68 protein-coding genes, 2 tRNA genes and 1 riboswitch are annotated in these 97,410 nt (G+C 74.0%); of the genes, 29 read left to right on the top strand and 41 right to left on the bottom strand.

The genetic code is table 11. The features are described from left to right. Positions 1-583: 583 nt before the first annotated feature. Positions 584-3,778, bottom strand: coding sequence for an efflux RND transporter permease subunit (locus ACZ402_RS17465; RefSeq protein WP_375826063.1), 3,195 nt, complete (start codon positions 3,776-3,778; stop codon positions 584-586). Between the two features lie 113 nt (positions 3,779-3,891). Between ACZ402_RS17465 and ACZ402_RS17470 the strand changes: the two genes are divergently transcribed. Beyond that, the gene (locus tag ACZ402_RS17470; protein ID WP_375826062.1) at positions 3,892-4,383 is read left to right on the top strand and encodes a MarR family winged helix-turn-helix transcriptional regulator; all 492 of its coding nucleotides are present in this window, start codon (positions 3,892-3,894) and stop codon (positions 4,381-4,383) included. Between the two features lie 12 nt (positions 4,384-4,395). Here ACZ402_RS17470 and ACZ402_RS17475 read toward each other — a convergent pair whose 3' ends face one another. Then, positions 4,396-5,628, bottom strand: a complete 1,233-nt coding sequence (locus ACZ402_RS17475; protein WP_375826061.1) for an MFS transporter — start codon at positions 5,626-5,628, stop codon at positions 4,396-4,398. 101 nt (positions 5,629-5,729) lie between these two features. On the opposite strand from ACZ402_RS17475, the gene ACZ402_RS17480 reads away from it, so the two are divergent. Then, the gene (locus ACZ402_RS17480) at positions 5,730-6,269 is read left to right on the top strand and encodes a MarR family winged helix-turn-helix transcriptional regulator (RefSeq protein ID WP_375826060.1); all 540 of its coding nucleotides are present in this window, start codon (positions 5,730-5,732) and stop codon (positions 6,267-6,269) included. A gap of 34 nt (positions 6,270-6,303) precedes the next feature. On the opposite strand, the gene ACZ402_RS17485 is transcribed toward ACZ402_RS17480, so the two are convergent. Then, positions 6,304-7,149 carry an oxygenase MpaB family protein gene (locus tag ACZ402_RS17485; RefSeq protein ID WP_375826059.1) on the bottom strand — a complete coding sequence of 282 codons (846 nt, stop codon included), beginning with the start codon at positions 7,147-7,149 and terminating at the stop codon, positions 6,304-6,306. A 121-nt stretch (positions 7,150-7,270) separates the two neighbouring features. On the opposite strand from ACZ402_RS17485, the gene ACZ402_RS17490 reads away from it, so the two are divergent. The 5 genes from ACZ402_RS17490 to ACZ402_RS17510 all read left to right on the top strand — a co-directional run bounded on the left by ACZ402_RS17490 (position 7,271) and on the right by ACZ402_RS17510 (position 15,718). Continuing rightward, positions 7,271-7,885: an ArsR/SmtB family transcription factor gene (locus tag ACZ402_RS17490; protein WP_375826058.1), complete on the top strand. Its 615-nt coding sequence runs from the start codon at positions 7,271-7,273 to the stop codon at positions 7,883-7,885. After that, positions 7,882-8,130, top strand: coding sequence for a hypothetical protein (locus ACZ402_RS17495; protein WP_375826057.1), 249 nt, complete (start codon positions 7,882-7,884; stop codon positions 8,128-8,130). The genes ACZ402_RS17490 and ACZ402_RS17495 overlap by 4 nt, the downstream gene beginning before the upstream one ends. Before the next feature lie 225 nt (positions 8,131-8,355). After that, the gene (locus ACZ402_RS17500; RefSeq protein ID WP_375826056.1) at positions 8,356-14,373 is read left to right on the top strand and encodes an Ig-like domain-containing protein; all 6,018 of its coding nucleotides are present in this window, start codon (positions 8,356-8,358) and stop codon (positions 14,371-14,373) included. Positions 14,374-14,474: 101 nt separating this feature from the next. Then, positions 14,475-15,113: a ClpP family protease gene (locus ACZ402_RS17505; RefSeq protein ID WP_375826055.1), complete on the top strand. Its 639-nt coding sequence runs from the start codon at positions 14,475-14,477 to the stop codon at positions 15,111-15,113. Then, complete coding sequence (locus ACZ402_RS17510; RefSeq protein WP_087469679.1) at positions 15,113-15,718, top strand: ClpP family protease; 606 nt, start codon at positions 15,113-15,115, stop codon at positions 15,716-15,718. Before ACZ402_RS17505 ends, ACZ402_RS17510 begins: the two co-directional genes overlap by 1 nt. Before the next feature lie 91 nt (positions 15,719-15,809). On the opposite strand, the gene ACZ402_RS17515 is transcribed toward ACZ402_RS17510, so the two are convergent. The 3 genes from ACZ402_RS17515 to ACZ402_RS17525 form a co-directional block, all read right to left on the bottom strand. Next, on the bottom strand, positions 15,810-16,796 hold the full coding sequence (locus ACZ402_RS17515) for a DUF6882 domain-containing protein (protein WP_375826054.1): 987 nt from the start codon (positions 16,794-16,796) through the stop codon (positions 15,810-15,812). Positions 16,797-16,920: 124 nt separating this feature from the next. Then, positions 16,921-17,484 (bottom strand): helix-turn-helix domain-containing protein, encoded by a 564-nt coding sequence (locus ACZ402_RS17520; protein ID WP_375826053.1) that lies wholly within the window; start codon positions 17,482-17,484, stop codon positions 16,921-16,923. A 104-nt stretch (positions 17,485-17,588) separates the two neighbouring features. Then, positions 17,589-18,341, bottom strand: a complete 753-nt coding sequence (locus tag ACZ402_RS17525) for a TenA family protein (RefSeq protein WP_375826052.1) — start codon at positions 18,339-18,341, stop codon at positions 17,589-17,591. After that, a riboswitch (TPP riboswitch) is annotated at positions 18,332-18,456 on the bottom strand. (Overlaps the previous gene by 10 nt.) A gap of 88 nt (positions 18,457-18,544) precedes the next feature. On the opposite strand from ACZ402_RS17525, the gene ACZ402_RS17530 reads away from it, so the two are divergent. The 3 genes from ACZ402_RS17530 to ACZ402_RS17540 all read left to right on the top strand — a co-directional run bounded on the left by ACZ402_RS17530 (position 18,545) and on the right by ACZ402_RS17540 (position 20,629). After that, entirely contained in the window at positions 18,545-19,471 is a 927-nt protein-coding gene (locus ACZ402_RS17530; protein WP_375826051.1) for a VOC family protein, read from the top strand. Beyond that, entirely contained in the window at positions 19,468-20,112 is a 645-nt protein-coding gene (locus ACZ402_RS17535) for an alpha/beta hydrolase (RefSeq protein WP_375826050.1), read from the top strand. The genes ACZ402_RS17530 and ACZ402_RS17535 overlap by 4 nt, the downstream gene beginning before the upstream one ends. Positions 20,113-20,227: 115 nt before the next feature. After that, positions 20,228-20,629, top strand: a complete 402-nt coding sequence (locus ACZ402_RS17540; protein WP_375826049.1) for a VOC family protein — start codon at positions 20,228-20,230, stop codon at positions 20,627-20,629. A 6-nt stretch (positions 20,630-20,635) separates the two neighbouring features. Here ACZ402_RS17540 and ACZ402_RS17545 read toward each other — a convergent pair. From ACZ402_RS17545 to eno, 8 genes are all read right to left on the bottom strand, one after another. Next, positions 20,636-20,709 (bottom strand) — tRNA-Leu (locus ACZ402_RS17545). Between the two features lie 143 nt (positions 20,710-20,852). After that, positions 20,853-22,343 carry an NAD(P)/FAD-dependent oxidoreductase gene (locus tag ACZ402_RS17550; protein ID WP_375826048.1) on the bottom strand — a complete coding sequence of 497 codons (1,491 nt, stop codon included), beginning with the start codon at positions 22,341-22,343 and terminating at the stop codon, positions 20,853-20,855. Positions 22,344-22,533: 190 nt separating this feature from the next. Then, on the bottom strand, positions 22,534-23,955 hold the full coding sequence (locus tag ACZ402_RS17555; protein ID WP_375826047.1) for a hypothetical protein: 1,422 nt from the start codon (positions 23,953-23,955) through the stop codon (positions 22,534-22,536). Then, positions 23,955-24,287 (bottom strand): PadR family transcriptional regulator, encoded by a 333-nt coding sequence (locus tag ACZ402_RS17560; RefSeq protein WP_375826046.1) that lies wholly within the window; start codon positions 24,285-24,287, stop codon positions 23,955-23,957. The genes ACZ402_RS17555 and ACZ402_RS17560 overlap by 1 nt, the downstream gene beginning before the upstream one ends. 202 nt (positions 24,288-24,489) lie before the next feature. Next, positions 24,490-25,524: a Ppx/GppA phosphatase family protein gene (locus tag ACZ402_RS17565; protein WP_375825158.1), complete on the bottom strand. Its 1,035-nt coding sequence runs from the start codon at positions 25,522-25,524 to the stop codon at positions 24,490-24,492. A gap of 21 nt (positions 25,525-25,545) precedes the next feature. Next, positions 25,546-26,073 (bottom strand): DUF501 domain-containing protein, encoded by a 528-nt coding sequence (locus ACZ402_RS17570; protein ID WP_375825157.1) that lies wholly within the window; start codon positions 26,071-26,073, stop codon positions 25,546-25,548. 41 nt (positions 26,074-26,114) lie between these two features. After that, a complete protein-coding gene (locus ACZ402_RS17575; RefSeq protein WP_375825156.1) occupies positions 26,115-26,975 on the bottom strand; it encodes an FtsB family cell division protein in 861 nt (286 codons plus the stop codon). 273 nt (positions 26,976-27,248) lie between these two features. Beyond that, positions 27,249-28,535, bottom strand: a complete 1,287-nt coding sequence (gene eno, locus ACZ402_RS17580; protein ID WP_375825155.1) for a phosphopyruvate hydratase — start codon at positions 28,533-28,535, stop codon at positions 27,249-27,251. A 547-nt stretch (positions 28,536-29,082) separates the two neighbouring features. Here eno and ACZ402_RS17585 point away from each other — a divergent pair. After that, the gene (locus ACZ402_RS17585) at positions 29,083-34,626 is read left to right on the top strand and encodes a cell wall-binding repeat-containing protein (RefSeq protein WP_375825154.1); all 5,544 of its coding nucleotides are present in this window, start codon (positions 29,083-29,085) and stop codon (positions 34,624-34,626) included. A 117-nt stretch (positions 34,627-34,743) separates the two neighbouring features. Here ACZ402_RS17585 and ACZ402_RS17590 read toward each other — a convergent pair whose 3' ends face one another. From ACZ402_RS17590 to ACZ402_RS17600, 3 genes are all read right to left on the bottom strand, one after another. Then, positions 34,744-35,466 (bottom strand): nucleoside triphosphate pyrophosphohydrolase, encoded by a 723-nt coding sequence (locus tag ACZ402_RS17590; RefSeq protein ID WP_375825153.1) that lies wholly within the window; start codon positions 35,464-35,466, stop codon positions 34,744-34,746. Between the two features lie 106 nt (positions 35,467-35,572). After that, positions 35,573-39,655 (bottom strand): endo-1,4-beta-xylanase, encoded by a 4,083-nt coding sequence (locus ACZ402_RS17595; RefSeq protein ID WP_465285913.1) that lies wholly within the window; start codon positions 39,653-39,655, stop codon positions 35,573-35,575. Positions 39,656-39,980: 325 nt separating this feature from the next. Further along, a complete protein-coding gene (locus ACZ402_RS17600) occupies positions 39,981-42,188 on the bottom strand; it encodes a carbohydrate-binding module family 20 domain-containing protein (protein ID WP_375825151.1) in 2,208 nt (735 codons plus the stop codon). Between the two features lie 274 nt (positions 42,189-42,462). Here ACZ402_RS17600 and ACZ402_RS17605 point away from each other — a divergent pair, with 274 nt between their 5' ends. Beyond that, on the top strand, positions 42,463-42,681 hold the full coding sequence (locus tag ACZ402_RS17605) for a PLD nuclease N-terminal domain-containing protein (protein ID WP_375825149.1): 219 nt from the start codon (positions 42,463-42,465) through the stop codon (positions 42,679-42,681). 107 nt (positions 42,682-42,788) lie between these two features. Here ACZ402_RS17605 and mfd read toward each other — a convergent pair whose 3' ends face one another. Further along, on the bottom strand, positions 42,789-46,547 hold the full coding sequence (mfd, locus tag ACZ402_RS17610) for a transcription-repair coupling factor (RefSeq protein WP_375825148.1): 3,759 nt from the start codon (positions 46,545-46,547) through the stop codon (positions 42,789-42,791). Between the two features lie 304 nt (positions 46,548-46,851). Between mfd and ACZ402_RS17615 the strand changes: the two genes are divergently transcribed. Continuing rightward, the gene (locus ACZ402_RS17615) at positions 46,852-47,568 is read left to right on the top strand and encodes a phosphatase PAP2 family protein (RefSeq protein ID WP_375825147.1); all 717 of its coding nucleotides are present in this window, start codon (positions 46,852-46,854) and stop codon (positions 47,566-47,568) included. Here the strand turns inward: ACZ402_RS17615 and ACZ402_RS17620 are convergent. Beyond that, positions 47,549-48,763 carry a glycosyltransferase family 4 protein gene (locus tag ACZ402_RS17620; protein WP_375825146.1) on the bottom strand — a complete coding sequence of 405 codons (1,215 nt, stop codon included), beginning with the start codon at positions 48,761-48,763 and terminating at the stop codon, positions 47,549-47,551. The genes ACZ402_RS17615 and ACZ402_RS17620 overlap by 20 nt on opposite strands. Before the next feature lie 179 nt (positions 48,764-48,942). Here ACZ402_RS17620 and ACZ402_RS17625 point away from each other — a divergent pair, with 179 nt between their 5' ends. Next, the gene (locus ACZ402_RS17625) at positions 48,943-50,016 is read left to right on the top strand and encodes a glycosyltransferase family 4 protein (protein ID WP_375825145.1); all 1,074 of its coding nucleotides are present in this window, start codon (positions 48,943-48,945) and stop codon (positions 50,014-50,016) included. Positions 50,017-50,042: 26 nt separating this feature from the next. Here ACZ402_RS17625 and ACZ402_RS17630 read toward each other — a convergent pair whose 3' ends face one another. After that, positions 50,043-53,420, bottom strand: coding sequence for a hypothetical protein (locus ACZ402_RS17630; protein ID WP_375825144.1), 3,378 nt, complete (start codon positions 53,418-53,420; stop codon positions 50,043-50,045). Positions 53,421-53,595: 175 nt separating this feature from the next. On the opposite strand from ACZ402_RS17630, the gene ACZ402_RS17635 reads away from it, so the two are divergent. From ACZ402_RS17635 to ACZ402_RS17655, 5 genes are all read left to right on the top strand, one after another. Next, a complete protein-coding gene (locus tag ACZ402_RS17635; protein ID WP_375825142.1) occupies positions 53,596-54,810 on the top strand; it encodes an ABC transporter ATP-binding protein in 1,215 nt (404 codons plus the stop codon). Between the two features lies 1 nt (position 54,811). Next, a complete protein-coding gene (locus ACZ402_RS17640) occupies positions 54,812-55,642 on the top strand; it encodes an ABC transporter permease (RefSeq protein WP_375825141.1) in 831 nt (276 codons plus the stop codon). Beyond that, positions 55,642-56,484 (top strand): glycosyltransferase family protein, encoded by an 843-nt coding sequence (locus ACZ402_RS17645; protein WP_375825140.1) that lies wholly within the window; start codon positions 55,642-55,644, stop codon positions 56,482-56,484. The genes ACZ402_RS17640 and ACZ402_RS17645 overlap by 1 nt, the downstream gene beginning before the upstream one ends. Beyond that, positions 56,481-57,458: a glycosyltransferase family 2 protein gene (locus ACZ402_RS17650; protein ID WP_375825139.1), complete on the top strand. Its 978-nt coding sequence runs from the start codon at positions 56,481-56,483 to the stop codon at positions 57,456-57,458. The genes ACZ402_RS17645 and ACZ402_RS17650 overlap by 4 nt, the downstream gene beginning before the upstream one ends. 136 nt (positions 57,459-57,594) lie before the next feature. Further along, entirely contained in the window at positions 57,595-58,605 is a 1,011-nt protein-coding gene (locus ACZ402_RS17655; RefSeq protein ID WP_375825138.1) for a glycosyltransferase family 4 protein, read from the top strand. Between the two features lie 16 nt (positions 58,606-58,621). On the opposite strand, the gene ACZ402_RS17660 is transcribed toward ACZ402_RS17655, so the two are convergent. The 8 genes from ACZ402_RS17660 to ACZ402_RS17695 form a co-directional block, all read right to left on the bottom strand. Next, a complete protein-coding gene (locus tag ACZ402_RS17660) occupies positions 58,622-59,590 on the bottom strand; it encodes a glycosyltransferase family 2 protein (RefSeq protein WP_375825137.1) in 969 nt (322 codons plus the stop codon). Continuing rightward, entirely contained in the window at positions 59,587-60,426 is an 840-nt protein-coding gene (locus ACZ402_RS17665) for a polysaccharide deacetylase family protein (RefSeq protein ID WP_375825136.1), read from the bottom strand. Before ACZ402_RS17665 ends, ACZ402_RS17660 begins: the two co-directional genes overlap by 4 nt. A gap of 1 nt (position 60,427) precedes the next feature. Next, complete coding sequence (locus ACZ402_RS17670; RefSeq protein WP_375825135.1) at positions 60,428-61,369, bottom strand: glycosyltransferase family 2 protein; 942 nt, start codon at positions 61,367-61,369, stop codon at positions 60,428-60,430. A 34-nt stretch (positions 61,370-61,403) separates the two neighbouring features. Continuing rightward, on the bottom strand, positions 61,404-63,707 hold the full coding sequence (locus ACZ402_RS17675; protein ID WP_375825134.1) for a BUD32 family EKC/KEOPS complex subunit: 2,304 nt from the start codon (positions 63,705-63,707) through the stop codon (positions 61,404-61,406). A gap of 70 nt (positions 63,708-63,777) precedes the next feature. Then, positions 63,778-65,460 carry a hypothetical protein gene (locus ACZ402_RS17680; RefSeq protein ID WP_375825133.1) on the bottom strand — a complete coding sequence of 561 codons (1,683 nt, stop codon included), beginning with the start codon at positions 65,458-65,460 and terminating at the stop codon, positions 63,778-63,780. A 112-nt stretch (positions 65,461-65,572) separates the two neighbouring features. Further along, positions 65,573-66,598 carry an ATP-grasp domain-containing protein gene (locus tag ACZ402_RS17685; RefSeq protein ID WP_465272299.1) on the bottom strand — a complete coding sequence of 342 codons (1,026 nt, stop codon included), beginning with the start codon at positions 66,596-66,598 and terminating at the stop codon, positions 65,573-65,575. A 149-nt stretch (positions 66,599-66,747) separates the two neighbouring features. Next, entirely contained in the window at positions 66,748-67,821 is a 1,074-nt protein-coding gene (locus ACZ402_RS17690; RefSeq protein WP_375825131.1) for a GNAT family N-acetyltransferase, read from the bottom strand. A gap of 118 nt (positions 67,822-67,939) precedes the next feature. Further along, complete coding sequence (locus ACZ402_RS17695) at positions 67,940-68,875, bottom strand: glycosyltransferase family 2 protein (RefSeq protein WP_375825130.1); 936 nt, start codon at positions 68,873-68,875, stop codon at positions 67,940-67,942. Between the two features lie 160 nt (positions 68,876-69,035). Here ACZ402_RS17695 and ACZ402_RS17700 point away from each other — a divergent pair, with 160 nt between their 5' ends. The 5 genes from ACZ402_RS17700 (at position 69,036) to ACZ402_RS17720 (ending at position 75,853) form a co-directional block, all read left to right on the top strand. Next, entirely contained in the window at positions 69,036-71,075 is a 2,040-nt protein-coding gene (locus ACZ402_RS17700; RefSeq protein ID WP_375825129.1) for a glycosyltransferase, read from the top strand. An 89-nt stretch (positions 71,076-71,164) separates the two neighbouring features. Then, positions 71,165-72,484, top strand: coding sequence for an O-antigen ligase family protein (locus ACZ402_RS17705; RefSeq protein WP_375825128.1), 1,320 nt, complete (start codon positions 71,165-71,167; stop codon positions 72,482-72,484). Then, positions 72,481-73,653 (top strand): glycosyltransferase family 4 protein, encoded by a 1,173-nt coding sequence (locus ACZ402_RS17710; protein ID WP_375825127.1) that lies wholly within the window; start codon positions 72,481-72,483, stop codon positions 73,651-73,653. The genes ACZ402_RS17705 and ACZ402_RS17710 overlap by 4 nt, the downstream gene beginning before the upstream one ends. Beyond that, the gene (locus ACZ402_RS17715; protein ID WP_375825126.1) at positions 73,650-74,681 is read left to right on the top strand and encodes a glycosyltransferase family 4 protein; all 1,032 of its coding nucleotides are present in this window, start codon (positions 73,650-73,652) and stop codon (positions 74,679-74,681) included. Before ACZ402_RS17710 ends, ACZ402_RS17715 begins: the two co-directional genes overlap by 4 nt. Next, on the top strand, positions 74,678-75,853 hold the full coding sequence (locus tag ACZ402_RS17720; protein ID WP_375825125.1) for a glycosyltransferase: 1,176 nt from the start codon (positions 74,678-74,680) through the stop codon (positions 75,851-75,853). Before ACZ402_RS17715 ends, ACZ402_RS17720 begins: the two co-directional genes overlap by 4 nt. Here the strand turns inward: ACZ402_RS17720 and ACZ402_RS17725 are convergent. The 6 genes from ACZ402_RS17725 to ACZ402_RS17750 form a co-directional block, all read right to left on the bottom strand. Further along, positions 75,807-77,009: a glycosyltransferase gene (locus ACZ402_RS17725; protein ID WP_375825124.1), complete on the bottom strand. Its 1,203-nt coding sequence runs from the start codon at positions 77,007-77,009 to the stop codon at positions 75,807-75,809. The genes ACZ402_RS17720 and ACZ402_RS17725 overlap by 47 nt on opposite strands. Continuing rightward, positions 77,006-78,895, bottom strand: a complete 1,890-nt coding sequence (locus tag ACZ402_RS17730; RefSeq protein ID WP_375825123.1) for a polysaccharide biosynthesis tyrosine autokinase — start codon at positions 78,893-78,895, stop codon at positions 77,006-77,008. Before ACZ402_RS17730 ends, ACZ402_RS17725 begins: the two co-directional genes overlap by 4 nt. Beyond that, a complete protein-coding gene (locus tag ACZ402_RS17735; RefSeq protein WP_375825122.1) occupies positions 78,892-80,058 on the bottom strand; it encodes a glycosyltransferase in 1,167 nt (388 codons plus the stop codon). Before ACZ402_RS17735 ends, ACZ402_RS17730 begins: the two co-directional genes overlap by 4 nt. Positions 80,059-80,172: 114 nt before the next feature. After that, positions 80,173-80,775: an aminoacyl-tRNA hydrolase gene (pth, locus tag ACZ402_RS17740; RefSeq protein ID WP_375825121.1), complete on the bottom strand. Its 603-nt coding sequence runs from the start codon at positions 80,773-80,775 to the stop codon at positions 80,173-80,175. 159 nt (positions 80,776-80,934) lie between these two features. Beyond that, positions 80,935-81,531 carry a 50S ribosomal protein L25/general stress protein Ctc gene (locus tag ACZ402_RS17745; RefSeq protein ID WP_375825120.1) on the bottom strand — a complete coding sequence of 199 codons (597 nt, stop codon included), beginning with the start codon at positions 81,529-81,531 and terminating at the stop codon, positions 80,935-80,937. 326 nt (positions 81,532-81,857) lie between these two features. Continuing rightward, positions 81,858-86,171: a LamG-like jellyroll fold domain-containing protein gene (locus ACZ402_RS17750; protein ID WP_375825119.1), complete on the bottom strand. Its 4,314-nt coding sequence runs from the start codon at positions 86,169-86,171 to the stop codon at positions 81,858-81,860. A gap of 263 nt (positions 86,172-86,434) precedes the next feature. Here ACZ402_RS17750 and ACZ402_RS17755 point away from each other — a divergent pair, with 263 nt between their 5' ends. After that, complete coding sequence (locus ACZ402_RS17755; protein WP_375825118.1) at positions 86,435-87,745, top strand: UDP-glucose dehydrogenase family protein; 1,311 nt, start codon at positions 86,435-86,437, stop codon at positions 87,743-87,745. A 32-nt stretch (positions 87,746-87,777) separates the two neighbouring features. On the opposite strand, the gene ACZ402_RS17760 is transcribed toward ACZ402_RS17755, so the two are convergent. The 7 genes from ACZ402_RS17760 to ACZ402_RS17790 all read right to left on the bottom strand — a co-directional run bounded on the left by ACZ402_RS17760 (position 87,778) and on the right by ACZ402_RS17790 (position 93,204). Then, positions 87,778-88,506 carry a GOLPH3/VPS74 family protein gene (locus ACZ402_RS17760; RefSeq protein WP_375825117.1) on the bottom strand — a complete coding sequence of 243 codons (729 nt, stop codon included), beginning with the start codon at positions 88,504-88,506 and terminating at the stop codon, positions 87,778-87,780. Between the two features lie 73 nt (positions 88,507-88,579). After that, a complete protein-coding gene (locus ACZ402_RS17765; RefSeq protein WP_375825116.1) occupies positions 88,580-89,497 on the bottom strand; it encodes a hypothetical protein in 918 nt (305 codons plus the stop codon). Between the two features lies 1 nt (position 89,498). Beyond that, a complete protein-coding gene (locus ACZ402_RS17770) occupies positions 89,499-89,669 on the bottom strand; it encodes a hypothetical protein (RefSeq protein ID WP_336728113.1) in 171 nt (56 codons plus the stop codon). A gap of 81 nt (positions 89,670-89,750) precedes the next feature. After that, positions 89,751-90,362, bottom strand: coding sequence for an SIMPL domain-containing protein (locus ACZ402_RS17775; protein ID WP_375825115.1), 612 nt, complete (start codon positions 90,360-90,362; stop codon positions 89,751-89,753). 11 nt (positions 90,363-90,373) lie between these two features. Further along, positions 90,374-91,357: a ribose-phosphate diphosphokinase gene (locus ACZ402_RS17780; RefSeq protein ID WP_253052885.1), complete on the bottom strand. Its 984-nt coding sequence runs from the start codon at positions 91,355-91,357 to the stop codon at positions 90,374-90,376. Positions 91,358-91,425: 68 nt separating this feature from the next. Then, positions 91,426-93,102 carry a bifunctional UDP-N-acetylglucosamine diphosphorylase/glucosamine-1-phosphate N-acetyltransferase GlmU gene (gene glmU, locus ACZ402_RS17785; RefSeq protein ID WP_375825114.1) on the bottom strand — a complete coding sequence of 559 codons (1,677 nt, stop codon included), beginning with the start codon at positions 93,100-93,102 and terminating at the stop codon, positions 91,426-91,428. Between the two features lie 30 nt (positions 93,103-93,132). Further along, a tRNA-Gln gene (locus tag ACZ402_RS17790) sits at positions 93,133-93,204 on the bottom strand. Positions 93,205-93,480: 276 nt separating this feature from the next. On the opposite strand from ACZ402_RS17790, the gene ACZ402_RS17795 reads away from it, so the two are divergent. The 4 genes from ACZ402_RS17795 to ACZ402_RS17810 all read left to right on the top strand — a co-directional run bounded on the left by ACZ402_RS17795 (position 93,481) and on the right by ACZ402_RS17810 (position 97,184). Then, positions 93,481-94,083: a TetR/AcrR family transcriptional regulator gene (locus ACZ402_RS17795; protein ID WP_087469723.1), complete on the top strand. Its 603-nt coding sequence runs from the start codon at positions 93,481-93,483 to the stop codon at positions 94,081-94,083. Positions 94,084-94,157: 74 nt separating this feature from the next. Beyond that, positions 94,158-94,880 (top strand): hypothetical protein, encoded by a 723-nt coding sequence (locus ACZ402_RS17800; RefSeq protein WP_375825113.1) that lies wholly within the window; start codon positions 94,158-94,160, stop codon positions 94,878-94,880. A gap of 118 nt (positions 94,881-94,998) precedes the next feature. Next, positions 94,999-95,979, top strand: coding sequence for an ABC transporter ATP-binding protein (locus ACZ402_RS17805; RefSeq protein ID WP_375825112.1), 981 nt, complete (start codon positions 94,999-95,001; stop codon positions 95,977-95,979). Then, on the top strand, positions 95,976-97,184 hold the full coding sequence (locus ACZ402_RS17810) for an ABC transporter permease (protein ID WP_375825111.1): 1,209 nt from the start codon (positions 95,976-95,978) through the stop codon (positions 97,182-97,184). The genes ACZ402_RS17805 and ACZ402_RS17810 overlap by 4 nt, the downstream gene beginning before the upstream one ends. The last annotated feature ends 226 nt before the right edge of the window (positions 97,185-97,410 follow it).

The following is a 97,410-nucleotide window of genomic DNA, read 5'->3' on the forward strand; positions in this document are numbered from 1 at the left end:
ACCATCCGCGCCGCTCGTTCCTCGCGTCGCTCCCGCCAGGCCCGCCACGACGCGGCACCACCACCCACCCCGCCCGGCGTCGTCTCACCCTGGTCTTGGCCCACCTCGGGCGACCGCCCGCGGTGTCGGTTCGGCCGAGGCCGCCAACCGGCGCCTCCCGGGCGACCGGACCGACGGCCGACGGCCGACGGCGACGCTGCAACGCAGTGCGAGCGGACGTCGTCGAACCATGCCTCTACCTCGGCGGACCACGGGCCCACCTCGGCGGACCACGGGGCCTACCTCGGCAGACCACGGGCCTACCTCGGCGGACCACGGGTCTACGTCGGCGAGCTGGCTCGGGCGAGCCCGGGCCAGGGTGCCGCGACGGCCGAGCGGTGGGGGTGGGCTCGGATGCGAAAGGGCGTCAAAGCGGCGCTCCTAGAACCCACGCCCGAACGACCACGGTGACGGCGCCGCAGCCCCGAGCACCGAGCCCACCCCCACCGCGGACCCGACCCCGCGGGCCTGAAACCGACCACACCTCTACCTCGACCGACCAGGGCTCTACCTCGGCGGCGGACCAGGGCTCTACCTCGGCGGGCTACCCCTCCGCAACGGGCTGGGCGGCGGCCTTCTCGGACTGCTCGGCCTTGTCGGCCTCGGCCTGGGCGGCGGCCTCCTGCTTGGCCGCCTTCTTGGCCGCGCGCTTCTCGCCGCGGCGCTCGGCGAGCGTGTACAGCACCGGGACGACGACGAGCGTGAGCAGCGTCGAGCTGAGCAGGCCGCCGATGACGACGAGCGCGAGGGGCTGGGAGATGAACGCCCCGCCGCCGGTGATGCCGATCGCCATCGGGGTGAGCGCGAAGATCGTCGCCGCAGCCGTCATGACGATGGGGCGCAGGCGCTTGCGCGACCCCTCCATGACGGCGTCGTCGAGCGACCGGCCGCGCTCGCGGTACTGGTTGATGAGGTCGATGAGCACGATCGCGTTGGACACGACGATCCCGACGAGCATGAGCAGGCCGATGAGGGCCGGCACGCCGAGCGGCGTCGCGGTGGCGAGCAGCAGGAGCAGCGCACCCGTCGCGGCGAACGGGATCGACACGAGCAGGATGAACGGCTGCAAGAGGCTGCGGAACGTCGCGACCATGACGAGGTAGACGATGAGGATCGCGACGAGCAGCGCGAGCCCGAGGTCGGCGAACGCGTCGGCCTGGTCGGACGCGACGCCGCCGATCTCGACGGTCGCCCCGCCCTCCAGCTCGAGGCCGTCGATCGCGGTCGTGAGCTCGGCGGTGAGCGCGCCGAGGTCCTGTCCGGCGGGCGTGACGGAGATCGTGGCGCTGCGCTCGCCGTCGACCCGGGTGATCGAGGTGGGGACCTCGACCTCCGCGACCTCGGCGACCTGCGTGAGCGGCACCGGTCCCGCAGCGGTGGGCAGCACGACCTGCTCGAGGTCCGCGACCGTCGCCGGCGCCTGGCCCGCGAGGACGCGGACCTGGACCGGGCCGTCGCCGAGGTTCACGGTGCCGATCGGCGCGGGCGACATCGTCCCCGCGACGGTCCCGGCCACCTGGGTCTCGGTGAGCCCGACGGCGGCCGCGGCGTCGCGGTCGACGGTCACCTGGACCGTGGACTGCGCCGAGGCGAGGTTGTTGGTCACCTGCGCCGCGCCGTCGGCGCCCTCGGCGAGCTCCTGCACGTCCGCGGCCGCGGCCGCGAGGGTGTCGGTGTCGGGGGCGCGCACGACGAGGTCGACCGTCGAGCTGCCGAACGCGGCGTCCGCGCCGGCGACCTCGATGCCCTCGCTCGACTCCCCGCCCAGCCCGGAGACGGCGTCGCGCACGTCCTCCTGGGCCGCGACGGCGTCGGCGTCCGAGTCGAGCGTGACGGCGAACGTCGCCGTCGGGGACCCGCCGCCGCCGAAGAACGCGGCCTCCGGCCCGCCCGCCGTGCCGACGGTCGTCTGCACGGTCGCGACGCCGTCGACGTCGAGGAGCGCCTGCTCGACGTCGCGCGCCGCGGCGTCCTGCGCCTCGAGCGACGTGCCCGGCGCGAACGACTCGGTGACGGTGAGCGTGTCCTGTCCGGTGTCGCCGAGGAAGTTGGTCTCCAGGCGCGGCACGAGCGCGAGCGTCCCGGCGAGGATCGCGACGGACACGCCGAGCGTGATCGCCGGGTGGCGCAGCGCCGCCCGCAGCGTCGGGACGTACCCGCGCTGCCACAGCCCGCGGCGCTCCTTGGCCTCGGCCGTCGCACGGGCGCGCTCCCCGGCGAGGCGCGCGGCCTCGGGGTCGGCCGGGACAGGCGGGGACTTGATGAACCAGTACGCGAGGACCGGGACGATCGTCAGCGCCACGAAGAGCGACGCGAGCATCGCGATGGCGACGGTGAGCGCGAAGGGCCGGAAGAGCTCGCCGACCATGCCACCCACGAGCGCGATGGGCAGGAAGACGGCGACGGTCGCCACGGTCGAGGCGGTGATCGCGCCCGCGACCTCCTTGACGGCGCCGATGATGGCGCCCACCTTGGCCTCGCCGTACGACAGGTGCCGCTTGATGTTCTCGATGACGACGATCGAGTCGTCGACCACGCGGCCGATCGCGACCGTCATGGCGCCGAGCGTGAGGATGTTCAGCGTGTAGCCCGTGGCGTTCATGACGATGAACGTCACGAACAGCGACAGCGGGATCGACACGGCCGAGACGAGCGTCGAGCGCAGCGACGCGAGGAACAGCAGGATCACGACGACGGCGAACAGGAGGCCGAGCAGGCCCTCCGTCGCGAGGCCCTCGATGGACTCCTCGATGAACGGCGCCTGGTCGAACACGACCTCGACCCGCACGTCCTGCGCGTCGAGCACGCCCGAGAGGTCGTCGATCGCCTCCTGGACGGCGTGCGACACCTCGACCGTGTTGCCCGCGGGCGTCTTGGTGATCGCGACCGCGAGCGCGGTCTCGCCGTCGAGGCGCGAGTAGGACGTCGCGGGCTCGGGGCCCGCGGTCACGGTCGCGACGTCGCCGAGCACCACGGGGGCGGTGCCGGGTGCGGCGGTCGGGGACACGAGCGGCAGCGCGGCGAGCTCGTCGACGGTGGTGACCGCGGTGCCGACCTGCACGCTGAGGGTCCGGTCGCCCTCGGAGACGGTCCCGGCGGGGATCACGACGCCGTTGTCCTGGAGGATCGTGGAGACCTGCGCCGGGCTGAGCCCGGCGGCGGCGAGCGCGGCCGGGTCGAGGTCGACCGTCACCTGCTGGTCGGCGATCCCGCTCACCGCGACGCTGCGCACGCCCTCGACGTCCTCGAGCGCCGGGACGACGCTCGACGTGACGGTGTCGGCCAGCGCCGCGTCGTCCGACCCGCCGGACACGGCGAGCTGGATCACGGGCAGGTCGTCCACCGACCCCGTGACGACCTGCGGCTCGACATCCTCGGGGAGCTGGGACTGCAGGCGCGTGATCGCCGTCTGGAGCTGGGAGGCCGCGGCGTCCATGTCCGTGCCGTAGGCGAACTGCACCGTCGTCACGGACATCCCCGTCGACGACGTCGACGTGACGTCCTCCACGCCCTTGACGGCGCGCGCGGCCGTCTCCACGGGGACGGTCACCTGCTGCTCGACGATCGCCGGGGCGGAGCCCGGGTAGACGCCGACGACGGCGGCGGTGGGGATCTGCAGGCTCGGGATGAGCTCCTGCTTGAGCGATCCCATGCTGATGACGCCGAAGATCGCGATCGCGACCGTGGCGAGCGCGACGAGCGCGCGGTTGGCCAGCGACAGCCGGGCGAGACGGGACACGGAGCCTCCAAGGGTTCCAGGTCGGGTGGGAGACGACGTCGGCGTCGCGATTTCGTGAGCGTAACGCGAAGCATCTCGGGATGGTTCCCGCTCCCACCGATAGAGTCTGCGCCGTGACCCACCCCGCCGACGACGAGCGCGCGGCGCTCGCGCGGCGCCTCGAGGACGCGCAGCGCCGCCTCGCCGAGCTGCTCCTCGCCCAGCGGCTCGAGCCCTTGCTGCGCACGACCCTCACGGTCCCCCAGCTCCGGGCGCTCGCCGTCCTCCAGCTCGACGGCGAGACGAGCTCGCACCGGCTCGCGGAGGTGCTCGGCATCTCCCCGGCCACGCTCTCGGGGATCGTGGACCGGCTGGAGGCGGCGGGGATGGCCGCGCGCCGTCCCGACCCGCAGGACGGCCGGGTGCGGCTGGTCGCCGCGACGCCGCGCGGCGCCGCGGCCGTGCGCCGGATCGCGGCGCAGGAGGACGAGCCCCTCACGGACCTGCTCGACCGGCTCGACGTGGCGGACCTGCACGCGCTCACCGTCGGGATCGAGGCGCTCACCGCGGCGGCCGAGGCCACTCCCCCGGGCCCCGGGCCGGACGAGGGCGCGCCCGGGTCCTGAGGCGCCGTCGGCTCAGACCTCGCCGAGCGCCTCTTCGGGCGTGCCCTCGACGGCGCGCGCCCTGCGGTTCCAGCGCGACCACAGCACGCGCTCGCCGATATCGCCCGCCATCCGGTGGCCGAACGCCACGAAGACGACGACGCCGAGCACGAGGATCCCCGCCCCCAGCCAGAACGGGGCCGTCGCGGAGACCGGGTGCAGGAGGCCCGCGATGACCGGCGCGGGAGCGGCGAAGCCCCAGCGCACGAGGTTGAACGCTCCGGTCGTCACGCGCCGGTCCGGGTCGCCGAGCGCGAGCGACAGGTCGGTGAGGTTCGCGTTCGCGATCCCCATGAAGACGCCCGCCCCCACGAGCACGACGACGGACCATGCGGTCCCGAGGTCGAGCGCCAGCAGGACCAGCGCGACCAGCACGCCCACGATCGCGACGCCGAGCGTCTGCACCGCGCCCACGCGGTGCGCGAGCCGGTGCCCGACGACGAGGATCCCGACCGCGAGCCCCACGCCCCACGCGGTGAAGACGAGGCCGAGCGGCACGACGTCGAGCCCGAGGAACACCGGCGTGTACCCGAGCACGATGAAGAAGCAGAAGTTGTACGCGGCGGTGACCGCGGCGAGCGCGAGGAAGCCGGGCTTGCGGAAGAGGCGGAACACCTGGCCGAGCCGCAGCGGCGCGGGCTTCTCGGCCGGGTCCTTGAGGCGGGTCACCGACACGAGCAGGGCGACGAGCATGAACACGCCGCACACGAAGAACGGCACGCGCCACGAGATGCCGCCCAGCAGGCCGCCGAGCAGCGGGCCGACGGCGAACCCGAGCCCGACGCACGTCTCGAAGAGCTCGACGACCCACTCGCGGTCGTTCGCGAGCGAGACGAGCAGGACCATCGCGGTCGCGAAGAACATCGCGTTGCCCAGGCCCCACAGGCCGCGCAGCGCGGCGAGCTGGCCGATGCTCGTGCTCAGGGCCGCGAGCACCGCGGCCACGGCGACGAGGCTGACGCCGGTCGCGAGGATCTTCTTGTAGCCGAAGCGCCCGGTGGCCATGACGGCGGGGATCATGCCGAGCGCCATGACGGCGATGTAGGCCGTGAAGAGGAGCTCGATCTGCCAGGTCGAGGCCCCGATCTCCTCGCCGATGACGGGCAGGATCGGGTCGACGACCGCGATGCCGGCGATCGCGAAGAACGCCGTGAGCGCGGTCGCGTAGATGGCGGTGCGGTTCGGTTCGTTGCGCGTGGAGGCCACTGCGTTCGTACTTCCTGGTCGGGGGGAGGGCCGCGCGGCCTGAGCGGGCTGGCGGCAGCATTTATCTGTATCTGACAGGTAAGTATCTGTAGAATACACCTATGACGGTTGCCGAGGGAAACGATCGAGCGTCCGGTGCGCCGACCGGCGGGCCGTCGGCGCGCGACGACGCGACCGCGCACGACGTGCTCGGCGCGATCGAGCTGGAGGTCGCACAGCTCCTGCGGCGCGCCGAGCGCACCCGCGCGTCGGGGACGCCGGGCACCTCGCGCCGCGGCGGGACGCTCGACCGCTCCGGCTACCTCCTCCTCCACACGCTCGGGACGCACGGGCCCTTGCACGTGAACGCCCTCGCGGAGCACCTCGGCCTCGACGCGTCCACCGTCACCCGCCAGGTCGTCGCGCTCGAACGGGCCGGCCACGTCCGCCGCGCGCGCGACCCCCGCGACGGCCGCGCGGTCGTCGTCGAGCCGACGAGCGCGGGCCTCGACGAGCTCGCCGCGCACCGGGTCGCGCGGACGGAGCTGTACGCCGACGTGCTGGGCGGCTGGTCCCGCCTGGACCGCGCGCTGCTCGCCGAGCTGCTGGGCCGCCTCAACGGCGACCTCGACGCCTACCGCCGACGGCGCGACGGGCCGTGACCGCCAACCGTGAGCCCGCACGGTGGGCGCGACCTCACGGGGCGGGGAGCGCCCAGCGAATCAGCCGCGTGACCGTGGCGCCGGCGGGCCGCGCCCACCGCGCCGGCAGGCCGCGCACCCGCGGCATCCCGGCGCGCGCCCACGCGGGCAGCGACTCGCGCGCGGCGACGGCCAGCCCGGCGTAGGCCGGGCGCACGGGCCACGGGAGCGGGGGCTCGACGAGCAGGAACCGCGCGGCGTCGAGCGCGGACGGGGTGAGCGAGAGCGCCGGCCGGTACTCCTCGACCGCCGCGTCCAGCTCCCCACGGGTCAGTGGCACGTCCGCGACCCCCAGCGCGCGCCCGACGACGGCGGCCTGGGCGACGTACTCGTCGCACCCCTGCGCGTCGAGCGGGTGCCGGCCGAACGCCTGGTGCGCGACGAGGAAGCTCTGGGTCTCCGCGACGTGGACCCAGCGCAGCAGCTCCGGGTCGCTCGCGCGGTAGGGGCGACCGTCGGGCGCCCGGCCCCGGACGCGCTCGTGGACCGCGCGGACCGCCGCGACCGCGCGCTCCGCGTCGTCGGCCGTGCCGAACGTCGTCACGGCGATGAAGGTCGACGTGCGCTGGAGGCGGCCCCACGGGTCACCCCGGTAGCCCGAGTGCGCGGCGACGCCCGCCATGGCCAGCGGGTGCAGGCTCTGCAGCAGCAGGGCGCGCAGCCCCCCGACGAACATCGACGCGTCGCCGTGCACGCGCTGGACCGGCGAGCCCCGGTCGAACCAGCGCGGACCCGGTGTCTCGTGGATGCGCGCCCTGGTGGCGGTCGCGTCCGGGCCCGCGACCCGGAGGAAGATCGCGCGCTCCGTCGCCCCGCGCACCCGCTCCACCACGTGGGCCATGCGACCGATGCTCGCACCTCGCACCGCACCTCGCCCCTCGCGCCTCGCCTCGCAACGCGTCCCAAGAACTCGTTGCAAAAAAACTCTTGCAAAGGTGTCTTTGCATGGCTACTCTCGTGCCATGAGCACCGACGGCGACACCACACCCCCGAGCACCGAACGCCACCCGGCGCTCGGCCCGACGCAGCTCAAGGCGCTCGCGCACCCGCTGCGGGTGCAGATCCTCGACCTGCTCTCCACCCACGGCGCGCTCACGGCCAGCCGCCTCGCCGACCTCGTCGGCGAGTCCAGCGGCTCGACGAGCTACCACCTGCGCCAGCTCGCCCGGCACGGCTTCGTCCGTGAGGTCGCGGGCCGCGGCACGGCGCGGGAGCGGTGGTGGGAACGCCCGCCGGGCGGGTTCACCGTGAGCACGCCCGACGAGACCGAGGACACGGCGACCACGCTCGCCACCGCGATGGTGAGCCGGGAGTTCGAGAACGCCCGCGCCCGCAAGATCCAGGCGTTCCTGGAGCGCTCCTCGGAGCTCCCGACACGGTGGCTCGACGGGGCACGCCTCACGACCGCCAGCATGTGGCTCACCGCCGACCAGATGAACGAGGTCGCGGACGCCTGGGACGCGCTCGACGCGACGCTCCACCGGTTCCAGGGCCAGGAGCAGGCGCCGGGCGCGCGGCCCGTGCAGATCCACTTCAACGTCTTTCCCACGATCGACGGCGAGGAGAACCCCTCATGAGCGCGTACTCCCCCACCCTGCCCCGCACCGCCGAGCCGCGCGGCGCCGACCGCCTGCTCGTGGTCGTCGGCTCGGCGCTGAGCGACCTCGGCCGCCGCCGCGCCGCGGCGCGCGCGCACGCGCGGCGCGACCGGCTCGCCGTCGCCCCGGAGACGACGTCGGCCCCCTCGTCCGACGCGCTCCACGCCGCGGCGGAGCACACCCGCGACCGCGCCGCTGTGTCGCGAGCATCCCTTCTGCCCTGAACATCCGGAGATTCCACCCGCATGGGGAGTGGTCCCCATGTCGGCACTCCCGACCACTCGGTTACCCTCGACGGGGCGTTCTGTGGGCACAGACGCGCGTCTCCCCCTCTCTCGCCATCCCGGCTCGACAGGATGACGCGGTCCCGTGTGCCCCGACCACGTACTTAGGGAGCATTGGTGGGCCTTCTCTCGAGCATCCGCGAGCATCGTCGGACCGTCGCGTCGGTGAGCACCGTGTCGGTGTTCTCGACGGCGCTGGTGGGGATGGCGCTGTTCTACGAGGGCGAGGCCACGGCGGACGTGGACCTGAACGACTCGGGCGTGTGGGTGACGAAGTCGTCGGCCGGGTTGCTGGGTCGGTTCAACGACGAGTCCCAGGCGATGGACGGGACGTTGAACGCGGGCAGCGCGTCGTTCGACGTGCAGCAGGACGCGGGCCGTGTGCTGCTGGACGACACCGGGACGAGCTCCGCGTCCCCCGTGAACGTCGCGCACCTGAAGCTGGACGGGCAGGTCCGTCTGCCGGCGGGGGCGCAGGTCGTCTCCGGCGGTGCGACGACGGCGATCCTCGACGGCGAGGAGGGCCTGCTGTGGGTGCTGCCGTTCGACGGGGCGACGTCGTTCGACGCGGAGAAGCTCGACCCCGTGGCCGAGGTCGGCGGTGAGGGTGCGCTGACCGTGTCGCAGGACGGGACGGTGTTCGCAGCGATCCCGTCGACGGGGACGTTGTGGACGGTGGCGACGACGTCCAAGGGCACGGTGGACGGCGAGGCCTCCTCGGCGGCGCTGCCCGTGGGCAAGGGCGCCGAGGTCGAGGTGACCGCGGTCGGCGACCGGCCCGTCGTGCTCGACCGGTCCGCGTCCCACCTGATCCTGCCCGGCGGGAAGAGCGTGGCGATCGAGGGGGGCGGGGACGCGCGCCTGCAGCAGCCGTCGCAGTCCTCGGACGTGGTCGTGGTCGCCACGACGGACGCCCTCGTCTCCCAGCCGCTCAAGGGCGGCGACGCGCAGCGCCGTGCCGCGCAGGGCGTGCCGGCGGCGCCCGTCCAGCTCGGCGCGTGCACGTACGGGGCGTGGGCCTCGACGGGTCAGGTCATCCGTGACTGCGACGGCACGGGTCGGGACGTCGACGAGCGGCTCGAGGGCCTGGACCCGCAGACCCGCCTGGAGTACCGGGTGAACCGGCGCGTGATCGTGCTGAACGACCTGTCGGCGGGGACGTTGTGGATGGCGGCGGACGAGTACCAGAAGGTCGACGACTGGGACGTGCAGTTGCCGGAGGAGGCCGAGGGTGAGGAGTCCGACGCGGAGCTGACGAACCCGGAGCAGGTGGATCAGTTCATCGCGGACCGTTCGCAGCCGAACAAGCCGCCGCAGCCGCAGGACGACTCGTTCGGGGTGCGTCCGGGTCGTACGACGATCTTGCCGGTGCTGGGCAACGACGTGGACCCGGACGGGGACGTGATGACGGCGTCGCTGGCGGGGGACTCGCCGGGCAACGCGACGGTGCAGGCGATCATGGGTGGTGCGGCGCTGCAGGCGGTGGTGCCCGAGGACGCGCAGGGCACGGGCACGTTCCGGTACTCGGTGGCCGACGGTCGTGGGGGTGTGGCCGAGGCCGGCGTCACGCTGAAGGTGTCGCCCTGGGGGGAGAACGCGCCGCCGGAGCAGACGGGTGACCCGGTGCTGCGGGTGGCCCAGGGCGGGCGCGCGACGATCAAGGTGCTGCCGTACTTCAAGGACCCCGACGGCGACGACCTCTACCTCGCCTCGGCCGCGGCGACCGTGGCCGGTGACGACGTGCGCTCGCGCCCGGACGGCACGGTCGAGTTCCGCGACGGCGGCGGCTCCACCGGCCGCAAGATCGTGACCCTGCTGGTCTCCGACGGCGAGCTGTCCTTCGAGGGCAAGCTCCTGGTGGACGTGGTGCCGGGTCCGCAGCCGCCGGTGGCGGTGAACGACCACGTGGTGGTGCCGGCGGGTCAGCCGGTGACGGTGGAACCGTTGCGCAACGACACCGACCCGAACGACGACGAGCTGCGGCTGGCGTCGGTCTCGGAGTCCGCGCCGGCGGAGATCACGCCGAACTATGACGCGGGGACGTTCACGTTCGTGTCGATGGAGCCGCGGTCGTACGACCTGACCTACCAGGTGACCGACGGACCGAACGCGACCACGGGTCTGGTGCGCGTGGACGTCCTGCCCCCGTCCGAGGCCGCGGGCGCCCCGATCGTGGTCACCGACACCGCCCTGCTCCCCGCGGGCGGGTCGACCCTGGTCGACGTGCTGGCCAACGACACCGACCCCGCCGGCGGCGTCCTCGTCGTCCAGTCCGTGCGCGTCCCGGCCGACGCCGGTGTGTCGGTCGCGATCCTGGCGCACCAGATGCTGCGGGTCACCGAGATCCGGCGCCTGGACGCGCCGGTGACGGTGGAGTACACGGCCTCCAACGGCACCGAGACGGCGACCGGCCAGGTGCGCGTGATCCCCGTGCCGGCGCCGACGCGGTTGCAGCCGCCGCAGGCGGCGGCGGACGAGGTCACGGTGCACGCGGGCGACGTGGTGACGATCCCGGTGCTGAAGAACGACACCCACCCCGACGGGCTGGAGCTGTTCCTGCAGCCCGAGCTCGAGCAGGACGTGGACCCCGCCCTGGGCGAGGCGTTCGTCTCCGAGGACACGCTGCGGTTCAAGGCCGGCCCCGAGGCCGGGACCGCGTACGCGATCTACCGGGTGCGCGACGTCAACGGGCAGGAGGACTCCGCCCAGGTCACGATCCGCATCCGCGACGGGGAGGACAACGCACCCCCGCAGCCCCGCGAGATCGAGGCCCGCGTGCTGTCCGGGTCCAGCGTGCGCATCGCGGTGCCCCTGGACGGGATCGACCCCGACGGCGACTCCGTCCAGGTCACCGGCATCGCCACCCCCGCCGCCAAGGGCACCGCCCGGGTCGTGGACGGACTGATCGAGTACGCGGCGTCCAAGAACGCCACCGGGCACGACACGTTCACCTACTCCGTGCTCGACGCCCGCGGCGCCACCGCCGTCGGGACGGTCCAGGTCGGCATCGCCCGGCCCGCCGAGACCAACCAGGCCCCGGTCGCGGTGGACGACGAGATCACGGTGCGCCCCGGGCGCACGGTCTCGGTCGCGGCCCTGGCCAACGACACCGACCCCGACGGCGACCAGGTCGGCCTGGTCCCCGGCGGCATCGAGGACACCCACGACCTGGACGCCGAGGTCGTGACCGACCGCATCGTCCTGACCTCACCCGACGCCGACGGCGCCTACACCTTCTACTACCAGGTCCAGGACACCTACGGCGCCCGCGCCACCGGCGCCGTCACCGTGAACGTCGCCGCCGACGCACCCCTGCTGCCCCCCGTCGCCCGCGACGACACCGTGCCCGTGGAAGACATCCTCGGCAAGACCGAGGTCACCGTCCCCGTCCTGGACAACGACGAGGACCCCGACGGCGCCGCGACCGAGCTCACCGTCACCACCGACGCGACCACCACCACCGTCACCGACGCCGGCGAGCTCGTCATCACCCTCACCGAGAACCGCCAGGTCGTGACCTACACCGTCACCGACGTCGACGGCCTCACCGCCAAGGCCTTCGTCAAGGTGCCGGGTATGACGGACCAGGCACCGACCCTGCGTCCGGGCATCACGCCGCTCGAGGTCGTCAGCGGCGAGCCGCTGACGATCGACATCACGGACTACGTGCTCGTGGTCGAGGGCAGGACCCCCCGCCTGACGACCGAGGAGAAGGTCACCGCGCTCGAGGGGACCCGTGAGGTGCCCTCGACCACCGAGATCGTCTACACGTCGAACGCCGACTACGTCGGGCCGGCCGCCGTCACCTTCGAGGTGACCGACGGCTCCGGCCCCGACGACCCCGAGGGGAGCACGGCGCTGCTCACGCTGCCGATCAGCGTGGTCCCGCCGGAGAACCTGCCGCCGGAGCTCTCCACGCCGACGCTCGACGTGGCGGCGGGCGAGGAGGCCTCGGTCGACCTCGCGCGCTTCGCGACCGACCCCGACGGCGACTCCCTGACCTTCAAGGCCACCGGCCAGGCGCAGGGCATCACCGTCACGGTCGAGGGCAGCACGCTGCACGCCCAGGCCTCCCCGGACGTGCCCAAGGGCTCGGTCGTGCAGGTCCCGATCACCGTCACCGACGGCGAGCACCCCCCGGTCGAGGGCAGCGCGACCCTCACCGTCGTGGCCTCCACCCGACCCCTCGCCCGCGCCAACCAGGACACCGTCGACGACGCCCACCAGGGCAAGGCCACCACGATCGACGTCCTGGCCAACGACGCCAACCCCTTCCCCGACACGCCCCTCGAGATCGTGGGTGCCGGTGTCGAGACGGGTCAGGGCGACGTCTCCTACGCGGGGAACGACGTGACGATCACCCCTGCCGAGAACTACGTCGGCGTCATGGTCGTCACGTACCGCATCCAGGACGCGACGAAGGACGCCGACCGCATGGTCGAGGGTCGCGTCCAGGTCAAGGTGCTCGGCAAGCCCGAGGCCCCCGCGACCCCGCAGGTCGACGAGGTCCGCTCCAAGACCGTCGTGCTGTCCTGGGACCCGCCGAACAACAACGGCGCCGACATCACCGGCTACACCGTGCGCTCCCAGAACGGCTACGAGAAGGCCTGCGGCACCACCACCTGCACCCTCGACGGCCTCACCAACAACGTGAAGTACACCTTCACCGTCTACGCGACCAACGCCGTCGGCGACGGACCCGCCTCCCCGCCCTCGGCCGAGGCCCGCCCCGACGAGAAGCCCGACCCGCCCGCCGCACCCACCCTCGAGTTCGGCGACCAGTCCCTCACCGTCACCTGGACCAACAAGACCTACACCGACCGCTCGCCCATCGAGACCGTCAACCTGGAGATCTCCCCGGCGCCGCCGAGCGGCGCCATCCAGATGCAGTCCCTCACCGGGAACCAGACCGTCTGGACGGGGCTCAAGAACGGCATCGCGTACCGGGTGCGCGTGCAGGCCGTGAACCTCGCGCCCGACCCCTCGGAGTGGGGCGAGTACTCCGCCGAGGAGATCCCGGCGGGTCTGCCGGACGTCCCGAAGACGCCCTCCGCGAAGCGCGCGTCCGACTCCCCGCTCAACGGCGGGTCCATCGACGTGGCGTGGGAGCAGCCGTTCGAGAACGGCGACGCGATCAAGGCGTACAGCCTGCAGCGCTACAAGAACGGCGCGCGCGACGGCGCCCCGCTCTCCCTCACGGGGACGAGCCACAAGGCGACCGGGCTCGACAACGAGTCGTCCTACACGTTCACCGTGACGGCCGAGAACAAGGCGGGCGTGACGGCGGAGAGCCCGCAGTCCGCCGCGGTCGTGCCGTTCGGCCGCCCCGAGGCACCGCCGAGGCCCAGCGTGCAGAACGTCGGGTCGTCGTCGCAGAGCAGCGGCATCCCGCGCGTGTCGTGGGGTGCGGCCGACGCCAACGGCAGCCCGATCACGGGCTACACCGTGACGGCATCACCGGGCAACGCCACCAAGCGGGTGGCCGGGACCTCGGTGGACTTCACGGACCTGCCCGCGGGGACCTACACGTTCACCGTGACCGCGACGAACGCGGGCGGGACCTCGACGTCCAGCCCTGCATCCAGTCAGGCACGCGCGTACGGCAAACCAGGCACACCGGGTGTCTCCGCCTCGCGCGTGAACGCGACGTCGGGCCGCTTCACCATCTCTGCTCCGTCGTCGAACGGCGGCGACGCAGTGTCGAGGTACAACTGGCAGATCCAGGGCGGGTCGAGCGGGACGGGTCAGACCGTCAACGTCGGTACCGACTACGGGCAGTCGTTCCGGCTGCGTGCCCAGGCGTGCAACGCCGCGGGCTGCGGCTCGTGGAGCGATTACGCAACGCACAGCACGGACTCGCCCCCGGACCCGCCGAGGGTCTGGGTGACGCGCGGACCGCAGCGGGACACCCAGCCCGGTCAAGGCAACTGCGTTGGCCACATGTGCACCGTATTCCGCGTCAACGCAAACGCGACCTTCCCCTCTGGCAACTACGAGATCAAGTGCTATACGCAGGACGGTCAGGTCGGCAGCTACGCGTGGCCGGTGCGGCTCAACGCCGGCAGCTACGTCGACCTTGGATGCATCCTCGGCAACCGCGGCGGCGGTACCCATACCGTGTGGGTCACCCTCAGCCCGGCCAACGGGGTCACTGTCGACCGGACGTCTTGGCCAAATCTCTGACCGGTGCTGCGCGGTTCTGACGATGCCTGATCTGCCGTCGGCGAATGAGCCGACGGCAGATCACCCGCCCGTCCGAGCCTCTCCCGGGCCACGGTGGTCCCATGACCACGTACACGTCACGCCCACCGCACGCGGAGGCCGCCGCCCCGGCGTCGTCGTCCTTCGACGACCAGCTCACGACGCGGCTGCTCCACCAGCGCATCGTCGTCCTCGGCACGGCCGTGGACGACGCCGTCGCGAACCGTCTGTGCGCGCAGCTCCTCCTGCTCTCGGCGGAGGACCCGCGCGCGGACGTCGCGCTCTACGTCAACTCCCCCGGCGGCTCGGTGAGCGCCGGGCTCGCGATCTACGACACGATGCGGCTCATCCCGAACGACGTCTCCACCGTCGCGATGGGCTTCGCCGCGAGCATGGGGCAGTTCCTGCTCTGCGCGGGGACGCCGGGCAAGCGGTTCGCGCTGCCGCACGCGCGGATCATGATGCACCAGCCGTCGGCGGGCATCGGCGGCACCGCCGTCGACATCGCGATCCAGGCCGAGAACCTCGTGTACACCAAGGGGCTCATGCACCGGCTGACCGCCGAGAGCACCGGGCAGAGCGTCGAGACCATCGCCGACGACTCCGACCGGGACCGCTGGTTCACGGCGCAGCAGGCGCTCGAGTACGGCATGGTCGACCGGATCGTCGAGTCGGTCGACGACGTCCGTCCCGCCCGCGCGGCCCGGAAGGTGGGTCTGTGATGGCGAGCTACACGATCCCGACCGTCGTCGAGAAGACGCCGCTCGGGGAGCGCGCGTTCGACGTGTTCTCCCGCCTCCTGTCGGAGCGCATCGTCTTCCTCGGCACGGAGATCGACGACGGTGTCGCGAACGTCGTCATGGCGCAGCTCCTGCACCTGGAGTCGGACGCCCCGGACCAGGAGATCGGCCTGTACATCAACTCCCCCGGCGGCTCCGCGACCGCGCTCATGGCGATCTACGACACGATGCAGTTCGTCCGCTGCGACGTGTCGACCATCTGCATGGGCCAGGCGGCCTCGGCCGCGGCCGTGCTGCTCGCGGCGGGGACGCCGGGCAAGCGGTTCGTGCTCGAGCACTCGCGCGTGCTGCTGCACCAGCCCTCGGGCGGCGGCGAGGGCACCATCTCCGACCTGTCGATCCAGGCGGAGGAGATCCTGCGGATCCGGTCCGAGACGGAGGAGGTCCTGTCCCGCCACACGGGGCAGACCGTCGAGCGCCTGCGCGCGGACACCGACCGCGACCTCGTGCTCACCGCGCGCCAGGCCGTCGAGTACGGCGTCGCGGACGCCGTCGTCACGTCGCGCAAGCTCGCCGCGGCCGCCTGAGGCGTCGAGCGCTGCACCCGCGGTCGAGGGATGCACCCGGAGACGCATCTCTCGGCCCGGGGCGCAGCACTCGCGGAGGGGCCTCGCGGGGCTACCCGCGCCGCCGGAACCACGAACGGCGCCGTGTCTCCTGCGGGGGATCGGCCCGGCGCGGGGCTTCCGCTCCCGGCGCGTCAGGTCCCGGAGTCTCAGCTCCCGGCGCGTCAGGTCCCGGAGTCTCCGCTCCCGGCGCGTCAGGTTCCGGAGTCTCCGCTCCCGGCGCGTCAGGTTCCGGCGCGTCGAGAGCCGGGACGGGCTCGACGGCGGTGTCCGCCCCGGGCGCACCCGCGTCCGGTCCCGCTGCTGCCGGCTCGGGGGCGCGCGCCGGCCCGGCCACCGGGCGTGCCGTCGCCTCGATGGCGGCGATCCGCCCGCGCTCGTCGAACCGGACGGTCACGCTCCCGTCAGGCACGGCGAGCTCGACCGCGCCGTCGCCCTCCGTCGTCCCGAGGCCGCGCGCGGCCGCGTACGACGCGACCGCCCGCCGGTGGTCGACGACCGTGACGGACAGCAGACCCTCGCTCAGCACCCGCACGACGCGCGGCACGCTCGGAGCGGGCAGCGCGAGGTCGTCGGCGTCGAGGAGGAACCACGCGCGCGTCCCGCCACCGACGGGACCGCTGTAGTGGGTCCAGGAACCGGTGACGGCCTTCGCCGCGAGCGCGAGCCGGTACGGGAGGTCGTCGGCGAGCGGCAGCTCCGCGTCGGTCGCCTCGCGCAGACCGGTCTCGCGGGTCTTCTCGGCCGCGCGCAGCACGTCCTCGGGGAAGTCGTTGACGTTGTTCCACGCCCACATCCAGCTCCCGGGGCCGGGCGCGGCCGTGCCGAGGAACTGGAGCCGGCACGTCGTCGTCCCGCCGTCCGGCGCGGTGAAGGTGAACGTCCCCGTGGCCATCTCGGCGCCCCACGCGTCGTCGCCGTGGCGGTCCACGAGGTGGAGCTGGTGCTCGTGCGAGAGGAACGCGGCGTCGTCGACGAGCTCCTGGAGGGCCGGGGCGGTCTGCTCTGCCGTGCCGTGCGCGGTCTGCGGCTCCGTCATCCCTCGACGGTAGCGGCGCCCGCCTCGCCGCGCCGGGGCGCGACACGCGGTGCCGCCCAGGAGCCGGCCAGGTGCCGGCCCGGCGCCGGCCGCGCGTCAGCCGGTGCGGCGGGCCCCGCGGGGCTCAGGCCGCGAGGAGCAGGACGTCGGCGGCGCGCGGGGTCGGCCGCGCCGCGAGCGCCGGGCTCGCGAGCGTGGTGCGCGCGACCGGGAGGTCGCGCACGGGCTCGCCGGCGGGTGCGGGGTGCCGGGGCGCGGAGGGCGCACCGCGCTCCCGGACGGAGGAGAGCACGCGCACCGGGGCGACGGGGCGCAGCTCTTCGCCCGTGCGGGCCACGAGGTCCACGAGGCGCAGGCCGAGGGCGCCGCAGACGGCGGCCAGGACCTCGGACGACGCCTCCTTGCGGCCGCGCTCCACCTCGGACAGGTAGGCGGTCGAGACCCGTGCGGCAGCCGCGACGTCCACGAGCGTCCGCCCCTGCCCGAGCCGGGCCCGCCGGAGGATCCCGCCGATGACGTGCCGCAGGAGCGGCTCCGGCCGCCCGCCCTTCCGGGACCGGGGGCTCGCCGGGACCGCGTCCGGCACCGCGTCCGGCACTGCGTCCGGCACCGCTCTCGGCACCGGGTCCGGCGCCGGTCTCGGCACTGCGATCGGCACCGGGCCCGGCACCGCGCTCGTCGTGTCCATGCGGTCACGCTACCCGCGCCCTCGCCCGGGTGCCGAGGCACCCGGGCGAGGATCTGCTGCTGGCGTAAGGCCCGACGTCGGGCCTCACCGGTCCGGGAGGGACGTCACCAGCGCTCGAGCGACCACGCCATCTGCCAGAACCGGATCTCGTGCCGGCAGCTCAGCTCGAACGCGCGCTCCATGCGGGCGCGCTCCGCCTCGCCCGCGTCGGCGGCGAGCGCGTCGAGACGCTCGCGCAGGTCGGCCAGGACCCCCTCGGTGCGCTCGGCGGCGTAGAACTCCCACCAGCCCGCGAGCGGGTGGTCGTCCGCGATCGCGCCGGGCGTCGTCTCGCGCTCGGCGAGCCAGAACCGCCGCGCCGACCAGATGTAGGTCCACGGGCACGGCAGGAGCGCGGCGAGCAGCACGCCGAGGGAGTCGCGGCCCGCGGCGAGCATGTGGTCGACGTACGCCTGCGCGCTCGGGGCGAGGCGGTTCGTCTGCGCCTCCTCGTACGTCACGCCGAGGAAGTCGCACATCGCGTGGTGCGCGTGCGACTCGTCGTCGAGCAGGAACCCGGCCTTCTCGTGGAAGTACGCGGCCCAGTCACGGTCCGGCGCGAGCGCCATGCCGAGCCCGTAGCAGCGCAGGTACGCCGTGAGGTACTGGTGGTCCTGGCCGACGTAGTGCCGCACCGCGGCCGGCTCGACCGACCCGTCGCGCAGCCCGGCGAGGAACGGGTGGTCGTAGAACTCGTCGAAGAGGTGCGCGTACCGGCGCGCGAGGTCGACCGTGAAGCCGGTCTCCCCCGGCCGGACGAGTGCGGTCGGGTCGTCCGCGAGGACAGGGTTCAGGGTGATGGCAGCAGGCGTCGTCATGCCCACGTTCCTCCGCTCGTGCTAGCGAGATCAGGTTCGACGGGTCCGGGCGGCCGTACCGCTCGTCTCAGTCCCTCGGCCCGGCTGCCCGGGCGGGACGCCCCGCGTGGTTCGCCGCGACCCTAGCAAGGAAGCGCGGCCCGCGCCGGGAGCGTCCGGCGACGTGTGGAATATAGTTGTAGCAACAACAAGTTGGAGCAGACATGACCACGAGCACCCCGGGCGCGGCGACCGACCGCCTCCTGTCCCCGTCCACGAGCATGGACGCCGTCACGCTGCGCGTCGGCGACCTCGAGCAGATGACGTCCTACTACACGGGCGCGTTCGCGCTGGCCCCGCTCGAGGAGCGCTCGCGCGGCACCGAGGTGCACCGCGTCCTCGGCCGCGGCACGACGCCCATGCTGCGGCTCGTGCACACGCCCGGCCTGCCCGCCGTCGACCGGCGTCAGGCCGGCCTGTTCCACACCGCGTTCCTGTTCGACGACGCGGCGAGCCTCGCCGCGACCGTCTACCGGGCCGCGCAGGACCGTCGCGGGGCGTTCGTCGGGTCGAGCGACCACCTCGTCAGCGAGGCGTTCTACTTCACCGACCCCGAGGGGAACGGGGTCGAGCTGTACACCGACCGCCCCCGCGAGACGTGGGTCCGCGAGCGCGGCCAGATCGTCATGGCGACCGAGTACCTGGACCCGAACGCGTACCTGCGCACGCACCTCGACCAGGAGACGTTCGACGCCGGGCCCGCGCTCGCCGGTCGCGTGGGGCACGTCCACCTCCAGGTCGGCGACATCGCGACCGCCCACGACTTCTACGTCGACGCCGTCGGGTTCGAGGCCACGGTCACCGAGTACAGCGGCGCCCTGTTCGCGTCCGCCGGCGGGTACCACCACCACGTCGCGATGAACGTCTGGAACAGCGCCGGCGCCGGCCCGCGCGCCGCGAGCCTCGGGCTCGGCGACGTCGCGGTCACCGTCCCCGGCCGCGACGACCTCGACGCGCTCGTCGCCCGCCTGCGGGCCCGCGGCCTGCAGCACGCCGACGACGGCCGCTCCGTCGTCGTGCACGACCCGTGGGGCACGCGCGTCACGCTGGCCGTGCCCGGCACGACGACCGACGAGCTGCTCGCGCGATGAGCGCCCCGTCCACCCTCGTCGCGGTCCGGTCCGACGCGGACCCGGCGGACCCGACCACCGCGGGGCCCGTCGTCGTGCTGCTGCACGGGTTCGGCTCGCACGAGCACGACCTCGCGGGCCTGGGCCCGCACCTGGGCGCGCCCTGGGTCTCGCTGCGCGCCCCGCTCCCCCTCCCCCACGGCGGCTTCGCCTGGTTCCCGATCGTCACGCCGGGCGACCCCGACCCGGAGCCCGTGGCGCGCGCGACCGAGGCCGCCTGGGCCTGGGTCGACGCCGAGCTCGGGCCCGAGCGGCAGGTCGTCCCCGTCGGGTTCTCCCAGGGCGGGCTCATGGCGACGCAGCTCCTGCGCACGCGCCCCGAGCGTGTGGCGGCGACCGTCGTCCTCGGCGGGTTCGTCCAAGGCGCGGAGCAGCCCGCCGACGCCGCGCTCGCCGCGTCCCGGCCGCCCGTGTTCTGGGGCCGCGGTGCCGAGGACCGCGTCATCGCGCCGCACGCGATCGAGCGGACGGCCGCGTGGCTGCCCGGCCGCTCGACGCTCGTCGAGCGCGTCTACCCCGGCCTCGCGCACGGCATCGACGCGCGCGAGCTCGCCGAGGTCCGGGCGTTCCTCGACGACGCCCTGGGGCGGACCGCCGCCTGACCGCAGGCGCGGGCGGCCGACCCCGACGGCGGGGCGGAACAGGTCCGGGGCGGGGGCCCGGCGCCGGGCGCGCACGATGGGAGCACCCAGCCGTGCGCACCGAGGAGCCAGGCCGATGTTCCGCAGCCTCTTCCCGATCCTCTCCGTGGCCGACGTGGAGCGGTCGCTCGTCTTCTACCGCGACCTGCTGCGCGGGACCGTCGAGTACGCGTTCCCCGACGAGGGCCCGCCCGTGTACGTGAGCGTGCACGTCGGCGGCTCGCCGCTCGGGATCGGGCTCGACGACGGCACGATGCCCGCCGGCGTCGCGCGCACCGCGCTGTGGGTGTACGTCGACGACTGCGACCGGGCCGTCGAGCACCTCGCCGCGGCCGGAGTGCCGGTGCTCCAGCCGCCTACCGACCAGCCGTGGGGCGAGCGCGTCGCGCGCGTCCAGGACCCGGACGGCACCGTCGTGGTCCTCGGCCAGGAGGCCGCGCCGCCGCCCGAGCCCGAGGGCCCGACCGGGCTCTCGTGACGTCGGTGCCCCCACCGGGACTCGAACCCGGAACACGCCGGGTTTAAGCCGGCCGCCTCTGCCAGTTGGGCCATGGGGGCGCGGCCCGAATCTACCGCGACCGCGGTGCGGCCGGGCCGGTCGGGCCGGTCGACGCTCCGCCCGGGACGCGCCGAGGGGCGAGCCGCTCGTGCGGCTCGCCCCTCGGCGTCGGGCAGGGTGCCGGGCCGTGCCCGGCAGGGGGTCAGGACGCCTTGGCGGCCGGGACCTTCTCGTCGGCGTCGACGGTGCCCGTGCCGGACTCCGCCGCGGCCGCCGAGCCCTGCGCGGTCTGCTTGACCGGCTCGCCGTCCTTCTTGGGCGGCACCGACGCGGCGCGGAACTCCGCGCGCGGGTCGTGCAGGGAGCCCAGCGACACGAGCTCGCGACCCAGGAGGAACTGCCCGATCCAGCCGATGAAGATGCGGATCTTGCGGTTGCCCGTCGGCATCGCCATGACGTGGTAGCTGCGGTGCATGAGCCACGCGAGCACGCCGCGCAGCTTGAACACGCCGAACAGCTCCGCGACGCCCTTGTACAGGCCGAGCGACGCGACCGTACCGACGCTCTTGTGGCGGTACTCGACCGGCTTCTCGCTGTGCAGCTCGAGCGCGAGGTTGTCGGCCAGGCGCGTGGCCTCGCGGATCGCGTGCTGCGCGTTCGGCGGGCAGAACTTGCCCGGGTTGAGCACGTCGGGGACGGCGGCGCAGTCGCCCGCGGCCCAGGCGTTCGGCACGACGTTGCCGTCGGCGTCGGCGACCTGGAGCGTCGGGAGCACCGTGACGCGGCCCATCTTGTCCACGGGGAGGTCGGACGCCTCCTTGATGACCGGGTTCGCCTTGACGCCCGCGGTCCACACGATCGTGTCGGAGTCGAACTCCACGCCCGTCGACGTGACGACGTGGCCGTCCACGCACGACGACAGGAACGTGTTGAGGTGGAACTCGATCCCGCGCTTCTTCAGCTCCTCGAGCGCGTAGCCCGCCATGGGCTCGCTGAGCTCGGGCAGGATGCGCCCGGCGCCCTCGATCATGACGAAGCGGAGGTCCTTCTCCTCGATCGTCGCGTAGTTGCGGGTCGCGTAGCGCGCCATGTCCTCGATCTCGGCGATCGCCTCGACGCCCGCGAACCCGCCGCCCACGAACGTGAACGTCAGCATGCGGCGACGCAGCCCCTCGTCCCACGTGGACGACGCGACGTCCATGCGGTTGAGCACGTGGTTGCGGACCGCGATGGCCTCCTCCACGTTCTTGAAGCCGATCGCGTTCTCCGCCAGGCCCGGGATGGGCAGCGTGCGCGACACCGAGCCGAGGCCGACGATCAGGTGGTCGTACGTGACCGAGTAGTCGTCGCCCTCCTCCGGGTGGATCGTCACACGGCGGTCAGTGTGGTCGATCGAGACGACCTTGCCCTGGAGCACGTCGACGCCCTTGAGGGCGCGGCGGTGCGGCGCGACGACGTCGCGTCCGTCGATCGAGCCCGCGGCCGCCTCGGGGAGGAAGGGCGCGTACGTCATGTACGGGCGCGGGTCGACGACGACGATCGCCGCCTCGCGGCGACCGAGCTTCTTGCGCAGTCGGCGCGCGGCGTACAGACCCACGGAGCCGCCGCCGAGGACGACGACGCGGGGCACCTTGCGGGGCCGCGGCGAAGCGGTCTGGGCACGGCTGACCGAGGTCAGGTCATTCTGAGGCATGGTTCCAGAGTATTACCGGTTGCGGCACAGGCGAGCCGGAGCGTCCGTCAGACGGGCGTGACGCGCCCCACGCTCGCCCCGCGGGGAGGGCAGACCCGACATTCCGCGCGGCACGGACGGCGCCGAACCCGGGATCGTTCCCCACGATGTCGCCAGGCTGGGGAGCGACCCCGCGTTCGGCTTCTCTCGGTCAGCCGATCGCGCCGACGACGGGGGTCGGGCCGGTCGGCTGCGGCTGCGTGCCGCTCGCGGGCGGGGTCGGCTCGGGCTCGGGGGCCGTGCCGTCGGCCGGGTCCGTCGCGTCGCCCGACGACGCCGGGTCGTCGCCCTGGTCGCCGGCGTCGCCGGTGCCCGGCTCGTCCGTGCCCGACGTCGCGTCGTCCGCGCCGACGCTCGACGGGACCGCCGTCGGCGCCTTGAGGAACGGCCATGGCATCTCGCGCGTGCGGGTGCCCGTCGCCGGGACGGGGCGCCCGTCGCCGTCCGCGTACTCGACGTCCTCCTCCGCGACCGCGTGCAGCGGGTAGACGTTCCAGCGCTCTCGACCGTCGGTCGAGAGCGTCGGCTGGAAGTACCACGCGCCCTCGACGTCGGGCACCGACCACGGACCGTAGGCACCCTCCTCGGTCACGGTGCGCACCTGGCGGCCGCGGTCGTCGAAGATCTGGACGTCGCGCACCGGGTCGCCCGCCGCGTCGTACGCGAACAGGTTGGAGACCTGCATCCCGTCGACCCACACGCCGTCGCCGCCCGGCCCCGAGGGGCCGCCGTAGGAGACGGGCTGCGTCCCGCCGCTCGCGTCGGCCCACCCCTGCTGGTAGCCGCTGTCCCACCCGGACACGGAGACCGAGGCGCTCGCCGCGGTGACGTAGAGCACGGTCGGGACCGCCGCGACGGCCGCCGCGACGGACAGCGGACGCACGACCTTGGGCAGCCAGGTCGTGGGCAGCCAGCGACCCCGACCCCACTGGACGCTCACCACCACCGCGGCGAGCACCACGACGCGTGCGGAGAGGTCCCGCGGCAGGACCGCGACCTGGTAGCCGCCGAGCAGCGCGAGCAGCAGCGTCGCCACGACCCACCCGCGCAGGATCCACCACGCGGGCGTCAGGGTCCGCAGGAACTCCATGACGGAGGCCCACTGCGGCGTCGAGGTGACGGGCCGCCACAGGGATCGCCACCCGGACGAGAGGATCCCGCCGAGCACGAACAGCCGCCCGCGCAGCCCGATGCGGGGGCGTCGTGCGCCGCCCGGCGCGACGGCGGGCGGCAGCCCCGCCGCGGCGCGCAGCTCGGCGGCGTACTCCGCGGGCGGGCCGAAGAACGCGACGAGGTCGAGGCCCGTGTCGTCGGCGACGGTTCCGCCCGGGTCGGCCGGGCCGGCGTCGGGCAGCGGACGAGCGGGACCGCCGCGGCGGGGCAGCGCGCCCGGCGCGTCGACGACCGCCTCGGCGAGGTCGGCCTCGAGCCCGTCGGTGAGCTCCTCGACCTGCTCCGGCCGCAGGTCGGCGAGGTGCGCACGCACCTGCTGCGCGTACGCGTGGACGTGACCGTAGAAGGCCAGGCCCACGGGCGCCCCGGCGGGCTGCTGCGCGGGCGTCGTCGTGCTCATCAGGCGGCCACCTCTCCGGTCCGCAGCAGCGCGGACACGGTGCCCGCGAACGTCTGCCACTCCTTGCGGTGCAGGTCGAGCATCGCCCGCCCCTGCGCGTTGATCCCGTAGTACTTGCGGTGCGGGCCGGCGTCGGACGGCACGACGTACGTCGTCAGCGCCCCGCTCGCGTACAGGCGCCGGAGCGTCCCGTACACCGACGCGTCGCCGACGTCGTCCAGCCCCGCCGCGCGCAGGCGTCGCACGACGTCGTACCCGTACCCGTCCTCGGTCTCGACCGCCGCGAGGACCGCGGCGTCGAGCACCCCTTTGAGCAGCTGCGTGGTGTCCATCCGACCCTCCGTCGGGCGTGGCCCTGGTCCGTCCCGGCACTCGGCCCGCCGGTCGTGGCAGGCTCACGCGATGCACACTACCGCGCGATGCGCAGTACCACGCACACCGACACTCCGATGTCGGTCGGGGGAGACGCCGAACCCGGGGTCGCTCCCCACCCCAGAGCGTGGGCGGGGAGCGACCCCGGGTTCGGCGGGCGCGTCAGGCGATGGACCAGGCGATCCCGTCCAGGATGTCGTGCTCGCTCGTGACGACCTCGGTGAGCGACCCGCCCGCAGCGGCGACGTCGTCGCGCACGCGGCGCACGACCTCCGACCACACGAGCGCGCCCGCGCCGATGACGTCCACGCGGCCCGGGTGCATGAAGCCGAGCGCCGTGCGCTCGGCGCGCGAGCGGTGGAGCAGGTCGTCGCACGCCGCGAGGACCGCGTCGACCGGGAGCACGGCGCCGTCGATCCGCTCCCGCTCGTACCGTGCGAGGCCCAGCGCGTGGGCCGTCACCGTCGTGACGGACCCGGCGAGGCCCACGAGCATCACCGCCTCCCCCAGCGGGACGACGGACGCCGCCTCGTCGAGCGCGGCCCGCACGTCGGCCCGGGCCGCGGCCTCCTCGTCGGCGGTCGGCGGGTCGGAGCGCAGGTGCCGCTCGGTCATGCGCACGCACCCGACGTCCATCGAGAACGCGGCGTCGGGCGTCGTCGTGCCGAGCACGAGCTCGGTCGAGCCGCCGCCGAGGTCGACGACCGCGTAGGGGCCCGGACGCAGGGCAGCGACCGTCGACGTCGCACCGCGGAACGACAGCGCGGCCTCCTCCTCGCCCGAGACGACCTCGGGCTCCACGCCCAGCGCGGCCAGGACCCCCGCGACGAACTCGTCGCGGTTCTCGGCGTCCCGCGTGGCCGACGTCGCGACGAACCGCGTGCGCGTCGCGCCGAGCTCCGCGATCACGTCGGCGTAGCGGCGCGCGGCCTCGAGCGTGCGCGCGAGCGCCTCCGGCGCGAGGCGGCCGGTGCGGTCGACCCCCTGGCCGAGCCGGACGACCTCCATGCGCCGGTCGAGGTCGACGAGCGTGCCCGCGGCCGGGTCGACGTCCGCGACGAGCAGGCGGATCGAGTTGGTGCCGCAGTCGATCGCGGCCACGCGCGAGGTGCCGGGCCCGGCGGGGGCCGGGGAGGGTGCCGTCGCGGCGAGCGCGCCCGGGTCACGGGTGAGAGGAGAGGTGGAGCCAGAGGTCATGCGACCAAGCGTGCCACGACGTCAGCAGGTGCAGCGGTCGGGGCGCCAGACGTCGCGCACCCGCTCGAGCGCCTCGTCGCCCAGCGGGTTGACGCCGGGGCCGGCGGCCAGGGCGTGCCCCACGAGGACGTGCAGGCACTTGACGCGCGTCGGCATGCCGCCCGCCGAGATCCCGTCGATCTCCTCGACGTGGCCCAGCGACTCCCGCTGCGCGAGGTAGTGCTCGTGCGCACGCCGGTACGCGGCGGCGAGTTCCTCGTCCTCGGTGAGGCGCTGCGACATCTCCTTCATGACGCCGTTCGCCTCGAGCGTCGAGGCGGCCGCCACGGCGCCCGGGTGGGTGAGGTAGAAGGTCGTGGGGAACGGCGTCCCGTTCTCGAGCCGCGGCGCGGTGCGGACCACGAGCGGCCGCCCGCACGCGCAGCGCGCGGCGATGCCGACCACCCCGCGCGGGGTGCGCCCGAGCTGCTCCGCGAGGGTCTCGAGGTCGCGCTCGGTGACGACGGCGTCCGGGTCGTCGGCGGGGATGGCCAGGCGGGCGTCGGGCACGGGTGTTCCTTCGGGTCGGTCGGGCGCGTCGGGTCGACGCGTCACCCATTCTCCCCGCTCGACGGGGCCGAGCCGTCGCCGGCCGGTTCCTCGCCCGCGGGCGGAGACTCCTCGCCGGCCCCGTCGTCGGCCGTCCCGGCCCCCTCGCCCGTTCCCGACGACACCGGCTGCTCGCCCGCGACCTGCACCGACGCCCAGATCGCCTCGTACCAGGGAGTGCCGTCCTCGTAGCCCTGCACGGGGCCGTCGGTGATCGTCTGCCCCGTCTGCGGGTCGATGTCGTCGACCACGGTCTCCGGGTCGAGCACGCGCCACGGCCGCTCGCCCGGCATGACGAAGTTCAGGCGGTCTCGCGCCTCGCGCTCGACGTACGCCTGGTCGTCCCAGCGGTCCAGCTCGGACTGGAGGTCGTCGTGCTGGGTCTGCGCCTGCGCGAGGTCGTTGCGCAGCTCGCGCAGCTCCCCCGTCTGGTTGACGTACGCCCGCAGGGTCGGCAGCAGCAGCACGACGGCGAGCAGCACGACGACGGACAGCACCAGGGTCCGGACCGTGACGACCTCGGGCAGGAGGAAGCCGTACCGGCTCCGGCGCCGGTCCTCCGGCGCGGGACCGGCAGCCCGTCGCGACGGTGCCGGTCGCTGCGTCCGCGCGGCGGGGCGGCGCGCGCCCGCCGGCGAGGAGGACTTCGCCCCGCTCGTGCGGCCCGTCGCAGCGCTCTTCCCGGTCGTCGGCCGCGTGCCCGACGCGCCCTTCGGCGCCGCGGGCTTGGACGCCGGCGGGCGGGACGCACCGGCGGCCGTCGAGCCGGAACGGGGCGCCGGCTTCGACCCGGACCCGCGCGCGGGCCCGGTCCCCGGACGCGCGGGGGCACCGGGGCGCGGGGGGCGGCGCGAGGACGGCATGCCCCGATTGTGCTGCCGCGACGGCCCCGGCCCCGGGAGCACGCGCGGTGCGCCCGCGAACGTGAGCCGATCGACACGACATCTTCACCCGCGGCCGTGACCTGCGGCGGCGCGCACCGGCTCGGCGGCGGGCGCGGGCTCGCCCACGCTCGGGGCCGGACACGCTCGGCGCCGGACACGCCGGAGCCCGGCGGGCCGACGAGCGGCCCACCGGGCTCCGGGTGCCGGGTCGCCCCGGCGGGGTTGCTGCGTGACCGGACGGTCAGCTGCAGGTCAGCCCTGCACCGTCCAGCGCGGGAACGCGCCGCGACCGGCGTAGCGCGCGGCGTCGTCCAGCGCCTCCTCGATGCGCAGGAGCTGGTTGTACTTGTTGATGCGCTCGCCGCGGGCGGGGGCACCGGTCTTGATCTGGCCGGCGTTCGTCGCGACGGACAGGTCGGCGATCGTCGTGTCCTCGGTCTCGCCCGAGCGGTGCGACACCATCGCGGTGAAGCCGTTGCGCTGCGCGAGCTCGACGGCGTCGAGCGTCTCGGTGAGCGTGCCGATCTGGTTGAGCTTGACCAGGAGCGAGTTCGCCGCCTTGAGCTCGATGCCCTTGGCGAGGCGCTCCGGGTTGGTGACGAACAGGTCGTCGCCGACGATCTGGACCTTGTCGCCGACCTCGGCCACGAGCTGCGACCAGGCGCCCCACTCGTCCTCGGACAGCGGGTCCTCGATGGAGACCAGCGGGTAGTCGCGCACGAGCTGCTCGTAGTACGCGATGATGTCCTCCGAGCTCGTCGCCTTGCCCTCGAACTGGTAGGCGCCGTCCTGGAAGAACTCGGTCGCGGCGACGTCGAGCGCCAGGCCCACGTCCTTGCCGGGGACGAACCCGGCCTGCTCGATCGCGACGAGGATGAGGTCGAGCGCGTCGCGGTTGCTCGGCAGGTTCGGAGCGAAGCCGCCCTCGTCGCCGAGGCCCGTCGCGAGGCCCTTGCCCTTGAGCACGGACTTCAGCGAGTGGTAGACCTCCGCGCCCGTGCGCAGCGCCTCGCGGAACGAGGACGCGCCGATCGGGGCGACCATGAACTCCTGGATGTCGACGTTCGAGTCCGCGTGCGACCCGCCGTTGAGGATGTTCATCATCGGCACGGGCAGGACGTGCGCGTTCGGGCCGCCGACGTAGCGGTACAGGTCGAGGCCGGCGCTCTTCGCGGCGGCCTTCGCGACGGCGAGCGAGACGCCGAGGATCGCGTTCGCGCCGAGCTTGCCCTTGTTCGGGGTGCCGTCCAGGTCGATGAGGGCGGCGTCGATGAGGCGCTGGTCCTCGGCCTCGAAGCCGATGAGCTCCGGGGCGATGTCGTCGATCACGGAGTTGACCGCGCCCTCGACGCCCTTGCCCAGGTAGCGGGACTTGTCGCCGTCACGGCGCTCGACGGCCTCGAACGCACCGGTCGACGCGCCCGACGGCACTCCGGCGCGGGCGAACGTCCCGTCGTCCAGGACGACCTCGACCTCGACGGTCGGGTTTCCGCGGGAGTCGAGGATCTCGCGCGCTCCAACGGCTTCGATGCTGGCCACAGGTGCTCCTTCGGGGCAGGGCTGCGGGCGCTTCGAATGGGGTGTGGCCGACCCGGGCAGGGAAACCCGGGACGCCGCGTGCGCGCCCGCGACGGTGGTGGGTTTACGACCCCAGCCTAGTGCCCGGATGTGACCTGCGCCGCTGCGTCCGGTCCGTGGTCCCGCACGCGGGACCCTCGACGGGAGCGCCCGTGACGTTGGTCCCGCAGGGGAGGACGACGCGCGGCGAGTCGGACGATCGACCAGGTCTAATCTCGGAGAATCCGGCTCAATTGACCCCCACAACCGTCCAACTCGTTGCCTGCCGCTGCCATTCGCCGGGGCGCGCAATACCGGGCAAGTTCACCCGGTGTTCACCTACCGTTCACCTTGGTCCAGCAGTAGCGTGACGCTACGAACCGTAGTGCTGCCAACGAAGACAGCACCGTTCAAAGGGGTACAAGACGCCATGAAGCTCTATGAAATGCGCTCGGAACGAGCGCGGCGAAATGGGCGGACCAGAAGGCTCATCGCCGCATTCTTCGCCTTTATCCTCGCGGGCACACTCGTGAGCACCCCGGCTGCGGCGGTCACCGATCCCGACCCGTCGTTCCGCCTGACCGCGCACGACCTCGAGTTCATCCTCAAGCAGATCCACGTCTCCGAGGCGCACTCCGCGGGCGGCACGCTGCTCTGCGACGACCCGACCGACAGGAGCGGCAAGTGCGTCCCGAGCCCTGCCCTCCCGTTCGGTCTGCGCACCGTCGACGGCTCGTTCAACAACCTGCTCGCCGGCCAGGAGGAGTACGGCAGCGCCGACCGCCCGTTCCCCCGGCACCTGGGGACCACGTGGCGCGAGGCCGATCCCGGCCCACCGTTCTCGCCGCCGAACCCTCCCGGCGCGACGGACGTGTGCGCAGCCGGCACGACCTGCTACTCGATGTTCGCGCCCGGCAGCTTCGTCTACGACGCCGACCCGCGCATCATCTCCAACCTGATCGTCGACCAGAGCGCCGACAACCCCGCCGCCGTCAACGCGGCGGAGAGCACCGAGGGCGGTGAGGTCCGTCCCGACGGTTCCGTGTACATCCCGAACACGGCGCCGGACGAGGGCCTCTCCGCCCCTTTCAACGCCTGGTTCACGTTCTTCGGCCAGTTCTTCGACCACGGCCTCGACCTCGTGAACAAGGGGGGCAACGGCACGCTCGTCGTCCCGCTGCAGCCCGACGACCCGCTGTACGACCCGGCGTCGCGGACCAACTTCCTCGTCCTCACGCGGGCCACGCGCCTCCCCGGCCCCGACGGCGTCGTCGGGACCTCGGACGACGAGCACAACAACCAGACCACACCGTGGGTCGACCAGAACCAGACGTACACGTCGCACCCCGCGCACCAGGTCTTCCTGCGGGAGTACGAGCTGCGGGACGGCGTCCCGCACGACACGGGCCGGCTGCTGGACGGCACGCTCCCCGGCGGGGGCACCGGAGGCCTCACCACGTGGGCCGACGTCAAGCGCCAGGCGAACGAGGTCCTCGGGATCGCGCTCACCGACGCCGACGTGCTCAACGTGCCGCAGGTCGCCGTGGACCTCTACGGCAACTTCATCCCGGGCCCGAACGGCTTCCCGCTGCTCGTCACCGACGAGGACGGCGACCCCGCGACGGAAGACCCCCTCAACGTGGAGGGGGACGTCACCGACCCCGTCCCGACGGCGAACGCGCTCGGCACCGCGCACGCGTTCCTCGACGACATCGCGCACGGCTCGACCCCGCTGTTCGACGCCGACGGCAACCTCGTCCCGCAGCAGTTCGACGACGAGGGCAGCCCGATCCCGCCGGGTGTCCCCCTGTTCAACGCGGACGGGTCACCGGTCACGGACCAGTCGCTCGCCGGCTACGACAACGTCTCGCTCGACGAGCACTTCGTCACCGGTGACGGCCGCGGCAACGAGAACATCGGGCTCACGGCCGTGCACCACGTGTTCCACGCAGAGCACAACCGCCTCGTCGGCTACATCGACGGGGTGCTCGCCGAGAACCCGGAGCTGCAGAAGGCCTACCAGGGCCTCGAGCACCAGTGGCCGACGAAGCGGTCGGGCGACGAGCTCCCGGGACCGGAGGACGACGACTGGAGCTATGAGCAGCGGCTCTTCCAGGCGGCACGCTTCGCGACGGAGATGCAGTACCAGCACCTCGTCTTCGAGGAGTTCGCCCGCAAGATCCAGCCGAACGTCGACCCGATCGTGTTCAACGAGAACAGCTACGACGCGACCGTCGACCCGGCGATCGTGGCGGAGTACGCGCACGTCGTCTACCGGTTCGGGCACTCGATGCTCACGGAGGAGATCGACCGCCAGGGATTCGGGACGGAGGGGGTCAGCCTGCTCGACGGCTTCCTCAATCCCCGGACGTACGACGACGACGGGACGCTGACCCCCGAGCAGGCGGCCGGCGCCGTCGTCAACGGCACGACCAACCAGGTGGCCGGGCAGATCGACGAGCACGTCATCGGCACGCTGCGCAACAACCTGCTCGGCCTGCCGCTCGACCTCGCGACGATCAACATGCTTCGCGGTCGTGACACCGGGACGCCCGGTCTCCAGGAGGCCCGGCGGACGTTCTTCGCCGCGACCGGGTCGCCGACGCTCGAACCGTACGAGAGCTGGCACGACTTCGGTCTCGGGCTCAAGAACGGCAACAACTTCGGCCGCGGCGGCAGCAACGCGTCGCTGGTCAACTTCGTCGCCGCCTACGGCACCCACCCGACGATCCTGGCCGCGACGACCGTCGACGCCAAGCGGGACGCCGCCTCCCTGCTCGTCAACGGGACGCTGCAGGGCCAGGAGGTGACCTTCCGGGTCGGTGGGAGCGACCGGTTCGCGACGGCCGCCCAGATCAGCAGCGGGTTCTTCGAGCCCGGGGTGCCGGTGGCCTACGTGACGAGCGGGATGAACTTCCCCGACGCGCTCGCCGGCGGGCCCGCGGCCGCGTCCCAGGGCGGTCCGATCCTGCTCGTGCAGCCGGGGACCATCCCCCACGCGACATCGGCCGAGCTGGCCCGGCTGCAGCCGCAGCGCATCGTCGTCCTCGGCGGTGAGGGAGCGGTCAGCCAGGACGTCCTCAACGGTCTGGGCACCTACACCACCGGCGCGGTCACCCGCGTGTTCGGCGCGGACCGCTACGAGACCACGGCCAACGTCAGCGCCTCGGCGTTCCCGGCAGGCGTCGACGTCGCCTACGTGGCGAGCGGGGAGAACTTCCCCGACGCGCTCGCGGGTGCGGCCGTCGCGGCACGTGACGGTGCTCCGGTCCTCCTGGTCACGCAGAGCTCGGTCCCCGCCGCCATCGCGGCCGAGCTCGACCGGCTGAACCCCGGCAGGATCGTCGTCCTGGGCGGCACCGGCGTCATCAGCCCGGCCGTCGAGACGCGGCTCGGCACGTACACGACCGGAGCCGTGACCCGGCTGGGCGGCGCCGACCGCTACCAGACAGCCCTGCTGATCAGCCGGTACGCGTACCCGTCCGGGGCGCCCGCGGCGTTCGTCGCAGCAGGGACCAACTTCCCGGACGCTCTCGCAGCAGCCCCGGTCGCCGGTCTCAGCGGCGGTCCGCTCCTGCTCGTCCCTCCGACGGCCGCGCCCGCCGGCGTGCTCGCGGAGCTCAGGCGCCTCGACCCCGGCCGCATCACGGTGCTCGGGGGGACCGGCGTCATCAGCCCGGCGGTCCAGCAGCAGCTCACCCCGCCGCCACCCGTCCCTGCGGACCTTCCCGCCGACCGGCTCGACTTCGTGCACAGCACGGGCGCCTGGGCGAACGGTGCGGACGGCCTCACGACGACGGGTCTGGAAGACGTCGACTTCTGGACGGGGGGCCTCGCGGAGGCGCTCGACCCGTTCGGCGGCATGCTCGGCTCGACGTTCAACTTCGTGTTCGAGAAGCAGCTGGAGAACCTGCAGTTCGGCGACCGGTTCTACTACCTGTTCCGCAACCAGGGGAACCAGCTCTTCGCGGCGCTCGAGGCGAACTCGTTCGCCAAGCTCATCCAGCGCAACACGGACGCGTCGCTCCTCCCGGCGGACATCTTCTCCGTCCCGGACCCGTCGCTCGACCTCGAGAACCTGCCCGACCCCTGGCCGTCGCAGCTGACCCAGATGGGCGACGGAACGTATCGGTGGGACGGCGACGAGCACGTCGAGATCCACGGCAACCGGACCGAGGCCGACCGCATCCGCGGCGGCCAGGGTGACGACGCGCTGTGGGGCTACGGCGGGAACGACCGCATCGAGGGTGGTTCCGGGAACGACGAGATCATCGGTGGACCGGGCGACGACATCCTCACGGACAGCTTCGGCGACGACAACATCAAGGGTGGCCTCGGCAACGACGCCATCAACGGCGGTCCCGGCGTGAACCTGCTGCTCGCGAGCCACGGGAACGACTTCGTGGTGGGCGGCAACGACACGCCGAACGACATCTTCGCCGGCACGGGGAACGACGTGGTGCTCGGCGGTGCCGGGCGCACGAACGTCTTCGGCGGCGAGGGTGACGACTGGATCCAGGGCGGCTCGCACGCCGACCTGGCCCAGGGCGACAACGCGAACCAGTTCCAGAACGACACGATCGGAGGGAACGACGTCGTGGTCGGCGGACCGGGCAACGACGACATCGAGGGTGAGGGTGGCGACGACGTGCTCGTCGGCCGAGCCTTCGGCACCGACCGGCACGAGGGCGCCATCGGCTACGACTGGGTGACGTACTACGGCGAGAACGGCGGCGTGGACGCCGATCTGAGGTTCTCGACGCTGCAGCGCCCGGACGTCCAGGCGGTCCGCGACCGGTACGACCTCGTCGAGGCGCTCTCCGGCGGTGGCGGCAACGACGTCCTGCGCGGGCAAGGCTTCGGCGTGGACGACATCCCGGACAACGAGGTGCCGCTGCACAAGATGACGCAGGAGACCCTCGACCTGTTCCCCGGGCTGGAGGCCATCCTCCGACCGGGCGGCGGGCACGAGGACTACGCGCTGCGGTTCATGGACGACCCTCTCGCGGCCGACCAGGACGGGCAGAGCAACCTGCTCATCGGGGGGCCGGGCTCCGACCTCGTCGAAGGTCGGGGCGGGAACGACTTCATCGACGGCGACGCATACCTGCGCGTGCAGCTCGCCGTCGGCGACGAACGCTTCGACAACGCGGCCCAGCTCCAGACCCGAGTCTTCTCGGGCGAGATCAACCCGGGCGACATCTCGATCGTCCGCGAGATCGTGGAGGACGACGAGGCGGACGGCGTGATCGACACGGCGGTCTACCAGTTCGACCGGGAGGCGTACGAGGTGACCGACCTCGGCGACGGCTACACCGCCGTCGAGCACACGGGCGCCGCGGAGCTCGAGGAGAGCGACGGCCGCGACGTCCTGCGCAACGTCGAGATGCTGCAGTTCGGTGACGGCTGCCTCGTCCTGGCCACGATGGAGGCGTGCGCGTCCTTCGGGACCGTCACGTTCGCCGGCCAGATCGACCCCCCGACGGAGGACCTGCCGCTCACGGCGACGGTCGTCTTCGACGGGTCGCTCGTCCAGAACCCGACGAACGTCCGGTTCGCCTGGCAGCTGGGCGAGGGCGGCGAGGAGTGGGAGCCGTCCGCGACGGGTGACACGCTGCCTGACGCCCCGAACGGGCGGGTCGACACCTTCACCCCGGGTGACGGGGACGGCGGGATGCTCCTGCGCGTCGTGGTCACGTTCCGCGACGACCAGGGCCAGCTGCGCTCGATCGTCTCGGAGGCGCTGCCCGCGGTCGTCAACGTCAACGACGTCCCGACGCAGCCCGTGCTGTCGCCGGAGGTCGTGACGGTCGGGAGCGGTCTGAACCTCGGCGGGTTCACCGACGGCGACGGGCTCGAGGAGTCGTCCGAGGCCGGGATCACGTACGCGTGGCAAGCGTCGACCGACGGCTTCGCCACGGTCCGGGTCCTGGAGAACGTGGTGCCGACGGCGTACCAGGTGACGGCCGCCGAGGCCGGGCACCAGATCCGGGTGGTGGTCGGCTACACGGACGACCAGGGCACGGCGGAGACGGTGATCTCGACCGTCTCGACGGTGACCGGAGGCCCCTGACCGGGTAGAGCGGCCCGTGGGGCCGGCCGGCACCGGCCCCTTCTCCACCGGACCGCCCTCCTGACGGCGAGGGGGTCCGCCGCTCCGGCGGCGGGCCCCTTCGCCGTGCGCCAGCTTTCAGGCCGGGGTCGTCTCCGCCGCGACGATCTCACCCTCGACGCGCCGCAGCTCGACGCGGAGCGCCGCCTCGGCGTCGAGCCCGTCCGCCTCGGCGCGCGCCACGAGCGCCAGCAGCTCGCGCCCCAGCCGCTCGTCCGCCGTCGTGCCCTCGCCGCCGGCCCCGGTGGCCGCGCCGCCCGACGGCGCCGCGAGCGCCGCGCCGACCGCGTCGCCGAGACCGCCGCGGCCGGCCCGGGAGAGGACCTTCTGCGCGCGGGCGAGCGCACCCTGGGTGTGCGAGATGCCCTCCAGCACCGACGTGCGCTGCTTCTCGGCCTTCTTGATCGCGTCCCACTGCTGGTGGAGGTCGGTGACCTCGGCGTCGGCGAACACGTGAGGGTGGCGTCGCACGAGCTTCGCGGCGAGGTCGGCGGCGACGTCGTCGACGGTGAACGGATCCGGCTCCTCGCTCGCGATGCGGGCGTGGAAGAGGACCTGGAGCAGCAGGTCGCCCAGCTCCTCGCGCATCCCCGCGCGGTCGCCGGTCTCGATCGCGTCGGCCAGCTCGTGCGCCTCCTCCAGCAGGTACCGCACGAGCGACTCGTGCGTCTGCTCCCGGTCCCAGGGGCACCCGCCCGGCGAGTACAGCCGGTCCATGACGGCGACGACGTCGCGCAGCGGGTCGGGGGCGGCACCGGGGTCGGGCGCGGGCTGAGCAGCCGAGGGCAAGGGTGCGGTCACCGGTTCATCGTAGGTTCGGCCGAGCAGGTGGTTCCTGCCGGTCGAGCAGGCGGTCGTGGCTCGTCCGGACGTCCGGACGGGCCACGACCACCTGCTCGGCGGCGGGTCAGCAGGTGCGTGCGTCCACCGCGATGTCGCGTGTCGAGGCGGGTCCCCCGGCGTCGCGCGTCGCCGTGATCGTGGCCGTGGTGGCCGGGACCGACGTCGCGCGGACGGCGAACGACTGGTACGCGTTGGCGCCCGGCGCCACCGCCGGGAACGTCCGCGTCCCGTACGGGGTCGTGAGCGTCACGTCGACGGGCATGGCCTCGCGGTTCGTGGCCCGGACCGCGACGTAGGCCCTGCCCGCGAGGCAGCGCGCCGACGCCTCGACGTCGAGCGCGACCTCGGGCGCGGCGCCCGCGCCGACGAGCCGGGCGACGCCCCAGCGGGCCGTCGACTGGTAGCCCGCGCCCGACGGGTCCGCCCAGTTGCGGATCGCGGTGCGCGCGCCGTCGGACGCGTCGTTGACCTGGAGGTCGAGCCCGTGGAAGCTCCCCTCGCCGCCCTGGTCGGCGAGGTCGACCGCGAGCTCGACGACGTACCCGTCGGTGGTCCGGGACGTCGCGCTCGTGACGCGCGCCCGTTGCGCCGCCTCGTCGCCCGTGCCGAACGACACTGCGTTCTCGGCGCTCACGCGGATCTGGGTGTCCAGGTCACGGTAGGCGCCGTTCTTGGCGTTGCCCGCGTCGACGTAGATCTCGACGGAGTCCTGCACCCACGGGTCGGAGCCGCTCACGTCCACCACCGGGTCGGCGACCTCGGCGAGCACGTAGAGCGTCCGGTCCCGCCACAGGGTGCGGACGGTCGCGACCGCGCCGCCGCTCCCCTGGACCTCCTTCGCGGTGGTCACGGGCGCACCCGCCTCCGCCCAGACGGCGTCGATGTCGCCGTCGACCGCGGGCACGGCCGACGCGTGCGCGACCTCGAGGTACGACAGCTCCTCGAGCAGGCGCAGCGTGCCCGTCGCGCCGGGCGTGTTCCAGGCGGACGTCGCGCCGCCGTCGGTCGCGCGCACGTCGAGCGCGAGCGTGTCTCCGGGCGCGGCGCCGACGAGCGGCAGGTGCGCGACGACGTCGTACCCGCCCGCGCGCTCGGTCACCTCCGCGGAGACCCCCGCGCTCGTCGTCCCGTCACGGCCGACGGCGTGCTCCGTGCCGCCGAGCACGAACGTGACGACATCGGTGGCGTCGCCGGTCGCGTCGTCGACGCTCGCGAACGCGGTGAGGTGGTCCGGGGCCCAGCGGAGCTGGAAGCCCACGTCGCCCGCGGGGGGGCCACCGGGCGCGGCGAACGTGTGCAGCGGGAGCCGCTGCCAGTCCGGGGCCGCGGCGGCGTCGCCGTCGAGCGCGACGTCCCCAGCGAACACGTCGGCCGTGCGCAGGAGGGCGGGCAGCTCGCCGTCGACCACGCCGTGGTAGGCGGGCTTGGCCTTCAGGGCGTCGTCGAAGACGAGCGGCGCACCGCTGTCGACGCGCCAGCTCCGGCCGTCGGTGAGGCCCCACACGGTGACCGAGTACAGGTCGTCGGTGTGCTCGCGGAACACGCGGAACGCGTCCCGGTAGTAGTAGCCCTGCTCGACGAGGTTCGCCTGCGTGACCGGGGTGCCGGTCGTCACGTCGAGCTCGGTGACGGCCTGCGTCACCGGCAGGTCGGCGAACCGCTCGATCGCGCCCTCGAGCGCGGAGACCGGCATCGAGAGGCTCACGTGGAACTGGTGACCCACGCCGTCGACGGGCACGCCGCGCGCCAGGAGGCGCTCGACGAGCGCGTGGTACCGGTCCTGCTTGCCGCCCTGCTCGGTGTTGTAGTCGTTGATGAACAGCGCGACCGGACGCTCACCGCGCTCCTTGGCCGCCGGGTCCGCGTAGACGTCGTTGAACGCCTCGTCGGCGTACGCGAACGCGAGGTCGAGGTACTCCTCGCCGAGGATCCGGAACCACTCCGAGCGGCGCAGGCCGTCGGGGTTCTCCGCGCCGTCCGACACGACCTCGTTCGCCACGTCGAACGCCGTGAGCGGGTTGCCGCCGCCGAACGGGCCGTACGCGTCGGCGAGCGACCCCGCGACGGAGAAGACGTGCGTCCGCAGGCGGTCGCGCAGGACCTGCCGGTCCGCCTCCGACGTCGTCAGGGGTGCGCCGTCGGCGCCCTCGAAGAACCAGTCCGGCGTCTGCGAGTGCCACACGAGCACGTGGCCGTAGACGCGCAGGTCGTGCGCGGCCGCGAAGTCCATCAGGGCCGTGGCCTCGGGGTGCGTGCGGAACGTCCGGTCCTCGTCGTACCAGGCCTCGGGCTTCATGTGGTTCTCGGCCGTGACCTGGTCGAAGTGCCGCAGCAGCAGCTCGGACGCCGCGCCGGAGGTCTCGCGGCTGTCGATCGCGACCCCGATCGGGACGTCGACGGTCTCCTTGACGCCCGTGAGGTCCTCGACCGCGGGCGGCGCCGGCACGCGCAGCACGACGTCGTCGACGAGCAGGTCGCTCGTGTTGTCGCCGTTGTAGTCCGTCTCCAGGTAGAGCAGCGCCTCGTCCGCGGCGGCGCCTGGGAACGTCGCGGTGATCTGCGTCCACCCCGTGCTCGTGATCCCCGAGAGCTGGGCGAGCGTCGAGTACGACGTCGCGCCCTCCACCGTGCGCGCGATGCTGAGCCACACGTCGTCCGCGGGCTGGCCCTCGGCGAAGCGCACCCACGCGCTGAGCTCGTACGTCGTGCCGGCGGCGAGCAGCCCGGTCACGTCGTGCCCGATGCCGTCGCCCTGACCGTCGCGGCCGGAGACGACCGCCGCCTGCGCGCCGCCGTGCGCCACGTCCGTGAGGTCGAGCGACGGCGTCGTCGCGTCGCCCGCGCGCGGGACCCAGCCGCCGAGGCCGTCCTCGAAGCCGGTCTCCAGCAGGACGTCGCCCCCGCGCGGCGGGGTCCCCGCCGGGAACGTGAACTCCCAGCCGGCCGCGAGCCGCTCCGCGACGACCGTCTCGACCGCCGCGAGCGTGCCCGCGCGATCGCCGCCACCGTCGTGCGCGAGCACGACCTCGCCGGGCCTCATCGCGGCGCGCAGGTTCGCGGTGAGGGTCTCGACGTCCTGGGTCTCCCAGTCGGAGATCGTGTTGACGACCGCGAGGGGCTGCATGCCGAGCGCGACGGCCACCTCGGGGGTCGCGCCCCACGAGCCGTTCGGCGCGCGGAAGAACGGCACGGGGTACGCCGGGTCGCCGAGCGCGTCGCGGAGGATGCCGAGGTTCTCGACGAGGTCGGCCCGGACCTGGTCGGCCGACCACGCGCCCATGTCGGCGTAGCCCGTCGAGTGGTTGCACAGCACGTGCCCCTCGTCGACGATGCGGCGCAGGAGCTCGGCGCCGCCCGGCGCCTCGACGTTCTGGCCGATGACGCAGAACACCGCGTGCAGGTCGTGCTCCGCGAGGAAGTCCAGGAGCGCGGGCGTCGTCCCGGGGTTCGGCCCGTCGTCGAACGTCAGGGCCGCGACGTCGCCGGTCCCCTCGGCGAGGCGCACCGGCGTCGGGACAGGGTCCACCGCTCCCCCGGGCACGACGTCGCCCGGGTCGGTCGCGACGGTCGTCACGCGGACGTCGTCGAGGAGGAACGACGGGTGCGCGCCGGAGACCGGTGCGGCCTCCACGTAGAGCGTCGCCGCCGTGAGGCCCGCGGGAAGGGTGTACGTCCCGCCGATCTCCACCCACCCGTCGGCCGTCGCCGCGACGGCCCCGCCGACCCACGTGTACGCGTCGCCCGCCGCGCCCGTCTCCTGCACGGTGAAGTGGACGCCCGAGGACCCGGTGGTGCCCGCGGGCAGCTTGACCCACGCCTCGACGTCGTACGCGACGCCCGGCTCCAGCAGCGCGAGCACGTCGGTCGCGACGCCGTGCCAGTCCGCCGTCCGGCCCGTCACCGCGAGGCTCGACGCCCCACCGTGCGCCTCCGCGTCGGTCAGCGTCACGGTGACCGGCCCCCGTGCGGCCCACGGCGCCGACGTCGCCGATTCGAAATCGTTCTCTAGAACGGTATCGATATCGTTATCGACTTGGACAGACATCGGCACATTACTCACATCCATCCCCGTCGCCGCGCTCGCTCCCCCGCCCGCTACGAGGGTGGCGAGCACCCCCGCCACGGCGGTCCTCCACGTGCGTCTCATCGTCGTCGCTCCCTTGCGATCGGCTGCACGGGCGCATCGCGCCCCGGGCGCACCGGCGCGCCCGGGCCACACCCTAGGGGCATCCACCGGGTTCCGACAATGGTTGAACTATTCCCGATCGCCACCGCGCGCCATCCGGATGACCAGGGCTCTACCTCGCGCGACCACGGTTCTCCCTCGCGCGACCAGGGCTCTCCCTCGGCCGGCCCGGGTCGACCAGGCCGGGCGAGACGACGGGCGAGCGGAGGAGGCCTGGCAGCCGATCAACACAGCAGAGGCCCCGCCCCGGTCTGGGTGAGACCGGGGCGGGGCCGAGGACGCGAGGTCACGACCTCCAGGTGTCCGACAGCGTCACGGAGCCGTCCTGCCCGACCGTCGCGGTGCGGTTGCCGCCGCTCTCCCAGACGACGTTCCCGCCGCCGTCGCGCTTCACGTACTTGTACTCGAACGTCGTGCCCGCCGGCAGGTCGAGGGTCGCGGTCCAGACGGGGTAGCCCGCGGCCGAGAGCGCGACGCCGCTCGCGGGCGCCCAGGACCCGAGCGCCGGGATGCTCCCGACGACGAGCACGCTCTGCCCCCAGGTCGTCGTCGCCGTCACGGAGAACGACGCGTCGCCCTGACCCTCGACGGGGCCGGGGCCCTCGCCGTCGTCCTCGCACGGGTCGCCCGCCGTGACCGTCCCGCCCGCGACCGCGACGGCCGCGCCGCTCAGGGTGTAGTCCTTGCCGCCGTTGTTGTCCCAGGAGCCCGAGCCGTTCGTGAACGCCGCCGTGACGGTCGCGGCCGCACCCGTCGCGCCGTCCGGCAGGGCGATCTCCTTCGCGACCCAGCCGGTGCAGGCCGGGGTCATCGCGACGCCGGGCACGGCGGTCCAGGCGCCCGTGCCGACGCGGTAGTGGACGTTGTACGCGTTCCAGCCCTTGTCGGTCGCGTAGTAGACGGTCGTCGTGCCGCTCGGGTCGACCGGCCCGGGTCCGCCGGTGCCGCCGTCGTCCACGGCGCCGACGTGCAGGGCGAGCGCCCCGTACGCGGGGACCGTCGCGGTGAAGGTGCCGGAGGAGCTCACGGTGTACTTCTTGGCGCAGTCCTTCGACGCGACGACGTCGCAGTACGTCCCGGCCGGGAGGGACGTCTGGTAGGTGCGGGTGACGGCGCTCGCGGTGTTGTTGATCGTCACGTACCCCTTGCTGCCACGGCCGTACGCGACGTGGTTGTTCCCGTCGTCCCACCAGTTCGTCACCGCGGTCCCGGCGACGGCGTTGTGGAAGCCGACCATGCCCACGATCTCGGTCCAGCGCTGCGTGCAGACCCACGCGCTGTTCGAGCAGCTCGCGTCCGGCACGGACGTCGCGGACGCGCCGGGGGCACCGGCGTCCTTGTTGTCCCAGGTGTAGCCGGAGTAGACGCTGGGCGCGCCGTAGGGCCACGAGAGCATGAACGTGTTGGCGAGCTTGTACTTGGCGCCCCACTTGTAGTTCATGGTCTCGCCGTTGCGCTCGGTGTCGTGGTTGTCGACGAACACGCCCGCGCGGTCCGAGGGGAGCTTGTTGTCGCCGATGGTGCGCAGGTCCTTGATCTGGCCGTCGAACCGGGACTTGAGGTCGCGCGCGTAGAAGAACTCGTGCGAGTCCCCGGAGCCGAGGTACTCCGAGGGCTGGATCGGCTCACCGCCCGCGCCGATGACCTCGTGCACCCAGAAGATGTTCGGGTTGGACAGCTTTGCCTTGATGGCGGCGAGGTCGGATGCGGGGATGTGCTTGGCGGCGTCGATGCGGAAGCCGGAGACACCCATGCCGATGAGGTCGTTCATGTACCCGGCGATCTTGCCCCGCACATAGTCGGAGCTGGTGCGCAGGTCCTGGAGCGAGACGAGGCGGCAGTTCTGGACGTTGTACCGGTCGCCGTAGTTGGTGATGTTGGACCGGCAGTCGTTGAAGTCGTTCGGGCCGTACGGGACGCCAGGGAAGTTGTCGACCGAGTAGCTCGTCCCGCCGGTCCCGGTGCCGGACCCGGTGTCGGCGCCGGCGGTGTGGTTGACGACCGCGTCGACGACGACTCCCACGCCTGCGGACTTGCAGGTGCTCACCATGTTCTGGAACTCGGCACGGTTGCCGAGCTTGGACTCGATCTTGTAGCTCACCGGCTGGTAGGAGGTCCACCAGGCCGTGCCCTGGATGTGCTCCTGGGGCGGCGAGACCTGGACGTAGCCGAACCCGGCCGGGCCGATGGTGCTGGTGCACTCGGCCGCCACGGAGTCCCACGTCCACTGGAAGAGGTTGAGGATCACGTCGCCCCGGCCGTTCGGGGAGTCGACGACGGGCGTCGGCACGGGCGGTGCCGCCGCGGCGGGCGCGGCGACCGGGACCGTCGCGGCGAGCGCCGCCCCGAGCGCGAGGGCGGCCGACGCCGCGGCCGCGACGACGCGCCGCAGGCGTCCGTCGCGCCGGACCGTGCGCCCGGGGGCCCGACGGGCGCCGGGCGCCGCTGCGGGGGTGGGTGCCGGCGGACCGGCAGGGTCGGTGGTGCGCGTCATTGCTGCTCCTTCGAGGTGCTGCGGCCGACGACGCGCTCGACATCGAGCGCGTGCGGGCCACGCGGTGCTGTCTGCGCCCCGGGGTGTCGGGCGCGTCCGGGACTCGGCAGCGTTGCAGAGATTTACCGGATATTGCTGCAACCTTACAGAGCCGCCTCGACGCTGTCACGACCGGCCGGCGTCGCGCGCTCCGGTCGCGGCTCCTGTGGGCCGTGCGCCGTGGGCTCCGACGGCATAGCGTCGAGCGGTACGCACCACGGGAGGAGACGACGACATGGGGACCAAGCGCCGCTGGAAGGACCTGACCAAGGGTCAGAAGATCGTCGTCGGGGTCGTGGGTGCAGCACAGGTCACGCTCACCGCCGCGGCGTACCGCGACCTGCTGCGCCGCCCGGCGGAGCAGGTCAACGGCACCAAGCTCGCGTGGGGGCTCGCGCTGCTCGTCAACTGGGTCGGGCCGATCGCCTACTTCCTCGACGGCCGCAAGCCCTGACCCCCATCACGTCGAGCAGGTCATCCTGGTCGCCTGAACAGGTGGTCCTGGCGCGTCACGATGACGGACGCACCAGGACCACCTGTTCGACGTCGTGGTGGCTCCCGTCAGCGGGCCGCCGAGGACGTCCCTACCGTCGCCGCCGCGCTCACCTCGCCGAGGATCACGGCGTCGATGAGCTGGCGCGCCCAGTCGAGCACCTCGGCGCCGCGCAGCGGGCGTCCGCCGATGCGCGCCGTCGTCGGGTACGGGACGAGGAACGCGCGGATCGCGGGCTTGAGCAGCGTGCCCGGGTACAGGCGCTTGAGCCGGAACTGCGCCGACTCCGCGAGGTCCACCGGGGCGAACCGGATGAACTTGCCCTGCGCCGTGACGTCCGTGAGCCCCGCGCGGCGCGCGTGGTTGCGGAAGTCCGCGACGTCGAACAGGGCGGACGCGACGTCCGGCAGCGCCCCGTAGCGGTCGACGAGCTCGGCCCGCACCTCGGCGAGCTCGGGCGCGTCGGTCGCGGCGGCGATCTTCTTGTACGCCTCGAGCCGCAGCCGCTCGGTCGCGATGTACGACTCGGGCAGGTGCGCGTCGACCGGCAGCTCGATGGAGATCTCGGGCTGCTCCTCCGGGCCGTCGCCGCGGTAGTTCGCGACGGCCTCCCCCACCATGCGCACGTACAGGTCGAACCCGACGCCCGCGATGTGCCCGGACTGCTCGCCCCCGAGCAGGTTGCCCGCGCCGCGGATCTCCAGGTCCTTCATCGCGACCTGCATACCGGCGCCGAGGTCGGTGTGCGCGGCGATGGTCGCGAGGCGGTCGTGCGCCGTCTCGGTGAGCGGCCGCTCCGGCGGGTAGAGGAAGTACGCGTACGCGCGCTCCCGGCCACGGCCCACGCGCCCCCGGAGCTGGTGGAGCTGGGAGAGCCCCAGCATGTCCGCGCGCTCGAGGATGAGCGTGTTCGCGTTGGAGATGTCGAGCCCGGTCTCGATGATCGTCGTGCAGACGAGGACGTCGAGCTCCTTCTCCCAGAACGCCCGGATCACCTGGTCGAGCTGGTGCTCGTTCATCTTGCCGTGGGCCACGCCCACCCGGGCCTCGGGCACGAGCTCGCGCAGCCGCGACGCGGTGCGGTCGATCGTCTCGACCTTGTTGTGCACGTAGAACACCTGGCCCTCGCGCAGGAGCTCGCGGCGCAGCGCCGCCGCGATCTGCTTCTCCTCGTACGCGCCCACGTACGTGAGGACGGGGTGGCGCTCCTCCGGCGGCGTCGCGAGCGTCGACATCTCGCGGATGCCCGTGACCGCCATCTCGAGCGTGCGCGGGATCGGGGTCGCGGACATGGCGAGCACGTCCACGTTGGTGCGCAGCTGCTTGAGCGTCTCCTTGTGCTCGACGCCGAACCGCTGCTCCTCGTCGATGATGACGAGCCCGAGGTCCTTGAACCGGATGCTGCCCGTGATGAGCCGGTGGGTGCCGATGACGACGTCGACCTTCCCCAGCCGCAGGCCCTCGATCGTCTCCTCGGACTCCTTGGCCGTCTGGAAGCGCGAGAGCGCCTTCACTGTGACGGGGAAGCCCGCGTACCGCTCCGAGAACGTCTCGAGGTGCTGCTGGACCAGGAGCGTCGTCGGCACGAGCACCGCGACCTGCTTGCCGTCCTGGACCGCCTTGAACGCCGCGCGGATCGCGATCTCGGTCTTGCCGTAGCCGACGTCGCCGCACACGAGCCGGTCCATGGGGACCGTCTTCTCCATGTCCGCCTTGACCTCGTCGATCGTCGCGAGCTGGTCCGGCGTCTCGACGTACGCGAACGCGTCCTCGAGCTCGCGCTGCCACGGCGTGTCGGCGCCGAACGCGTGGCCCTGCGTCGCCATGCGCGCCGAGTACAGGCGGATGAGCTCGCCCGCGATCTCCTTGACGTGCTTGCGCGCGCGGGTCTTCGTCTTGGCCCAGTCGGCCCCGCCCATCTTGTTGAGGCTCGGGGACTCGCCGCCCGTGTACTTGGTGACCTGGTCGAGCTGGTCCATCGGGACGAACAGCCGGTCGCCCGGCTGGCCCCGCTTCGACGACGCGTACTCGATGACCAGGTACTCCCGCGTCGCCGCGTTGCCGCCCGTGCCGAGCGTGCGCTGCACGAGCTCGACGAACCGTCCCACGCCGTGCTGCTCGTGCACGACGAAGTCGCCCGCCTTGAGCTGGAGCGGGTCGACGACGTTGCGCCGCCGGCTCGGCATCTTGCGCATGTCGCGCGTGCTCGTCCCCGCACGGCCCGTGAGGTCGGCCTCGGAGAAGACGGCGAGGCGCAACCCCGGCGCGACGAAGCCCTTGCCGACCATGGCCGGGGTGACGAGGACGATGCCGCCCTCGGGCTCGTCGTCGAGGCGCGGCACGAGGCGCGCGGGCGTGTCGACCGCGCCGAGCTGCTCGACCATGCGCTTGGCCGGGCCGTGGCCCTCGGTCGTGAGCACGAGGCGCCAGCCCGCGTGCTGGAGCCCGCGCACGTCGTCGAGAGCGCGCGAGACGTCGCCGCGGTAGGACTCGACGTCACGCGCGCCGATCGTGAAGGTCGGGACGCCGTCCGCGCTCTCGCCCACGTGCGCGGCCGTCGTGCCCGACGCCGCCGGTTCGCCCCCCGCGACGGGCGCGCCGGCGCCCGCCGCGACGTCGGTCGGCAGGTCGGTCGGCACGTCGAGGTCCGGGTTGTCGAGCGCGAACGAGGACAGCGTCCACCAGCCGAGGCCGCGGCGCTGCGCGACCGCGCGCACCTCCACGAACGTCTCGAACGACGCCGCGGACAGGTCGAGCGGCGACGCCCCGCCCGCGACCGCCCCCGTCCAGGCGGCGGCGAGGAACTCCTCCGTCGTCGCGACGAGATCGTGCGCGCGCCGGCGCACGCGCTCGGCGTCGTCGAGGACGAGCAGCGCGTCGTCGGGCACGAGCTCGAGCACCGGGACCATGCGGTCCACGAGGACCGGCGCGAGCGACTCCATGCCCTCGACGGCCACGCCCGCGGCGAGCTTGTCGAGCATCTCGACCGCGCCCGGCAGCTGCTCGACGAGCGCCGCCGCGCGCGCCCGCACGGACTCGGTGAGCAGGATCTCGCGGCACGGCGGCGCCCACAGCCCGTGCTCGGCGATCTCGAGGCTGCGCTGGTCCGCAACCGCGAACCAGCGGATCTCCGACACCTCGTCGCCCCAGAACTCCACGCGCAGCGGGTGGTCCTCGGTGGGCGGGAACACGTCGAGGATGCCCCCGCGCACCGCGAACTCGCCGCGCCGCTCGACCATGTCGACGCGCGTGTACGCCGCCGCGACGAGCCGCTCCGCGACGTCGGTCAGGTCCGCCGTCGACCCGGCGTGCAGCTCGACCGGCTCGAGCTCGCCCAGCCCCTCCACGACGGGCTGCAGGAGCGCGCGCACCGGCATGACGAGCACGCGGACCGGGCCTGACGGCCCGACCTCCGGGTCCGGGTGCGCCAGGCGGCGGAACACGGCGATGCGCTTGGCGACGGTGTCCGCGCGCGGGCTCAGGCGCTCGTGCGGCAGCGTCTCCCAGCTCGGCAGGACCGCGACCACGTCCGCCAGCTCGTCCGGCAGGTAGGCGCGCACGCTCGCGGCGAGCTCGTCCGCGTCGCGCCCGGTCGCCGTCACGACCACGAGCGGACGCGAGCCCGTCGCCCACGCGGCGCCCGCCGCGCCGTCGGGCACCCCGTCGACCGGCCCGGTGGCCCGCGCCCCCGCCATCGCGGCGAGCAGCGGCGGGCGCGCACCGGCCGGGCCGACCACGTCCGCCTCGCCACGGGCGCGCACGTGCTCGACCGCCGCCGTCGCGGCGGGGTCGGCGAGCAGCGCGGGCAGGATGCCGGTGAGGTTCATGCGGTGGGGTCCCTCCGAGGACGGTGGTCGGGAGCGTCGACGGCCGCGCGCGGGGCGGGCCCGGGTTGAGGACGGTGCCGGGGCTGGCTGAGGACACGACGGGGCAGCACGAACGGCCCGGACCGAGGTTCACCGAGGGTGAGCGGGTCCGGGCTGACGTCGTGCGGGACGACGGATCCCAGCGTACGCCTCGGCGCCCACACGTCGACCGGCGGCGGCGCGCGACGGGCAGGCGGCGTTTTCACCCGGCGTCACCCGCTCGCGACCGGTGACACGGTCCCCGCCGCTCCGTCATGCTCGGGGCGTGTCCACGTCTGCGGCGCCGGCCTCCGTGCCGGCCCGGCCCCGCTCCTCCGCGCTCCTGGTGGTGCTCGTGCTGCTCGTCGCGGCCTTCGTCGCGCTCTGGGCCGCCTCGCACCTCACCGTCGCGGGCCAGCAGGCCGACGCCGGGGCGTTCCGGACCCTCGCTCCCCTGCACGACGCCGGCCGCGACCTCGCGGGGGCGCTGCGCCGGGGTCTCCCCGTGGCGTGCGCGGCCGTCGTCGCCGTTCTGGGCGTGGTCGCGCTCGTGCGCCGCGCGTGGCGCGACCTCCTCGCCGCGGCCGTCGTCGTGCTCGGGACGGTCGGGATCGCGCTCGGGCTCCGCGAGGTCCTCGTACGGCCCGACCTCGGGGGCTACGGCTACGCCCACCAGACCTTCCCGAGCGGGCACGTCGCCGTGGTCGGCGGCCTGTGCGTCGCGATCTGGCTGCTGTGGCCGTGGCCGGCGTCGCGGACGGCCGCGGGCTGGGCCGGGCTCGGCGTGACGGCGGTCGCCGCCCTCGCCTCCGTCGTGACGTACGCGCACCGGCCGAGCGACGTCGTCGGCTCGCTGCTCGTCGCGGCGGCCGTCACGGTCGCCGTCGTGTGGCTGCTCGACGTCCCGCGGAGAGCCGGCTCGGCCGGCGCGCCCCCGGTCGCGCCCCCCGCCGTCGCCGACGGGACGCCCGAGCCGCCCCGGGTCAGCGACCCCTCGGCGTGACCTCGGCGAGCCCCGCGTAGAGGTCCTCGTACCGGTCGACGACGCGCTCCCAGGTGAAGTCCTCGACCCGACGGCGACCGGCGGCCCCGATCCGCCCCGCACGCTCCGGGTCGTCGAGGAGGCCGAGCACGGCGGCGGCGAGCGCCTGCGTGTCCTGGGGGTCGACGAGCACGCCGTCGACGCCGTCGGTGACGATCTCCGGGGGACCGCCCCGCACGGTCGCGACGAGCGGCCGGCCCGAGCGCCACGCCTCGAGGACGACGAGCGGGGCCGCGTCCGCGCGGCTCGGCACGACGACCACGTCCGCGCCCGCGAGGCGGGCCGCCACCTCGGCCGGCTCGAGCCGTCCGGGGAGCTCGACGCGGTCCGTCAGGCCCGCCGACGCGACCCTGCGGCGCAGCGCGCCCGCCTCGCTCCCGTCGCCCACGACGACGAGCCGCGCCCGGTCGCGCAGCGCCGACGACGCGAAGGCGTCCACGAGCAGGTCGAACCCCTTGACGTGCTCGATCCGTCCCACCGCGACGACCACGGGCTCGCGCACCGCAGGACCCGACGGCCCGGGCCCGTCCGCCGCGGCGCCGTCGTCCGCTCCCGGCCCGACCAGGTCGTGCCCCGCCAGGTCGTGCCCGGCGAGGTCGACGCCGTTCGGGACGACCACGGCGTCGGGCGCCCCGAAGCGGACCAGGTCGTCCGCGACGACGCGCGAGCACCCCGTCACCGCGCCCGCGACGCCGATCGAGCGCTCCAGCGCCGTCCGCAGCAGCCGCGAGTGCTCGAACACGGCGTGGTCGTCCGCGAACGTCTCGCCGTGGGAGCTGACCACGAGCGGGGTGCGCGTGAGCGTGCGCAGGCCGAGGGCGTACGCGCCGTTGGGGCCGAAGCACTGCACGTGCAGCACGTCGGGCCGGAACGCCCGGAACGCCCGGCCCCACGCGAGCGCCGCCCGCGGAGCGGCGAGGGCGAAGCGTGCGACGTCGCCCGGCCGGCTCGACGGCTGCGGGGTCGGCAGGTACCGCACGAGGACGCCGTCGACGCGGCGCGTGCCGAGGTGCTCGCCGCGGTCGACCGTCCAGACCTCCACCGCGCTCCCGCGGGACGCGAGCACGCGCGCGACGTGGCGCACGTGCGACTCGACGCCCCCCGTGTACGGGTCGAACGAGCTCGCGACCAGCGCCACCCGACGACGGCCTGCCATGCGTCCCTCACCCTCTCGCGGGACGGCCCGCGCCCGGTCCACGATCACCCGCTCATCACCCGCTCCAGCAGGTCCGGCGGGGCGTCCGCGCCACTAGAGTGGGCCACTCTACCGACCGCCCCGGTCGCACCGACCGTGCCGCACCCGCCGCGCACCACGCCCCGAGGGGGACCTTCCCGATGCCGCAGCTCGTCGTCGCGACCGTCGCGGTCGAGGTCCCCATGGGAGCCCAGGTGTACCAGGAGGAGGTCGCGACGCGCGCGGCGGAGGCGCTCGCGGACGGGCGCGCCGGAGCGAGCGCCTGGTCCGTCGACCGCGCGGTCTTCCGCTCGCTCCGCTCCCCGCTGGCCGGCACCCACCGGCTCCCGCTCGGCCGCCTCGGCTCCGCGGGCCCGGCCCTGCGCCGGGCCGTGGGGCGCGCGGTCTACCCGCGGGGCGCCGTCGTGCACCGCGTCGGGCTCGACCTGCCGCCGCACCCGACGCGCGACGTCGTCGCCGTGCAGGACGTCGTGTCGTGGCGCTACGACGACGAGTCCGCACCGGTCCGTGCGGCGGCCGAGGAGGTCCGCCGCGCGGCGGCCGTCGTGTGCGTGTCGGAGTTCAGCGCGGACGAGGCCGCGGAGGTCCTCGGGCTCGCCGAGCGCCCGGCGGTCGCGTACAACGGCGTCGACCCCGTGTACTTCTCGGCCGAGCCGCTCCCCCGCGAGCGTCTCGCCGCGCTCGGGGTGGACGGCCCCTACGTCCTGCACGCAGGCGGCGCGTCGCGGCGCAAGAACCTCGAGGAGCTCGCGGTCGCGTGGACCGCCGTCCGCGCGGCACGGCCCGACCTCACGCTCGTCATGAGCGGGCCGCCGCACCCGCGCCGCACCGCCCTGTTCGCGGAGCTGCCCGGCACGCGGCTCGTGGGGCGACTGCCGGGCGGGCTCATGCCCGGCCTCGTCGCGGGGGCCGCGGCCGTCGTCGTGCCGTCGCGCTACGAGGGCTTCGGGCTCCCCGCCCTGGAGGCGATGGCCGCGGGCGTGCCGGTGGTCGCGGCGCGCACCAGCTCGCTGCCCGAGGTCGTGGGCGACGGCGGCGTGCTCGCCGAGCCGGACGGCGCGAGCCTCGCGGAGGCGCTGCTGTGGGTGACGACGCGCGACGCCGAGGTCGAGGCGCTCGTGGGGCGCGGGCGTGAGCGCGCGGCCACGTTCACGTGGGAGCGCAGCGCCGCGCAGCACGCCGCGATCTGGCGCGCGGTCGCCGCACGCGGCTGACGACGCCCGCGCCCCGGTGGCGGCGCTCACCCTGCCGGCTCCCACGCCTGGACCGCACTGATCGTCGCGATCCACTCGCTCTCCGTCGCGAGCGGGATGAAGTCGGGGTGCAGCCCGCCGACGATCCCCGTGTAGTTCGCCGCGAGCACGGGCACGTCGCGCTCGGTCGTCATCGGGAGCGTCACGCGCACGGCCGTCACCTCGACGGGCTCGAACGAGAAGAGCGCGACGCGGTCGAGGAGCTGGTCGGTCTGCTGCGCCACGTCCTGCCACGCGCCGTCGGGTGTCCGGACCGAGACGGTGTAGTCGCGCAGGCCGGACGTGCAGCACCGGATGCCGGCCGTCGCGACGGCGACGCGGTCGATCGTGCGCGGGCCGTCGGTCGCGACCTCGACGCCGGGCGCCTCGTCGACGGACCCGTCGGCCAGGCGCCCCGACCGCCAGGGCTCGCGCACGGCGAAGGTGCCGGACGTGACGACGTCGGGGTCGCTCGCGTCCTCGTGCGTCGACGTCGCGGTCACGGGCCGACCCTCGAGGACGTCGTCGCCGAACGCCTCGACGGGGGCGACCTCCAGGGCCGTGCCCGCGGGCGCGACGAGCAGGACGGGCGCGCCGTCCACCGGGACCTCGACGCCCCCGGAGGGGACCTCCAGGCCGCGCTCGGCGCCGTACGGGTCGCGCGCGGTCACGGTGACCGCGCCACCTGGCGCGGTGAGCCGCACGGTGGTGGACAGGTCCTCGCTCCACAGAGCGAGCAGCTCGGCGCCCTCGACCTCGCCCGTCCCGGGCGCGCGCACGGCGTGGACGCCAGGGGTCCCGGTCTCGACCGCCGCGGGAGGCCCGAACCCGTCGAGGAACGGCGCGCTCGCCGCGAACGCCGCGCCGGCGGGCTTCACGTACTCTCCGTACTGGAGCAGCGACCACGAGTTCCCGGCCTCGCCGAACCCTCCCTCGGAGAAGAAGTACGTCCACTCGTCGACGCCCTCCGACCCGTACCAGAGGAGCTTGCGCACGACGTCGGACCCCCCGGCCCAGAAGTTCGCGACGCCGTCGGACCACCACCCGGACTCGGTGTCCCACACGGGGACGTCGCCGCACGGCCCGATCGCCTCGCGCAGCCGGTCCAGCTCGGCACCGTCCGCGGAGAACCCCTCCTCCTCCCACGACCGGTTGAACCCGGTGTAGGGGTGGATCCCGACGACGTCGAGCGAGTCGCAGCCGCCCGCCGCGACCAGGTCGGCCCACCACGCGGGCTCGATCCCGAGCGTGTTGCCGCCCACCACGACGACGTCGGCCGACGCGTCGCGAGCGCCCGCCGCGAACGGCGCGCCGACCTCCTCCTCGTACGCGGCCGCGTCCTCGTAGCCCGTGTTGTTCGGCTCGTTCCACGGCTGCCAGTAGCGGATCTGCGGTGCGTGCTCGTGGACCGCGGCGACGATCTCGCGCGTCCATCCCTCCCACGTGCCGGCCTCGACCGCGGCCTGCTCCGCCTCGCCGCCCGAGCCGAGCTGGAGCGTGAGGATCACGCCCGTCTCCTCGGCGAGCTCGGCGGCGGCCGCGAGCTCGGCGAACGGGTCGACGTCGGCAGGCTCCTCGCCCTCCTCCTCGTCGGGCTCGAAGGCCGCGTTCGGCAGCGAGTCCCAGACGAGCGCGGCGCCGTCCGGCTCGGCGGTCGGGTCCGGCACGATCGCCCCGAAGTCGAGCTGCGCGCGGTGGCTGCCCACGCCGAGCTGGTCCGCGAGCTGCACGCCGCGCAGCGGTCCGGCACCGCCCCAGTCCGCGCCGTCCGCGAGCGCCGCCGGGTCGAGGTCGCTGCCCGGCGCGGCCACGGTGTAGCGCAGGCACGTGCCCGAGACCGGCTCCCCCGTCGCGGCGTCGACGAGCGCGGCGTCGACCTCGTACACCCCGGGCCGGGTCGGCGGCAGGTCGAGCGGGACCTCGCCGCCGTCCGCCGGAAGGTCGACGACGGTCTCCTCGCCGGCCACCGGGTCCCACACGCGCGGGTCGCCGCGCACCTGGTAGCGCAGGCGGTACGTCCCGGCGGAGGCTCCCCACGCGTCGTCGAACGCGGCGACCACACGCGGTGCGGTCCCGTCGGGGAAGACGCCGTAGGGCGCGTCCACGAGCAGCCCGGCGCCGAGCCCGAGCCCGCCGAACAGCTCCTCGTTCGCCGCGTTGTACTTCACCGGCGCGCCGAGCTCGTACGCCATGCGGTCGGCCGTGATCTCGGTGAGGGCGAACCCGTCGTCCTCGCCGTGCGTGAGCACGTAGTAGGGCGCGTCCCCGGCGGTCCCATCGCGCAGGACCGGCGTGCGTTCCCACAGCGCGAACGGCTGCTCGAGGTCCTTGTGCGTGTCCGGCCACACGCCCCGGAACACGCTGTCGCTCCCCCACCACCGGAACCCGAGGTTCTCGTCGGCGACGACGAGGCCGTCGCCCGCCGGCCCCGACGACGGTCCGGTGGTGGCACCCGTGGTGTCGTCGAGCCAGGGCACGCGCGGGACGCCGAACGGTCGCCCGCGCTCCCACGAGGCGCCGAGGCGGAAGGACGCGTCGTCGCCCTCCGGACCCACGGCGTGCAGGTCGCGCGAGCGGCGCTCGCCCTCGCGCACGTCAGTCTGGACGAGCGCGCGCCCGTCCGGGAGCTGCGCGAGGAGAGAACCGTCGAACGGCTCCGTGCCGAGGAGATCGCCGTCGTCGGACACCTCGTGCAGCACCTCTCCTGCCTCCTGGACACCGACGACCGTACGATCGTCGACCGTCCAGCGCACGGTCCCGTACAGGTCGAGGAGCGCACCGGTCGTGTGTGCTCCCTCAGGGATCGAGACGGTCCAGGCGACCGAGCCGTCGGGTGCGACCTTGTGCAGGTCCCGCCGACGCATGAGCGTGTCGACGAGGTAGAAGCTCCCGTCGGGATCGACCTCGAACGATCCCGTGGTGAACGTCTCGCTGACCCCGTCCCAGTCGAGCTCGACGAGAGTGCGCCGCACGGCGTCACCGTTCGCCAGGTCGTACCGGGTCACCGTGTACGTCGCCTCACGGTCCCACTCGAGCACGTACGCCGAGCCGTCGACGACCCGGAACGTCATGAGCTCGCCGTCGTCCAGCGTCACGACGTCGTCGACGACCGTGCGGATGCCCTCGAGCCCGTCGGCGTCGACGCCGTCGTCGGTGACCTGGTCGAGCCGCGGGAAACCGCACAGCGGCAGGGCGCCGACCTGGGTGACGGGAGCGGCCGCCGGGACGGCCGAGGGTGTGAAGGCGGCCGGCCCGCTCGACGTCGTGGTGACCCCACCGCCCCCGATCGCCACGGCGACGAGGACCCCCACCACGGCGGTCGCGAGGCCGGTGACAGCGGTGATGTCCAGGCGTCCGCCCGCCCTGCCGTCCTCGTGCGAGCTCATCCGCGCCCCTGCCGTCGTGAGGGCCCGGCACCGTGTGCCGTTCAGGCGATCGTAGGACCGCGTCGCCCCCGGGCCGAGGGCCCTGGCGCACTTTCACCCGCGTTCGTCCGGTTCTGCACGTGATTCACCCGACCGACCCCGCCGCACCGCCCGTCGCGACGACTATCTTTCATCTGTGCAGGCGACGACAGAACCCGCGATCCGCGTCGCCGGGCTGGGGAAGACCTACCGGCTCGGCGCCTTCGGCGAGCGGCCGTCGACCGCGGCGGCCGCCGCGGTCCAGTGGATCCGGTCCACCGGCAAGCAGAAGTACACGCTGTTCGACGCGCTCGACGACGTCTCCTTCGAGGTGCCCCAGGGCGAGGCGCTCGGGATCGTCGGACGCAACGGTGCCGGCAAGTCCACGCTCCTGAAGATCCTCACGCGCGTCACCGCGCCGTCGCGCGGACGCATCGAGCTCACCGGGCGCGTGGGGTCGCTCCTGGAGGTCGGGACCGGGTTCCACCCGGAGCTCACCGGCAAGGAGAACATCTACCTCAACGGCGCGATCCTCGGGATGACGCGCGCGGAGATCAACAAGCGCTACGACGAGATCGTCGCGTTCTCCGGCATCGAGAAGTTCCTCGCGACGCCCGTCAAGCGCTACTCGTCCGGCATGTACGTGCGCCTCGCGTTCTCGGTCGCTGCCCACCTCGACACCGAGATCCTCGCGATCGACGAGGTCCTCGCGGTCGGCGACGCCGAGTTCCAGCGGCGCTCGATCCAGAAGATGCGCGAGGCGGCCCAGGGCGGGCGCACCGTGCTCTACGTGAGCCACCAGCTCCAGACCGTCCAGGCTCTGTGCACCTCGGCGGTGCTCCTCGACCGGGGGACCCTGACGTACTCCGGCACCGTCGAGGGCACGCTCCAGGCGTACCGGGACAGCTTCGAGAGCTTCGCCGCCGCGCAGTCCGACCCGAAGAAGCGCCCCGGCAACGGGAAGGTGCGGCTGTCCTCGGTCCGCATGGAGGACGAGTTCGTCAAGTCGTCGCAGGACATCGTCGTCGACTTCGATGCGCCCGCGAGCAAGAAGCTCGTCGGCACGTACTTCGTCTCGATGCACATCAACAACGACCAGGGCACGGTCATCGCGCAGTGCGACTCGCGCCTCGTGGGCAAGTGGTTCGACCCCGAGCAGGCGCAGCGCGGACGGCTCGTCATCCGTGACTTGTGGCTCAAGCCCGGCCAGTACACGGTCGACGTGTACGCGTGCCAGGCCGGGGTGCTCGACGCGTGGGAGGGAGCGTGGCGCTTCGAGGTGCTGCCCGACCTCCCGTATCCGGAGTTCACGGAGGCGTCGAGCACCGAGAAGGGCATGGTCTTCGTGAACTTCGACTACGAGGGGATCTGACGTGGAGCACACCGTCCAGCGCACCGTCATCACGCCCCCCGGGCGGCTAAACCTCCCCTCGCTGCGTGAGCTGTGGGGTGCTCGTGAGGTCGCGGTCCGACTCGCGCTGCGCGACGTCATCGTGCGGTACCGGCAGACGATCTTCGGCATCACCTGGGTCATCGCCCAGCCGCTGGTCAGCGCGGGCATCTTCACCATCGTCTTCGGGGAGATCGCGGGTCTGTCGACCGGGAACGTCCCGACGTTCCTCTTCACGCTCGCCGGGATGCTCGCGTGGAACCTCTTCAACGGGTCGCTCGGCAAGGCGTCGGGGTCGATGGTCGGCAACCAGTCGCTCGTGCAGAAGGTGTTCTTCCCCCGGCTCCTGGTCCCTGTCTCGAGCCTCGCCTCGGTCGTGCTGGACTTCCTCGTCGCCCTCGTCCTCGCGGTCGTCCTGCTGTTCGTCTACGGGATCAACCCGGGCTGGGCCGTCCTCCTCCTCCCTGTGTGGGTCCTGCTCATCCTCATGATCGGCACGGGGGTCGGCCTGGCGGCAGCGGCGTACATGGTCAAGTACCGCGACGTCGGGTACGTGCTGCCGTGGCTCGTCCAGATCCTGCTCTACGCGAGCCCGGTCGCCTACGCCCTCTCGTCGGTCCCGGAGAGGCTCCGCTGGCTGTTCGAGATCAACCCCGTGACGTGGTTCCTCGAGACCTTCCGCTGGTCGCTGCTGGGCACCGAGCTTCCCCCGACCTGGCAGATCGTGGCGCTCGTCGTCGCGGCACCGCTGATCTTCCTCGCCGGGACGCTCGTCTTCCAGAAGAACGAGCGCGAGTTCGCGGACTACATCTGATGCGCCTCGCTGCATACGTGCTGCTGGCCGACCCGAGCTTTCTCGCGGCCAGCCTGCGCGCGTACTACGACCACGTCGACCGCATCGTGCTGTCCTACGACGAGACGTCGACCTCCTGGACGGGAACGCCGCTGCCCGTGGACGAGTGCCTCGCGATCGTCGAGGGGCTCGACACGGACGGCAAGTGCGTGCGCGCACCGGGACGCTACGCCCGGCTCGACGAGCACCCCCTGGACAACGACACCTTCCAGCGGCAGGCAGCGCTCGACGAGGCCTCCGACGGTGCCGACTGGGTGCTCCAGCTCGACACCGACGAGGTCTTGCTCAACGCGCCGGTCTTCCTCAGCACGCTGGACTCCGCGGATCGTGCCGGCGCCCGAGGCCTGCACTACCCGTCGCGCTGGCTCTACTCGCGGGTCGCCCCCGGGCGGTACCTGGAGGCGAGCACGAGGTCGGGGCGCCCGTCCGCGTCCTACCCCGGACCTCTCGCGGTCCGGGCCGGTACGCGGCTCGACCACGCCCGGCAGGCGGACGTACCGCTGTACCGCGTCGACCTGCGCCCCTGGAACACCGACCCGAGCCACCCCCACGACACCATCGTCCACGCCGTCGTGGACCCGTCGGACGCGGTGCTCCACTTCTCCTGGGTACGCTCCCCCGAGGTCATGCGCCGCAAGTTCGGCTGGTCTGGCCACACCGCGCACTACTCGCACCCCACCGTCTACCAGGACTGGGTCCGTCACTCCCGTCGCCCGCGCCTCACCGCCCTGACGTCGCCGCTCCGGCGGCGCGACTGGTACCGCGTCGTGACGGTCGCCGAACCTCCCGGAGGAGAGCCATGACCTGCTCGGTGAGCGTCGTCGTCGTGACGTACGGGCGGCCGGACAGCGTGCGTGAGTGCCTGCAGCACCTCGAGCGCCTCGACACGGCTCCGCTCGAGGTGATCGTCGTGGACTCGACGCCCGACGACCGGACCCGACGACTCGTGCGCGAGGAGTTCCCCCAGGTGCGGCTGCTGCACAGCACGCTCGGACGGGGCACCACGCCCGAGTCGCGTCAGATGGGGTTCGCGGTCGCACGCGGTGACGTCGTCGCCTTCGTCGACGACGACGCGTACGCGGCCCCCGACTGGCTGGACGAGCTCGTCGCCCCCTACGCCGACCCGGACGTCGTGGCCGTCGGCGGTCGCGCCGACAACGGGATCACCGGCGAGGAGTCCGAGGGACTCGACCGCATCGGCCGCCTCCTACCCGACGGCCGGCTCACGGGCTACTTCGCTGCGGACCCCGGACGCACGATCGAGGTGGACCACCTGCTCGGCGCAAACATGTCGTTCCGCCGTTCCGCGCTCGAGGCGATCGGCGGGATCCGCGGGAACTACCCCGGCACGTGCCTGTGCGAGGAGTCCGACATCTCCCTGCGACTGCGCGCGACCGGCGGCCGGCTGCTGTACACGCCGCGCGCCGTCGTACGGCACATGGCCGCGCCCTACGGGATCGGCGGGAAGCGGTTCGACCGCCGCTACCTGTACTACGCCCGGCGCAACCACCTCGTGATGCTCGTGCGCAACTTTGGATGGCGAGACCCGATGGTGCGACGGTACGCCCGCTCGACCATGCGTCAGCAGCGGGACTACGTGATCCTCGCCTGGCAGCAGCTCCGCCCGCGCAAGTCGGACGGTCGTCCACGGCCCTGGCGCAAGAGGCTGCGCGGACCGGTGATCCTCTCCCGGTCCGCCGCCGAGGTCGCCGGGCTGGTGGCCGGTGTCCCCGCCGCGGCCTCCGCAGTGCGCCGCGACCGCGCCGACGGCCGTTGACGTGGCGCTCCCTCCCCTCGTCCACGTCATCACGCCCGGTGACCACTACTCGCCACGCACCGGCAGCGCTGTCCCCACCGTGGTGGACGGCCTCTCCAGGTCGCGGCGACCCGACGCCCCCCGGTCGCAGGTCGTCGTGGCACGAGGCACTTACGCCGACCGTTACGACAGCGCCGACATCGTCGAGTACGACCCACGGCCCGCGCGGCGGTACGACCGGTACCTCGATGCCGCGCTCTCGCGAGCCGGGGCTCCACGGCTCGCCGCCCGGAGGGTGCTCGCGCCGACGCTCGGCGCGCAGCACCGTTTGCCCCCCTCCGTCGTCCTCGCCCACAACGCGCCCGCGCTAGTCCCGCTGGTCGACGACAACCACCACCGGCCCGTGCTCTACGCTCACAACCACGTGCTGCGTACCTACTCCGCACGTGAGGCGCGCCGCGTGCTCGGCTCCGCTGAGCTGGTCGTCTGCGTGAGCGACTTTCTCGCCGACCAGGTCCGCTCGGACCTGCCGACGGATCTCCGTGCCCGCGTCGTCACGGTGCGCAACGGCGTCGACCTCGCGCAGTTCGCTCTGCCACGCCCACCCCGCGGCGGTCCGCTGCGGGTCGCCTACGTCGGCCGGGTCATCCCCGACAAGGGGGTCCACGTCCTGCTGGACGCGGTCGCGAGCCTGCGCCGCCGTGACCTCGAGCTGACCGTCGTGGGCCGTCCGGGTTTCGCCGCCGACGCCCCGCTCACGGAGTACGAGCGGGGCCTCCGCCGACGGGCTGCCGAGACCGTCTCGCCCGTGCGGTTCACCTCGTTCGTCCCGCGGGCCGGACTGGCCGCCATCCTCGCGCGCACCGACGTCGTCGTAGTGCCCTCGATCTGGGACGAGCCCTTCGGGCTCACCGCGCTCGAGGGCATGGCGGCGGGAGCGGCGGTGGTCGCGTCGTCGGCCGGGGGCCTCCCCGAAGCGGTCGGGGACGCCGGCTTCCTCGTCGCGCCCGGGGACCGCGACGGCCTCTCCGTGATCCTTGCGGCCCTCGCCGACGACGAGGCCGCGCTCACGGCCGCCGCGAGCCGCGCTCGCGAGCACGTCGGGCGCTGCACGTGGGAGCTCCGGGCGTCCGAGCTCGACCGGGCCCTCGCCGTCGGCGCGACCTGAGTCCTCGCGGCACGTGTCAGTCGCGGTGGACGTCCCTCGGTCCGCACTCGTCGCGGACCACGACCACCGGGACGGCTGGGGCAGCACGTCCGCGGCGGTGACCCCACCACTCACCGAGGCGCCAGACGGTGTCGGCCACACCACCGCGACCTCGGCGGGCCTTTCCCACGATCGTCGACCAGGTTCCCAGGAGAGCCCCCCGCACCGACCGGCGCCGTGCCGGGTGGGGCGACACGGGGCGATCTCGACGTTCGCCGCCGGGTCCGCCCCGTGCGATCACCTGGGCGAACCGGTGCCGCAGCTGCTCGTCACCCAGCGCGTAGGCGTACGCCTGTCGAAAGGTGGCACGCAGGCCGTCGCGCTTGCGGACGTGCAGCACCGCCGTCGGTTCCAGGGTCAGTCGATGGCCCGCCAGCTGGGCGCGCCAGCACAGGTCGACGTCCTCGCAGGTAGCCAACGACTCCTCGAAGCCGTCGAGAGACTCGAAGACGGAGCGTCGGATCCCGAGGTTTCCCGCGCCGGTCCCGACCAGCCAGGGCAGGTAGGGCTTCACGACGAGCGGGTCGGTCGTCCACGTGACGTGGAACCCACCTCCCGGGTTGAGGAGGTCTCCCTCCCACCGGCCCGTCACGAGGGCGGAATGCCGCAGCGCCTCCCGCATCGCGACGACCCACCCCTCACCGACGACGTCGTCCGCGTCGCAGAACGCGAGCAAGGTTGCACGGGCCGCGCGCGCGCCGGCGTTGCGCGCTGCTGACGGTCCTCGTCGCGCGGAGGCGTCGACGAGGCGTATCTCCGGGTGCTTCGCACGGAGATCGCTGACGAGCTCCCGCGTGCCGTCCCTCGAGCCGTTGTCGGCGACCACGATCTCCCACGGGAAGGGGACGCTCTGCGCGACGAGTGCCGCCAGCTGGTCGCCGATGGTCTCGACGGCGTCGAACGCGGGGACGACCACGCTGAGCTCGGGAGGCTCCGGGCTGCTCACGCAGACGTCCTTCGGTGCGCGGACCGGCTGCGTACCACCCGGTGGCTCGTCAGAAGCTCGCCCACGGTCGCGGTGGTGTACCCGGACACGGCGAGGCCCGCCAGGATGAGGTCGGTGACCCGCCCGCGGTCGAAGTGCGGCAGCTCCTCGTCCGGTCGGAGCGTCTCGGGGTCGCCACGGTGGTCGTGGAGCAGGAGGATCCCACCCGGGCGGATCTCGGCGAGCGCGCGCCGGGCGATCACCTCCTCGTCGTCGTGGAGCCAGTCCCTGGCGTCCGCCGACCACAGGACGACCTCCAGACCCGAACGACGGATGCGGCGTGCCTGCCGGGCCGTGTGGTGACCGTACGGCGGCCGGTAGGCGTCGACCCGCACCCCGAGCAGCTCCTCGAGCCGTTCGCGCGCCGCGGTGACCACGCGCGGCCCTTCGTGGTCGTCATATCCGAGCAGCGACTCGTGCCCGGTCCCGTGCAGTGCCACCTCATGGCCCTCGTCGACGATCCTCCGGGCCAGGTCGAGATGGGCCTCGACCTGGCTCACGAGCACGAAGAACGTCGCGCGCGCCCCGTGCGAGCCCAACGCCTCGAGCACGCCCGGAGTACCGTCCGGGCTCGGCCCGTCGTCGAACGTCAGGGCCACGCGGCGCTCCGTCGTCTCGACGCAGAAGACCCCGCAGTCGGCGAGCAGCGCCGAGGGGACCGGGAAGGGCACGATCGCCCGGTCGGCCGGTGCCGCCTCACGCGACGCCGGCTCGTCGAGCACGTGGCGCCGCACCGGCACGGACCAGCGCCGGCCCGTCGGCCGGAACCGTCCGAGGCTCGCGGACCCACGGATCACGTCAGCCGCCCGCCCGGCACCGTCCGCGTCCGCGGCGGACGAGGCGCGACAGACGCACGCCGCTGCGCAGCACGCGCACGTACCCGAAGGCGGCTGCCAGCGCGACACGCGACGTCCACCGGCGAGGACGGTCGAGGGTCCATACCACCTTCCAGAACGCGAGCGCATCCCAGAGCTCACCACCGACCCCGCGCAGAACCTCCCGTGCCGGCCGGTTCGCCTCGAGATCGGCCACCCCGCCTGCCACGCGCACGGACTTGTGCGTCAGCTCGCCCCACGTGGGCCTGGACGGATGGTCCACGACGGCGTCAGCCGCGTACCGGAAGGAGCCGCCCGTCGCATCGAGGCGCAGACCCCAGTCAAGGTCCCCGCCCGACTTCAGGCCGGCGTCGAACGGGCCGACGCGGTCGAACGTCTCCCGACGGACCAGGAGGTTCGCCGTCATCGCGAACGGGTAGGTCGCGATCGAGTGCTCCTGCGGCAGACCCTCCATCGCATCCATGTGCTCCGGGGCGCTGCGGGGCTCCCTACCACCGCGGAAGACGAGGTTGATGGCACCGCCGACCGCGTCAGGAGCCGGTGCGCGCGTCAACGCCTCGACGCCGGCACTCAGCCAGCCCGGCCGGGGGAGACAGTCCCCGTCGGTGAACGCGAGGACATCGCCCTCCGACGAGACCACGCCCTTGTTCCGCGCCGCGTAGGAGCCGCGCCTGGCCTCGTGCTCGACCCGGAACCGCTCGTCGCCCGGCGGGAGTGCCGGTCGCAGGTCCTCCGTCGAGGCGTTGTCCACGACGACCACCTCGAACCGGTCGCGCGGGTAGTCCTGCTGCGCCAGCAGCCGGAGGCAGCGGCCCAGCCGCTCGGCGTCGTTGTGCACCGGGACGATCACCGAGACCGTGGGCGCCTCGCTCCGGGAGGGCCTCAGATCCACCTCGTCGGTCATGTCGCGCGTCCTCTCCTCTCCTGGTCCGCTCGTCTCACCCATCCCGCGCCTCCGTCCCGGACGACACGCCGGAGACGGCTCGCGACCGCGCCAGGCGCGCGATTCTCCGATAGACCCGTCGGGCCATGTCACGCGAGGCGCGCAGCGTCATCCCGGCGAGGCGACGCGGTGGTGCCCCCGGGGCCACGCTGATCCGTCGAGCACGGTGCAGGACGCGGTGCGCGTGCTGCACCAGCGACGACCCGTCCACCAGGACGGCCCGCGGCATACCCGTGAACGGGAGCCAGCGCAGGTCGTAGGCGTTGTCGCCCACCGGGACGTCGCCCGGGAATCCGTCCGGGGTCGCGACGAAGTTGTAGCTGTCCGCGAACGGCAGCAGCTCTCCGTCGCCGTACTCGTGCAGGAACTCGAAGTCGACGAGCACCAGACCGGCGTCCGGGTCCAGGAGGAAGTTGTGCGGGCGAGCGTCGACGAGGTCGTATCCGCGCTCGTGGACAGCGCGGAGCACGGCCACCATGCGTCGCAGGTGCCGGACCGGGACGAGCCGCCCGCTCTCGTCGAGCCCGGCGATCCGGTTCTCGTAGTACGGGCACGTGAACCACCCGTCCCCCGTGTCGAGCACCGGGGGCACCCCGGGAAGACCGACGAGCTGCTCCCGCATCGCCCGGATCTCGCGATCGAGGAACCTGCGCGCTCCCGGGTGGAAGGTCTTGCGCACGACCAGGCCGTCAGCGGCTCGCACCACCTCGACGCGCGAGCGCCTCCCGCGGCTCAGGACGCGGACGAGGTCGCCCGCGGGACGGTTCGCGGCACGGCGCGCGTCCACGAGACGCCGCAGCGCCTCCACCTGGTCCGGCACCGCATGCTCCACGTACTCCCACGACTCTTCCTCGTCGTCCGCGGAGTGGACCGGGTTGAAGCGCTCCTCCGACCCGACCCGCTGCTCCACGAGGCCCCGTAGCCGGTTCTTGGCCCAGTACGTCGCCTGGTTCGTCAGGTGCGGATACTGCGCGGCGATCCAGGGCTCGACCGGGTCCGGGGCGTAGTGCAGCGCGACCACGAGCAACGCAGGCCCGCCGCCGCTGCGCGGAAGGGGCCCGGAACCCCAGTTCCCGCCACGGATCGCTTGGGCGCACCGCTCGCGCGCCGCGTCGTCGAGGTCGTGGACCGCGAGCACCTCGAAGCCGAGCTGCTCGAGCACGCCCACGACGTCGTCGGTGGTGAGGTGGGCTGCCGTCCGCTCCCGGACGACGAAGGCCGTCATCTCCGGTGGCTCGGGCGCCGTGGCGGGACGGTCCGGGACGAGGCTCGACCGGAGCCAGCCGTTGGACTGCGCCATGCGCCGCCGTGCGTCGCGGGAGGGTGACCAGCCCGCGTCCCCGAGAAATCCGTCCAGGCCCTCGAGCGTGGCCGGCAGCTCGACGTCGAGCGTCTGGGCGAGCGTATCGAGGATGCGGCGATAGTCGTGCTCGGGGTCGGTGACCGGCCGCCCGAGCGAGCGGGACTCGATGCCCGACAGCTCTCCCTTGTGGTAGACCGCGTGGTAGGTGAGCGAGCGGAGGTGGTCGAGCGGGCCAGGAACACTCAGCCCGCTCCGGTGACGCACGGCGCCGTTCAGGATCGTGCGGGCGAGGTGCGGAGGGTAGTAGGCGGCACCGCGGAAGTCCGACGCGGGGAGCCCCGAGACGCTGTAGAGGTCGACCGGGATCGTGCCGGGCTCCTCCGCGAGCAAGGCACGGAATGCGGCGAGGTCCGCGTCGGAGACCAGGATGTCGAGGTCCTCGCCGGGGTCCAGATCTGGCAGGCCATCGAACCAGCGCAGCACGGCGTGCTGCAGGCCCGCCTGCTCGAGCCGCGCGGCCAGGCCTGCGACTCCCCAGACCGGGCTGAGATAGGTGCGCGTGGCGGGTGGAGTGCGGTGGCGCACTCCGAAGACCTCGAGCTCGGCGCCGCCGAGGGTCAGCCGGCCGCGAGGGTCGAGCTTGCGCGTCAGCCGGCCCCACGCGGCGGCACCCGCCCGCTCGAGCGTCGCCAGTGCGGACCGGTCCACCGCGACGAACGGGACGTGGGCAAGGAGCAGGGGCGACCAGAGCAGTCGGGCGTGGTGGCCCCGCAGGACCAGCAGGTCGGTCGAGCACCGGAGCGCGACGCCGGGGTCGGTCAGCTCCTGGAGACGAGGGTCGTCCTCCCGACGACTCGCGTCGCCGAGGGTGCGCGGGGCGACCAGCCCGAGGTAACGGTCCACTCCTCGGTCGGCCAGCTCGTGCATCGCAGCGGCGCTCGCCGGACCGACGTCCAGCACCCGCAGGGCGGGCGTCAGAACGTCGGAGGCATCCATAGGGGACAGCGTAGGGGGACGCCGCGGGTCACCGAACCCGTCGAGCGGGCGAAATTAGGCCGTCGCACGCTCACTCGACGAGTCGAGGTCCGAGGACCTCGACCGCCCGGACCAGCGGCTCGAGGGTCCAGGGCTTGTGCCGGCGTCGCGGCAGCGAGTACGAGGCGACGCGGTCCAGGAGGACGAGCGTGGCGGCATCGAGCGGTCCGAGCTCTCCCCGTACCTGGTGCGCCCGACGCGCCAGCGGTCCGGGGATCGCGTCGTCGGCAGCCCGGCCGAGCGCGTCGGCGAGCGAACAGCCCGTCCGTGCACGCTCGTGACAGATCGCGGCGTAGAGCGCGTCGAGCACCAGGGGGTTGCGTGGCTCGAACCGGTTCCAGTCGACGAGGACCGGAGGACGCCCGGCCGGGACGAGGACGTTCTCCGGGTGGAGGTCTCCGTGCGACGGACCGAGTGGCACCTGTCGGGACGACAGCGTGCGATCGGCCCACCGCCAGATCCCCTGCGCCTCGCACTCGGCGATGTCGCGCTGTCCCCGGGAGGAACGGAGCCGCGCCCACAGGACGCTGTCGCTGACCGGGCCGTGGTCGGTGTCGTCGAGGGCAGCCAGCACGTCGCCCACGACCCGGGTCGAGGTCGCGACGTCGACGGCTCGCGAGCGCACCACCGGGGTCCGGATCCCGACGACGTCTCCCGTCCCGACCATCTCCGCCTCCAGCACGTAGGGGCCGAGGCGCGTCGAGCGCGCCGCACGCATCCGCTGGTGCTCTGCCACGAGCGCCGTCCGCTGATCGGGGGAGAGCGCGATCTTGACGAACGACCGCGGCCCGGCCAGCCCGACGCGGGCGTCGCTCAGCGCCAGGGCTCGGGCGCCCTCGTCCGCCCAGGACGCAGCGCGCTGCGCGCCCGGACCGTGGTCCTCGCGCGCGAGGACCACGAACGCCCCGGGCGCGAGAAGACGGTGACCTCCCCCACGGGTCAGTGCGCGCGCCACGCCCCGCTTCCACCCGTGACGTTGTTCGTGCTCGAGGAGGTACCGGCGCGCCGCGCCGCCGGGAACCAGCACCCGCCACCCCGCCCGGTGCGGGAGCGCGACGTAGCGTTCCACGACCCGGAGGCCGCTGCGCCGCGCGAGACGCCGTACCGAGGCCTGTCGCTCGCGGCCGCGCGAGCTCCGGAGGACGGCGCGGACCACGCTCTCCTCGGCGCCGATGACGAGCCTCCCCGACGGCGACATCGCCCGGACCACCTCTGTCAGCACCCGCTCCGCCTCGTGCGGCGCGAGTCCGGCGGCGGCGAGCTCGCCCAGGTCGGCGAGGGCGACGTCGAACCCCGGCGAGGTCGCGGCGAGCGGGTCTCGCACGTCGATGTGGACGTCCACCCCTCCCGGCACCGCGTGCATGAGCCGTGCGAAGCGCAACCGGTCCAACGACCAGTCGGCGCGCACCACGTCCGCCCCCAGCGTGCCCAGCGCCGGACCGAGTGCCGCCCACCCGGTCCCGAGATCCAGGACCCGCGCTCCCGGACCGGTCGGCACGAGCGCTGCCACCGCGCCGGACGCCGGGTGCAGCAGCTCCTGGACGGTGTGCAGCGGCCAGGACCGCGGCCCCTGGAGCATTGCGGCGACGACGTCCTCGGCCGTCCGCGCCTCCCGCACGGTGGCGCGGACGTGACCGGGCACCGTGCGCCAGGGCTGGTCGTCGGTCGTGGCACGGACGATGCCCAGGTCGTCGGTCGGGCGGCGGTCGTTCACGGTGCGGTCCGCGCGTCCCGCGTCCAGGCCGGGCCGAGGTGTCGCGGGGAGGGTCCGGGACTCATGGCTCTCCCTGCCTCTCGGTCATGGCCGGTCCGTCGTCCGCCGCATCCTACCGACGACGTGCGCAGGCGAGGCCGTCGCCGCCGGTCTCCGGTGAGACTTCACCCGAGCGACGTCCTGGCCGCCGCGCACCACGCCACTCGAGGGCGACGAGCCACAGGGCGTGCGCCACGTAGCCCGGCCCGAGCCACACCAGGTACCGGGGTACGCCGACCGTCGCACGCCCCAGGGCGGCCAGAGGTCGGTGCGCCAGCACCGCGCCCTGGACGTCCGCAGGGAACGACCCGGCGTACCTCGACCGGGTCCGGCGGTACGGGGACCGGCGGTACGGGGACCGGCGGTGAGCAGTGCCGAGCGTCTCCACGTACGGCGCGACGAGGTCGACGCCGGCGCCGCGCAGCGGCACCAGCGAGTCCCACGCGCGGAGATTGACGTCCACGACGAGCGGTCCGTGGGGTCCCATCTGCAGGTCCAGGTTGACCAGACCGGTCCCCCCGAGCGCTCCTGTCGCGCACCGACCGACCTCGAGCACGCGCCGGTCCTGGTCGACGACGACCCGCGCGGCCGGTCCGTGCGTCCCGCGGACCGAGGCGCTGCGCGACGCGACGTCCGCGACGACCTCTCCGCCGACGTGCACCGCTCCGTACTGGTGCGTCGGCCCGGCCTCGTAACGTTCGAGGAACACGTCCGGCCCCCAGCGCCCGAGGGCCGCGCGCACCTCGTCCTCGTCTCGTGCGACGAGGACCCCGCTCCCGCCCGCACCGACACGTCTCTTCACGACGACCGGTAGCCCCGACACCGCGAGCGCCGCCCCGAGGTCGTCCGCCGGCCACGTGTCAGGGACGGGGACGCCGGCTGCGCGCAGCAGCGTCGACACGACCAGCTTGTCACGGTGAGCCAGCCGGTGGCTCAGGGTCGCCGCGAGCACGGGCGGGGTGCGGAGGTCGGCGACCAGGGGTGCGAGCAGAGCGACGTCGACCTCGCTGCACTGCAGGTCGGCGATGCGCGGGTCGAGGAACCCGGCGTCGAGGAAGTCGTGCAGGGTGATCGTCGCGTCGAACACCCATCGGGTCATGAGTCGCTCGTCGCGGCTCCGGACGTCTCCCACGCGCAGGGTGCGGACACCGTGCCGACGCAGTGCCGCGGACAGCTGGAGCATCGACTGCCAGGGCTGGTCCTGGAGGAAGACGACGGTCGGCCCTGCTCCCGGCCGGGGTACCCGGCTCATGGGACGTCCCGCCCGGAGGCACGCCGGACGACACGTCGCAACGACGGCGTCGCGAGCGCCCGCACCGACCGCGCGGGCAGCGGCGAGCGTCGTTCCAGCAGGGCTGCCTCGACCGGACGCTCGGCGTTGGCATAGCGGACCTTGTAGGGCTCCTGGCCGGGCCCCAGGTCCAGCACGGCAGATCCGGTCGCGTGCGCGTGCTCGAGCAGCAGGAGGAGGGTGAGGTGGCCGGGCGAGTACCGGGACTCGGCACTCCCCACGGCTCCGATCCACGCCGTCGTCGTCGTCCCCGCCGTGAGCGCGAGGTCCGCCGCGAGCGCGACCCCGTCGCGCTCCCAGGTGCACACAACCACGCGCCCGTCGATCGCGAGCCTGTCCGCGACGTCCGCGAGCATCGTCGCGGTCCGCGCACCGAAGCCGATCCCCCAGCCGCCTCGTGTCTCCTTGCGCTCGCCGTAGAGACGGCGCAGCTCGGGGATCCGCTCGCGGACGGCCGACGCCGAGGTCGACACGACCGGCCGGTAGCCCAGCTCCTCGAGCCGGCGCGCGTAACGGCGCGCCTGCTTCCCGCTGGTGCGGTGGCGCCGCTCGAGCCATGCCTCGTACCTGTCCTCGTCGAGGGCGAACTCCGGGGCGGCGGACGGGACGACCGACACGCGCGGGAACCAGGCCGGGGACCGGCGAGCGACGCGCGCGAGGAGCTCACCACCGTGCCCGGTGCACTCGAGCTCGACCGTGGAGGGGGTCGGTCGGAGGTCCGCGATCGCCCGTGCGAAGGCGTCCTCCGCCTCGTCGGCCCAGCGGGGATCCACGACGGGTTCGACACCGACGAGCACCTGGTGCCCGGCCATGCGGACGATCTCCGCGTCCCAGCGGTCGCGCTCGACGTAGAGGGGCAGGACCCCGACGACCGCGCCACCGCGCCGCACGACGACGACGCGGGCGCGCGCGTCGTCCCGCAGGACGTGCCGGTACCAGGCCAGCACGCACGCCGGGGCCGAGCGTGGTCTGCCCTGCTCGACGACCAAGCGGTCCCAGGCCGCGACCACGTCGGCGTCCGGGGCGGGCACCACGACGGTCGTGAGTGCGCCCTCGGAGTCGTCGACTCGATCTCGCGACTTCCCCCGGAGCGGGCCATAGCCACAATGTAGCGACGATGCACAGGTGCGACCGCCCGCACCCCCAAGTTCACCCGTGGCCGCGACCCAGCCTGACGAACGGTGCCGTGGGCGCGAACCGCACGGCCCACGCGGCCTCCCCGAACGCGGTGACGACATGCCGTTCCCTCAGCGCAGCCCGCGCCGCGCGCCCCGCGCTCCACCACGCGAACCGGTCGTTGGTCCGGAGCCGGTCGTCGTACGCCGCGACGAGGTCCCGACGCCCCGCCGCGAGCGCCTCCTCGCGGTGCCGGCGCAGGATCGCCCGGATGCTCGCCGCGAGGTCGCGGTGCGAGCGGGTGGTGTTGGACGCGTGGTAGCGGTAGTCCACGAGCACGTCGGCGACGAAACCGAACGGTCCGAGTGCCGCCGCGTGAAGCACGAGGTCGAGGTCCTCACCCTGTCGGTAGGCGGGGTCGAACCCGCCTACCGCGTCGAACGTCTCCCGCCGGATCACGAGGTTGGGCAGCATGACGCCCGGGCCGCGGATCACGGCACGCCGGTCGGTCGCCGGACGCTGGTCGGCCGGGACGAGCTCCACGCCGTCGGCGTCGATCGTCCGCATCGCGCAGTAGCTCAGGACGACGTCGGGCCGTGCGGTCATGGCCTCGACGTGCCGGCGGAGCCGGTCGGGGTGCCAGCGGTCGTCGTCGTCGAGGAACGCGACGAGGTCGCCGGTCGTCTCCTTCACCCCGGCGTTGCGTGCAGCGGAGACGCCCGACGGCGCTCGGCGCACCACGCGGGGCCTCGGCGCACCCTCCTCGACCCTGATCGCCTCGACGATCCCCCGCAGGGCGTCAGGCTCGGGCGAGCCGTCGTCCACCACGACGAGCTCGGCGGCAGCGTACGTCTGGGCGAGGACGGACTCGAGCGCCTCGGTCAGGAAGGCGCCGCCGCGGTTGGTCGCGACGACGACGCTCACGCGCGCCGCGGTACGGGCGCCGTCGGCCGGCCGCGCTCCGCTCACCTGTCTCCTCCTGCCGTCCGTGCCTCGTGCCGGTCTCGTACGTGTGCGTGGGGGCGCTCGCGTGCCCGCGCGGGGCGAGTCGTCGCCGGCCACCGGACCGGTGGGGTGAAATCGGCGGATTCCTGCGGGATCCGCCTCCCGCTGGGGGACAATCTCCCACATGAGGGTCCTCCGCGTCTCGCACAGCGCCGTGGTCGACGCCTGGCGCGAGCGCGAGCGGGAGCTGCGTGCGCGGGGCGTCGACGTGCGACTGTTGTCCGCTCGCGCGTGGGACGAGGGCGGCACGACCGTCGACCTCGCACCGCGACCTGGCGAACCGGTGAGCGGCGTGCGGACGCTCGGCTCGCACCCGGCTCTCTTCGTCTACGACCCGCGCGTGCTGTGGCGCGCGCTCGGCCAGGAGTGGGACGTGCTCGACGTGCACGAGGAGCCGTTCGCCCTCGCGACGGCCGAGATCCTGGCCCTGCGCCACCTGCGCGCGCTCGTCTCCCGACGCACCGCTCCCCCGTACGTCCTGTACTCGGCGCAGAACCTCGCCAAGCGCTACCCGTGGCCGTTCCGCTGGTTCGAGCACCGCGCTCTGCGGGGCGCGGCTGCCGTGTCGGTCTGCAACGACGAGGCCGGTCGGATCGTACGTGCCAAGGGAGCACGCGGGCGCGTCGAGACCGTCCCGCTCGGTGTGGACCCGGCGGTCTTCTCCCCCGCGACGCCCGTGCCCGACGTCGCGGGGGCCGGGCACGCGGCCGGGCGCCTCTGCGTCGGGTACGCCGGGCGGCTCGCGCACCACAAGGGCGTCGACCTGCTCCTGGATGCGGTCGGCGGTGACGACCGCCTCGACATCGTCCTCGCGGGTGACGGCCCTGACCGCGCCGCACTGGAGGTGGCCGCGCGACCGTTGGGCAGCAGGGTGCGGCTCGTCGGTCCGCTGGAGGGCGACGATCTCGTCGCGTTCTACCGCTCGCTCGACGTGCTCGCCGTGCCGTCGCGCGAGACGTCCGGGTGGGTCGAGCAGTTCGGCCGGGTCGCGGTCGAGGCGATGGCGTGCGGCGTCCCGGTCGTGGCGAGCCGGACGGGCGCGCTGCCCGACGTCGTCGGCGGTGCCGGACTGCTGGTGGCGCCCGAGGACCCCGGCGCGCTGCGCGACGCGCTCGTGCGGGTCCTCGACGAGGACGGCCTCGCCGAACGGTTGCGCACCGCCGGGGTCGAGCGCGCTGCGTCGTGCTCGTGGGCCGAGGTCGCACGCCGCTACGAGGAGCTCTACGAGACCGCGGCCGGCACGGGTGGCGCGACGACGGGGCCCGTCGCAGAGCCGGTCGCAGGAACCGCCGTGACGGCCGGCGACGCGGCGGTGGACGTGCCGCCCGAGGTCGTCGTCGTCGCGTACGGGTCGCCCGCCATGGTGCGCGACGCGCTCGCGCCGCTCGCCGGGAAGTTTCCGATCACGGTCGTCGACAACTCGTCGCTGCCCGAGATCCGGGAGATCACCGAGATCGCCGGCGGGCGCTACCTCGACCCGGGACGCAACGGCGGTTTCGCCGCGGGTGTGAACCATGCGCTCGCGCACCGCCAGGCGCCCGGCACCGACGTCCTGCTCCTCAATCCCGACGCCGTCGTCACGCCCGAGGACGTCGAGACCCTGCACCGCGCCCTGCACGGACGGCCGGGGCTGGCGAGCGTCGGTCCGGAGCAGTTCGACGACGAGGGCCACACGGCGCGCGTCGTGTGGCCGTTCCCGTCCCCGGTGGCGACGTGGATCGAGGCCGTGGGGCTCGCGCGGCTGCGTCGCACGCCCGCGGACCGGTCGTTCGTCATCGGATCCGTGCTCCTGCTGAGCGCCGCCGCGATCGACGACGTCGGCTGCTTCGACGAGCGTTTCTTCCTCTACGCGGAGGAGACGGACTGGTCGTACCGCGCCGTGCGTGCCGGCTGGCGTCACGCCGTCGTGCCCGACGCGCGTGCGCTGCACCTCGGCGGCGCGACGAGCACCGACCCGGCCCGCCGCGAGACGCACTTCCACGCGTCCCAGGAGCGGTACCTGCGCAAGCACCACGGTCGCGTCGGTTGGGCGGTCGCCCGCGTCGGCGCCGTGCTCGGTGCCGCAGCCCGGACCGTCGCCCTCCGCGGCGAGGGCCGCGAGAGCGCACGGCGTCGGCTCCGCCTCTACGTCACGGGACCGGTCCGCGCGGAGTCCGCGCTGTGACCCCTCCCTCCGTGGGGCTCTCCCGTCGCCGCCCGGTCCTCTACCACGTCCCGCGGGTACGCGGTGCCGTGGCAGAACGGACGCGGACCGTGGCCGGATGGACCGCGGGGGGCGCGGTCGTCGTCGCGCTCCTCGGCGTCCTGGGCTTCGTCGTGCCGGAGCTCCAGATGGCCGCTCTGGCGGGCGCGCTGCTCGTGCTCGTGGTGGGGCTCACCGCGTACGAGCCCGTGGCTCTCCCGATCCTCGCGATGCCGGCGCTCGTGATCGTCCAGCGCGTCGGCGGGGGCGGGGTCGACCTCTCGCTCAGCGACTTCGCGCTGTTCGGGGCGTTCTGGTTCGCGCTCTTCTTCTCGCCCCGGCCCTTCTCGCGGCCCATGCGGGCGATGCTCTGGCTGTCGTTCGTCTACCAGGTGGCGACCCTCTTCACGGTGCTCGTCAACCCGTTCAGCGCGAACGTCGTCGAGTGGTTCCACGCCTGGCTGTCGGTCGCGGGCGCGCTCGTCGTCGGCTGGGCGGTCGGCCGCTCGGGCCGCGCCCGGCTCGGCCTGACCCTCTTCCTGCTGCCCTGCCTCGCGATCGCGGCGCAGACCTGCCTCGTCGCGCTCCAGCAGCTCGCGGCGGGCAACACGGGTCCGGTGTACATCGACGCGCCGCTCTCGATGCACAAGAACTTCATCGGGTGCGTGCTCGCGTTCGCCGCCCTCACCGCCTACGCGCGCCCGTGGTGGGTGGGCTGGCCCCGCTGGTTCTCGCTCGGGGCGTTCTGGCTCTGCTCGCTCGGCGTGCTCGCCGCGCAGGCGCGCCAGGCCCTCATCGGTCTCGCGATCGGCATCATGCTCATCACGCTGCGCGGCGACCCCGACCGCAAGCGCTCGAAGCTCATCCTGCTCGCCGCGATCCCGGCGATCTACTTCGTCGTGCTCGCGGTGCAGGAACAGCTCGAGTCGGGGAACGAGTTCAACTCCGCGAACCAGCGGCTCACCTGGTACGCCGACTCGATCGACGTGTGGCAGCGCAGCCCGTGGGTCGGGATGGGGCTGCGGTGGTGGACCGCGGGCGTCACGGAGTTCGTGTTCCAGCCGCCCAACGTCGAGCTCGAAGTCCTGTCGTCCGCCGGGATCGTGGGGCTGGTCGGCTTCCTCGCGCTGTTCCTCGGCGGGATGGTCGTGCTGTGGCGCATCAACCCGCGCTTCGGGACGCTCGCGTTCTCGATGCTCATGATGCGCTTCGTCCAGGGCCAGTTCGACCTCTTCTGGGTGTCCGTCCAGGTGACGGTCCCCTTCGTCATCGTGGGCGTGTGCCTGGGCGCCGAGTCCTACGCCGAGTCGCGGCAGCACGCCCGCGACGCGACCGGTCGAGAGCTCCCTCTCGACGAGCTGCGATCCGTACGGGAGATGGCCGAACGATGACCGACCTGCGGATCCTGCAGATCGCCCCCGAGATCGCCCCGGGCAGCGGCGTGGGCGGCGTCGCGCACCACCTGGAGGCGGCGTTCGAGCGCGCCGGGGTCGCGACCGGACGCTTCACGCTCGCCGACGCGCGGGGCGCGTGGCTCCCCGAGCCGGGGCCGGGCGTCCGGGGCCGGCTCGTGCTCCTCGCCCGGGTCGTGTGGTTCTCCACCGTGGGCACGGCCCTCGCGCGGCGCCGGGTCGCCCGCGAGCGCCGCGCGGGCCGGGGAACCGGGGACGCGGTGGTCTCGATCTGCCACAACGACGTCCTCGCCGGCGACGTGTACGTCAACCACGGCATCCTCCGGGTCGCCATGCGGGCCCGCGGGGGGTACGCGTGGCGCATGGCCCGCAACCCGCTGCACCTCTTCACGGCGGCGCGCGACGCGCTCCGGTACCGCGGCCGCGCCCACCGCGTCGTCGTCAACCTCACGCGGTCCGAGCGGGACGCGCTGCGCAGCACGTACCCGCGGCTGCGCGCGCGCGCCGTGGTGATCGGCAACGGCGTGGACGTCGCACGCTTCGCGCCGCCCTCGCCCGCCGAGCGCGCCGCGGCGCGGGCCGCGGCGGGCGTGCCCGAGGGCGCCGTCCACGTGGTGTTCGTCGGGCACGAGTTCGACCGCAAGGGCCTCGACCTCGTGCTCGCCGCGGCCGCGGACCTGCCCGACGTCCACGTGAGCGTCGTGGGCGGGACGCCCGACATGCTCGCGGACGTCCGGGCCCGGGTCGCCCGCCTCGGGACGACCGACCGCGTGCACCTCGCGGGCCGCGTGCCGGACCCGCGGCCCTGGCTCCACGCGGCCGACGCGCTCGCCCTGCCGAGCGCCTACGAGGCGAACGCGCTCGTCGTGCTCGAGGCGCTCGCGTGCGGGGTCCCGGTCGTCGCCACCCCCGTGGGCTACGCACCCGACGTGGTCGAGGACGGGGTCACCGGCTGGCTGGTGGACCGGACGGTCGAGGGGGTCCGCGGCGGTCTCGCGGCCGTCGTGGCCCTGGACGACGACGCGCGCCGCAAGATCTCCGCACGGGCGCGCGCCACCGCCGAGCGGCACGACTGGGACGCCGTCGCACGTCGCTATCTCGAGCTCGCGGCGGCGCTCGCCGCCGCACGATCGGAGCACCGCCCGTGAGGATCCTCCACGCCGTCCGGTCCGACGGCTTCGCCGGCGTCGAGCGGCACGTGGCACGGCTCGCGCGCGCGCAGTCGGCGGCGGGCCACGACGTCGCCGTGGTCGGCGGCGCGCCCGACGGCATGCGCGCGACGGTGGACGACCCCACGGTGCCCCTCCTCCCCGCGGCCTCGACCGGCGACGTCGTGCGTGCGCTGCGGGCGCACGGCGCTGCCGCCGACGTCGTCCACGTGCACATGACGGCGGCCGAGGTCGCCGCCGCCGTCGCGGCCCGCACGACGCGCGGGTTCCCTCCCGTGGTCTCGACGCGCCACTTCGCCCGGCGGCGCGGCACCGGGGCCCGGGGGCGGCTCGTCGCGGTCGTCGCCGCGTCGCCGGTCCGGGCGCAGATCGCCATCAGCCGGTACGTCGCGGACCACGTCGAGGGCGACAGCGTCGTGGTGCACCCCGGCGTGGCGGACCGTCCGGACGGTCGAGCCGCCGCCGCGCGCGACGACGTCGTGCTGGTCGTCCAGCGGCTCGAGGCCGAGAAGCGCACCGACCTCGCGCTCGAGGCGTTCGCGGCGTCGGGGCTCGCGGACCGCGGCTGGCGCCTCGAGGTCGCGGGCGACGGCGCGCAGCGGACGGCGCTCGAGGGCCTCTCCCGGTCGCTCGGCATCGCGGACGCCGCGTCGTTCCTCGGGGCGCGCGACGACGTCGACGCCCTCCTGGGCCGCGCGGGCCTGCTCGTCGCGCCGTGCCCCGTGGAGGGGCTGGGGCTGAGCGTCCTCGAGGCGATGGCGAGCGGCCTGCCCGTCATCGCCTCCGCGGCGGGCGGGCACCGCGAGACGCTCGACGGGATCGACCCGCTCACCCTCTACCCGGCGCTCGACCCGGGCGCCGCCGGCCGGGCCCTGGCCGCCCTCGCGGCCGACCCCGCGCGCCGCGACGCCTGCGCCGCGGCCGGTCGCGCCGTCCAGCGCGAGCGCTTCACGCCGGCGGCCCAGGTCGCCGGGACGGACGCCGTCTACCGCGCGGTGCTCGCGTGACGGCCGCCGCGGGCGGTGCGGGCGCGGGCGACGTCGTCGTCCTGTCGCTCGAACGCTGGGACGACGTGTGGCGCCGCAACCAGTACCTCGTCGCGGAGCTGTGCCGCACCGACCCGACGGCCCGGGTGCTGTTCGTCGAGCCGGCGTCCGACCCGCTGCACCGGCTCAGTCGGCGCGGCGTCCCGCGCCCCGGCCGCGGTCTGCGCGCCGCGCCCGCCGTGGACGGGATCGCCCCCGGCCGCGTGCTCCTCCACGAGCCGACCAAGTGGCTCCCCCGCAAGGTCGACCCGCGCGTGGACGTCCGGCTCGCGCGGTCGGTCGAGCGTGCCGTGGCCCGCGCCGGCCTGCGCCGCCCGGTGCTGTGGGTCAACGACCCGTCCGGCGCCGCCGTCGTGCGGCGCACGGGCTGGCCCGCGCTCTACGACGTCACCGACGACTGGCTGGCCGCCGACCGCTCCCCCGCCGAGCACGCGCGCCTCGTCGAGGACGAGGCGACGCTGCTGGACCGGTGCGCCGAGGTCACGGTGTGCTCCACCGGGCTGGTCGCCCGCAAGGGAGCGGCCCGCGACGTGACGCTCCTGACGAACGGGGTCGACCTCGACCGCTACCGCCGCGCGTTCGCCCGCCCGGCCGACCTCCCGGCGGGCCGGGTCGCGCTCTACGTCGGGACCGTGCACCCCGACCGGTTCGACGTGCCGCTCCTGCTCGCCACCGCCCGCGCGCTCGACGGGCACGCCCGGGTGGTGCTCGTCGGGCCGGTGGTGGACCTGTCCGCCGCCGAGCACGCGGACCTCGCGCGCGCCGGGGTCGTGCTCCTCGGGCCGCGTCCCTGGACCACGGTGCCGGCCTACCTGCGCCACGCCGACGTCCTGCTCGTCCCGCACGTCGTCGACGCGTTCACCGACAGCCTGGACCCCATCAAGCTCTACGAGTACCGGGCCGTGGAGCGGCCCGTCGTGTCGACGCCGGTGGCGGGGTTCCGGGACGAGCCAGGAGCACGTGTCGCCGTCGGCGACGACTTCCCCGCGGCGGTGCTGGCCGCGCTCGTCGGCGCGACGCCCCCGCGGACCGGCGAGCTCTCCGGCGACCCGCCCGACGTCCCGACCTGGCGCGGTCAGGCCGCGCTCATGCGCGCCGCCCTCGTCCGGGCGCGGACGTCCAGACGTCCGTGAGCACGCGCGCCGTGCGCTCCACGGGGAACCTGCGCAGTGCCGACGCGCGCGCCCGGAGCGCGCGCTCGCGGGCCGCGGCGGGGTCGTGCAGCACGTCGAGCACCGCGGCGGCGAGCGCGTCAACGTCGCCGGGCGGCACGAGGAGGCCGAGCGCCCCCGGCCCCGTCTCGGGGTCGTCGAGGATCTCCTCGACGCCGCCCGCCCGCGTCGCGACGACGGGGACGCCGCGCACCATCGCCTCGACGACGACCTGCCCGAACGGCTCCGGCACCGGCGACGCGTGCACGCACACCGCCGCCCGGTCGAGCTCCGCGCGGGGGTCGGGCACGAACCCGACGAGGTCGACGTGGTCGTCGAGCCCGAGCCGGGTCACCTCGGCCCGGACCTGCGCCGCGTAGTCCTCGGCCCCGAACGCGGGCTCCCCGACGACCCGCAGCCGCGCCGCCGGCACGGCGTCCACGACCGTGCGCAGCGCGCGCACCATCTCGAGCTGGCCCTTGGTCGGGCTGAGCCGGCCGACCATGTCCACCACGGGCTCCGGCACCTCGGCGCGGGCCGCGAGCGCGCCCTCGGCGCCCGCCACCTGCTCCGGGGCGAACCCCGGGTACGCGACCGCCGTCGTGACGGGGAGCGTGGCCGCCGTCGCGCGGGAGTTCGCGACCACGGCCGCCGGGACCCGGCGCGCCAGGGCCCGCACGACCCGGACGAGCGGCCCGGGCAGGTAGTCGGGGGCGATACGGTCGTGGACGTGCCACACGAGCGGCCGGCGCGCGAGCGCCGCCGGCACGATCCCCAGGAGGTCTGCCTTGAGCGACGTCGTGTGCACGACGTCGGGCCGCAGCGCCCGCACGCGCCGCGCGAGCCGCCAGAGGAAGGGGACCGTGCGCAGGGCGCCCCCGAGCGCCGCGACGGACAGCCGCCCCGCACGCTCGCGGTCGGCGGTCGCCACGGACGGCGCGAGCGGCACGACGTCGACCCGCACGCCGAGCTCCTCGAGGCGCGCGCGCAGGGGACCGTCGGCGAAGAGCAGCGCCCGGACGTCGACCTCGGGCCCGAGCGCCGCGCAGGTGCGCACGAGCGCGAGCTCGGCGCCGCCGAGCTCCGCGGTGTGGTCGAGGACGAGGACCCGGAGCGGCGGACCGCCCGGGGAGGTCACCACCGGAAGGGACGCTTGCGCTCGTCCGGTGCGGTCTCGTCGCCGGACTCGTCCGGGGTCGCCGGCTCGACCTTGCTCCACGCCGGGGCGAGCACGGCGTGCCGCTTGCCCGGACCCCGCGCAGCGGTGGGCGCCGCCGCACCGTCGGCCGCCGGCGCGCCGCGGGCGGGCACTGTGGGTGGCGTGGGGCGCCCCACCGCGTCGTCGACCGCGACCGCCGCCGCGGCGACCGAGGCACGTCGCGTTCCGACGGAGCGCCCGGAGTCGTCCGCGACGGGCTCGCCATCCGGCCGACCGGAGCCCGCCTGCCCGGACGGCTCTGCGGGGGCGTCTGACCGCCCGGTCGCGGGCCGCTCTGTCGCGGCGGGAACGACGGAGGGCGCCGGTGCCTGGGCGCCACCCTGCCTGGTCTCCTGCTCCGTGTCGTCGCCGTACGTGGACGCGTAGAGCATCCGCCGGTCGCCCGTGACCCCGGTCAGCGCGATGCCGAGCAGCGGGACGTTGCTGACGCGCAGCCGCTCCGTCGCCTCGGCGAGCACAGCGCGGTCAGTGCGCCCGGCCGACGCGATGAGCACGACGCCGTTCGCGTAGCCACCGAGGATCGTCGCGTCGGCCGCCGCCAGGACGGGGGGCGCGTCGACCACGACCACCTCCGCGTGGTCGCGCAGGCTCCGGACGAGACCCCGCGCGCGCTCCGTCGCGAGGAAGTCCGCCGGGTCCATCTCCTCCTCGGGCACCGGCATGACCCGGAGGTTCGGCACCGCGGTCGGGCGCAGCTCCTGGTCCTGCCCGTCCCAGTCGTCGGGAGCCGGGAGCATGCGGTCGAGCTGCGGGCGCCGCAGGTCGCCGGACAGCGCCACCGTGCGTCGGCCGCTCAGCGCGAACGATGCCGCGAGGTTGGCCGTGATGAACGAGCGGGGCGCCGACGGGTCGGCCGCCGTGACGACGACGACCGCGTGCTTCATGCCTGCGGTGGACACCTGCACGGCGGTGCGCAGCTCGCGGATCGACTCGGTGAAGGGCGTCGCGACCTTGCTCGCGACGGGAAGCGCGTGCGTGTGCACGAACTCCTTCTCCGCGGGCCGCGTGCCGTAGAGCTCGGCAAGCACCGGCGTCTCGGTGAGCCGTGTCGACTCCGCCGCCGTGCGCACGCGGACGTCGAGGCCACGCCGAGCGAACGCCAGGCCGATCCCTGCGACCAGGCCAACGAGCGCGGCGAGCGCGAGCACCGTCGCACGGGAGAGCCCGAGCGGCTCGGCGCCGGTCGCTGGTGCGACGACCTCTCCCGGCACCGTGATGCCCCGCAGCGAGTTGATCTGCACCGTGAGCGCGGAGTAGTCGTCGACGATGATGTCCTGCTCGGCCGAGGCCAGCGGATCGCCGGTGTCGGCCTGCAGGCGCGTACGGACACCGACCAGCTGCTCGGCGAGCGCCTGACGGCGGGCCTCGATCTCCTCGACCTGAGCCGACTGCAGCACGACGAGCTGTTCGGCGTAGGCATCGGCGAAGGCGTTCGCCACGTCGACGGACCACGCCTCGTCCGGGGTCGTGGCGTCGATGCTGACCGTGCTGCTCTCACCGTCCACGTGGGCGGAGACCAGGTCCGCGAGCTCGTCCGCCGACCCGGGTGCGCCGAGCGCCGTCGCGGCCGCCTCCGCTACCTCGGGCGCGGTGACGTCGTCGGCGTCGGTCGCCACCGTCACCTCGACGAGCGACTCCCCGCCCTGCGCGCTCTGCACGCCGTAGAGCTGGACCGTCGCGGTCGCGCGGTACATCGTCTCCTGACGGTCGAGGTAGAACAGCGCTCCGGCCACGACGACGAGGACCGCCGCGAGGACGTAGTACTTGCCCGCCCAGACGGTACGGACGAACTCCCTGATGGTCATCCCTGCGATCTCCCCCCACCGGGTCGGCCCGCGCCGACGGTGTGGTCCTGCTGCTGGGCCACGACGCTCCGCAACCGCGCGACGAACCGCTCACGGCCGAACGTCGCGACGTGCGCCATGACTGCGTCATCATCCCACGTGCGCCCCGTCGCCACCTCGACGGCCTCGGCCACGAGGTCGGGCCGCGGCGCGTCGAAGAACACGCCGTTGACGCCGTCCACGACGGTGTCGAGGTAGCCGCCGTCACGCAGCACGACGCTCGGCCGGCCGAACGCCCCGGCCTCCAGCGGCGAGAGCCCGTAGTCCTCGTACGACGCCGCGACGAGCGCCGACGCGTTCCGGTAGACCCAGCGCAGCGTCGCGTCGTCGACGCGGCCGAGCAGGTGCACCCGGCCGCCCCCGCGTGCCGCCTGCGCCTCCAGGCGCGCGCGGTCGGGACCGTCCCCGACGACGACGAGCGTACGGCCCGTCGCGAGCGCCGCCTCGACGACGACGTCGACGTTCTTGTACGGCAGCAGGCGCGCCACGCACAGGAGGAAGCCGGGCTCCACGCCCGGCAGGGCGCGCTCCTCCCCGTCGGGGAGCATCGCGGGCGGCGGTGCGAGCACCTCCGCCTCGATCCCGTAGGCGTCGCGGATCGCGCGCTGCGTCACGGTCGAGTTGGCGAGGTAGACGTCCGCACGCCGCGCGGCGGCGCCGTCCCACCGGCGCAGCCCCGGGGAGAGGAGGCCGAGCGCGGTGGCTGCGGCACGGCGTCGGGCACGGTGCGCGGCGGAGCCCTCGGACGGCCCGAGGTACCGGTCGCGCTGGTACAGCCACCGCGCCGGGGCGTGGCAGTAGACGACCGTGCGCCGCGCCCCGCGGTAGCCGTGCGCCCACCCGGTGGACGACGCGAGCAGGACGTCGGCCTCGACGCGCTGACGGTCGACGGCGGGCGCGAGGAACGGGAGCGCGACCCGGTGGTTCCGGCGCAGCAGCGCGGCCCGGTCGAGCGCGGACGTGCGCAGGTCGAGCGAGCCGAACTCGGGGAACGTGCCGACCGGGTCGTACAGCGTCGTGTACATGGGCGAGCCGGGGAACGCGCCCGCGAGCAGCAGCGCGACCCGCTCCGCGCCGCCACGCTGGGTCGCGTAGTCGTGCGCGAGCGCGACACCGTGGGTCATCGGTCCTCCCTCGCGAACGCAGGCAACCAGCCTAGGTCGGAGGGGCCGCCCGGAGAGGGGGACGAAGGGACCTCACCCGGGTGAAAACGGGCGTCACGGTGCGTTCGACACGCCCTACGCCTTGGTGTGGAACTTCCCCTGCGCGGCGAGCAGGCCGTCGGTGAGCAGCATCTCGACGGCGTCCGCCGCGTCGTCGAGCAGGAACGGCAGCTCCTTGGCCTCGGCGCCCTTGAAGTCCTTGAGCACGAAGTCGGCGGTGTCCTGGCGGCCCGGGGGACGGCCGACGCCCCCGCGCACGCGCACGTAGTCCTTGGTGCCCAGGGCCTTGCTGATGTCGCGCAGGCCGTTGTGCCCGCCCTCGCCGCCGCCGATCTTCAGCTTCACGGCGCCGAACGGGATGTCGACCTCGTCGTGGACCACGACGACGTGGTCCGGGTCGATCCCGTAGTACTTCGCGAGCCCGGACACGGGGCCGCCGGAGACGTTCATGTACGTCGTGGGCTTGGCCAGGACGACGCGCGGCCCGGGCCGCCCGCCGGGCAGCATGCCGATGCGGGCCTCGGCGACGGCGGCCTGCGCCCGCGGGTGCCGCGCGAACCGCGCGGCGGCGCGCCCTGCGAGGACGTCGAGGACCATGTGGCCCAGGTTGTGGCGGTTGCCCGCGTACGTCGGCCCGGGGTTGCCGAGCCCGACGACGAGCCACGGCTGGTCGGTCATGTCGTCCCTCGTCCTTCGTCCGGGTCCCGGCTCGGGCTGCGCGCCGGCGGGGGGTACGGCTGGTGGTGGTGCGGTGTGCGGGCGCACGGACGCCCGGCACCGTCACGGTACCGGGCGTCCGACGCGGGTCGTCGTGGCGTCAGCCGACGACGGGGAGGATCACTCCGCGGCAGCCTCGGCAGGAGCGGCGGCCTCGGCGGCCTCGTCCTCGGAGGCCTCGACCTTGGGCTCGCTGACGATGAGGACGTCGGCCGAGGCGTCCGTCACGAGGGTGACGCCCTCCGGCAGCGCGACGTCGCCCGCGTACACGACCGAGCCGGCCTCGAGGCCCTCGACGGAGACCTCGATCGAGTCGGGCAGGCGCGTCGCGTCCGCCTCGACCACGAGGGTGAGCTGCTCGAGCAGGTGGATCGTGCCGGGGACCGACTCGCCCACGACGTGCACCGGCACCTCGACCTCGACCTTCTCGCCCTTCTTCACGATGAGCAGGTCGACGTGCTCGATGACGTTGCGGACCGGCTCGCGCTGGACGTCCTTGGCGATCGCGAGCTGGGCCTTGCCGTCGAGCTCGATCGAGAACAGCGCGTTCGAGTGCTTGAGCGCCATCATCGTCTCGTGCCCCGGCAGGGTCACGTGCAGCGGGTCGGTGCCGTGGCCGTAGAGGACCGCGGGGATCTTGCCGGCGCGGCGGACGCGGCGGGCGGCACCCTTGCCGAACTCGGTACGGGCCTCGGCGGCGAGCTTGATCTCAGACACGTGGATCACTCCTGGAAGAACGTTGCGGGCCGGCCACCAGTGGGGAGCGGTCGGCTGTCCGGACGGTTGAGAGGGCCACCCGGACGGGCGGCTGCGTCGGCGCGGGACGTGTGACGGGCGCGCAGGAGGACGACCGCCCAGTCGATAACGGAGATCCAACAGGTCTGGCTGACACTCGCGGTCCCGCGCCGCCGGTGTGATCACCGGTCCAGCGCTGCCGGCCGTCAGACGTCCCTCGCCGAGGCAACCTGACTACTGTACCCGGGCTCGGCTCCCCCGCGAAACCCGCGACGGAGCCGAGGCGGAGCCGAGACTCGGGGCTTCCGCTACTTCCCGGGCGCGGCGTAGAGCTGCGCCACCTCCGCGGCGCTCAGGGCACGGTCGTAGAGCCGCACGCCGTCGATGCGGCCCTTCATCGGACGGGTCCCGTCCGACTCGGCGCCGATGCCCAGACGGAGCGCGTTGGTGCCGACGGCGGCCGGTCCGGCCTTCGACGCCTGCTCGACGCCGTTCACGTAGATCCTCATCCGCGTGCCGTCGAAGGTGCCCACGAGGTGCACCCAGGTGCCGTCCGTCGGGTAGGGCGTCGTGGTGTCGACGCGGTAGGTGTCCCCGGACGACGCGTGGTTGAACCGGAGGAACGCCGTCCCGCCGTTCGCGAGACCCAGCTCGTACCCATCCGTCGCACCCTGCGCGGCCTTCTTGAGGACGTACTGCGTCGCCTTCTGCTCGGGACGCACCCAGGCCGAGACCGTCATCGGGCCGGCGAGGTCGAGGGAGGGCCGGTCGTCGACGCGCGCGAAGTCGTCGACGCCGTCCAGCCCGAGCGCGGTGCCGCTGAGGCCCGTCGCCCACGTCGCGCCCGAGCGCATCGACGCCGTCGCGCCGTTGGTCGAGCCGTCCGCCGCCGTGGTCCCCTGCCCCTCGTCGAACCCCCACACCCCGACGGCCCCCGCCGGGACCGTCGGTCCGGGGTCGGGCGTCGGGTCAGGGGTCGGCGTCGGGTCGGGCGTCGGCGTCGGGTCCGGAACCGGTGTGGGATCCGGCGTCGGGTCGGGCGTCGGCGTCGGGTCCGGAGTCGGCGTGGGGTCGGGCGTCGGCGTCGGGTCCGGAGTCGGGTCGGGCGTCGGCGTGGGGTCCGGAGTCGGCGTGGGGTCCGGCGTCGGTTCCGGGGCGGGCACGGAGCTGCTCGCACCGGAGTAGAGCGCCGCGACCTCGGCCCCGGTGAGGGCGCGGTCGTACAGGCGCACGGAGTCCACGGCGCCCTTGGTGGCCCGGGTGCCGTTGGACTCGGCCCCGATGCCCAGCGGGAGCGTGCTCGTCCCGATGCTCGCCGGACCGGCCTTCGAGGCCTGCTCGACGCCGTTCACGTAGATCCGCATGCGCGTCCCGTCGTACGTCCCGACGAGGTGCACCCAGGTGCCGTCCGTCGGGTACGTGGAGGTGGCGTCGACCCGGTACGTGTCCCCCGACGATGCGTGGTTGAGCCGCAGGAAGGGCTTGCCCCCGCTCGCGAGACCGAGCTCGTAGCCGTCGGTCGTCCCCTGCGCGGCCTTCTTCACCACGTACTGCGTCGCGAGCTGTTCTGGCCGTACCCACGCGGCCACCGTCATCCGCGTCGTGAGGTCGAGCGTCGAGGCGTCGGGTACGCGGACGTAGCCGGTCACGCCGTCGGACCGCACCGCGGACCCGCTCCGCCCGGGGACCCACGTGGCCGCACCGACGAGGGAGCCGCCGTTCGCCCAGCCCGACACGTCCGCGGTCGCGAGCCCCTGACCCTCGTCGAGCTCCCACGCTCCCACGAGCCCGTCCGGGGAGGCCACCGCCACGCGGACCGTCGCCGGTGCCGACCACTGCCCACCGGCACCGACCCGGAACGTGAAGGAGTCCGCACCAGCGGAGGCTCCCGGCGTGTAGGTGAACGTGCCGGCCGACGTGCTCGTCAGCGCGACCGTCCCGCGCGTCGGCGGGGTGACCACCTGGAACTGCGGCGTCGCGCCCTGGGGCACCGTGGCCGTCAGCGTGCCGGAGACCGGCTGGCCGAGCGTCGTCTTCACGGCGACGTCCTGCGCGACGGGTGCCGGCGCGGGCGTCGTGGACCCACCCTGGAACAGCGTCGTCACCTCGGCGGCCGAGAGCGCACGGTCGTAGAGACGGACGCCGTCTACCGCACCCTTGACGGGCCGGTAGCCGTTGCCCTCTGCGCCGATGCCCAACGGTGACGCGTTCGTGCCGATGCTCGCCGGGCCGGCCTTCGAGGCCTGCTCCACGCCGTTGACGTAGATCCGCATGCGCGTCCCGTCGTACGACCCGACGAGGTGCACCCAGGTGCCGTTCGTGGGGTACGAGGACGTCGCGTTGACCCGGTACGTGTCGCCCGAGCTGTCCTCGTTGAGACGCAGGAAGGGCTTGCCGTTGCTCGCGAGCGCCAGCTCGAACCCGTCCGCGGCGTCGTTGGTGGCCTTCTTCACCACGTACTGGGTCGCGGCCTGCTCCGGTCGCACCCACGCAGCGACCGTGAGCCCGGTGCTCACGTCGAGTGCGGCGGAGTCCGGGACACGGACCAGACCCGTCGCGCCGTCCGAGCGCACGGCGGACCCGGAGACCCCCGGGACCCACGACGACCCGCCGACGAGCGTCCCGCCGTTGCCCCACCCGGAGGAGTCGGCGGTCACGAGCCCCTGGCCCTCGTCGAGGTTCCACGCGCCGACCAGGCCGTCCGCGGAGGACACGCGCACGCCCACGGTGGCAGGAGCCGACCACAGCCCGCCGCTGCCCACGCGGAACGTGAACGAGTCGAGCCCGCTCGCGGCCCCGGCGCGGTAGGTGAACGCACCCGTGGCGGGATCCATCGCCGTCAGGGTGCCCGCGGTCGGCGGCGTGACGACCTGGAACGTGAGGGGGTCGTCGGTCGTCGCCTGCGCGCCGAGCTTCCCGGTGACCGTGCCGCCCACCGTCGTCGCGACGGTCGAGTCCTGCGCCGTCGGGGCACCGGCCGGCGTCCAGGCGAGGCGCGCCGCACGCGCCGTCGTGGCGGAGGCGGCCATCACCAGGACCTCGCCGGGGACGTTCGACTTCGTCGCGGTCGCGTTGTTCCAGGAGCCGTCGAGCACCGTCTCCGCCGCCCCGGAGAAGTCAGGAGAGATCCGAGAGGTCTCCTTCACGAGGATGTCGTCGAGGTTGGTGCTGCGCGTGTACACGACGCGGAGCCGGTCCGTGACGTCGTCGACGAGGACGATGCCGCGCGTGCCGACCCGGTCGACCTCGCGCAACGGGTCCCAGGTGCCGTCCGGGTGACGGACCAGGAGACCGATGACGGTGCGGTCCGCGGAGTTGTAGGACGTCTTGACGGCCGCGTAGAAGGTGCCGTCGTCCGAGACCGCGACGTTGAGGTGGTCGTCCGCCATGCCGCCGCCGACCGGGAGCGCGGACCCCGCCGCGGGGACCTCGTCGGCCGTCCAGGTCGAGGGGGACGCGCCGTCGGCGTGCGTCCGGAAGCCGAATCTCTCGGTGTTCTGGTTGGACCACAGCACGCCGACCTTGTTACCCGGCATCGCGGTGACGACGGCGATGTCGTCGTCCGTGATCCCCGACGCGACCGTGACCGGAGCCGAAAACGACGAGTAGGGGGCGTCGCTCCAGCGCACCTGGACCTGGCTCGCCGTGTCCCAGGCGACCCACATGCGGCCGGTCGAGTCGATGTCGATGGTCGCGGTCTCGCTGCCGGGCAGCGAGACCGCCGTCGCGCCGGCGCGCGCGGTCCACGGGACGTACGTGTTCGACTGCGGGTCCCGCTGGATCGAGACGAGGGTCGTGGTCGGCCCGTGGAGCAGCACGTGCGCGACGTCGCCGACGGCCTTGACGTCCGCGCGCACGTCCGTGCGTTCGGAGATGCGCGTGACGTTCGTCCACGTCTTGGGGACCGCGTCGTACCGCCAGACCCACGTGCCTGCGGGCGACGTGCTGGCCGAGGCGAGCACCGCCCACCACGTGCCGCCCGCGGACCAGAGCTTCGACTGGGGCTTCTCGCCCGTGTTCCCCGTGAGGGGGATGCCGGTGGACGTGACCGCCGCCGCGGCGGGCTCCTCCGGGAGCGCCGCGGCTGCCGGTGCGGGCGGCTGCCACGACAGGGTCAGCAGCCCGGGGTCGGGCGACTTGGCGGAGACCTCGACGAGGTACTCCTCGCCCTCGGTCGCGTCGAACGTCACCGACGAGGTCCGGACGTCACCCTCGTCGTCGTTCGTCGCGACGGGGGCGCTCGTCGCCGTGCTCGGGTAGACCGTGAGCACGGTGTCGAGCTCGCTGCCGTGGGTCGAGAACGTGATGGGGCCGCTCGTCGGGGCCGTCCACCGCCACCACATCGACGAGGCGGACGCGTCCGGTCCCTCGGGGCCGGACTGGTCGGGGGCGAAGTTCGCCGCGACCTCCTGGCCGACGGAACCGCCGATCGCGACGCTCTCGGCCTCGCTGTCGCCGACGACGTCGGTGAGCTGCGAGGTCCCGGCACCGCCGGGAACTCCGGGGAACGCCGCCCCGATGCCCACGAGCGCGAGCGCACCCGCCACCGCGGCGGCGGTCGCGACGAACCATCGCCGACGCGTGACCCCTGACGGTCGAGGCTCCTGTGTGCTGTGCGGCATGTGGTGCGTCCTGCTTCTCGCGTGCTCGTCGAGACTGCGGCGACACCGCGTGACCGCCGCCCCCTGCATGCACCCTCAGGCGAATCGAACCACTCGGGGAGCCCGGAGGGCGACCTCCTGCCCGGAAGTTCACCCGCCGAGGGCGTCCCGCGTGACCGGTTGGGGCCTCCTGTCCGTCATTTCACCCACGCGACCCGGCCGCCGGGCGGCTCGGGCGGAGTAGCGTGGGCCGACACCCAGACCGTCACCCACGGAGGTCCTCGATGCGCATCTCGGTGGTCGGTTGCGGGTACCTCGGCGCCGTGCACGCCGCGAGCATGGCGTCCCTCGGCCACGACGTCGTCGGCGTCGACGTCGACGCCGACAAGGTCACGGCGCTCACCGCGGGCCAGGCGCCGTTCTTCGAGCCGGGCCTTCCCCGTCTCCTCGAGCAGGAGGTCGGGAGCGGTCGCCTGACCTTCACGACGGACGTGTCGCGCGCGGCCGGGGCACGGGTGCACTTCGTGTGCGTCGGTACGCCGCAGCGGCCGGGCGAGTACGCGGCGGACCTGCGCTACGTCGACGCCGCGGTCGAGTCCCTCCTGCCGCACCTGTCCCCCGGCGACCTCGTGGTCGGCAAGTCCACCGTGCCGGTGGGGACCGCCGCGCGGCTCGCCGCGCGCGTCCGCGAGGCCCAGCCCGGGGCGCGCCTCGTGTGGAACCCGGAGTTCCTCCGCGAGGGCCACGCCGTCCAGGACACGCTCCACCCGGACCGCCTCGTGTACGGCGTCCAGCCGGAGGACGACGGCACCTCCGAGAGCGTCCTCGACGAGGTCTACGCGAGCGTCCTCGCGGACGGGACGCCGAAGGTCGTCACCGACTTCGCGACGGCCGAGCTCGTCAAGGTCGCCGCGAACTCGTTCCTCGCGACGAAGATCTCCTTCATCAACGCGATGGCCGAGCTGTGCGAGGCCACCGGGGGCGACGTCACGGTCCTCGCGGACGCGATCGGGCACGACGCCCGCATCGGGCGCAGCTTCCTCAACGCCGGGCTCGGGTTCGGGGGCGGCTGCCTGCCCAAGGACATCCGCGCGTTCATGGCCCGCGCGGGCGAGCTGGGCGTCGACCAGGCCCTGTCGTTCCTGCGGGAGGTCGACTCCATCAACATGCGCCGGCGCGTTCGGATGGTCGACCTTGCACGCGAGGTGTGCGGCGGCTCGATCGTGGGCCGCAACGTCGCGGTCCTCGGCGCCGCCTTCAAGCCCGACAGCGACGACACGCGGGACTCCCCCGCGCTCAACGTCGCGATGCAGATGCACCTCCAGGGCGCGCACGTCGTCGTCACGGACCCCCGCGCGACGGAGAACGCACGACGCACCGCGCCGGAGCTCAAGTTCGCGGCGACCGTCGAGGAGGCGGCGCAGGAGGCCGACGTCGTCGTGCTGCTCACGGAGTGGCGCGAGTACCGCGACCTCGACCCCCGCGCGCTGGGCGAGCACGTCGCGCACCGGCGCGTCCTGGACGGGCGCAACGCGCTCGACCCGGCGGTCTGGCGCGACGCGGGCTGGACGTACCGCGCGCTGGGTCGCCCCTGACACCACGGCAATCCGGGAGCGAGCCGCGCTCGTCAGTTCGTCGCCGCTGCCGTCGCCGCGACCGTGGCGCCGACGAGGATCGCCGCGGTGACCTCCTCGACGTAGGCGCGCACCGCCTCGCTCGCCCAGCTCTGCCGCGCGATCTCCTTCGCGCGCGCGTCGACGGCGCGGCGGCGCGACCCGGACAGGTCGGTCCCGCCGTCCACGACTGCCGGCGTGCCTCGATCACCGCCCGCCGCGAGCACCCGGCCCGCCTGCCCGGTCGCGGCGAGGATCGCGACCAGGGCGGCCGTCCGCAGGTCCGGCGCGCCGCCGTCGACCAGGACGCGCCAGAGCCCGGCCCGCACGCCCTCCTCGTGGCGCGTGTCCGCCGCGGGCCAGCGCGTGGTCGGGAAGATCCCGAGCACGCGGCCCTCCTCGCGTCGCAGGACGCCGCGCTCGGCGAGCGACGCGATCGCGCGCGACGCCGGCCGGAGTTTCGCGAGCGGCGCCACGAGCCCCTTGGGCGTGGACCCCTCGCGCGACCGCACCACGGTCAGCGCCTCGTCGAGCAGCGTGTTGCCGGTGGGGGACGCGTCCCGCACGACGATGCGCCCGATCCTGCCGCCGTCGCCGTCGCCCGCGAGGTCGGCCCTGCCCAGGAGCGCGAGCTCTACGAGGAGCGCCCCGGCGGCGACCTGCTCGCGGTACGACGCGTCGACGACGGCCTTCCCGGTCACGTCGTCGAGCGTGAGCAGCAGGTAGTCCTCGAGGATGAGCATGCCTCCACGGTAGGCGCCGCCGTGCCCGCGGAGACGTGCCGAATGTCATCGGCCCGCGAGGCCGTCGCGGGCCTCAGCCGTCGTGGATCACCAGGACGGCCTGGTCCGGCCCCACGTGGAGCGTCGCGGCGTCGCACCCCTCCTGGGTGATGCGGACGGTCCAGGGTGGCTCGGCGCCGGACGACACCAGCTCGCCCGTCACCACGTCCGGACAGGTCGCGCCCAGCAGCTGCGTCGGGGCGGGGGCGAGGTCCTCGAGGAACGCCAGCGTGACGGTGGCGCCGCGGTACCGCTCCGCGGAGTCGTCGTGCGACGACACCACGAGACCGACGAGGCAGATCGCCGCGATCGCCGCGGCGACGGCGCTCCACACCCTCAACGTCGTGAAGCGTCGCCAGGTCACGGCGTACAGACCGGCGCCCTCGAGCCGGTAGGAGACCCAGCCGAGGATCGTCAGGTCGCGTTCGACGACGCGGCGCCGATCCTGGAACGCCGTGCGGAGGTCCGGTGCCAGCGCGGGGTCCGCGAGCTGGGCCATGACGTTCCTCTGGTCAGCGACCGCCCGGCGGCGACGCTCGACGAGGCCCGGGACGTCGCTCGCCCACAGGCCGAGGAACGTCGTGGGCTCGCGCGCGACCTCGTCCCGCAGTCCCGTGAACTCGAGCTGGGTCGCGATCGCCTCGACGGTCACCACGCGCGGCGCGAGCACCCGGCTCGCGAGCGCGACCACGGTCCCGAGCGCCACCAGGGCGCCCGCGCCCCACGCGAGCGCGGTCCACGTCACGGCTCCCCGCTCCGACACGATCCCGGCGACGGGGAACGCCGCGGCGAGGAAGGCGGTCAGGGCGACCGTCGACGTCGCGAACCACTTCGCGACGTCGCGCAGCCGGGCGGTGGAGGCGTCGTACGAGGCGATGCGGGCGACGGTCAGCGCCGTCTCGACCGGCTGCGGGCCCGACGGCAGGACGCTCGGCTCGGGTCCTCGCGGCACGTCAGTCCTCCCAGGGCGCGGCGAGGTCGTCCTGAGGAGGCATCTCGTCGGCAGGCTGCTGGTCGGGGCCGGCCCCTCCCAGCGGGACGACCCAGCCCGTGCCGTCCCACTGCAGCAGTCGACCGTCGATCCACCGGTACTCGTCGAGCGCGGGGCCTGGTTCGGTGCTCATCGTCACTCCCTGGGCGCTCGCGTCGTGCCGGACAGTCCCAGGGTTCTCCATCGCGGGCGCGCCGACAAGGATGAAGTCGGGTCAGTCCGCGAGCTCCCAGCGCACGGTGACGCTCGCGCGGACCTCCTGGGTGCCGGGCTCGACGACGAGCGCGTCGCTCGCGGCCTTGGCCGCCATCAGGCGCGGCACCGGGCCGGGCCCGCCGACGTCCTCGCGGACCTCCACGACCGGGCCGAGCGACCGGCCCGCGAGCCGCGCGTACTGCTCGGCGCGCGCGCGGGCGTCGGCGAACGCGGCGTCGCGCGCCGCGACGGCGAGCGGGCCGGGGTCGCCCACGGCGAGGCTCGTCGAGTCGAGGCGCGCGACGGGCCCCGCGGCGTCGAGGGCGGCGCGGACGATCTCGCCGCACGCCGCGACGTCGCGCACGGTCGCGCGCAGGGTGAGCCGCGCCGTCGTGCGCGGGCCGTCGTCGCGCTGCTCGGTCCACGTGGACGTCTGGGACGTGCGCACGTCCGCGGGCGCGACGCCCGCCCCGACGAGCGCGTCGCGCGCCGCGGCCAGCCCGGCGTTCGCCCGGTCGAGGGCCTCCTGGACACCGGGGGCGCTCGACTCCGCGCCCAGCTCGACGACGGCGACGTCCGGCGCCGCCGTCACTGCCCCCTGACCGGTGGTCGTCACTCCCGAGCCGCCCACGACCCCTCCTGTCAGCTGTTGCCGTCGAAGAGCGAGGTGACCGACCCGTCGTCGAACACCTCGCGGATGGCGCGCGCGACGAGCGGCGCGATGGAGAGCACGGTGAGCTGCGGGAACTGCTTGTCCGCAGCGATGGGCAGCGTGTCCGTGATGACGACCTCGCTCGCCCCGCACTCGGACAGGCGCTGCGCCGCCGGGTCGGACAGCACGCCGTGCGTCGCGGCCACGATCACCGAGCGCGCCCCCGCGGCGAGGATCACGCGCACCGCCTCGGCGATGGTGCCGCCGGTGTCGATGAGGTCGTCGACGAGCACGCAGTCACGGCCCTCGACGTCGCCGACGACGCGGTTGGCGACGGCCTGGTTCGGGCGCGTCACGTCGCGCGTCTTGTGCACGAACGCGAGCGGCCCGCCGCCGAGCTTCGCGGCCCACTGCTCGGCGACGCGGATGCGGCCCGCGTCCGGGGAGACGACCGTGACGTTCGACGTGTCGACGCGCGTGCGCACGTAGTCCGTGAGGATCGGCATCGCCCACAGGTGGTCGACCGGGCCGTCGAAGAAGCCCTGCGTCTGCGCGGCGTGCAGGTCGACGCTCATGAGGCGGTCGGCGCCCGCGGCGGTGAACAGGTCGGACATGAGGCGGGCCGAGATCGGCTCGCGGCCGCGGTGCTTCTTGTCCTGCCGGGCGTAGCCGTAGAACGGCTGGACGACCGTGATGGTGCGGGCCGAGGCACGCTTGGCCGCGTCGACCATGAGCAGCTGCTCCATGATCCACTGGTTGATCGGCGCAGTGTGGCTCTGCAGGATGAAGACGTCGGCGCCGCGCACCGACTCGCCGAACCGGACGTAGATCTCGCCGTTCGCGAAGTCGTACGCGGTCGTGGGCAGCAGGTCGATGCCCAGCTCCCGCGCGACGTCGTTGGCCAGCTCGGGGTGCGCGCGCCCCGAGGCGAGGACGAGGGACTTCTCCCCGTTGCCGGCGATCGTGCTGCTCATACCAGTGGGTTCCTTCGGTGGTGTTTCCGGGTGCGGGGTGGGTCTGAGGAGAGCGGGGCCGGACGCGGTCAGTCTGCCGTGGTCGCGGGACGACCGCCACGCAGCGCCTCGAGCGTGTGCTCGAGCTCGGGTCCGGGCGGCGGCGGGGTCGGGCGCTCGGCCGTCGCCGCCGCGCTCTGGTCCGCGAGCTGGGCCTGGGCCTGGGCACCGAGCGGCGGCGCCTCGGGGTCGCTCGCGCGCGCGGCGGCCGCGGCGTCGGCCGCCGGGGTGCCGGGGCGGCGGCGCTCGACCCAGCCCTCGATGTTGCGCTGCTGCCCGCCGCTCACCCCGAGCGCGCCCGCGGGCACGTCGCGGCGGATGACCGAGCCGGCGGCGGTGTAGGCGCCGTCGCCGACGGACACCGGGGCGACGAACATGTTGTCCGCGCCCGTGCGCGCGTGCGAGCCGATCACCGTGCGGTGCTTGTGGACGCCGTCGTAGTTGACGGTGACCGACGCGGCGCCGATGTTCGTGTGCTCGCCGATCGTCGCGTCCCCCACGTAGGACAGGTGCGGGATCTTGGAACCCTCGCCGATCTCCGCGTTCTTCGTCTCGACGAACGTGCCGATCTTGCCCTGGGCGCCGAGCACGGTGCCGGGCCGCAGGTAGGCGAACGGGCCGACGGACGTCCCGGCCCCCAGGACCGCGAGGCTGCCGTGCGTCCGGGTCACCGTCGCGCCCGCGCCGACCTCGGTGTCGGTGAGCGTCGTGTCCGGGCCGATCGTCGCGCCCTCGGCGACGACCGTCGCCCCGTGGAGCTGCGTGCCGGGGAGCAGGGTCACGTCGCGCGCGAGCTCGACGTCGACGTCGACCCACGTCGTCGCCGGGTCGACGACGGTCACGCCCTCGCGCATCCAGTCCTCGAGGATCCGGCGGTTGAGCTCCGCGCGCAGCGTCGCGAGCTGCACGCGGTCGTTGACGCCCTCGACGATCGTCGGGTCCGCGGAGACGAGCGCCCGGACCGTGCCGCCCTCGGCGCGCGCCGCCGCGACGACGTCCGTCAGGTAGACCTCGCCCTGGGCGTTGTCGCGCCCGAGCGTGCCCAGGCCGCGGCGCAGGACCGCGGCGTCGAACACGTAGATCGACGCGTTGACCTCGCGGATCGCGCGCTCGTCGGCCGACGCGTCCTTGTGCTCGACGATCCGCTGCACGTCGCCCGAGCCGTCGCGCACGACGCGCCCGTAGCCCGTCGCGTCCTCGAGCTCCGTCGTCAGCATCGTCACCGCGTTGCCGTCGACCACGTGCGCGGCGAGGAGCTGGGCGAGCGTGCCGCCGTCGAGCAGGGGGGTGTCGCCCGCGGTCACGACCACGGGGCCCTCGAGCCCGTCGCCCAGGCCGCGCCCCTCCTCGCCGTCGGGCAGGCCGTGCAGGAGCGCCTGCGCGTGGGCCTTCGCGTCGAGCGCGGCGAGCGCGCACTGCACGGCGCGCCCGGTCCCGGGGATCTCGTCCTGGTCCACGACCACCGCGTCCGGGTCGACCGAGACGGCGTGCTCGGCGACGCGGTCGCGCCCGTGCCGCACGACGACGGCGAGCAGCGCCGGGTCGAGCGAGCGTGCCGCGACGAGCACGTGCCCGAGCAGGCTGCGGCCCGCGAGCGTGTGCAGCATCTTGGGGGTGGACGACTTCATCCGCGTGCCCTCGCCGGCGGCGAGGACGATCACGGCAGCGGGGGCGACGGTGGGGTCGGTTCCCTGCTGAGCTTCCATGGGTGTTCCCCTCGGGATCGGTGGCACGAGCTCCGCCCCCAGGACTCGAACCTGGACCAAGGGCACCAAAAACCCTTGTGCTGCCGATTACACCAAGGCGGACCGGACCCGGCGACGCCTCTGCCCGTCACCTGCCCCTCGCCGTGCTCCGGTACGTCTCCCGGGCCACGGCGGGCGGGCTGGGTCCGGGAACAGTCTGCCAGGTCGGTCCCTGTGCCCGACGCCGGTCGCGCCCGTCTCGTCCGGTCCGCACCCTGGTCCTCGCCCACCGCGGCAGTCGCGTGCGCCACACGGGCGGGGCGCGCACGCGGGGCACGGCGGCGGGTGCACGGCATGATGGACCCCGTGGCCGAGTCCAGACGCACCCCCCGATCCCGCATGACCGCGAGCCAGCGGCGCGAGCAGCTGCTCGCCGTGAGCCGCGGTCTCTTCGCCGAGAAGGGGTTCGAGGGGACGAGCGTCGAGGAGATCGCGGCGCGCGCCGAGGTGTCCAAGCCGGTCGTGTACGAGCACTTCGGGGGCAAGGAGGGTATCTACGCGGTCGTCGTGGACCGGGAGGTCCAGGCGCTCACGGCGGCGCTCTCCGGCGCGCTCGACGAGGGCGGCCACCCCAAGGTGCTCCTCGAGCGCACCGCGCTCGCGCTCCTGTCCTACATCGAGGCGTCCGAGGACGGGTTCCGCATCCTCGTGCGCGACTCCCCCGTCGCCCAGGCCACCGGCACGTTCTCCAGCCTCATCGGCGACGTCGCGACGCAGGTCGAGCACCTGCTCGCCCACCAGTTCAAGACGCGCGGGCTGGACCCCAAGGTCGCGCCCATCTACGCGCAGATGCTCGTCGGCATGGTCGCCCTCACCGGGCAGTACTGGCTCGACGTGCGCTCGCCCAAGAAGACCGAGGTCGCGGCGCACCTCGTCAACCTCGCGTGGAACGGCCTCGCGGACATGGAGAAGCGCCCGCACCTCATCACGACGAAGTCCTGACGCGTCCGTCCACGGGTCGTCCGGGGAAACTTCTCCGAATCCGCGTCATGGCGCCCGGGCGTACCCGTCTCTCCTTGCGGAAGCACGAGACCGACGAAGCGGGGCACTTCATGCACGGGCACGACCGGTCCACCGACCGCACGCACGAGGACCACCGGGACGAGATCCGTCCCACGGTCTGGGGATACTCGACCTGGACGACCGCGCGCTGCCTCCACGGGGCCGTCGCCGGGGCGCCGGACCGCATCGTCCAGCGCACCGACGTGCTGGTCCCCGGCCTGACGCCCCGCGAGCTCGACCGGGTGCGGCGGCACGCCGAGTGGTACGCGTCCGTCGACGGCGTGCGCCTGGGTCTCGTCGCGGGCGCCGCGACCGCGATCGCCGCGCTCCTCGTCGGGCACGCCCTGGCGCCTGCCGTCCTCGTCCTCGTCGCCGCGCTCCTCGGCGTCACGGCCGCGCTCCTCACGCGGGTCCTCCTGCGCGTGGCCGGACCCCGGCTCTCGCGCGTCGAGCGCCGGGCCCTGCGCGACGCCGTCGAGATCCGGCGCGTGCGCGTCGCGCCCCCGACGTCGGCGGGCATGCGCGTCCTCGTCGCGATGAGCGCCGTCGAGTCCGTCTCCGCACGTCTCGACGAGCGGGAGGCCGCGATCGCGCGCGAGCTCCTCTGGGCCGCGCTCGACGCCGTCCGGCGCGACGACGTCGCCGACGTCGACCAGGCGACCGCCGCGATGCTCCGCCTCACCGTGCGGGCCGCGCGCACCCCGCTGCCCCCCGTGCGCGACGAGCACCGGGGCTGAGCCCTCGGCCGGGGTCACGACCCCCGGCCTCGGAAGGACCCGCCCGGTCCGTCGGGAGGGGGCAGGACGTGACATCTGTCCCGTGCCGTGCGCGTGGCCGCGTGGTTGTCTGGGGCACATGGCGACACTCGAGATCGACTCGCTGACCAAGACCTACGGCGACGTGCGCGCCCTGCGCGGGACGTCGTTCGACGTGCGTGCCGGGGAGATCTTCGGCTTCGTCGGCTCCAACGGCGCCGGCAAGACCACGACCATGCGCATCATCCTCGGCGTGCTCGCCGCCGACGGGGGCGAGGTGCGCTGGGACGGGCGGCCGATCGACCTCGCCGCGCGGCGGTGCATCGGCTACATGCCCGAGGAACGCGGGCTCTACCCGCGCATGAAGGTCGGCGAGCAGCTCGTCTACCTCGCCCGGCTGCACGGGCTGTCCGCCGCAGACGCGAAGGACGCGATGGAGCGCTGGACCACGACGCTCGGCGTCGACGCCCGGCGCGGCGACGAGGTGCAGAAGCTCTCGCTCGGCAACCAGCAGCGCGTCCAGCTCGCCGCCGCGCTCACGCACGACCCCGAGCTGCTCGTGCTCGACGAGCCGTTCAGCGGGCTCGACCCCGTGGCCGTCGACGTCATGAGCAACGTGCTGCGCGCCCGCGCCGACGCGGGCGTCCCCGTCGTCTTCTCCTCCCACCAGCTCGACCTCGTGGAACGCCTGTGCGACCGCGTCGGGATCATCAAGGACGGCGCGATGGTCGAGGTCGGCACGATCGACGAGCTCCGCCGGACCGAGACCGAGAGGTGGGTCGTGGACGGGCCACCGGGGGCGACGTGGATCGGCGCCGTGCCCGACGCGCGGGCCGTCAGCCTGGAGCGGTCGCGCACCGTCGTCGAGCTCACGCACCGCGACGGGGCCGCGGGCGACCGGACCGCCGTCGACGGGCCGAGCGGGCGCGAGCAGGCCGTGCTGCGCGCGGCGCTCGCCGCCGGGCCGGTGCACGAGTTCTCGCTCGTCCGGCCGTCGCTCACCGAGCTGTACCGCGACGTCGTGAGCGCCGAGGAGAAGCCGGCCGGGACGGCCGCCGAGACCGTGGAGGTGGGGGCATGAGCACGGGGACCTCGTTGACGTCCTGGGGCGCGATCCGCCTCGTCGCGGGCCGCGAGATCACGACGCGGCTCCGCTCGAAGTCGTTCGTCTGGCTCACCGTGGTCCTCGTCGGCGCGGTCGTGCTCGGCGGGGTGGTGCTGAACCTCGCGAGCTCGTCCGGCCCGACCGCCGAGCGCGTCGGCGTCACGCCACAGACCGCGGCGCTCGCCGAGTCCGTCGAGGCCACGGGAAGCACGCTCGGCACCGAGGTCGAGACCGTCGACGTCGCCGACGACGCCGCGGGCGAGGCCCAGGTGCGCGACGGCGACCTCGACGCCCTCGTCACCGGGTCCGCCGACTCGCCCACCGTCGTCGTGGACACCGAGCTCTCCCCCGGCCTCACCGCCGTCTTCACGACCCTCGCCCAGCAGACCGCGCTGTCCGACGCCGTCGCGAGCCTCGGCGGCGACCCCGCCCAGGTCGCGGGCGACGTCGCGACCGCCGCGCCGACCGTGCGCACCATCGGGGAGCCCAGCGAGTTCGACCCGACCCGCTACGTCACCGGCCTCGTCACCGGCGTCCTGCTCTTCATGGCCATCATGATCAGCGGCCAGCTCATCGCGCAGGGCGTCGTCGAGGAGAAGACGAGCCGCGTGGTCGAGCTCCTGCTCTCGACCGTCCGGCCCTGGCAGCTCATGGCGGGCAAGGTGCTCGGCATCGGCCTCGTCGGCCTCGGGCAGGTCGCGCTCGTCGTGCTCGCGGGCGTCGGGACCGCGCTCGGCCTCGGCCTCGTCGACACGTCGACGATCGACCTCGGCACCGCGGCCGCCTGGGCGCTCGTGTGGTTCGTCGTCGGGTTCGTCAGCTACGCGCTCCTCATGGCCGGCCTCGGCGCGCTCGTCTCGCGCCAGGAGGACGTCGGCGCGGTCACGACCCCGGTCACGTTCCTCATGATCGTGCCGTACGTCGTCGGCATCTCCGTCGCGCCGTGGGCCCCGGACAACCCGCTCGTCGTGTGGCTGTCGTTCGTCCCGCTGTGCTCGCCGCTCCTCATGCCCGTGCGCATCGCCCTCGGCAGCGCCGAGACCTGGGAGGCGCTCCTCGCCCTCGGCCTCTCGCTCGCCGTCATCCCGGTGCTCGTGTGGCTCGCCGCGAAGATCTACTCCAACGCGGTCCTGCGCACCGGTGCCCGTGTCAAGCTCAAGGACGCCCTCCGCACCACCTGACCCGGGACCGCGGCGAGGTAGAGCCCTGGTCGCGCGAGATAGAGCCGTGGTCGCGCGAGGTAGAGGCGTGGTCGCGCGAGATAGAGCCGTGGTTGTTGTGCTCGACGGCGTGTGGCTGGCCTGGGTGGTCGGGGTGGGGGGGGGGGGGGCGGGGGCCCCCCCCCCCCCCCCGCCCCCCCCGCCCCCCCCCCCCCCCCCCCACCCCCCCCCCCCCCCCCCCCCCCAC

The sequence above is a fragment of the Cellulosimicrobium sp. NPDC030954 genome (genome assembly GCF_055571305.1).

What these genes read in the sequence shown, in the direction of transcription:
- ACZ402_RS17480 (WP_375826060.1), top strand. Translation starts at nt 5,730, where the DNA reads ATGACGGTTGCCGAGGGAAACGATCGAGCGTCCGGTGCGCCGACCGGC.
- ACZ402_RS17485 (WP_375826059.1), bottom strand. Translation starts at nt 7,149, where the DNA reads ATGGCCCACGTGGTGGAGCGGGTGCGCGGGGCGACGGAGCGCGCGATC.
- ACZ402_RS17490 (WP_375826058.1), top strand. Translation starts at nt 7,271, where the DNA reads ATGAGCACCGACGGCGACACCACACCCCCGAGCACCGAACGCCACCCG.
- ACZ402_RS17495 (WP_375826057.1), top strand. Translation starts at nt 7,882, where the DNA reads ATGAGCGCGTACTCCCCCACCCTGCCCCGCACCGCCGAGCCGCGCGGC.
- ACZ402_RS17505 (WP_375826055.1), top strand. Translation starts at nt 14,475, where the DNA reads ATGACCACGTACACGTCACGCCCACCGCACGCGGAGGCCGCCGCCCCG.
- ACZ402_RS17510 (WP_087469679.1), top strand. Translation starts at nt 15,113, where the DNA reads ATGGCGAGCTACACGATCCCGACCGTCGTCGAGAAGACGCCGCTCGGG.
- ACZ402_RS17515 (WP_375826054.1), bottom strand. Translation starts at nt 16,796, where the DNA reads ATGACGGAGCCGCAGACCGCGCACGGCACGGCAGAGCAGACCGCCCCG.
- ACZ402_RS17520 (WP_375826053.1), bottom strand. Translation starts at nt 17,484, where the DNA reads ATGGACACGACGAGCGCGGTGCCGGGCCCGGTGCCGATCGCAGTGCCG.
- ACZ402_RS17525 (WP_375826052.1), bottom strand. Translation starts at nt 18,341, where the DNA reads ATGACGACGCCTGCTGCCATCACCCTGAACCCTGTCCTCGCGGACGAC.
- ACZ402_RS17530 (WP_375826051.1), top strand. Translation starts at nt 18,545, where the DNA reads ATGACCACGAGCACCCCGGGCGCGGCGACCGACCGCCTCCTGTCCCCG.
- ACZ402_RS17535 (WP_375826050.1), top strand. Translation starts at nt 19,468, where the DNA reads ATGAGCGCCCCGTCCACCCTCGTCGCGGTCCGGTCCGACGCGGACCCG.
- ACZ402_RS17540 (WP_375826049.1), top strand. Translation starts at nt 20,228, where the DNA reads ATGTTCCGCAGCCTCTTCCCGATCCTCTCCGTGGCCGACGTGGAGCGG.
- ACZ402_RS17550 (WP_375826048.1), bottom strand. Translation starts at nt 22,343, where the DNA reads ATGCCTCAGAATGACCTGACCTCGGTCAGCCGTGCCCAGACCGCTTCG.
- ACZ402_RS17555 (WP_375826047.1), bottom strand. Translation starts at nt 23,955, where the DNA reads ATGAGCACGACGACGCCCGCGCAGCAGCCCGCCGGGGCGCCCGTGGGC.
- ACZ402_RS17560 (WP_375826046.1), bottom strand. Translation starts at nt 24,287, where the DNA reads ATGGACACCACGCAGCTGCTCAAAGGGGTGCTCGACGCCGCGGTCCTC.
- ACZ402_RS17565 (WP_375825158.1), bottom strand. Translation starts at nt 25,524, where the DNA reads ATGACCTCTGGCTCCACCTCTCCTCTCACCCGTGACCCGGGCGCGCTC.
- ACZ402_RS17575 (WP_375825156.1), bottom strand. Translation starts at nt 26,975, where the DNA reads ATGCCGTCCTCGCGCCGCCCCCCGCGCCCCGGTGCCCCCGCGCGTCCG.
- ACZ402_RS17595 (WP_465285913.1), bottom strand. Translation starts at nt 39,655, where the DNA reads ATGAGACGCACGTGGAGGACCGCCGTGGCGGGGGTGCTCGCCACCCTC.
- ACZ402_RS17600 (WP_375825151.1), bottom strand. Translation starts at nt 42,188, where the DNA reads ATGACGCGCACCACCGACCCTGCCGGTCCGCCGGCACCCACCCCCGCA.
- ACZ402_RS17605 (WP_375825149.1), top strand. Translation starts at nt 42,463, where the DNA reads ATGGGGACCAAGCGCCGCTGGAAGGACCTGACCAAGGGTCAGAAGATC.
- mfd (WP_375825148.1), bottom strand. Translation starts at nt 46,547, where the DNA reads ATGAACCTCACCGGCATCCTGCCCGCGCTGCTCGCCGACCCCGCCGCG.
- ACZ402_RS17620 (WP_375825146.1), bottom strand. Translation starts at nt 48,763, where the DNA reads ATGGCAGGCCGTCGTCGGGTGGCGCTGGTCGCGAGCTCGTTCGACCCG.
- ACZ402_RS17625 (WP_375825145.1), top strand. Translation starts at nt 48,943, where the DNA reads ATGCCGCAGCTCGTCGTCGCGACCGTCGCGGTCGAGGTCCCCATGGGA.
- ACZ402_RS17630 (WP_375825144.1), bottom strand. Translation starts at nt 53,420, where the DNA reads ATGAGCTCGCACGAGGACGGCAGGGCGGGCGGACGCCTGGACATCACC.
- ACZ402_RS17645 (WP_375825140.1), top strand. Translation starts at nt 55,642, where the DNA reads ATGCGCCTCGCTGCATACGTGCTGCTGGCCGACCCGAGCTTTCTCGCG.
- ACZ402_RS17650 (WP_375825139.1), top strand. Translation starts at nt 56,481, where the DNA reads ATGACCTGCTCGGTGAGCGTCGTCGTCGTGACGTACGGGCGGCCGGAC.
- ACZ402_RS17670 (WP_375825135.1), bottom strand. Translation starts at nt 61,369, where the DNA reads ATGACCGACGAGGTGGATCTGAGGCCCTCCCGGAGCGAGGCGCCCACG.
- ACZ402_RS17675 (WP_375825134.1), bottom strand. Translation starts at nt 63,707, where the DNA reads ATGGATGCCTCCGACGTTCTGACGCCCGCCCTGCGGGTGCTGGACGTC.
- ACZ402_RS17685 (WP_465272299.1), bottom strand. Translation starts at nt 66,598, where the DNA reads ATGACCCGATGGGTGTTCGACGCGACGATCACCCTGCACGACTTCCTC.
- ACZ402_RS17700 (WP_375825129.1), top strand. Translation starts at nt 69,036, where the DNA reads ATGAGGGTCCTCCGCGTCTCGCACAGCGCCGTGGTCGACGCCTGGCGC.
- ACZ402_RS17710 (WP_375825127.1), top strand. Translation starts at nt 72,481, where the DNA reads ATGACCGACCTGCGGATCCTGCAGATCGCCCCCGAGATCGCCCCGGGC.
- ACZ402_RS17730 (WP_375825123.1), bottom strand. Translation starts at nt 78,895, where the DNA reads ATGACCATCAGGGAGTTCGTCCGTACCGTCTGGGCGGGCAAGTACTAC.
- ACZ402_RS17735 (WP_375825122.1), bottom strand. Translation starts at nt 80,058, where the DNA reads ATGACCCACGGTGTCGCGCTCGCGCACGACTACGCGACCCAGCGTGGC.
- pth (WP_375825121.1), bottom strand. Translation starts at nt 80,775, where the DNA reads ATGACCGACCAGCCGTGGCTCGTCGTCGGGCTCGGCAACCCCGGGCCG.
- ACZ402_RS17750 (WP_375825119.1), bottom strand. Translation starts at nt 86,171, where the DNA reads ATGCCGCACAGCACACAGGAGCCTCGACCGTCAGGGGTCACGCGTCGG.
- ACZ402_RS17755 (WP_375825118.1), top strand. Translation starts at nt 86,435, where the DNA reads ATGCGCATCTCGGTGGTCGGTTGCGGGTACCTCGGCGCCGTGCACGCC.
- ACZ402_RS17760 (WP_375825117.1), bottom strand. Translation starts at nt 88,506, where the DNA reads ATGCTCATCCTCGAGGACTACCTGCTGCTCACGCTCGACGACGTGACC.
- ACZ402_RS17770 (WP_336728113.1), bottom strand. Translation starts at nt 89,669, where the DNA reads ATGAGCACCGAACCAGGCCCCGCGCTCGACGAGTACCGGTGGATCGAC.
- ACZ402_RS17780 (WP_253052885.1), bottom strand. Translation starts at nt 91,357, where the DNA reads ATGAGCAGCACGATCGCCGGCAACGGGGAGAAGTCCCTCGTCCTCGCC.
- glmU (WP_375825114.1), bottom strand. Translation starts at nt 93,102, where the DNA reads ATGGAAGCTCAGCAGGGAACCGACCCCACCGTCGCCCCCGCTGCCGTG.
- ACZ402_RS17795 (WP_087469723.1), top strand. Translation starts at nt 93,481, where the DNA reads ATGACCGCGAGCCAGCGGCGCGAGCAGCTGCTCGCCGTGAGCCGCGGT.
- ACZ402_RS17805 (WP_375825112.1), top strand. Translation starts at nt 94,999, where the DNA reads ATGGCGACACTCGAGATCGACTCGCTGACCAAGACCTACGGCGACGTG.
- ACZ402_RS17810 (WP_375825111.1), top strand. Translation starts at nt 95,976, where the DNA reads ATGAGCACGGGGACCTCGTTGACGTCCTGGGGCGCGATCCGCCTCGTC.